This is a genomic window from Telluria sp. ZB2R32 (assembly GCF_059685715.1).
The window spans coordinates 1-112,511 of record NZ_JCASIG010000003.1; the positions used below are offsets into that span (position 1 = coordinate 1).

At 65.3% G+C, this 112,511-nt stretch carries 97 protein-coding genes and 2 pseudogenes (1 of these 99 running past the window's edge); 47 read left to right on the forward strand and 52 right to left on the reverse strand.

Annotated features, from left to right (window positions below; genetic code table 11):
• Positions 1-1,042 (forward strand): tripartite tricarboxylate transporter permease (locus tag AC56LG_RS09350; RefSeq protein WP_497165844.1); only part of this gene is annotated, 1,042 nt, incomplete at its 5' end.
• Positions 1,043-1,070: 28 nt separating this feature from the next.
• Here AC56LG_RS09350 and AC56LG_RS09355 read toward each other — a convergent pair.
• Genes AC56LG_RS09355 through AC56LG_RS09380 form a run of 6 tightly spaced genes read right to left on the reverse strand, consistent with a single transcriptional unit; the run spans position 1,071 to position 6,101 of the window.
• Complete coding sequence (locus tag AC56LG_RS09355; RefSeq protein WP_497165845.1) at positions 1,071-1,970, reverse strand: alpha/beta fold hydrolase; 900 nt, start codon at positions 1,968-1,970, stop codon at positions 1,071-1,073.
• Between the two features lie 25 nt (positions 1,971-1,995).
• The gene (locus AC56LG_RS09360; RefSeq protein ID WP_497165846.1) at positions 1,996-2,463 is read right to left on the reverse strand and encodes an AAC(3)-I family aminoglycoside N-acetyltransferase; all 468 of its coding nucleotides are present in this window, start codon (positions 2,461-2,463) and stop codon (positions 1,996-1,998) included.
• Between the two features lie 12 nt (positions 2,464-2,475).
• Positions 2,476-2,898, reverse strand: coding sequence for a hypothetical protein (locus AC56LG_RS09365; RefSeq protein WP_497165847.1), 423 nt, complete (start codon positions 2,896-2,898; stop codon positions 2,476-2,478).
• Positions 2,899-2,908: 10 nt separating this feature from the next.
• The gene (locus AC56LG_RS09370) at positions 2,909-4,132 is read right to left on the reverse strand and encodes an ABC transporter permease (RefSeq protein WP_497165848.1); all 1,224 of its coding nucleotides are present in this window, start codon (positions 4,130-4,132) and stop codon (positions 2,909-2,911) included.
• Positions 4,129-4,890 (reverse strand): ABC transporter ATP-binding protein, encoded by a 762-nt coding sequence (locus AC56LG_RS09375; protein WP_497165849.1) that lies wholly within the window; start codon positions 4,888-4,890, stop codon positions 4,129-4,131. Before AC56LG_RS09375 ends, AC56LG_RS09370 begins: the two co-directional genes overlap by 4 nt.
• Positions 4,890-6,101, reverse strand: coding sequence for an efflux RND transporter periplasmic adaptor subunit (locus AC56LG_RS09380; protein ID WP_497165850.1), 1,212 nt, complete (start codon positions 6,099-6,101; stop codon positions 4,890-4,892). The genes AC56LG_RS09375 and AC56LG_RS09380 overlap by 1 nt, the downstream gene beginning before the upstream one ends.
• 205 nt (positions 6,102-6,306) lie before the next feature.
• Between AC56LG_RS09380 and rpiA the strand changes: the two genes are divergently transcribed.
• Positions 6,307-6,984: a ribose-5-phosphate isomerase RpiA gene (gene rpiA / locus AC56LG_RS09385; protein ID WP_497165851.1), complete on the forward strand. Its 678-nt coding sequence runs from the start codon at positions 6,307-6,309 to the stop codon at positions 6,982-6,984.
• A gap of 10 nt (positions 6,985-6,994) precedes the next feature.
• Entirely contained in the window at positions 6,995-7,312 is a 318-nt protein-coding gene (locus AC56LG_RS09390; RefSeq protein WP_497165852.1) for a hypothetical protein, read from the forward strand.
• 182 nt (positions 7,313-7,494) lie between these two features.
• Here the strand turns inward: AC56LG_RS09390 and AC56LG_RS09395 are convergent, their stop codons facing one another.
• A complete protein-coding gene (locus tag AC56LG_RS09395) occupies positions 7,495-8,661 on the reverse strand; it encodes a DUF2325 domain-containing protein (RefSeq protein ID WP_497165853.1) in 1,167 nt (388 codons plus the stop codon).
• A gap of 268 nt (positions 8,662-8,929) precedes the next feature.
• On the opposite strand from AC56LG_RS09395, the gene AC56LG_RS09400 reads away from it, so the two are divergent.
• Positions 8,930-9,634, forward strand: coding sequence for a hypothetical protein (locus AC56LG_RS09400; protein WP_497165854.1), 705 nt, complete (start codon positions 8,930-8,932; stop codon positions 9,632-9,634).
• Here the strand turns inward: AC56LG_RS09400 and arfB are convergent.
• Positions 9,624-10,022 carry an alternative ribosome rescue aminoacyl-tRNA hydrolase ArfB gene (arfB, locus tag AC56LG_RS09405; RefSeq protein WP_497165855.1) on the reverse strand — a complete coding sequence of 133 codons (399 nt, stop codon included), beginning with the start codon at positions 10,020-10,022 and terminating at the stop codon, positions 9,624-9,626. The genes AC56LG_RS09400 and arfB overlap by 11 nt on opposite strands.
• Before the next feature lie 147 nt (positions 10,023-10,169).
• Between arfB and AC56LG_RS09410 the strand changes: the two genes are divergently transcribed.
• Positions 10,170-10,574 carry a hypothetical protein gene (locus tag AC56LG_RS09410; RefSeq protein ID WP_497165856.1) on the forward strand — a complete coding sequence of 135 codons (405 nt, stop codon included), beginning with the start codon at positions 10,170-10,172 and terminating at the stop codon, positions 10,572-10,574.
• Positions 10,575-10,773: 199 nt separating this feature from the next.
• Here AC56LG_RS09410 and AC56LG_RS09415 read toward each other — a convergent pair whose 3' ends face one another.
• Complete coding sequence (locus AC56LG_RS09415; RefSeq protein ID WP_497165857.1) at positions 10,774-11,622, reverse strand: DUF817 domain-containing protein; 849 nt, start codon at positions 11,620-11,622, stop codon at positions 10,774-10,776.
• A gap of 106 nt (positions 11,623-11,728) precedes the next feature.
• Between AC56LG_RS09415 and AC56LG_RS09420 the strand changes: the two genes are divergently transcribed.
• Complete coding sequence (locus AC56LG_RS09420) at positions 11,729-12,289, forward strand: DUF488 domain-containing protein (protein ID WP_497165858.1); 561 nt, start codon at positions 11,729-11,731, stop codon at positions 12,287-12,289.
• 133 nt (positions 12,290-12,422) lie between these two features.
• Here AC56LG_RS09420 and AC56LG_RS09425 read toward each other — a convergent pair whose 3' ends face one another.
• On the reverse strand, positions 12,423-12,695 hold the full coding sequence (locus AC56LG_RS09425) for an oxidative damage protection protein (RefSeq protein ID WP_497165859.1): 273 nt from the start codon (positions 12,693-12,695) through the stop codon (positions 12,423-12,425).
• A 37-nt stretch (positions 12,696-12,732) separates the two neighbouring features.
• Entirely contained in the window at positions 12,733-14,046 is a 1,314-nt protein-coding gene (gene argA, locus AC56LG_RS09430; RefSeq protein WP_192051664.1) for an amino-acid N-acetyltransferase, read from the reverse strand.
• A gap of 172 nt (positions 14,047-14,218) precedes the next feature.
• Between argA and hrpA the strand changes: the two genes are divergently transcribed.
• Positions 14,219-18,340 carry an ATP-dependent RNA helicase HrpA gene (hrpA, locus tag AC56LG_RS09435; RefSeq protein ID WP_497165860.1) on the forward strand — a complete coding sequence of 1,374 codons (4,122 nt, stop codon included), beginning with the start codon at positions 14,219-14,221 and terminating at the stop codon, positions 18,338-18,340.
• 36 nt (positions 18,341-18,376) lie between these two features.
• On the opposite strand, the gene AC56LG_RS09440 is transcribed toward hrpA, so the two are convergent.
• From AC56LG_RS09440 to AC56LG_RS09450, 3 genes are all read right to left on the reverse strand, one after another.
• The gene (locus tag AC56LG_RS09440; RefSeq protein ID WP_497165861.1) at positions 18,377-18,613 is read right to left on the reverse strand and encodes a hypothetical protein; all 237 of its coding nucleotides are present in this window, start codon (positions 18,611-18,613) and stop codon (positions 18,377-18,379) included.
• A gap of 141 nt (positions 18,614-18,754) precedes the next feature.
• Positions 18,755-19,342: a PEP-CTERM sorting domain-containing protein gene (locus AC56LG_RS09445; protein ID WP_497165862.1), complete on the reverse strand. Its 588-nt coding sequence runs from the start codon at positions 19,340-19,342 to the stop codon at positions 18,755-18,757.
• 65 nt (positions 19,343-19,407) lie between these two features.
• Complete coding sequence (locus tag AC56LG_RS09450) at positions 19,408-21,651, reverse strand: phosphocholine-specific phospholipase C (RefSeq protein ID WP_497165863.1); 2,244 nt, start codon at positions 21,649-21,651, stop codon at positions 19,408-19,410.
• Positions 21,652-21,859: 208 nt separating this feature from the next.
• Here AC56LG_RS09450 and AC56LG_RS09455 point away from each other — a divergent pair, with 208 nt between their 5' ends.
• Together AC56LG_RS09455 and AC56LG_RS09460 are read left to right on the forward strand one after the other, a co-directional pair.
• Positions 21,860-24,019: a protein-disulfide reductase DsbD family protein gene (locus tag AC56LG_RS09455; protein ID WP_497165864.1), complete on the forward strand. Its 2,160-nt coding sequence runs from the start codon at positions 21,860-21,862 to the stop codon at positions 24,017-24,019.
• 46 nt (positions 24,020-24,065) lie between these two features.
• The gene (locus AC56LG_RS09460) at positions 24,066-24,710 is read left to right on the forward strand and encodes a redoxin domain-containing protein (protein ID WP_497165865.1); all 645 of its coding nucleotides are present in this window, start codon (positions 24,066-24,068) and stop codon (positions 24,708-24,710) included.
• A gap of 64 nt (positions 24,711-24,774) precedes the next feature.
• On the opposite strand, the gene AC56LG_RS09465 is transcribed toward AC56LG_RS09460, so the two are convergent.
• A complete protein-coding gene (locus AC56LG_RS09465) occupies positions 24,775-25,338 on the reverse strand; it encodes a PRC-barrel domain-containing protein (RefSeq protein ID WP_497165866.1) in 564 nt (187 codons plus the stop codon).
• Positions 25,339-25,855: 517 nt separating this feature from the next.
• Complete coding sequence (locus tag AC56LG_RS09470; protein ID WP_497165867.1) at positions 25,856-26,878, reverse strand: SDR family oxidoreductase; 1,023 nt, start codon at positions 26,876-26,878, stop codon at positions 25,856-25,858.
• Between the two features lie 148 nt (positions 26,879-27,026).
• Between AC56LG_RS09470 and AC56LG_RS09475 the strand changes: the two genes are divergently transcribed.
• A complete protein-coding gene (locus AC56LG_RS09475; protein WP_497165868.1) occupies positions 27,027-29,171 on the forward strand; it encodes an NHL repeat-containing protein in 2,145 nt (714 codons plus the stop codon).
• Positions 29,172-29,305: 134 nt separating this feature from the next.
• Here AC56LG_RS09475 and AC56LG_RS09480 read toward each other — a convergent pair whose 3' ends face one another.
• From AC56LG_RS09480 to AC56LG_RS09505, 6 genes are all read right to left on the reverse strand, one after another.
• Positions 29,306-30,082 (reverse strand): YdcF family protein, encoded by a 777-nt coding sequence (locus AC56LG_RS09480; RefSeq protein WP_497165869.1) that lies wholly within the window; start codon positions 30,080-30,082, stop codon positions 29,306-29,308.
• 15 nt (positions 30,083-30,097) lie between these two features.
• Positions 30,098-32,929: an Hsp70 family protein gene (locus AC56LG_RS09485; protein ID WP_497165870.1), complete on the reverse strand. Its 2,832-nt coding sequence runs from the start codon at positions 32,927-32,929 to the stop codon at positions 30,098-30,100.
• Positions 32,926-34,779, reverse strand: coding sequence for an Hsp70 family protein (locus AC56LG_RS09490; RefSeq protein ID WP_497166412.1), 1,854 nt, complete (start codon positions 34,777-34,779; stop codon positions 32,926-32,928). Before AC56LG_RS09490 ends, AC56LG_RS09485 begins: the two co-directional genes overlap by 4 nt.
• An 8-nt stretch (positions 34,780-34,787) precedes the next feature.
• Positions 34,788-35,378: a DUF2760 domain-containing protein gene (locus AC56LG_RS09495; protein ID WP_497165871.1), complete on the reverse strand. Its 591-nt coding sequence runs from the start codon at positions 35,376-35,378 to the stop codon at positions 34,788-34,790.
• A gap of 180 nt (positions 35,379-35,558) precedes the next feature.
• Positions 35,559-36,038, reverse strand: coding sequence for a VOC family protein (locus AC56LG_RS09500; protein WP_497165872.1), 480 nt, complete (start codon positions 36,036-36,038; stop codon positions 35,559-35,561).
• A 40-nt stretch (positions 36,039-36,078) separates the two neighbouring features.
• A complete protein-coding gene (locus AC56LG_RS09505) occupies positions 36,079-36,525 on the reverse strand; it encodes an SRPBCC family protein (RefSeq protein WP_497165873.1) in 447 nt (148 codons plus the stop codon).
• A 288-nt stretch (positions 36,526-36,813) separates the two neighbouring features.
• Between AC56LG_RS09505 and pepA the strand changes: the two genes are divergently transcribed.
• Positions 36,814-37,668, forward strand: a complete 855-nt coding sequence (gene pepA / locus AC56LG_RS09510; RefSeq protein WP_497165874.1) for a flocculation-associated PEP-CTERM protein PepA — start codon at positions 36,814-36,816, stop codon at positions 37,666-37,668.
• Between the two features lie 45 nt (positions 37,669-37,713).
• Here pepA and AC56LG_RS09515 read toward each other — a convergent pair whose 3' ends face one another.
• Positions 37,714-38,034 carry a Dabb family protein gene (locus AC56LG_RS09515; protein WP_497165875.1) on the reverse strand — a complete coding sequence of 107 codons (321 nt, stop codon included), beginning with the start codon at positions 38,032-38,034 and terminating at the stop codon, positions 37,714-37,716.
• Between the two features lie 362 nt (positions 38,035-38,396).
• On the opposite strand from AC56LG_RS09515, the gene AC56LG_RS09520 reads away from it, so the two are divergent.
• Positions 38,397-39,815, forward strand: coding sequence for a YihY/virulence factor BrkB family protein (locus tag AC56LG_RS09520; protein WP_497165876.1), 1,419 nt, complete (start codon positions 38,397-38,399; stop codon positions 39,813-39,815).
• Between the two features lie 47 nt (positions 39,816-39,862).
• On the opposite strand, the gene AC56LG_RS09525 is transcribed toward AC56LG_RS09520, so the two are convergent.
• On the reverse strand, positions 39,863-41,554 hold the full coding sequence (locus AC56LG_RS09525; RefSeq protein WP_497165877.1) for an AMP-binding protein: 1,692 nt from the start codon (positions 41,552-41,554) through the stop codon (positions 39,863-39,865).
• A 72-nt stretch (positions 41,555-41,626) separates the two neighbouring features.
• On the opposite strand from AC56LG_RS09525, the gene AC56LG_RS09530 reads away from it, so the two are divergent.
• Entirely contained in the window at positions 41,627-42,298 is a 672-nt protein-coding gene (locus AC56LG_RS09530; RefSeq protein WP_497165878.1) for a glutathione S-transferase family protein, read from the forward strand.
• A 19-nt stretch (positions 42,299-42,317) separates the two neighbouring features.
• Here AC56LG_RS09530 and AC56LG_RS09535 read toward each other — a convergent pair whose 3' ends face one another.
• The 4 genes from AC56LG_RS09535 to AC56LG_RS09550 are packed head-to-tail and all read right to left on the reverse strand — an operon-like array spanning position 42,318 to position 44,753.
• On the reverse strand, positions 42,318-42,710 hold the full coding sequence (locus AC56LG_RS09535) for a GFA family protein (protein ID WP_497165879.1): 393 nt from the start codon (positions 42,708-42,710) through the stop codon (positions 42,318-42,320).
• A 14-nt stretch (positions 42,711-42,724) separates the two neighbouring features.
• Entirely contained in the window at positions 42,725-43,033 is a 309-nt protein-coding gene (locus AC56LG_RS09540; RefSeq protein WP_497165880.1) for a hypothetical protein, read from the reverse strand.
• Between the two features lie 25 nt (positions 43,034-43,058).
• Positions 43,059-43,496 (reverse strand): type VII toxin-antitoxin system HepT family RNase toxin, encoded by a 438-nt coding sequence (hepT, locus tag AC56LG_RS09545; protein WP_497165881.1) that lies wholly within the window; start codon positions 43,494-43,496, stop codon positions 43,059-43,061.
• An 18-nt stretch (positions 43,497-43,514) separates the two neighbouring features.
• The gene (locus tag AC56LG_RS09550; protein ID WP_497165882.1) at positions 43,515-44,753 is read right to left on the reverse strand and encodes a putative Na+/H+ antiporter; all 1,239 of its coding nucleotides are present in this window, start codon (positions 44,751-44,753) and stop codon (positions 43,515-43,517) included.
• Positions 44,754-44,996: 243 nt separating this feature from the next.
• Between AC56LG_RS09550 and imuA the strand changes: the two genes are divergently transcribed.
• The 3 genes from imuA (at position 44,997) to AC56LG_RS09565 (ending at position 48,028) form a co-directional block, all read left to right on the forward strand.
• Positions 44,997-45,704 (forward strand): translesion DNA synthesis-associated protein ImuA, encoded by a 708-nt coding sequence (imuA, locus tag AC56LG_RS09555; protein ID WP_497165883.1) that lies wholly within the window; start codon positions 44,997-44,999, stop codon positions 45,702-45,704.
• The gene (locus AC56LG_RS09560; RefSeq protein ID WP_497165884.1) at positions 45,634-47,115 is read left to right on the forward strand and encodes a Y-family DNA polymerase; all 1,482 of its coding nucleotides are present in this window, start codon (positions 45,634-45,636) and stop codon (positions 47,113-47,115) included. The genes imuA and AC56LG_RS09560 overlap by 71 nt, the downstream gene beginning before the upstream one ends.
• 148 nt (positions 47,116-47,263) lie before the next feature.
• Positions 47,264-48,028 carry an alpha/beta hydrolase family protein gene (locus tag AC56LG_RS09565; RefSeq protein ID WP_497165885.1) on the forward strand — a complete coding sequence of 255 codons (765 nt, stop codon included), beginning with the start codon at positions 47,264-47,266 and terminating at the stop codon, positions 48,026-48,028.
• Positions 48,029-48,213: 185 nt separating this feature from the next.
• Here AC56LG_RS09565 and AC56LG_RS09570 read toward each other — a convergent pair whose 3' ends face one another.
• Both AC56LG_RS09570 and AC56LG_RS09575 read right to left on the reverse strand, forming a co-directional pair.
• Positions 48,214-48,561: a hypothetical protein gene (locus AC56LG_RS09570; protein WP_497165886.1), complete on the reverse strand. Its 348-nt coding sequence runs from the start codon at positions 48,559-48,561 to the stop codon at positions 48,214-48,216.
• A gap of 113 nt (positions 48,562-48,674) precedes the next feature.
• A complete protein-coding gene (locus AC56LG_RS09575) occupies positions 48,675-50,591 on the reverse strand; it encodes a M61 family metallopeptidase (protein ID WP_497165887.1) in 1,917 nt (638 codons plus the stop codon).
• Positions 50,592-50,819: 228 nt separating this feature from the next.
• On the opposite strand from AC56LG_RS09575, the gene AC56LG_RS09580 reads away from it, so the two are divergent.
• From AC56LG_RS09580 to AC56LG_RS09595, 4 genes are all read left to right on the forward strand, one after another.
• Complete coding sequence (locus AC56LG_RS09580; protein ID WP_497165888.1) at positions 50,820-51,284, forward strand: Hsp20 family protein; 465 nt, start codon at positions 50,820-50,822, stop codon at positions 51,282-51,284.
• A gap of 425 nt (positions 51,285-51,709) precedes the next feature.
• Positions 51,710-53,236, forward strand: coding sequence for a DegQ family serine endoprotease (locus tag AC56LG_RS09585; protein ID WP_497165889.1), 1,527 nt, complete (start codon positions 51,710-51,712; stop codon positions 53,234-53,236).
• A gap of 44 nt (positions 53,237-53,280) precedes the next feature.
• Positions 53,281-53,943, forward strand: a complete 663-nt coding sequence (locus AC56LG_RS09590; RefSeq protein WP_497165890.1) for a response regulator — start codon at positions 53,281-53,283, stop codon at positions 53,941-53,943.
• Positions 53,940-55,268 carry an ATP-binding protein gene (locus AC56LG_RS09595; RefSeq protein WP_497165891.1) on the forward strand — a complete coding sequence of 443 codons (1,329 nt, stop codon included), beginning with the start codon at positions 53,940-53,942 and terminating at the stop codon, positions 55,266-55,268. Before AC56LG_RS09590 ends, AC56LG_RS09595 begins: the two co-directional genes overlap by 4 nt.
• Before the next feature lie 195 nt (positions 55,269-55,463).
• Here AC56LG_RS09595 and AC56LG_RS09600 read toward each other — a convergent pair whose 3' ends face one another.
• A complete protein-coding gene (locus AC56LG_RS09600; protein ID WP_497165892.1) occupies positions 55,464-55,754 on the reverse strand; it encodes a hypothetical protein in 291 nt (96 codons plus the stop codon).
• 185 nt (positions 55,755-55,939) lie between these two features.
• On the reverse strand, positions 55,940-56,911 hold the full coding sequence (locus tag AC56LG_RS09605) for a Bug family tripartite tricarboxylate transporter substrate binding protein (RefSeq protein ID WP_497165893.1): 972 nt from the start codon (positions 56,909-56,911) through the stop codon (positions 55,940-55,942).
• A 243-nt stretch (positions 56,912-57,154) separates the two neighbouring features.
• Here AC56LG_RS09605 and AC56LG_RS09610 point away from each other — a divergent pair, with 243 nt between their 5' ends.
• A complete protein-coding gene (locus AC56LG_RS09610; protein WP_497165894.1) occupies positions 57,155-58,633 on the forward strand; it encodes an alanine/glycine:cation symporter family protein in 1,479 nt (492 codons plus the stop codon).
• A 213-nt stretch (positions 58,634-58,846) separates the two neighbouring features.
• Positions 58,847-60,766: a sensor histidine kinase gene (locus AC56LG_RS09615; protein ID WP_497165895.1), complete on the forward strand. Its 1,920-nt coding sequence runs from the start codon at positions 58,847-58,849 to the stop codon at positions 60,764-60,766.
• Between the two features lie 220 nt (positions 60,767-60,986).
• On the opposite strand, the gene AC56LG_RS09620 is transcribed toward AC56LG_RS09615, so the two are convergent.
• The 3 genes from AC56LG_RS09620 to metE all read right to left on the reverse strand — a co-directional run bounded on the left by AC56LG_RS09620 (position 60,987) and on the right by metE (position 68,944).
• The gene (locus AC56LG_RS09620) at positions 60,987-63,749 is read right to left on the reverse strand and encodes a PAS domain-containing protein (RefSeq protein ID WP_497165896.1); all 2,763 of its coding nucleotides are present in this window, start codon (positions 63,747-63,749) and stop codon (positions 60,987-60,989) included.
• Positions 63,750-63,950: 201 nt separating this feature from the next.
• The gene (locus AC56LG_RS09625) at positions 63,951-66,353 is read right to left on the reverse strand and encodes a TonB-dependent receptor plug domain-containing protein (protein ID WP_497165897.1); all 2,403 of its coding nucleotides are present in this window, start codon (positions 66,351-66,353) and stop codon (positions 63,951-63,953) included.
• Positions 66,354-66,616: 263 nt separating this feature from the next.
• Positions 66,617-68,944, reverse strand: a complete 2,328-nt coding sequence (gene metE, locus AC56LG_RS09630) for a 5-methyltetrahydropteroyltriglutamate--homocysteine S-methyltransferase (protein WP_497165898.1) — start codon at positions 68,942-68,944, stop codon at positions 66,617-66,619.
• A 95-nt stretch (positions 68,945-69,039) separates the two neighbouring features.
• Here metE and AC56LG_RS09635 point away from each other — a divergent pair, with 95 nt between their 5' ends.
• The gene (locus AC56LG_RS09635; protein WP_497165899.1) at positions 69,040-69,966 is read left to right on the forward strand and encodes a LysR family transcriptional regulator; all 927 of its coding nucleotides are present in this window, start codon (positions 69,040-69,042) and stop codon (positions 69,964-69,966) included.
• Here AC56LG_RS09635 and AC56LG_RS09640 read toward each other — a convergent pair.
• A complete protein-coding gene (locus tag AC56LG_RS09640; RefSeq protein ID WP_497165900.1) occupies positions 69,953-70,828 on the reverse strand; it encodes an oxidoreductase in 876 nt (291 codons plus the stop codon). The genes AC56LG_RS09635 and AC56LG_RS09640 overlap by 14 nt on opposite strands.
• A gap of 114 nt (positions 70,829-70,942) precedes the next feature.
• Between AC56LG_RS09640 and AC56LG_RS09645 the strand changes: the two are divergent.
• Positions 70,943-71,113, forward strand: a pseudogene (locus AC56LG_RS09645) (helix-turn-helix domain-containing protein); the annotation flags it as partial.
• A gap of 83 nt (positions 71,114-71,196) precedes the next feature.
• Complete coding sequence (locus AC56LG_RS09650) at positions 71,197-71,988, forward strand: LysR substrate-binding domain-containing protein (RefSeq protein WP_497165901.1); 792 nt, start codon at positions 71,197-71,199, stop codon at positions 71,986-71,988.
• On the opposite strand, the gene AC56LG_RS09655 is transcribed toward AC56LG_RS09650, so the two are convergent.
• The gene (locus tag AC56LG_RS09655) at positions 71,989-72,513 is read right to left on the reverse strand and encodes a hypothetical protein (RefSeq protein ID WP_497165902.1); all 525 of its coding nucleotides are present in this window, start codon (positions 72,511-72,513) and stop codon (positions 71,989-71,991) included.
• An 85-nt stretch (positions 72,514-72,598) separates the two neighbouring features.
• On the opposite strand from AC56LG_RS09655, the gene AC56LG_RS09660 reads away from it, so the two are divergent.
• Entirely contained in the window at positions 72,599-73,228 is a 630-nt protein-coding gene (locus AC56LG_RS09660) for an NUDIX hydrolase (protein ID WP_497165903.1), read from the forward strand.
• Here the strand turns inward: AC56LG_RS09660 and AC56LG_RS09665 are convergent.
• Positions 73,215-74,183: a Bug family tripartite tricarboxylate transporter substrate binding protein gene (locus tag AC56LG_RS09665; protein WP_497165904.1), complete on the reverse strand. Its 969-nt coding sequence runs from the start codon at positions 74,181-74,183 to the stop codon at positions 73,215-73,217. The genes AC56LG_RS09660 and AC56LG_RS09665 overlap by 14 nt on opposite strands.
• 37 nt (positions 74,184-74,220) lie before the next feature.
• Positions 74,221-75,006: a PhzF family phenazine biosynthesis protein gene (locus AC56LG_RS09670; RefSeq protein WP_497165905.1), complete on the reverse strand. Its 786-nt coding sequence runs from the start codon at positions 75,004-75,006 to the stop codon at positions 74,221-74,223.
• A gap of 69 nt (positions 75,007-75,075) precedes the next feature.
• On the opposite strand from AC56LG_RS09670, the gene AC56LG_RS09675 reads away from it, so the two are divergent.
• The 3 genes from AC56LG_RS09675 (at position 75,076) to AC56LG_RS09685 (ending at position 77,730) form a co-directional block, all read left to right on the forward strand.
• Positions 75,076-75,402, forward strand: coding sequence for a hypothetical protein (locus tag AC56LG_RS09675; protein WP_497165906.1), 327 nt, complete (start codon positions 75,076-75,078; stop codon positions 75,400-75,402).
• A 124-nt stretch (positions 75,403-75,526) separates the two neighbouring features.
• Complete coding sequence (locus AC56LG_RS09680) at positions 75,527-77,116, forward strand: TerC family protein (protein ID WP_497165907.1); 1,590 nt, start codon at positions 75,527-75,529, stop codon at positions 77,114-77,116.
• Positions 77,113-77,730, forward strand: coding sequence for an exopolysaccharide biosynthesis protein (locus tag AC56LG_RS09685; protein ID WP_497165908.1), 618 nt, complete (start codon positions 77,113-77,115; stop codon positions 77,728-77,730). Before AC56LG_RS09680 ends, AC56LG_RS09685 begins: the two co-directional genes overlap by 4 nt.
• On the opposite strand, the pseudogene AC56LG_RS09690 reads toward AC56LG_RS09685, so the two are convergent.
• Positions 77,722-78,318: pseudogene (locus AC56LG_RS09690) on the reverse strand (MATE family efflux transporter); the annotation flags it as partial. The gene AC56LG_RS09685 and the pseudogene AC56LG_RS09690 overlap by 9 nt on opposite strands.
• A 598-nt stretch (positions 78,319-78,916) precedes the next feature.
• Here AC56LG_RS09690 and AC56LG_RS09695 point away from each other — a divergent pair.
• The 4 genes from AC56LG_RS09695 to AC56LG_RS09710 all read left to right on the forward strand — a co-directional run bounded on the left by AC56LG_RS09695 (position 78,917) and on the right by AC56LG_RS09710 (position 88,180).
• A complete protein-coding gene (locus tag AC56LG_RS09695) occupies positions 78,917-82,060 on the forward strand; it encodes an error-prone DNA polymerase (protein WP_497165909.1) in 3,144 nt (1,047 codons plus the stop codon).
• Positions 82,061-82,211: 151 nt separating this feature from the next.
• A complete protein-coding gene (locus tag AC56LG_RS09700) occupies positions 82,212-84,692 on the forward strand; it encodes a PAS domain S-box protein (protein ID WP_497165910.1) in 2,481 nt (826 codons plus the stop codon).
• Positions 84,693-84,746: 54 nt separating this feature from the next.
• Positions 84,747-85,628: a class A beta-lactamase gene (gene bla / locus AC56LG_RS09705; RefSeq protein ID WP_497165911.1), complete on the forward strand. Its 882-nt coding sequence runs from the start codon at positions 84,747-84,749 to the stop codon at positions 85,626-85,628.
• Between the two features lie 299 nt (positions 85,629-85,927).
• Entirely contained in the window at positions 85,928-88,180 is a 2,253-nt protein-coding gene (locus tag AC56LG_RS09710; protein ID WP_497165912.1) for a TonB-dependent receptor, read from the forward strand.
• Here AC56LG_RS09710 and AC56LG_RS09715 read toward each other — a convergent pair.
• Together AC56LG_RS09715 and AC56LG_RS09720 are read right to left on the reverse strand one after the other, a co-directional pair.
• Positions 88,177-88,815 carry a response regulator gene (locus AC56LG_RS09715; protein WP_497165913.1) on the reverse strand — a complete coding sequence of 213 codons (639 nt, stop codon included), beginning with the start codon at positions 88,813-88,815 and terminating at the stop codon, positions 88,177-88,179. The genes AC56LG_RS09710 and AC56LG_RS09715 overlap by 4 nt on opposite strands.
• Positions 88,812-89,774, reverse strand: a complete 963-nt coding sequence (locus AC56LG_RS09720; RefSeq protein WP_497165914.1) for an ATP-binding protein — start codon at positions 89,772-89,774, stop codon at positions 88,812-88,814. Before AC56LG_RS09720 ends, AC56LG_RS09715 begins: the two co-directional genes overlap by 4 nt.
• Before the next feature lie 181 nt (positions 89,775-89,955).
• On the opposite strand from AC56LG_RS09720, the gene AC56LG_RS09725 reads away from it, so the two are divergent.
• Complete coding sequence (locus AC56LG_RS09725; protein WP_497165915.1) at positions 89,956-90,345, forward strand: COG4315 family predicted lipoprotein; 390 nt, start codon at positions 89,956-89,958, stop codon at positions 90,343-90,345.
• Between the two features lie 242 nt (positions 90,346-90,587).
• Here the strand turns inward: AC56LG_RS09725 and AC56LG_RS09730 are convergent, their stop codons facing one another.
• From AC56LG_RS09730 to AC56LG_RS09740, 3 genes are all read right to left on the reverse strand, one after another.
• Entirely contained in the window at positions 90,588-90,845 is a 258-nt protein-coding gene (locus AC56LG_RS09730) for a hypothetical protein (RefSeq protein WP_497165916.1), read from the reverse strand.
• A 92-nt stretch (positions 90,846-90,937) separates the two neighbouring features.
• Positions 90,938-92,137 carry a sensor domain-containing phosphodiesterase gene (locus tag AC56LG_RS09735; protein ID WP_497165917.1) on the reverse strand — a complete coding sequence of 400 codons (1,200 nt, stop codon included), beginning with the start codon at positions 92,135-92,137 and terminating at the stop codon, positions 90,938-90,940.
• Between the two features lie 193 nt (positions 92,138-92,330).
• The gene (locus AC56LG_RS09740; protein WP_497165918.1) at positions 92,331-94,037 is read right to left on the reverse strand and encodes a methyl-accepting chemotaxis protein; all 1,707 of its coding nucleotides are present in this window, start codon (positions 94,035-94,037) and stop codon (positions 92,331-92,333) included.
• A 299-nt stretch (positions 94,038-94,336) separates the two neighbouring features.
• Here AC56LG_RS09740 and AC56LG_RS09745 point away from each other — a divergent pair, with 299 nt between their 5' ends.
• The gene (locus AC56LG_RS09745) at positions 94,337-95,668 is read left to right on the forward strand and encodes an amidohydrolase (RefSeq protein WP_497165919.1); all 1,332 of its coding nucleotides are present in this window, start codon (positions 94,337-94,339) and stop codon (positions 95,666-95,668) included.
• A gap of 232 nt (positions 95,669-95,900) precedes the next feature.
• Here the strand turns inward: AC56LG_RS09745 and AC56LG_RS09750 are convergent, their stop codons facing one another.
• Positions 95,901-97,601, reverse strand: coding sequence for a methyl-accepting chemotaxis protein (locus tag AC56LG_RS09750; RefSeq protein ID WP_497165920.1), 1,701 nt, complete (start codon positions 97,599-97,601; stop codon positions 95,901-95,903).
• A 251-nt stretch (positions 97,602-97,852) separates the two neighbouring features.
• Between AC56LG_RS09750 and pyrG the strand changes: the two genes are divergently transcribed.
• From pyrG to AC56LG_RS09785, 7 genes are all read left to right on the forward strand, one after another.
• The gene (gene pyrG, locus AC56LG_RS09755; RefSeq protein WP_497165921.1) at positions 97,853-99,556 is read left to right on the forward strand and encodes a CTP synthase; all 1,704 of its coding nucleotides are present in this window, start codon (positions 97,853-97,855) and stop codon (positions 99,554-99,556) included.
• Positions 99,553-100,410, forward strand: coding sequence for a 3-deoxy-8-phosphooctulonate synthase (gene kdsA / locus AC56LG_RS09760; RefSeq protein WP_497165922.1), 858 nt, complete (start codon positions 99,553-99,555; stop codon positions 100,408-100,410). Before pyrG ends, kdsA begins: the two co-directional genes overlap by 4 nt.
• A gap of 95 nt (positions 100,411-100,505) precedes the next feature.
• Complete coding sequence (eno, locus tag AC56LG_RS09765) at positions 100,506-101,789, forward strand: phosphopyruvate hydratase (protein WP_497165923.1); 1,284 nt, start codon at positions 100,506-100,508, stop codon at positions 101,787-101,789.
• 85 nt (positions 101,790-101,874) lie between these two features.
• Complete coding sequence (gene ftsB / locus AC56LG_RS09770) at positions 101,875-102,234, forward strand: cell division protein FtsB (RefSeq protein ID WP_192051030.1); 360 nt, start codon at positions 101,875-101,877, stop codon at positions 102,232-102,234.
• Position 102,235: 1 nt separating this feature from the next.
• Complete coding sequence (locus AC56LG_RS09775) at positions 102,236-102,502, forward strand: hypothetical protein (RefSeq protein ID WP_497165924.1); 267 nt, start codon at positions 102,236-102,238, stop codon at positions 102,500-102,502.
• A gap of 132 nt (positions 102,503-102,634) precedes the next feature.
• A complete protein-coding gene (locus AC56LG_RS09780; protein ID WP_497165925.1) occupies positions 102,635-103,039 on the forward strand; it encodes a DUF3224 domain-containing protein in 405 nt (134 codons plus the stop codon).
• A gap of 280 nt (positions 103,040-103,319) precedes the next feature.
• Positions 103,320-103,757, forward strand: a complete 438-nt coding sequence (locus AC56LG_RS09785; RefSeq protein WP_497165926.1) for a hypothetical protein — start codon at positions 103,320-103,322, stop codon at positions 103,755-103,757.
• Between the two features lie 46 nt (positions 103,758-103,803).
• Here AC56LG_RS09785 and AC56LG_RS09790 read toward each other — a convergent pair whose 3' ends face one another.
• Positions 103,804-104,409 (reverse strand): PEP-CTERM sorting domain-containing protein, encoded by a 606-nt coding sequence (locus AC56LG_RS09790; RefSeq protein ID WP_497165927.1) that lies wholly within the window; start codon positions 104,407-104,409, stop codon positions 103,804-103,806.
• 421 nt (positions 104,410-104,830) lie between these two features.
• Here AC56LG_RS09790 and AC56LG_RS09795 point away from each other — a divergent pair, with 421 nt between their 5' ends.
• From AC56LG_RS09795 to AC56LG_RS09805, 3 genes are read left to right on the forward strand one after another with little or no spacing between them, the layout of a single operon-like run.
• Positions 104,831-106,297, forward strand: coding sequence for a CHASE2 domain-containing protein (locus tag AC56LG_RS09795; protein ID WP_497165928.1), 1,467 nt, complete (start codon positions 104,831-104,833; stop codon positions 106,295-106,297).
• The gene (locus tag AC56LG_RS09800) at positions 106,272-106,649 is read left to right on the forward strand and encodes a hypothetical protein (RefSeq protein ID WP_497165929.1); all 378 of its coding nucleotides are present in this window, start codon (positions 106,272-106,274) and stop codon (positions 106,647-106,649) included. Before AC56LG_RS09795 ends, AC56LG_RS09800 begins: the two co-directional genes overlap by 26 nt.
• A gap of 2 nt (positions 106,650-106,651) precedes the next feature.
• Positions 106,652-108,127 (forward strand): M48 family metalloprotease, encoded by a 1,476-nt coding sequence (locus AC56LG_RS09805; protein WP_497165930.1) that lies wholly within the window; start codon positions 106,652-106,654, stop codon positions 108,125-108,127.
• Positions 108,128-108,184: 57 nt separating this feature from the next.
• Here AC56LG_RS09805 and AC56LG_RS09810 read toward each other — a convergent pair whose 3' ends face one another.
• The gene (locus tag AC56LG_RS09810; protein ID WP_497165931.1) at positions 108,185-108,691 is read right to left on the reverse strand and encodes a Dps family protein; all 507 of its coding nucleotides are present in this window, start codon (positions 108,689-108,691) and stop codon (positions 108,185-108,187) included.
• A 211-nt stretch (positions 108,692-108,902) separates the two neighbouring features.
• On the opposite strand from AC56LG_RS09810, the gene AC56LG_RS09815 reads away from it, so the two are divergent.
• The gene (locus AC56LG_RS09815) at positions 108,903-109,205 is read left to right on the forward strand and encodes a hypothetical protein (RefSeq protein ID WP_497165932.1); all 303 of its coding nucleotides are present in this window, start codon (positions 108,903-108,905) and stop codon (positions 109,203-109,205) included.
• A gap of 9 nt (positions 109,206-109,214) precedes the next feature.
• Here AC56LG_RS09815 and AC56LG_RS09820 read toward each other — a convergent pair whose 3' ends face one another.
• The 3 genes from AC56LG_RS09820 to AC56LG_RS09830 are packed head-to-tail and all read right to left on the reverse strand — an operon-like array spanning position 109,215 to position 111,158.
• Entirely contained in the window at positions 109,215-109,634 is a 420-nt protein-coding gene (locus AC56LG_RS09820) for an acyl-CoA thioesterase (protein WP_497165933.1), read from the reverse strand.
• 39 nt (positions 109,635-109,673) lie between these two features.
• Positions 109,674-110,630 (reverse strand): Hsp33 family molecular chaperone HslO, encoded by a 957-nt coding sequence (hslO, locus tag AC56LG_RS09825; RefSeq protein WP_497165934.1) that lies wholly within the window; start codon positions 110,628-110,630, stop codon positions 109,674-109,676.
• A gap of 3 nt (positions 110,631-110,633) precedes the next feature.
• The gene (locus tag AC56LG_RS09830) at positions 110,634-111,158 is read right to left on the reverse strand and encodes a gamma carbonic anhydrase family protein (protein ID WP_497165935.1); all 525 of its coding nucleotides are present in this window, start codon (positions 111,156-111,158) and stop codon (positions 110,634-110,636) included.
• Between the two features lie 143 nt (positions 111,159-111,301).
• Between AC56LG_RS09830 and AC56LG_RS09835 the strand changes: the two genes are divergently transcribed.
• Positions 111,302-112,180, forward strand: a complete 879-nt coding sequence (locus AC56LG_RS09835; protein ID WP_497165936.1) for an alpha/beta fold hydrolase — start codon at positions 111,302-111,304, stop codon at positions 112,178-112,180.
• Positions 112,181-112,392: 212 nt separating this feature from the next.
• Here the strand turns inward: AC56LG_RS09835 and AC56LG_RS09840 are convergent, their stop codons facing one another.
• A protein-coding gene (locus tag AC56LG_RS09840) for a GFA family protein (protein ID WP_497165937.1) crosses the window boundary here: on the reverse strand, positions 112,393-112,511 show its 3' portion. It continues 427 nt past the right edge of the window; 119 of the gene's 546 nt are visible here — the last part of the coding sequence; the start codon falls outside the window, past its right edge — the gene reads right to left on this strand; its stop codon occupies positions 112,393-112,395.

The following is a 112,511-nucleotide window of genomic DNA, read 5'->3' on the forward strand; positions in this document are numbered from 1 at the left end:
CCTGGTCGCCTCCGTCGTGCTGGCCAGCGGTTCGCTGCTCAACGCGATCGGCATGGTCATCCTCGGCCTGCTGTTCGGCCTGATCGGCACCGACGTCAACTCGGGCCTGGCGCGCTATACCTTCGACCTGCCTGAACTGGCCGACGGCGTGAACTTCGTGATCGTGGCGATGGGCATGTTCGGTATCGGCGAAATCATCCGCAACCTCGAGCACGACGAGTCGCGCTCGGTGATGATGAAGAAGGTCCAGGGCCTGATGCTGACGAAGGACGACTTCAAGCGCATCATCGCGCCGGTGCTGCGCGGTACCGTACTCGGCTCGGCCCTCGGCATCCTGCCGGGCGGCGGCGCCATGCTCGCTTCGTTCGCGTCGTACTCGATCGAAAAGAAGATCTCGAAGAACTCGGCCAACTTCGGCAAGGGTGCGATCGAGGGCGTCGCCGCCCCCGAGTCGGCCAACAACGCCGGCGCCCAGACCTCGTTCATCCCGATGCTGACCTTGGGCATTCCGTCGAACCCGGTGATGGCGCTGATGATCGGCGCCATGATCATCCAGGGCATCCAGCCGGGTCCGGCCGTGATGACCGAGCAGCCGGCGCTGTTCTGGGGCCTGATCGTGTCGATGTGGTTCGGTAACCTGTTCCTGGTCGTGCTGAACCTGCCGATGATCGGCCTCTGGGTCAAGATGATCACCGTGCCTTACCACCGCCTGTATCCGGCGATCCTGATGTTCTGCGCGATCGGCGTGTTCAGCCTGAACAACAACGAGTTCGACGTCTACCTGATGGCGATCTTCGGCCTGTTCGGCTACATCTGCGCCAAGCTGGGCGCCGAGCCGGCGCCGATGCTGCTGGGCTTCATCATCGGCCCGATGATGGAAGAGTACCTGCGCCGCGCGCTGCTGCTGTCGCACAGCGACCCGCTGGTGTTCGTGCAGCGTCCGATCAGCGCCGTCATGCTCGGCCTGGCCGCGCTGGCGATGGCGGTGGTGCTGTCGCCGTCGCTGCGCAGGAAGCGCGAGGAAGCTTTCCAGGAAGAGTGACGGCCATGGAGCGGCGCAGCGTGCCGGCTCAGCGCGCCGACAGGAACGCCTTCGCCTCCGCCTGGAACCGCTGCGGCTGGTCCCACATGATGAAGTGCGCGCTGTCCGGAATGCGCTTGATGGTCAGCTGTTTGACCGGCGCGTACGCGGCCTTGTAGACGCCATCGAACTGCTCGGCCGGGAGCGGCACGCTTTTCGGCTGGACGTACAGCACCGTGACCGGCACCGCGATCTGCGCCAGTTCCGGAATCAGGTTCGTGACGATCAGTTCGCGGTAGGCGCGGATGGCGACGTCGGCGTCGCTTTGCATCGAATCCTTGACCGCGACCGGGCGCATCGCTTCGGTGTCGACCATGCCGGCGATGGTGTCGTTGGCGCGTTTCGAACGCTGGTCTGGCGGCGTGGCGCGCATGCCGGCGGCGATCTGGTCGCCGACGGCTTCGACGCGCGCGGCGGTGGCGCCGGGGCCGGCGAAGAAGGTCCCCAGGAACGGATACATATCCACCACCATCAGGCGCGACAGCGACTCGGGATGGCGCGCGGCCAGCATCATGCCGATGGTGCCGCCCATCGAGTGGCCGATGACGGCGGGTGCCTTCAGGTTCGATTCCCTGATGTAGCGCGCGATTTCCTCGGCGACCGGCGCCGCCACCGCCCCCTCCTTGTTGGCGCCGGCTGGCTGCCCGGCAAAGCCGGCGACGTGCACCAGGTGGTAGCGGTAGCCCGGCAGCGCGGCCACGGTCGAGGCCCAGGTGCGTGGCGAGGAATTCAGGCCGGGGATCAGGATCACGTCCGGGCCCGATCCCTCGGTGCGCACGCTGATGCGCTCCGATGCGAAAGACGCGGCCAGCGCGCTCGTGAATGGAAGGGCTGCCAGCAAGGCGAGTGCGCCGGTCGTGAATGTGCGGCGCGAGAAGGTCGTTTTCATCGTTCTGGTTCCTGTTCGGGATACATCAGTGGTCCGTCCGGTTGACGGGAAGATCGAAATGCAGCACGTCCTCGCGGGTGCCCAGTTTCGTGTAAAGCGCAATCGCCGCCGCATCCTCGGGCGCGGTATCGGCCTGCACGAAGATGACCCGGGCACCGCGCGCGGCGGCGATGTCCTGCAGCGCGCGGATCAGGGCGGTCGCGATGACCTGGCGCCGGTGCGTCGCCGCCACCGCCAGGTCGTAGATGTAGATCTCGCTGCGCTCCTGCTCGAACTTGCGCAGTTCGTAGGCGCACAGGGCGCCCGTGACCTTGTCGCCGTCGAGCTTCGCCAGTGCGATAAAGCTGTCCCCACCGAGCAGCGTGCGCAGATAATCCGTGCTTGGCCGCTTGCTCGTGTACGAGACCGGATCGTTGAAAGCCTCGCCGAAGAAGGAGAGCACTGCATCCATCAGGCCGGCGTCGCCTGGTCCGAGCTGGAGAATGGTCGTCATCGCTTTATGCTTCTACCTTTTCAATATGTCGACATACCCGGCAACCGCTTCGGCGCTTCCCGGTGCATCGATCAGCGCACGCAGCATCGCCTCGAGTCCCCGGCATTCGCGGCGCAAGCCTTCTTCGTCCAGTTGCGGCAGCGCGCCACTGTCCTGCAGTGGCGTGAACCGGTCCCGTGCCTGCGCCAGATAGGGTGAGGCATCGAGCAGGGTAATCAATTCAGGATAGGCCGAAAGGAAGCGCGCCAGCGTTTCGCCGTGGCTGGGGGCGGATGCGCCGCAGCGTTGCTGCGCGCCGTAGGTGGCCTGGTACAAGCGGTAGACCAGCTTTGCTCGCTCCTTCTCGACGTCCGGCGCGCGTTGGGCATGCGCACCGGTCGGCAGGGCGCCGAGGCAGACCAGGCCGGCCAGCAGGAGGCTGCGCAATGCGAACATATTGTCCAATCTACTCGTGACGTAAACAATCGACCGGCAACAGGCGCGAAGCCCTGCGTGCCGGATAAAACCCGAAGAACACGCCCACCGCCGTGGCAAATCCGCAGGCCACGATCACCGCGCTGAGGCCGACCCTGACGTCGAACTCGGCCGCCGCGGTAATCGCCGCCGCGCCGGCCGCGGCGATCGCGATGCCGACCGCGGCGCCCGCCAGGCAGATCATCACCGCCTCGACCAGGAACTGCAGCAGGATGTCGCGCGGGCGCGCGCCGATCGCCATGCGGATGCCGATTTCGCGCGTGCGCTCGGTCACCGACACCAGCATGATGTTCATGATGCCGATGCCGCCGACCACCAGCGAGATCCCGCCGATCACACCGAGCAGGGCGGCGATGCCGGCGCTGATCTTGCCGGCGGTGGCAGCAAAGGTCGCCATGTTCTGCATCTTGAAATCGTCCGGTTCCTCGAACTTGATGCGGTGGCGGTCGCGCAGGGTCTCTTTCATGTCCTCGATCGCATCGTCGAGCATGCCGTCGCTCTTGCCCTGGGCGGCGATGTAGTGGACGTTGTCGGGGAAGGGGCCGCGCACCATGTAGGCGCGCGCCGCGGTGATCGGCACCAGCACCATTTCGGAGAGGTCGTCGCCGTCGAGCTGGCGGCCTTCACCCTGCAGCACGCCGATCACCTGGAAGGCGACGTTCTCGATGCGCAGGTAGCGCCCGAGCGGGTCCTGGCGGTAGAAGAACTGGTCGGCCACCTTCTGGCCGATGACCACCATGCGCGCGGCGGCGCGCACGTCGTCGTCGGTGAACATGCTGCCCTGGTCGATCTTCCAGTTGCGGATCTTGAGCATGGCCGGCGTGATGCCATGCACCAGGTTCGCCGCGGTCTCGTTGCCGGCCGCGAGCTTGAAACTGCCCTGCAGCGCAGGCGCCGCGCCGGACAGGCTGGGCAGGCTGTTCAGGGCGACGGCGTCGGCCACGGTGAGCGCGGGCACGGCGCCGCTGCGCATGCGCTGCGCCTGCGTGCGGTCGCCGCCGGGGAACACGTAGACCATGTTCGTGCCGAGCATCTGCATCTCTTTCTTGATGAAGCGCTGCATGGTGTCGCCCAGCGCCAGCATCAGCACCACCGAGGCGATGCCGATCACGATGCCGAGCATGGTCAGCGCCGTGCGCAGCCGGTTGGCGGCCATCGAACGCAGGGCTTCCACGAGTACCTGCAGCACTTTCATGCCGGGCTCCCGGCAGCCGCCTGTTCGTGGCTGGCGGCGAGCTGGCGCAAGCCCTCGCCGGCGGGTCCGTCGTACAGCACCCGCCCATCCTTCAGGCGCACCAGGCGCCGGCTCCAGGCGGCGATGTCCGGTTCGTGCGTGACCAGCACGATGGTGATGCCACGTTCGCGGTTCAAGGCCTGCAGGCCGCGCATGATGTCGTCGCTGGTTTGGGTGTCGAGGTTGCCGGTCGGTTCGTCGGCCAGGATCAGCGGCGGGTCGCCCACCAGGGCGCGCGCGATCGCCACGCGCTGCTGCTGGCCGCCCGAGAGCTGGTTCGGCGTGCGCTTGCCGAGTTCTCCCAGCCCGACCCTCTCCAGCTCCTGCTTCGCCTTGGCCAGCGCGCGCCCGCGCGCCACGCCGGCATAGATCAGCGGCAGGGCCACGTTCTCGGCCACGCTCATGCGCTTGATGAGGTTAAAACTCTGGAACACGAAGCCGATGGTGCGGTTGCGGATCGCGGCCAGTTGCGGGCGTGAGAGCGCGCGCGTATCGGCGCCGTCGAGAAAATAGTCGCCGCCGCTGGCCTGGTCGAGGCAGCCGAGGATGTTCATCAGCGTCGACTTGCCGGAGCCCGACTGGCCCATCACCGCGATGAAGTCGCCGCGTTCCACGCGCAGGTCGACGCCGAACAGCACCGGCGTCTCGACGCTGCCCGACACGTAGCTCTTGGTGACGGCGCGAATATCAATCAATGCGTCAATCAATGCCTCGGTCATTACATATCCTTGGCCGGCGCCAGCGAACGCGTCACCACGCGCTCGCCCACTTTCAGGTCGCCGCTCACCACCTCCGTATAGCGGAAGTTCGACAGGCCGATGCGGATGTCGACCGGCTGCGCTTCGTTCTTCGCATTGAGTTTATAGACCTTGAACATGCGCGCGGTCGCGCCCGTATTCTGGAGTGCGAAATCGTCTTCCGGCGGCGGCAGGGAGGCCGTGTTGGCAGGCTCCTTCGCCTGTTTGTCGGCCGCCGCCTTGCGCTCCTTTTCCTGCTCTTCTTCCGACAAGCGGAAGCGCAGGGCGGCGGTCGGGATGCGCAGCGCCCTGGGACGGTTGTCCACTACCAGCCGCACCTGCGCCGTCATGCCGGGTTTCAGCAACTCGTCCTGATTGGCGACGTCGAGCACGACGTTATAGGTGACCACGTTCTGCACCACGTTCGGCGCCAGGCGGAACTGGCGCATGGTCGCGTTGAATTCACGGTTCGGGTAGGCGTCGACCACGAAGCGCGCCGGCAGTCCATCCTTCAGGGCGCCGACGTCCGCTTCCGAGACGCTGGTATCGATCTGCATCTTGGTCAGATCCTGCGCAATCTGGAACAGGTTCGGCGTGTTGAACGAGGCCGCCACCGTCTGCCCGAGGTCGATGGTGCGCTTGATGATCACGCCGTCGATCGGGCTGCGGATCACGCTGTTGTTGACGTCCGCCAGTGCGCGGTCGAGCTGCGCGCGCGCCAGCTGCCCGTTGGCGCGCGCCACCTCCAGTTCGCGCTGCGACTGGTCGAGCGCCAGGCTGGAGATGAAGTTCTGGGCGACGAGCTGCTTGTTGCGCTCGAAGCTGGCCTGGGCCAGGCGCAGCGACGCCTGGGCCGAAGCCACGCTGGCGCGCGCCTGGCCGACCTGGGCGTTGAAGATGGTCGGGTCGAGTTTGAGCAGTACCTGTCCCTTTTTCACGCGGTCGTTGAAGTCGGCCTGCAGCTCGACCACGGTGCCCGAGACTTGCGAGCCGACGTTCACCAGCGCTACCGGATTGATGGTGCCGGTGGCCGTCACCGTATGCGTGATGCTGCCGGTGTCGACCACGCTGGCGCGGTACTTCAGCGGCGGCGTCTTCGGCTCGCTGTTGAGCTTGGCGTAGGCGACGGCGGCCGCGCCGGCAACGAGCAGGGCGGCTGCCGCCAGCACGCGTTTTTTGGTGAAGATCTTCATCGGGTGACCTGTCAGGGAAGGATGATGCCAAATTGCAATTAATTGCAATTAACTGAGTGTCTGTGATTTTTGTGCTTTCGGCAATGCAAATTGGATGCATATGGGCGGGAATCGGATATGCATGTGGTAATGCGGATGCAGAGGGCGAGCCTGGCCATGGCGATCCGCTAAAATGGCGCCATTCCCTCTTTACTTTGCAGACATCATGACCCAGGACGAACTCAAGCAAGCCGTGGCACGCGCCGCCATCGATTACGTGGTCGACGGCGAAATCATCGGCGTGGGCACCGGCTCGACGGCCAATTTCTTCATCGACGAACTGGCGCGGATCAAGGACCGCATCCAGGGCACCGTCGCTTCCTCGGAAGCCACCGCGGCGCGCCTGCGCGGCCACGGCATTCCCGTGTTCGACCTGAACGAGGTCGAGTCGATCGCCGTCTACATCGACGGCGCCGACGAGATCACGGACAGCGGCGCGATGATCAAGGGCGGCGGCGCGGCGCTGACGCGCGAAAAAATCGTGGCCTCGGTGTCGAAGCAGTTCGTGTGCATCGCCGACGGCTCGAAGCTGGTGGCGACCCTGGGTACATTCCCGCTGCCGGTGGAAGTGATCCCGATGGCGCGCGCCGCCGTCATGCGCCAGCTCGCCGCCCTCGGCGGCCAGCCGCGCCTGCGCACCAGGGCCGGCAGCGATGAGCCCTTCATTACCGACAACGGCGGCGAGATCGTCGACGTGGTCGGCTTGCAGATCGCCGATCCGGTGGCGCTGGAAACGCGGATCAACGGCATCGTCGGCGTGATCGCGGTCGGCCTGTTCGCGCAACGCGGCGCCAACGTCTGCCTGCTCGGCATGGCCGAAGGCGTGAAAACCCTGACGTTCTGAAGGAGCGGCGATGCGGACATTGCTGGCGCTGATGGTGGCGGCTGCCGCGGGTGGCTGCGCGATGTTCAATTCGCCGATGCCGGCGCCGGTTGCTGGAACGCCGGCCAGGGCCGCGGCGCAGGCGGCCGAGGTGCCGATCGAGCGGGTTCCTTATCGTGTCGGCGTGTCTTCGGTGACGGTCGAGCAGCTGGCGCGGCAGCACGCCTGCAGCGGGCAGGGCGCCGGGCTCATCACCGAGCCGGGGCCGGTCGAGGTGTATCGGCTGCAGTGCAGCGACGGCAAGGTGTTCATGGCGCGCTGCGAGTTGCGGCAGTGTCGCAAGATGTAGGTTGACGATCCCACATTCGCCGACGGTACGGTATGCATGGGTACGAAACGCGTGGGCTCAGAGAGCCCACCCTACAGTACACAACAGTTCCATGAACTTGCTACCGGCGGTGGTGCACCGTAGGGTGGGCTCTCCGAGCCCACGCGGTTCAACGCTTGAACAAACGCGCCCTCAATTTCACCTCACAACGCCGTCTCCACTTCCCGCAAGGTCCGCGCCAAACTCGACGCGCTCGGATTGTCCACGAACACGCACTGCGTCCCCGTGCGTTTGCAATGATCCTTCACCCGCCAGTAGGCCCCATGGCTGATGCACCCGGTCTGGCAGATCACCAGGTCCGCCGCCGCCAGGCTGGCATCCAACAGGCCGCTGCTGTCTTCCAGGCCGCCGTCATGGTGCGCGAACTGGGCGCCGACCTGTTCGATCATGCTGCGGTAGACCGGCACGTTGCCGCTGCGCCCGCCCACGCAGAGGATGCTGCGGTTGACCAGCCGGACCGGCTGGGCGACAGGGGGCGCCGGCTGCGGCACGCACTCGGACATCGACACCGGGGCTGCGGGTACCTGCGCCTCCTTCAGCGCCGCCAGCTGCGCCCGCAAGCGCGCCTCGCGCGCCTCCACCTGCGCCAGGCGATTGGCGAGGCGCTTGCGCGTTTCCAGTTCCGGGACCGTCGCGCGCAGCGCCGCCAGTTCGGCGCGCGCCTGCCCGAGTTCGGTCTCCCTGCCGATCGCCAGCGCGCGCAAACCCATCAGCGCGGCGTCGTGCTCGCGCGCCGTCGTCGCCTTGTCCTGCACCAGCGCGTTGCAGCGTTCCTGCAGTCTGACCAGTTCGCGTTCCATGCGCGCATTGTCGTCCAGCAGCCTGTTGTACTTGTCGAGGTCGACGCGGGCGCCGGCCCCGGCCTGGTGCTGCACCATGTGGATGTCGCGCGTCATCTGCTCTTCCAGTTCCGGCGTGCAGCGTGGGTGGGTGAGGCCGGCCCAGTACGCGCCGGCGACGTTGCCCGCAGCGACCGCCGCATTCCACAGCGCCTGCACCTCGTCCGTGGTCCTGGCCTTGTGGAAGCGCGCGACCTCGCCGGCATAGCGACGCTCGAATTCCTTTTGCAGCGCCTCGGACAGGGTCTTGCGCGCCGCGCATTCGTTAACGACGCCCACATGCAGCTCGTAATCGTCGAGTCCCAATTCATTGCCGATGGATTTTTCGGCCAGTTTGCGCAAGCCCTGCAGCGACAGGCCGACGCCGATCAGCGGACAATGGCAGGTAGGGGACAGTTCCCATAAACGCCGGCGGCGCGAACCCTGGGTGGCGGCTGAGGTCGGAGCAAATGGGGCAGGTTTGTCGCACATGATGGGTCCTCGACAGGCAGTGGTAAGGTAATGAATGATAATCATTCTCATTTATATTCTACCTGCCGGGGGAACGAGCGCAAGCGAATTCGTGCGCGGGCGAATCGGCCGTATCCTGGCGTGGCACGTCGTGCCGGGTATTTGAGCAAATGCTCTAAATAACTTATTGGTCATTTAGTACCATGAACGCATCGTAGCGTGTCCTGCCGATGACCTGTCCACCGGGCGCCGGTCAATCCGCCGGACAATCCTTTACCCAATAATAAAAATGCACACACTCACCCGCTTGCTGGATTCGCGCCACTTCCACTGGGCCCTGTTGCTGGCCTTCCTCGCCTGCTATCCGCTGTCGAGAATCATGCCGCCGGCCTGGGCGTGGGAAAACGGCGTCGTCGAAAATGCGCAGGCGATCGCGCTGGTGATGGGCGCGGTGCTGGCCTGGCTTGCCTGGCGCCGCCTGCGTCCGCAAGCCGCCGCCCTGATCGCCGCCTGCGCGGTGCCGGTCTGGCTGCTGCTGGCCGGGCGCGAGCTGAGCTGGGGTGCGGTGTTTCTCCCGCCTCACGGCTTCGACGCCGGCGGGCCGATCTATACTTCGCGCGTGCTCTGGTACCGGCCGCTGGTGCCGGCATTCGCCGGGGTCATCCTCCTCATCGTGCTGGTCGCCGCCTGGCGTCATCGGCTCGACCGTCCGCTCAGGCAGCTGATCGCCCGCCGGCGCTTCCCGTGGTTGCCGATCCTCACCATCGTGGCCGTCATGTGCGCCTCGACCTTCGCCGAAGGGCATTTGTATCCATTCAAGGATGTCGTGCTCGAGCAGGGCGAAGCCTATGAAGAACTGGTGGAACTGGTCGGCTATCTCGCGCTGCTCGCCGCCCAGGCAAGGGTGCTGCGCGCGACCGCGGCAGGGGACCGGCACAGCCGTGCCGGCAAGGTCGGCGCGCAAGAAACTGCGCAGTCCGAAACTACTCGCTGACTCTGCCGCGCAGCGCCTTGACCTGGCCGCTGCGCGTCTTTTCGTCGAGCCGGCGCCGCTGCGAGCTGCGCGTCGGTTTGGTTGCGCGGCGTACCGGCGGCACGTCGGCCGCCTGCGCCACCAGCGCCTGCAGGCGCTGCAGCGCGTCCTCCTTGTTCTGCTCGAGGCTGCGCGATTGCTGGGCCTTCAGCACCAGCACCCCTTCGCGCGTGATGCGGGTGTCGCGCATGTCGAGCAGGCGTTCCTTGATCCAGGGCGGCAGCGAAGAGGCGCCGATGTCGAAGCGCGCATGCACGGCGCACGAGACCTTGTTGACGTTCTGGCCGCCGGGGCCTTGGGCGCGGATGGCGATGAACTCGACTTCGGCGGGGTTGATGGCAGGTGTCACGATGCTTCCATTTGTACGGAACGTGCATCATGCCATGGAGCGGCGCCGGGCTATGCACAGATAATGTTTTTGTAACAACTGTAACGTGCGGCCCCTCTGGAACAAAAACGTGTAATCTTGTATTAACAATTCGATAAGGAGCTCGTCATGAACAAGACCACCATTTCCGCCCTGATGCTTGCCGTCGCCGTCCTCGCCACCGGTTGCAAGAAAGACGCCGACCCAACGACGGGCCCAGCCCAGGAAGCCGGCGCGGCCATCGACAACACCGCCGCTAATGCCGCCCAGGAAACGAAAGAAGCCGGCGCCGCCGTTGGTGCAGCGACCGAACGCGCTGCTGAGAACGTCGAAGCGGGCGCCGAGCGCGCTGCCGCCAACGTTGATGCCGCCACCGACCGCGCTGCCGCCAACATGAAGGAAGCCGGCGCCGAAGTGCGCCAGGAATCGAAAGAAGCCGCCGCCAACGTCAAGGAAGGCGCCGCCAACCTGACCGACAAGGCCGGCAAGGGCCTGGAGCGTGCCGGCGAGAAGATGCAGGACGCGTCGAAGTAATCCGAACCCGAATCAAACCGGCTGCAGCGCAGCCGGCTGTTCTGCCGACAACCCGCTCGCCGCAAGGTGCGCGGGCATTGTCGTTGCTATTGCAGGAAGTAGCGGATGACGCGCGTTACCAGGAACAGCACGACCAGGGCGATCAGCACCCATTTCGCCACGATGAAAGCCTTGCTGCGCGCGTTATTCCTGTTCATGGTCATGCCTCTGCGATGTGAATCTTGCGCTTGATGTGCTTGAGGCTGGCCACGATCGTGAACGTCATGATCACCAGCAGCGACCACGAGCTCCACTTGCTGATGTGGACGATCGACCAGGCGCCCAGCTGGTTCGGGTAGCGCCACACCCCCCAGAAGGTCCCCATATTCTCGGCCAGCCAGATGAAGAAGCCGATCAGCACGAAGCCCAGCATCAGCGGCATCTGGCGGTCGCGGTCGAGCGGGCGGTAGATGACGGTCGTGCGCGAATACAGCCCCAGCGCGCAGGCCGCCAGGTACCAGCGGTAGTCGCCGATGTAGTGGTGGGTAAAGAAGTTGGCATAGATGAGGAGCGCGATCAGCGCCGCCATCCAGTAGGGCGGGTGGTGGCGGATGCGCAGGTCGAACATGCGCCAGGCTTGCACGATGTAGCTGCCGACCGAGGCGTACATGAAACCGGCGAACAGCGGCACGCCCAGCACCTTGGTGTACGCGAAATCCGGATAGGCCCAGGACTGGATACCGCCCGACACCTTGAACGCTTCCAGCGCAAACCCCACCACGTGGAACAGGCAGACCGCCTTCAATTCGTCCCAGGTTTCCAGTTTGGCGTACACCATCCAGAACTGGATGCCGAGGGCGACCAGCAGCAGCAGGTCGTAGCGCGGAATGCCGAACAGGCCGGCGCGCGGCATCACCAGCACGGTGGCCATGAAGGTGAAGACGAACAGGCAGGAACGCGCGTTCTTGAAGCCGAAGTACAGGAACTCGACCAGGCCGCGGCGCAGGTTGTTGAGATCGCGTGGCCGGTCGTCCAGCAGCAGGTTGTCGAATGCGGCGAGCTTGTTCATGTTCTTTTCCAGGCCGGTGGCGGTCCGTCGATTGTACGACGAGCTCCGCGGCGCCGGTCGAATCCCATCCGGGAGAAAATCTGATTTCGCCATTGGGAGTTGTAACGTGAACACGGAAATCGTCCGCACCATCGGCCACTCGAACCGGCCGATCGAAGAATTCATCGACCTGCTGCGCCAGAACGAGGTGCAGCTGCTGCTCGACGTCCGCACCGTGCCGAAGTCGCGCCACAATCCGCAGTTCGGCCAGGACCAGCTGCCGCTGTCGCTGCAGGCGGCCGGCATCGCATACCGGCAGATGCCGGGCCTCGGCGGACTGCGCCGCGCGCTGAAGGATTCGCCCAACAGCGGCTGGCGCAACACTTCGTTCCGCGGCTATGCCGACTACATGCAGACGCCGGAATTCGCCGCGAACGTGGAGGCGGTGATCGCGCTGGCGCGGACCACGCGCTGCGCGCTGATGTGCGCCGAATCGGTGCCCTGGCGCTGCCACCGCTCGCTGGTGGCGGACGCGCTGCTGGTGCGCGGCATTCCGGTCGAGCACATCATCAATCCGGGCAAGAGGAGGCCGGCCAAATTGACGCCGTTTGCGCGGGTGGAGGGGACGCGGATCTTGTATCCGCCGGAAGAGGCGGGTGAAGAGGAGTGCTGCCGAGGGGAAGATTAGCGCGGGGCGTTGCAGACCCAGTAAGGTGGCAGGTCCCCCGCCCACGCGTTCAACAACCATCAGATCATTCGCGACATATCACCGGCTGGTTGAACGCGTAGGCGGCAAAGCCGCCCACCTTACGGGTTGGTGCTTATGCCGTCGGCGGCACGTAACCCATCGCCTGGTCGGCGCCTTCGCCGAAGAAATGCTTTTCCATCTGCGTGGCCAGGTACTTGCGCGCGCGGTCGTCGGCCAGGTTCAGGCGGTTCTCGTTGATCAGCATGGTCTGGTGCTTGAGCCAGCCCTGCCAGGCTTCCTTCGAGACCGACAGGTACAGCTTCTTGCCCATTTCACCCGGCACGGGCGGGAAGTCCAGTCCTTCGGCTTCCTTGTTGAGTTTGACGCAGTGGACGGTACGGGCCATGTTGTTACTCCTGATTCGGTATTGGGTAAAAGCGCGATTATAAAGACTTGATGAAGACCTGTGACTTGCGCTGCCAGTTATACATGTGCTGGCGGTCCTTCGGCAGGTCGTCCACGGTGGCCGGCTGAAAGCCGCGCTTCTTGAACCAGTGCGCGGTGCGCGTGGTCAGCACGAACAATTTGGTGAGGCCGGCGGCGCGCGCGCGGTTTTCCATGTGCTTCAAGATGCGTTCGCCGTCGCCCTGCGCCTGCACGTCCGGGTTCACCGTCAGGCAGGCCATCTCGCCCATTTTCGCGTCGGGGAAAGGGTACAGCGCGGCGCAGCCGAAGATCACGCCATCGTGCTCGATCACCGAGAACTGCTCGATCTCGCGCTCGATCAGCTCGCGCCCGCGATAGACCAGCGTGCCGTCTGCTTCCAGTGGCTCGATCAGCTTGATAATTCCGCCGACGTCCTCAATTGTGGCTTGGCGCAGGCTTTCCAGGTTCTCGTGGCTGATCATCGTGCCCACGCCGTCGTGGGTGAACAGTTCGAGCAGGGCCGAGCCATCCATCTCGAAGGGCACGATGTGGGCGCGGTCGACGCCGCTGTTGCAGGCCTTGATCGCATGGCGCAGGTAGAATGCGGCGTCAGGCGGCAGGAAGTTCGCCTGCAGCACGGCTTCGGCCTGGTGCGAGGACAGTTCGCGGATCTCGGTGCCGGCGGCGTCCGACATCATCGGCGTCTCGGTAATGTAGATCAGCTTGTCGGCGTGCAGGGCGATCGCGGCGGCGGCGGCCACGTCTTCCATCGTCAGGTTGAATACTTCGCCCGTCGGCGAGAAGCCGAGCGGGGAGAGCAGCACCAGGTTGTCCTCGGTCTGCAGGATCGGCGCGATCTTCTCGGCCGAGATCTTGCGCGTCACGCCCGTCAGTTCGTAATCGACGCCGTCGATCACGCCAAGCGGACGCGCCACGACGAAATTACCGGACACAATGCTGATCTGGGCATTCGACATCGGCGTGTTCGGCAAGCCCTGGCTGAACGCGGCTTCGATATCGAGGCGCAGTTCGCCGGCCGCTTCCTTGGCGCATTCCATGGCCGCGGTGTCGGTGATGCGCACGCCGTTGTGGAAGCGTCCCTCGACGTTACGCAGGCCAAGCTGCTCGGCCACTTGCGGACGCGAGCCATGCACCAGCACGATGCGGATGCCGAGTGCGACGAGTAAAGACAGGTCTTGCGCGAGTACCGGCAAGGCGCCGGCGGCGACCAGTTCGCCGGGAAAAGCAACGACAAATGTCTTGCCGCCGAAGGCATGAATATACGGCGCGACAGAGCGCAGCCACTGGACGAATTGGGTAGGGTTTTCCATTTGCCGCATTATAATTCGCTGCGCGACTTGCGCACCAAATACCTCGTAAAAATCAATGTCAGAACAGAGTAACAAGCCTGCGCCGGACACGGCGCGCGCAGCAGTCCCAACTGGTAACGACAGGCAGCCGCGCACACGCGGCTCTCGTGCCCCGGGGGAGCTGCGTGCACCGATGACGCAAACGCCGGAATTGGGCGCGAAACGCGAGCGCCGCCATGCCGGCGAAGGCGAGCCGCGCGGGCAACGGGGCCAGCAGCCACAAGGCGAACGCAGTCAGCGTCCGCAAGGTGACGGCGAGCGTGCCTCGGCCGATCGCGCACCGCGCGAGCGCAAGCCGCGCGACGAGAGCAGGGCGCCACGCGCGCCCCGCGTACAGACGCCGCTGCCGCCGATCACCTATCCGGAAGACTTGCCGGTCTCCGGCCGGCGCGAGGAAATCGCCAAGGCCCTGGTCGAGAACCAGGTCATCATCGTCTCCGGCGAAACCGGCTCCGGCAAGACCACGCAGCTGCCGAAGATCTGCCTGCAGCTGGGCCGCGGCGAAAAGGGGCTGATCGGCCACACGCAGCCGCGCCGTATCGCCGCCTCCTCGACCGCGAAACGCATCGCGCAGGAGATCGGCACGCCGCTGGGCGAACACGTCGGCTACAAGGTGCGCTTCAACGACACGCTGCAGCCGGGCGCCTCGATCAAGCTGATGACCGACGGTATCCTGCTGGCCGAAACGCAGACCGATCCGCTGTTGAAAGCCTACGACACGATCATCATCGACGAGGCCCACGAACGCAGCCTGAACATCGACTTCCTGCTCGGCTACCTGAAGCAGCTGCTGCCGCGCCGTCCCGACCTGAAGGTGATCATCACCTCGGCGACGATCGACGCCGAACGCTTCGCGCGCCACTTCGCCGCAGCGAACGGCAAGCCGGCGCCGGTGATCGAGGTCTCGGGCCGCCTGTACAAGGTCGAAGTCCGTTACCGTCCGGTCGACCGCGATCCGGTGGTTTCCGGCGGCGGTGTCGACAACAAGCCGATGCCGAAGGCGCAGCAGGCGCGCGAAAAACGCGACCTGATGGATGCCGTGGTCGACGGCGTCGATGAACTGTGCCGCCTGGGCCAGGGCGACGTGCTGGTATTCCTGCCGGGCGAACGAGAAATTCGCGACTGCGCTGAAGCATTACGAAAACACCATCCGCCGCACGTCGAGATCCTGCCGCTGTTCGCGCGTCTTTCGGTGGAAGAGCAGGACCGCGTGTTCCGCACCACGAACGCGCGCCGCATCGTGCTGGCCACGAACGTGGCCGAGACCTCGCTGACGGTGCCGGGCATCCGCTACGTGGTCGACGCCGGCCTCGCGCGCGTCAAGCGCTACAGCTTCCGCAACAAGGTCGAGCAGCTGCAAGTAGAACCGATCGCGCAATCGGCGGCGAACCAGCGTGCCGGCCGTTGCGGCCGCGTCGCCGACGGCGTCTGCATCCGCCTGTACGAAGAAGACGATTTCAACCAGCGCCCGAAATTCACCGACCCCGAAATCCTGCGCTCTTCGCTGGCGGCCGTCATCCTGCGCATGAAGTCGCTGCACCTGACCGACGTCGAGACCTTCCCCTTCATCGAGCCGCCGCAAGGCCGCGCGATCGCCGACGGCTACCAGTTGCTGCAAGAGGTGGGCGCGGTCGACGAGACCAACGAGCTCACGCCGCTGGGCCGCAAGCTCGCGCGCCTTCCCTTGGATCCGCGCGTGGGCCGCATGATCCTCGCGTCGCTCGACAACAACTGCCTCACCGAGATGCTGATCATCGCCTCGGCCCTGTCGGTGCAGGACCCGCGCGACCGGCCGATGGAATACCAGCAGCAGGCCGACGAGAAGCACAAGAAATTCGCCGACGAGAAGTCCGAGTTCCTCAGCTTTATCAAGATCTGGAACTGGTTCGAGGACGCGATCGAACACAAGAAGACGAACCGCCTGCTGCAGGAAAACTGCCGCGCCAACTTCCTGTCGCAGGTACGCCTGCGCGAGTGGCGCGACGTGCATTCGCAGTTGCTGACCATCGTGCGCGAGCAGGGCTGGCGCCTGAACGAATCACCCGCCACCTACGACCAGCTGCACCTGGCGCTCTTGACCGGCCTGCTGGGGAACATCGGCTTCAAGGCCGAGGACGAGCCGGGCGGCGCCTACCTGGGCGCACGCGGCATCAAGTTCCACATCTGGCCGGGCTCCTCGCTGACCAAGAAGCCGGGCCGCTGGATCATGGCGGCGGAACTGGTCGAGACCACGCGCCTGTACGCGCGCTGCGTGGCGCAGATCCAGCCGGAATGGGTGGAAAAGGTCGGGGCGCACCTGCTGAAAAAGTCGTGGGGCGAGCCGCGCTGGGAAAAGAAACCGGCGCAGGTATCGGCGCTGGAACGCGCGACCCTGTACGGCATCGTCGTCTACAGCGGGCGCCGCATCAACCACGCGCTGCACAACCCGATTGAAGCGCGCGAGATCTTCATCCGCGATGCGCTGGTGGCCGGCGACTACGAGACGCGCCAGCCCTTCTATGCGCACAACCACAAGCTGGTGAAGGAGATCGAGAACCTGGAACATAAATCGCGCCGCCAGGACGTGCTGGTCGACGACCAGCTGATCGCCGCCTTCTACGACGCCGAAATTCCGCAGGACGTGGTGAACGGCGCCGGCTTCGAGAAGTGGTACAAGGACGCGGCGCGCGACAACCCGAAGCTCTTGTACCTGAACCGCGAAGAGTTGATGCGCCACGAAGCGGCGGGCGTGACGACGGAACTGTTCCCGAAGACGATGAACGTCACCGGCATCGAGATGGGCCTGTCGTACCACTTCGAACCGGGCAGCCCGCGCGACGGCGTGACGCTCTCCGTGCCGCTGTTCGCACTGAACCAGATCCCGCAAGAGCGCGCGGCCTGGCTGGTGCCGGGCATGCTGAAGGAAAAAGTACACCTGATGCTCAAGTCCCTGCCGCAAAAGCTGCGCCGCCACTGCGTGCCGCTGCCGGACTACGCGGCGCGTTTCGTCGAGCGCATCCACGCGGCGAAAGCGTTCGGACGTGGCGACCTGGTCGACGTGCTGATCCTCGACGTGCGCGCGCAGACCGGCGTGAACGTGCTGACGGGCGACTTCAAGCTGGAGACGCTGCCGACCCACCTGTTCATGAATTTTAAAATCATCGACGAGCACGGGCGCCAGCTCGAGATGGGCCGCAACCTGGCCAGCCTGCAGGCGGAACTGGGCAGCCAGGCGCGCGAGAGTTTCCAGAAGATGGCGGAAGCGACGCCGGCGGCGGTCGGTGCCTTGCGTCCCAACGTGGCGACGCCGGCGGCCTGGGGCGCGGGCAGGAGCACGGGCAGGAGCACTGCGGCGGTTGCCGTGGCTGCACCGCAGGCGAAGGGGAAGGGTGCCGCAGCTGCGCCGCAGGCTCCCGCGCCGGCCGTCAGCCAGCACACCAATCTCACCAGCTGGACTTTCGGCGAGCTGCCGGAACTGTTGGAGATCAACCAGGGCAAGCTGACCCTGATCGGTTTCCCGGCCCTGGTCGACAAGGGTACGCATTGCGACCTCGAAGTGTTCGACGACCCGAATGTCGCCGCGCGCACCCACCGCGTCGGCCTGCGCCGCCTGTTCGCGCTGCAGCTGAAGGATCAACTCAAATTCGCGGAGAAGAACATCCCCGGCCTGCAGGGCATGGGCATGCAGTTCATGACGGTCGGCTCGCAGGAAGAGCTGCGCGACCAGATCGTGCAAAAGGCGATCGACATCGCCTGTTTACAGGACCCGCTGCCGCATGATGCCGCTTCGTTCAACAAGCGCAAGGACGAGGGCAAGGGCCGCATCGGCCTGCTCATCAACGAGATCGCGCGCCTGGTCGGTTCGATCCTGGGCGAATTCCACGGCATGCCCAAGCGCCTGAACGGCCTGGCGGCGCCGGTCGCGGCCGACATGCAGGCGCAACTGGCGGGACTGGTGCACAAGCGCTTCATCGCCGACAACGAATACAGCCAGCTGGCGCACTTCCCGCGTTATCTGAAGGCGATGAACGTGCGCCTGGAAAAGTTGCGCGGCAATCCATCGCGCGATGCGCAACTGATGGCCGAGTGGCAGAACGCCGCCAGCCAGTGGCAGCGCATCTCGAAGCAGCCGGGTAAAGTCAACGACCCGCGCATGACCGAGTTCCGCTGGATGCTGGAAGAGCTGCGCGTCTCGCTGTTCGCCCAGGAGTTGCGTACGCCGATGCCGGTGTCGGCCAAGCGGCTGCAGAAGGTGTGGGAGTCGATGATTCGCTGAAGCCGTTCCGCCTGTGCGCGCTTCGAGGTGGGCGCGTTATTTTATTCTTGAGGTGCTATCGCTCGGAACACACACCGCCGACAGGGTATAGGAGGGTTGCAGCCCCATATTGTCAGGCTTCGCGCGGGCTGCCAGGACGTCGGCCTTCCAGGCCGCCGCAGCCCGCCGGCACGCCAATTCGTCACGGAATTCGAGCGTTTGCATCGACGAAGACACGTCGCCGCCGGCCGGGTCTTGCCGCCACAGCGCCATGGTCAGGATCAGGTAATACATCGATGTCTCCCGGCTTTGAGAATTTCCTGGAGCCTTGCGTCTTGAAAAAAAATCCGTCAACTGGACGTTGACGGATAAACACGTTGAAAACTACATCGGAGACACTGCACTTTAACCAGTGAAGATGTCAGGGCGATGACATTACCTGGGCTTGGAACGGCGCAGCCGCACCGCGCCGGCAAGTCCGAATCCAGCCAGCAGCAGGGCCAGCGACCCCGGTTCCGGCACTTCCGCGGCGCCCTCGAAACTCAGGTCGTCCATCACGTACGATGCCTGGAAGCCGCTCGAGACGACGATCGCATCGACCGCACTGTCCCAGCCGGCGTCCAGGAAGGCAGGCGCGTCCGACAGTTGCAGCGCAGCCGAACTGGCGACCAGCTGGCCGGCGGCGTACAAGTCGAAACGTACGCTGCTGTCGCTGTACCCGGAGAACCAGGCGCCGTTGAAGACTGTGGGCGCCAGGAAGCGGATGGTGCTTGCGATCGGGCCACCGTCGATCCAGTCCGTGGTCACACGGCCCTGGCCCGAATGCGCCGTGAACGGCGCCTGTTCACCCGTAAAAACGGACAAGCCCGAGCTCGACCAGTCCAGTCCACCGTAGTTGGCGGGCACGGAAGCATAATCGTCCGGACCGGCGATGTCGTCGAACGTCAGGACGGTCGCCGCGGCGAAGGGTGCGCACAGCGCGAGGGCTGCGCCCGCGGCGAAGTTGCGGATATTCAGGTGCATGACATTCCTTTTGAATGTGTGATTGGATAGCGGCAGCCGGCGCTGCGCCGGCTGCGTCTTCATGGTCAGGCCCGGCCTAGGGCCGGGTCGCTGACCGTGTGGCGGCCGGTTTCCACGCGGCCGGCGAAGCGCCGCAGGTAGTCGGGCTGGCTCGAGACCGTGGCGCTGAGGTCGTACCAATAGCCATTGCTCGCCACCGGAATGCGCACGACGACTTCGCTGCGTGCCGCAAGGGTGTGGAGCTGCCTCAGCGGCGCGTAGGCATTCGCGGTCAGGTTGAAGGTACACGGCGCGGCGCCGCTGTTTACCAGGCGCAGCAGCAACTCGCCGGTACTGGCGTCGGAGCGTACCTGGACTTCCGGTCGTGGCTGGCCGGCCGCGACGGCGCGCAGGGCGCTGCCGGTGAAGTGACGGTGGTAGCCGTTCGGTCCCAGCACCCACAAATCGTAGGCTCCGCCGACCGCGGGCGTCCAGCTGTCCGACAGCGATTTGCCCGACTCGACCGTGTAACGGCGCGGTATCGCCGCCAGGTTCTTGCGGTCGTACACATGGAACACGGCGCCCTGGCGCCCGGTATTGATGAAGTTCAGCGCCACCCGCACGGAAGCCATCGTGGCGCCGGGCAGCACGTCGCAGGTCGTCGCCAGTTCATACGGCAAGGCGCGCGACGGTCGCGTGCCCACGGCCTGCACCGGCAGCCTCGGCGCGGCAGGCGGCGTAATCTGCGCCAGGCGCTGCTGTGCGGCACGCAGGGCGTCCGCCTGGCTTCTGGTTCTGCGGCCCTGCAGCACCGGCAATACTTCGGCGTTGGGCGTTGCGAAGTTGAACGCGCTGGTGAGGTCGCCGCAGACCGCACGGCGGAACGGGCTGATGTTCGGCTCGCGCACACCGAAACGCGCCTCGAGGAAGCGCAGCACCGACGTGTGGTCGAACACCTGCGAATTGACCCAGCCGCCACGGCTCCATGGCGAAATCACGTACATCGGCACACGCGGACCGGGGCCGTAGACGCGGCCATCCGCAGCGGGCTGCCTGGTGCTGCCGGCAGGCCGCGGGTGCGTGTAGTACTCGGGTCCCAGGTCCGCCTGCGCCAGCGTCGTCTTGCCGGCGTAGCCGCCCTTGCCGTCGGGCGAAGGGGCGGAGGGCGACGGCACGTGGTCGAAATAACCGTCGTTCTCGTCGAAGTTGACGATCAGCACAGTCTTGCTCCAGACCTCGGGGTTGGCCGTCAATGCGTCCATGACCTCCTGAAGGAACCAGGAGCCTTGCACCGGGCTCGACGGGCCAGGATGTTCGCAGTAGATCGACGGTGCGTTCATCCACGACACCTGCGGCAGCTTGCCTTCGCGGATGTCGCGCTTGAATGCATCCAGGTACTGCTCGGGCTGGGTGCCCGGCAAGGTGTTGGCAATGCCTTTGTAGAGCGGATTGTTGGGGTTGTCGGTGGCCGCATCGTAGGCGTGGTACGGCAATGCCTGGCCGGTGTTGGTGTAGGGCTGGCCCGGCGCGCCGCCACTGGAGACAGGGTAGCCCGAAGCGATGTTGGCGCGCTTGAACTGGCGGAATGCGCCAAGCATGTTGTCGCCCCATTCATCCGGCATGTTCTGGTAACTGATCCAGCGCACACCGGCAGCCTCGAGGCGTTCGGCATACGTGGTCCAGGTATAGCCGGTGTTCACCCCGCTGGCGAGGCCGTCGATGGCGTCCCATTCGTTGCTGACGAATGCCGTGCCGGTGGGCACCGCGCCGTTTGTGCCGGTCAGAAAGAACGAGCGGTTCGCATCGGTCCCCGTGTGCATCGAGCAGTGATAGGCATCGCATACCGTAAAAGCATTCGCCAGCGCGAAGTGAAAAGGAATTTCGGCTTCCTTGAAATAGCCCATCGAGATAGGATTCTTGTAGCGCGGCCATTGGTCCATGCGGCCGTTGTCCCAGGCCTGCTGGCTGTCGTTCCAGTCATGCGGCGTACCGTTGGCGCGCTGGGCGTTGCCGACACTGCCGTCCAGGTGGAACGGCATCATCACGTTGCCGTTCGCCATGCGCTGTTGCCATACATTGCGGCCCTCCGGCAGGGGAATCGGGAAGCGGTCCCCGAAGCCGCGCACGCCTGCGAGCGTGCCGAAATAATGGTCGAACGCACGGTTCTCCTGCATCAGGATCACCACATGCTCGACGTCGCGAATGGTACCTGTCACGTTGTTGGCGGGGATCGCAAGCGCGCGCTGGATCGCCGGTGGGAAAGCGGCATAGGTGCCGGCCGCGATACCGGCGCGGGCACTGTTTCGCAGGAAACTTCGTCGTGAGGTCATAAGGTTCTAGTTGAGGACGTTGAGGGACGCGCGTCTGCAACGCGTGTTGCCGGTTGTCTTCATCAGGCCGATAGGGCAGAGGACTGCGCCAGCGTAAACCGCGGACATGACGACCCCATGACAGCCGCAGCACCCAAGCCGATTGCTCAACGCTACCGCATCGTGTTACTTTGCATGCGACTGCCGACCCACCCTTATCGACATTCGCATGCACCCATCCTTTCCCGCTGCCGCGCGCATCGATTGGCGTGACCTGACCACAGTGCTGGCGCTGGCGCTGGCCTTGCTGATGCCGGCGCTCGCATTTGCCGCAGAAAGCAATCTGCAGCGCAGCCCGCGCGCGACGGTGTCGCTGGTGAGCGAACATGCCGCCGTCAGCCCGGGGCAACAGGTGCGCATCGGCCTGCGCCAGCGCCTGGCGCCGCACTGGCACACGTACTGGAAAAATCCGGGCGATGCGGGCTCGCCGCCGAATATCGCATTCAAGCTGCCGGAAGGTGCGAGCGTCGGCGCGATCGCCTGGCCGGGGCCGGATCGCTTCCTGATCGGGCCGGTCGCCAGCTATGGCTACGAGAACGAGATCGTCTTCCCGATGACCCTGACGGTGCCGCCGGATGCGCAGCCGGGCAGCCGGCTGGTGCTCGAGGCGAATGCCGATTGGGTGGTCTGCGAGAAGGAATGCATTCCCGAAGAAGGGAAGTTTCGCCTGGACTTGCCGGTGGAAGCGACGGCACGCCCGGCCAGTGCCGGCGTCCAGTCGGCCTTTGCGATTGCCGATGCGCGCCAGCCGCAGGCGGCGCCGTGGCGGGCGTCGATCAGTGGCGGCGGCGCCATGGCCTTGCGGGTCGAAGGCGAGGGCATTGCGCCGCAGTCCGTGCAATCGGCCCTGTATTTTCCGGAGCGCTGGGGCGTCGTCGACCATGCCGCCGCGCAGGCGCTGAAGGTGGAGCAGGGCGCATTGACCCTGACGCTGCCGAAGGGCCAGGATGCGTCGGCGCCGGCGGCGGGACTGCTGGCGCTGACGGACGGCGGCGGACAGAAACGCTGGTTCGCGCTGAACCCGACTGCCGCCGCCGCAGTGTCAGCCACCCCGGCCGACGCTGCCGCCAACCTGCCCGCCAGCCTGCCGCTGTGGCAGATGGCCGGCTTTGCGTTCCTCGGCGGCCTGATCCTGAACCTGATGCCCTGCGTGTTTCCTGTCCTGGCGATCAAGGCCACGGCGGTGGCCGGCATGTCCGGCGGCGACCGCCGTGCGCTGCGTTTGTCGGGCGTGTTTTATACGCTGGGCGTGCTGGCCGCATTCCTGGCGCTGGCCTTGGCCCTGCTGGCGGTGCGCGCCGGCGGCAGCGCGGTCGGCTGGGGCTTCCAGTTCCAGTCGCCGCTGTTTGTCGCGGCCATGTGCTGGCTGATGCTGGCGATCGGCCTGAACCTGTCCGGCGTGTTCGAAGTGGGCGGCTCGCTTGCCGGCGTCGGACAGGGCTTGGCAGAGCGCAAGGGACACGCGGGCAGTTTCTTCACCGGCCTGCTGGCCGTGGTGGTGGCGACGCCCTGTACCGCGCCCTTCATGGGCGCGGCGATCGGCTCGGCGCTGGTGGCGCCGGCCGCGGTCAGCCTGCTGGTGTTCGCGATGCTGGGCCTGGGACTGGCGCTGCCGTTCCTGTTGCTGGGGCTGTTCCCTACCGTGGCGCGGCGCCTGCCGCGGCCCGGCCTGTGGATGCTGCGGCTGCGCCAGGCGATGGCTTTTCCGATGTATGCGACAGCGGCCTGGCTGCTATGGGTGCTGGCCCAGCAGGCGGGCGAAGCGGGCTTGCGCATGGCGCTGGCCGGCGCCGTGCTGGTCGGCCTGGTAGCGTGGCTCGTCGGCCTGCACCAGCACGGCGCCGGCAAGTCATGGTGGCCGCGTGGCGTGGCGCTGGTGTCCCTGGCGGGACTGGTCGGCTTGATGGCCAACCTGCATGTCGCCAAGCCGCCGGACGCGCCGGACAGCCGGCAAGCGAAGAATGCCGAACCGTACAGTGCCGAGCGGCTCGCCGCCTTGCGCGCCGCGGGCAAGCCGGTGTTCGTCAACATGACGGCGGCCTGGTGCATCACCTGCCTGGTCAACGAACGCACGACGCTGTCGACAAGCGCCGTGCAGCAAGCCATGCGCGCGCACGACGTGGTTTACCTGAAGGGCGACTGGACCAATCGCGATCCCGCCATCACCGCTTTCCTGCGCGCGTTCGGGCGCGACGGCCTGCCGTTCTACGTGTTCTACGCGCCCGGCAAGGAGCCGGCGGTGCTGCCGCCGGTGCTGACGCAAGCGATCGTGACGGAGGCATTCGCGCAGCAATCGGGTAACAATGCAGTAGCGGTAGCCAAACAGTAAACATCGTCGTCATCGAACTTTAGCCACGTTCTCAAAGGAGGATTTCATGAACCGCTCCCCACGCCGCGCCTTGCTGCGCATGACTGCATTGACAGCCGCCCTGGCTGGCGCCAGCCTGACCTTCGCCGCTGCGCCGGCCATGGCCGCACCCACGATCGGCCAGCCGGCGCCCGCCTTCACGGCGCTCGACAGCAAGGGGCAGCAGCACACGCTGGCCGACCTGAAGGGGAAAGTGGTCGTGCTGGAATGGACCAACAACGAGTGCCCCTACGTGAAAAAACACTACGGCGCCTCGAACATGCAGAACCTGCAGAAGCAGGCGAAAGGGGCGGGCGTGGTGTGGCTGAGCGTGATTTCGTCGGCGCCCGGCGAGCAGGGCCACGTGACCGGCGCCAAGGCGGATGAGCTGACGGCCAGCCGCAATGCGCAGCCGAGCGCGGTGCTGCTCGATCCGCAAGGCGAGATCGGCAAGGCCTATGATGCGCGCACCACGCCGCACATGTACGTGATCGACGCCAAAGGCATCCTGCGCTATGCCGGCGGGATCGACAGCATTGCGACGGCCAAGCCGGCCGATATCGAAAAAGCCGATCCTTACTTCAAGACCGCGCTGGAATCGGTATTGAAAGGCGAAACCGTCGCGCAGGCGACGACGCGGCCGTATGGCTGCGCCGTAAAGTACAAATCCTGATTCCTGACACTCCGAAAACGGAGTATGGATACTCCGTTTTCGGATAAGCGGCCTGACCCCGGCATCAGCCGATATTGCTGCCCCGGATCCTGCTGATGTCCTTGTCATCGCCCAGGTTGCCCGGACGTGGATCGACGCTCGACCCGGAGCCGTGCACCGCCCCCTCCGTATTGCCCATGCCGCCGCGCTCCACGCCGACGCCGGCACCGATCGTCGGTGCGCCGCCGCGGTTCAGGTCGGTACCGTAGAAGCTGTGGATCTCGGTCGCCCAGCTGATGTCGGCCATGTCGGGCCAGGCATCCTTGTTGAAGCCGGGCGCCTTTTTCAGGCGCTCTTTCTCGACGTTCAGCACGAAGCGGTGGTTGACGGTGTCCAGGTGCAAGGCCTGCCAGGGCACGGCGAACAGTTTCTCGTGCATGCCGAGGAAGCCACCGAAAGCCAGCACGGCGTAGGCCACCTGGCCGGTGTTCATGTCGAGCATGATTTCCTTGATGTCGCCCAGGTCTTCTTCGGCCCCGTTGACGACGCCGTCGCCGATCAGCGTGTCGGCGCCCATCAGCGCCGGACCCGGGCCGGCGTGGCTCCTGCCCTTGTAGATGCCGTATTTGTCGCGGTCTGCATAGCCCATGTCGTTCTCCCCGTCTGTGTTTGCGTCGGTGCAAAGCCAGCTTCAAAGATAGGCCAAGGCCTCGCTGCGCCCATGATATGACTCAATCGGACAGGGGTGCGCGCGCTTGTCACGCGCGCGTCATCGTGGCATGACACCATAGCTCAGCTATGCGAAATGGCGCACAGAGCGAGCTCGGCTTTGTGATTATCCTGACAAGCAGTGTTTCGGAGACTACAACATGACCATCACCTCGCGCTGCAACCATCCAGGCCCGCTGGCCAAGCGGATTCGAACCGTGTCGATCACTTCTTTATTCGCGCGCCTGCTGCGCAAGCGCTGAACCGGACAGAAGATTCTCGTAGGGTGGGCACTGGTGCCCACGCGGTAGAGCCTATGCGTGTGGATATGCACGAAAATACCTACTAAGCAGGCGTACCCGTTCGTCGTTCACCTGTGCAGTCCCATTACCGTACGACTGCGTGGGCTCAAGAGCCCACCCTACATTGCGCGACAGCCAACGCAGGGTGGAAGCACGTCAAGGATTGCCCGCTCCTCCCGCCACCCCATACACCTGTCCGGTCGTATAACTCGACTCGTCCGCCGCCAGCGTGACAAAGGCCAGCGCCAGCTCGGCCGGCTGGCCCGGACGTCCCAGCGGTGAATCCGCGCCGAATTTCTTCAGGTTCTCCTGCGTCTGCCCGCCCGACACCTGCAGCGGCGTCCAGACCGGTCCCGGCGCGATCGCGTTCACGCGGATGCCCTGCTTGCCCAGCTGCTTGGCCAGCGCCTTGGTGAACGCGACTTCCGCCGCCTTGGTCTGCGCGTAGTCCAGCAAATTGGGCGACGGGTCATAGGCCTGCACCGACGCCGTATTGATGATGCAGCTGCCGGCTTTCAGGTGCGGCACCGCCGCCTTGGTGATCCAGAACATCGCATACACGTTGGTCTTGAAAGTCCAGTCGAACTGCTCGGTCGTCAGGTCGAGGATCGAGTCGGTCGAGTGCTGGCGGCCGGCGTTGTTGACGAGGATATCGAGGCCGCCCAGCTGGCGCACGGCTTCGGCGACGAGCTTGCGGCAAAAGGCTTCGTCGCGGATGTCGCCGGGCAGGGCCACGGCCTTGCGCCCGGCATCCTGGATCAGTTTCACCACCTCGCGCGCATCGGCTTCCTCGGCCGGCAGGTAATTGATGGCGACGTCGGCCCCTTCGCGCGCGAACGCGATCACGGCGGCGCGGCCGATGCCCGAGTCGCCGCCGGTCACCAGCGCTTTTTTGCCCGCCAGGCGCCCGCTGCCGCGGTAGGTGGTTTCGCCGTGGTCGGGCCGCGGCGTCATCTTGCCCGCCAGTCCCGGCCAGGGCTGCGACTGGTTCTGGAAGGGCGGACGCGGATAGCGGGCAGCCGCCTCGCGCGCGCGGCCGGCGGGCGGCTGGCCCGGCGCCGGGTCGGCTGGTTGCTGGGCAGCGGCGGGTACGGCGGCCGCTGCAGCGGCAAGGCCGCCGGCAACCGTGCCGACGAAACGGCGGCGCGATGGCGCCGGGTCTTGATCGTTCGAGTCCATGGTGCTCCTGAAAGGGAAAGTGGAGGCCAAGAGTGGCTGTCCCGATGGTAGCGATGATCCGGAACACGCGGCATACGGCAGGAACCGTCTCTCGTGCGCACCGAACTGATCGGTTAGACTTGCGCTTTGCATCAGGATGGGCAGGGCAGTGAACCGAACAACGAAGATTGCGTCCCTGGCGGGCGCCGGCGTACTGGCGGCCGCCTTGGCCGGCTATTACATCGCGGGCCAGCGCGAGCCGGCCGCCCCGGGCGCCGGCGCCGTGCTGCTGGCGGCGCCAGCACCAACGAAGTCGTTCTGGGCCGCGCGCGTGACGCCGCTGGCGGGAGACGGCCAGGATGGCGTCGTCGACGGTGCGCAGGCGCAGGGCCGCTTCAGCGATCCGTTCGCTGTCGCCCTCGATGCCCACGGTAACGTGTATGTGTCCGACGGCGGCGACAGCAACCGCATCCGCCGCATCGACCGCAACGGCGCGGTGTCCACGGTTGCCGGCGCGCGCGAAGGCTTTGCCGATGGCGTGGGCGCCGCGGCTGCATTCCACACGCCGTCGGCGCTGGCGAGCGACCGCTTCGGCAACCTGTACGTGGCCGATACCGGCAACCACGCCATCCGCAAGATCGCACCCGACGGCAGCGTCACCACGCTGGCCGGCGACGGCCAGCCGGGCAACGCCGACGGTGTTGGCCGCGCCGCGCGCTTCCACGCGCCGGTCGGGGTGGCGGTGGACGCGCGTGGCAACGTGTACGTCGCCGACACCTACAACGACCGCATCCGCCGCATCGCGCCCGACGGCGTCGTGACCACGCTGGCCGGCGGCGCCCGCCCCGGCAATGCCGATGGTCCCGGCGCTGCTGCCGCCTTCGACACGCCAAGCGCAATCGCCGTCGACAAGGACGGCACGCTGTACGTGGCCGATACCGGCAACAACGCGATCCGCCGCATCGGCGCGGACGGCATCGTCTCGACATTGGTCGCGCCGCTGGCGGGCGAGCGCCAGCCGCTGCTGCGCCGTCCCACCGGCCTGGCGCTGACCCACGACGGCTACCTGTACATCGCCGGCGCCGGCGGACGCATTTTGCAACTGGCTTTGCAGCCTGGCGGCGAACTCCACGCCCTCGACGACGCCGACCGCCCGCCGCAGTCAAGCTTTGGCGCAGACGGCAAGGTGCACCTGTTCGCGCCGCACGGCATCGCCGTCGAGCGTAGCGGCTCCCTGGTCGTGGCCGACGCGCTGGCGCTGCGCGTGCTGCGCCTGGCGCCGCCGAAGGAGGGCGAAGCCGCGCCTGTCATCGCGCCGCCGAGGCAGGCGCTGCGTACTGCACCGATGCCCTGGCCGGTCGGGCCGCAAGACATGCCGCACGAAGTCGTCGGCCTGATGGGCGAAGTGCGCGGCAGCTACGACGGCGAAAGCCGCGACCACTTCCACGCCGGCCTCGACGTGCGCGCCGACGTCGGCGCGCGCGTGCTCGCAATTACGCCAACCAAGGTCAGCGACCCCTACGCGAACTGGGGTTTCGGTTCGCTCAGCGAAGGCATCGCCATCGGGCCGCTGTCGTACATCCACATGCGCGTCGGCCGCGACGGCCGCGACAAACCCTTCGACGCGCGCTTCCAGATCCTGAGCGATGCGCGCGGCAAGCCGGAGCGGGTGCGGGTGCCGCGCGGCACGCGCTTCGCGGTCGGCGACGCGCTCGGCACCATCAACGCCATGGCCCACGTCCACCTCGACTATTATCCGGGCGGCTCGCTGGTGAACCCGTTGACGCTGCCGTTCCCGGGCGTGGTCGACACCATCGCGCCGCGCCTGCAAGGCGTGGCCCTGTACGACGCTGCGGGCAAGCGCCTGCCGGCGAAGAAGGGCCAGCCGGTACGCATCGAACGCGCGCTGGGCCAGGTCTCGATCGTGGCCGACGGCTACGACCAGATGGACGGCAACCTGGCGCGGCGCCGGCTCGGCCTGTACAAGCTCGGCTACCAGCTGCTGCGTGCGGACGGCAGCGCGCTGCCGGGCTTCGAGCAGCCATTGATCACCCAAGTCTACGACCGCCTGCCGCGCGAGCGCGAGGCGGTGAAACTGCTGTACGCGCCCGACAGCGGCATCACGGTCTACGGCAGCAAGGCGACGCGCTTTGCGTACGCGGTCAACAACACGCTGCAAAACGGACGGGTGGCGCCGGGCAGCTGGCAGGTGGGGGCGCTGGCGCCGGGGGATTACATCCTGCGCATCCATGCGGCCGATTACGCGGGACAGGTCGCGGTCGAGGGGCGCGACCTGGCAATCAGGGTCGAGTAATCCGTCGCGAGGTTTCCCGGGGTGCTCGAACATGTGCGGCCGGACGTCGGGTAGCCGGCTCCACCCGAAACTCGGCACGCACGCGGCCGTCGCGCCGCCCACGCGCAAGGCCCGCACCGACGCGGCCGCACGCCTTAACCGGCGCCCGCTGAACGCACCCTGTACCAGGCCATGCCGATCAGTTCATACAGCGCATACGAGGAGCGGCGCATGCCCTCGGTACTGGGAACCCAGGCCCCGAGCGGTTGCCGCTGCTGGCTGAAGAAAACGGTCGGCGCGCTCACCACCTCGAGCCCGGCACGCTCGAACGCGGCGCGCGAGCGCGGCATGTGCATCGCATCGGTGACGAGCAGGATGCGCTTGACGCCCGCGGGGAGCAGCAGCGCGGCGCTGTAGGCCGCGTTTTCTCCGGTGTCGCGCGAGCGCGCCTCCAGCCACTTCACCGGGACGCCGAAGTCCTCGCGCAATGCCTCGGCCAGGCCATCGGCCAGCGAGGGCGTGTTCCCGGTGCCGAGACCGCCGCTGACGAGGATAGGCAGTCCGGTGCGCCGCTGCAGGTGGGCCGCATAGCGCAGGCGCGCCAGGCCGACGTAATCGGGAATGTCGCGGCCGCCGTATTCGGGCGCACGCTGCAGGCGCCCGGCCGACAGCACGACGATTGCCTGTGCCCCGGCAATGTCGGCTTCCTGCAGCGGCGCGGTCATCCTTTCCAGCGGTGCAACCAGCAAGCGTGCGCCCCCTGTACTCGACAGCAGGAACATGGCCACGAGCGCGCTGGCGGCGACAGCACGGCCGGTCCGCGGCCAGCGGCGCGACAGCGCCAGGCCGAGGGCGATGAGGAGGAACAGGTTGGCGGGGGGAAGGATCAGGCCGCGCGGGACGGCGTTCATCAGGTCAAACAGCAGGGTCATCGAGTCGATCTATTCTTAACGAAGCAGCTTCAGGCCCGGCGGCAGCGCCTCGCCCAGCATGCGTGTCTCGCTCGCCTGGTCGAGCTCCACCACCTCGCGCACCAGCGCCGTCCAGGCGGCCGGCGCACCGGTCGCTCCCAACCGCCGCAGCACTTCGGCGCGCACGGACTCGCCGATGTCGCGCGAGCGGTCGCCGGTCATGCGCGCGATGTGGGTCGCGGCAAAGCCGGCCGGTTCGATCTTTTTCCAGTCAAGCAGCAGCAACTGGCCCAGCCATGCCTCGGCCACCGCGCGTGGCGCGACTTCGTGGGCGCTGGCGTGGAAGGACTGGCGCGCGCCGACGCGCCCAAACGCCCACAGGTAGCGCGCATAGGTGGCCGCCGTCTTGGCGTCGAGTTTGGCGGCGCCTGTTGGAATCGCCGCGATCTGCTCCATCATCCAGTTGCCGATCTCCGCCTTGTAAGCCGCCGGGATGCGTTCCAGCGACGCGCCAAGACGCAGCATGTCGTCCTCGCTGCCGTCGACCAGGGTGATCGGGCGCTTGCCGCGCTCGGACGCATCGGCCTGCAGATTGAAGGCGAAATCGTCGAGCAGGCGCAGCTGCGCTTCGGTGTCGAGGCCGCCGGCCACGCGCCGCCACAGGGTCCACCATTCGGCGCGCACCTGCGTGTCCTTGTGGTATTGCACGCCCGTTTCGAACATCGCCCACAGCTGCTCGATGCGCCAGCTGTCGAGCGGATGGCCGAAGCCGGGGCGCAGGCAAAAGCCGGCCAGGTTCAGCCAGGCGCGTTCGTGCTCGGCCGAGCGGCGCCGTCCCTTCGATCGCTCCATCAAGGCGTCGAACAGGCGCCGCAACAGCGGCGTGGCCCAGCCTTCGCGCCGACCGAGCAGGTGTTCGAGGCTGGCGCGCAGCTGGCGCACTTCCCTGGTGTCGACGGCTTTCGAGCGGGTGCCGAAGACACGTTCGATCTTCTCGATTGCCGCATCCGTCTGCGGCGGCAGGACCTCGGTCTCGACAGCTTCCTCTTCGCCCTCGGCGGCGCGCAGTTCGAAGGCGAGCTGCCAGCGTCCGCTGCCATCCTCGGCCACGCAATGCACTTCCAGCGAACCGACTTCGCTCAGCGACGCCACCAGCTGCACGGCGATCTCGCTGCGCGGCGCGGCGCCGGGCGCAGCGCGCAGCACGGTCGCAATCGGCGGCAGGCGCACGACGTCTTCCGGCGCCAGGTCGACCAGTGCGCCGGCATGTGGCGCGGCGCCGCCGTCGGCCACGGTCGAGACCAGGTGAAAGCGCACCGGACGCCCCAGGCGCAGGGCAAAGCTGCGTTCGTGCAGGCGCACTTCGGTGGCGGCCGGCGTGCCGCGCGGGAGCAGGCACACGGCGCGCAAGCCTGACTGCGCGCGCTCGCCTTCGAGCAGCAGGTAATAGCTCCTCGCCGCGCCGCTCTCGATGGCGGGCGCGGCGCCCTGGCGCGCCAGCGAATAGGCGACGCCGCCACGCGCGACGGCCACGTCCGGATCGAGGTTGTGCAGGATGCGCAGCGGCTGCCCACGCCAATTCTCCAGCGTCGCGGCCAGGCGTTCGGCCAGCGCGGCGCCGCGGAATACGCCGCCGTTGAGCAGCAAGGTGTCAGGCACGGGCAGTGTGGCGTCGTCTTCCACCAGGCCGAGCGCCGCGCGCGCCGCCGCCGCGTGCTGGCGCAGGAAGCTGGCCAGGTGGCGCGTGACGGCCGGGTCGCTGGCGTAGGGCAGGCCGAATTCGACGATGCCGGCACGTGCACGGCGCGCGCTTTCCTGCGCTTCGTTCAGAGGGAAGAAGCCGTCCAGCACCACGCGTTCGATGTCGGCGCGGCGCAGTTCGGCCTTGCGGCTGGCGCCGATCAGGCGCGCACCGGAACCCAGCAGGGTGACGGGTACCTGCTCGGGTGCGTCGCTCGCCAGCAGCTGCTCCTTGGCGGCGCGGCAGCGCTCGGTCAGCTGGGCCAGGCGCGCGGCCGACAGGCGCGCCGGCGCCTGAGTACCATCCTGTTCGGCCATGCGCGCCTCGACCAGGTGCGCCAGCGCCAGGTCCATGTTGTCGCCGCCAAGGATCAGGTGGTTGCCGACGCCGATGCGCGTCAGTTGCGGCTGGCCGTCGACGAGTTCGACCTTGACCAGGCTGAAATCGGTGGTGCCGCCACCGACGTCGGCCACCAGCACCAGCTTTGTATCGGCCAGGTCCTCGGCCAGGGTGGCGCGGTGGCGGTACAGCCAGTCGTACAGCGCCGCCTGCGGTTCTTCCAGCAGGCGCAGGCGCGGCAGGCCGGCCAGCCGCGCCGCTTCCAGCGTCAGCGCCCGTGCACCTTCGTCGAAGGAGGCCGGCACGGTGAGCACGACTTCCTGCTGTTCCAGCGGCTGCCCGGGAAAGCGGATATTCCAGTTGGCGCGCAGGTGGGACAGATAGCTGGCGCTGGCCGCCACCGGCGAGACCTTCGGCACCTCGGGCTCGGCGCCCCAGGGCAGGATCGGCGCCATGCGGTCGACGCCGGGGTGCGACAGCCAGCTCTTGGCGCTGGCCACCAGCCGGCCCGGCGTCGCCGCACCGAGGCTGCGCGCCAGGCGGCCGATGGCGACGCGCTCGAGGCCGGCCACGTCGGCCAACTGCCAGGGCAGCTGCAACTGGCCGGGCCCGAGTTCTTCGTCAGCAGGGTGATAACGGTTCGACGGCAGCAGCGGCGCGCCGGCCACTTCGCCGGGCGCCACCAACTGGTCGATCGGGAACAGTTCGACCTCCGCCGCACCGGGTGCGGCATACGCCAGCACCGTGTTGGTGGTGCCGAGGTCGATACTGACCAGGTAGGATGTCACTGTTCGGTCGTGGTGCGAACGTCGAATTCGACTTTCCAGCGCTGGCCGTCACGCGCCACCGCCGCCAGTTCCAGGGTGCCCGCTTCGGTCGCCAGCGCATGCAGCTTGACCTGCACCACGTCGCCCGGCGTGCGGCCATCGGCCGGCAAGGTTGCCTGGATTTCGTTTTGCTCCTGCAGCTCGTCCGGACCCCAGAAATCGAGCACCTCGCCGATTTGATCCTGGCGGCGCGTGGTCGAACCGAAGAAGCGGAAGTGGACCGGCTCTCCCACCACCAGGCCGAATTCCTGGCCCGGCAGTTCGAGTTCGCTCCCTTCCTCCATGCCGAAGGGCGCCACGCACAGCGCCTGGATCGGCGGTTCCATGCCGGGGATCGCCGGCATCGACGATTCGACGCCGACGTAGTACGAACGCGCCGTGCCGCCGCGGATGCGCACGCCGCCGCCACGGCGCGCGTAGCTGTAGTAGGCCGCGCCGCGGGCGACGGCCAGGTCGAGGTCGGCGCCCTCTAACATGCGTGCCGGTTCCGCGCCTTCCATGTAGAGCCAGTCGTTGATGGTCTCCATCACGCGCTGGGCGAGAATGCCGGACTTGAACACGCCGCCGTTGAACAGCACCGCACTCGGATGCAGGAAGGAGTGGTCGGCGCTCACGCGGCCCGCGAAACCTTCGAGTTCGGCGGTGGCGCCGGCCTGGCGCGCCAGGAAGGCGGCCAGGTGGCGCGTCACGGCGGCATCCTGCGCATACGGCAGGCCCAGTTGCGTCAGGCCGGCGCGGGTGCGCACGGCAGGGCGTGCCGACGCTTCCACACGCGGGAAGAAGCCGTCGGTAATGAACGTCGTGACTTCGTCGCGGGTGAGTTCGGTACGGATCGAGCCGCCGATCAGTTTCGAGCCGCGGCTCGGCACCACGATCGGCCACGTGGTGGCATTCGCGTCGGCCAGCAGGTGTTCCTTGGCGCCGCGGCAGCCGTAGGTCAGCGCGCGCATCTGCCAGGCGTCGAGCTGGGTGCCATTCGCGGCGAGCTTGCGCGCCACCAGGTGGGCCAGGGCCAGGTCCATGTTGTCGCCGCCGAGGAGGATGTGATCGCCCACGGCCACGCGGTGCGGTTCCAGCTTGCCGTCGCGCTCGAGGATGGCGATCAGCGAAAAGTCGCTGGTGCCGCCGCCGACGTCGACCACCAGCACGATGTCGCCGGCTTTGACTTGCTTGCGCCAGGCGCCGTTGCTGCCCTGGATCCAGCTGTACAGTGCCGCCTGCGGTTCTTCGAGCAGCGTAGCGGAAGTATAGCCGGCGTTGCGGGCGGCTTCGGCGGTCAGTTCGCGCGCGCCCGGATCGAACGAGGCGGGAATCGTCACCGTCACTTGCTGCTGGTCGAACGGCGCTTCCGGATGGGCGTTGTCCCAGGCGCGGCGCAGGTGCTGCAGGTAACGCGTGGAGGCGTCCAGCGGCGAGACGCGCGTGACTTCTTCCGGCGCGTCCGACGGCAGGATGGCGGCGCGGCGGTCCACGCTCGGGTGCGACAGCCAGCTCTTGGCCGAAGAGACCAGGCGGATCGGCGTGGTGGCGCCGCGGCTGCGCGCCATTTCGCCGGCGACTGCATCGCCTTCCGAACCCCACGGCAGCGCCAGCTCGCCCGGCGCCAGTTCGTCCGGGTGCGGCAGGTAGAGGAAGGAGGGCAGCAGCGGCAGCGCCTCGACGGTGCCGGGCGCGCTCAGCTGCGGGATCGGCAGCACGCCGTGCGCGGTGTTCTCGCCGTCGCTCGCTTCCAGGTCGACGTACGACAAGGCGCTGTGCGTGGTGCCGAGGTCGATGCCGATGGCATAGCTGGCGCTCACCGGGGCGTTCATCGGGGCGCTCACAGTTCCACCTCCGCCGGCGCCAGCACGCTGGCATCGTGTTCCTTCGCCAGCTGCGGCAGGCGTACGTCGGTGGCTTTCCAGCCGCGGTGGCTCAGGGTGCCCTTGAACGGCGCCTTGCCGACCACGTTGCCGGTCAGGCGCACGCTGGCCGCATCGAAACCTTCTTCGAGCGTGACGCGCGCCCCTTCGGCCTCGTTGCGCACGGGAGCGATCGTGAAGTGGTCTTTCAGTACGCGCGCGCAGCCTTCGTGGACGACGCGGGCGGCGGCGCCGATGTCGGCGTCGGCATAGGCCGCCAGGTTTTCGTGGGCGAAGTCGATCAGGCGCGCTTCGCGCTGCAGCAGGGTCAGCAGTTGCAGGGCGGCGTCCGGGGTGGCTTCGCGCAGCTGGACCGGGACCGGGGCGGGCGCGGCGGCAGGGACGGGCGTCTGGGCGGGCGCCGACGCAGGAGCCGGGGCAGCGACGGGGCCGACCTGGTCATCGCGCACGCGCGCGGCAAATTCGGCGTCGCCGACGGTCTTGAAAAAGGTGCCGAAGGCGAGGGAGAGCCGGCTCCAGAAAGAGGGCAGTTGGGTCGGTGTGCTCATTCTTGATGTTCTGTAGTGGTAGGGAGCGTCGGGGCCTGGGTCCGGACAAACGCGAATGATACCAGTTTGACCACGGGGCCGGCACGCGGACGGCCGCCGGGCGGCAGCCGTCGTGCCACTTCATATGCTGCTCAAGATGAGGAATGCAATGCTTGACAAGCAAGCAGGGAGCGGAAAGTCTCAGCCGCGCACTGCCGCTTCGATGGTGGCGATGTCGATCTTGCGCATCGTCATCATTGCTTCGAACGCGCGCCTTGCTACCGCCTTGTCGGGGTTGGCAATGGCGTCGGTGAGCACGCGCGGCGTGATCTGCCAGTTGAGCCCCCACTTGTCCTTGCACCAGCCGCAGGCGCTTTCCTGGCCACCATTGCCGACGATCGCATTCCACAGGCGGTCGGTCTCGGCCTGGTCGTCGGTGGCGACCTGGAACGAAAACGCTTCGGTTTGGGGAAAGAGCGGGCCGCCGTTCAGGCCGAGGCAGGGGATGCCGAGCACGGTGAATTGCACCGTCAGGACGTCGCCCTCTTTGCCGGACGGGAAATCGCTCGGTGCATGGTGCACGGCCGTGACGGCGCTGTCGGAAAAGGTTTCGGCGTAAAAGCGGGCGGCGTCGAGTGCGCCGCCGTCGAACCAGAGGCAGATCGTGTTTTTGCTGGTCATGGTGTGTCTCCTTGTTGGTTGGCGCAATACGGGGAGCGATTCAATCCTTGATCCCGGCTTCCACCAGTTGCCCGAGCTGCTGCAGCGACTCCTGCCAGCCGAGATAGCAGGATTCGGCCGGAATCATCTCCGGAATGCCTTCCTGGCGGATGTGGATGTCGACGCCGCAGAACACGTCGCGCAGGGTCACCGTGGTCTGCATCCGGCCCGGCAGCTTCGGGTCGTCGAACTCGGCCGTATAGCGCAGGCGTTTGCCGGGTTCCAGTTCCAGGTACTCGCCGCCGAACACTTCGCTGTGGCCGGTGGTGAGGTTCGTGAACGACATCCGGTAGCGCCCGCCTGGTCGAACGTCGATGGCATGCACGGTGGCGAAGTAGCCATGCGGCGGCAGCCATTTGGCAAAGGCATCCGGGGTCGTGAAGGCGCGGTAGACGCGGTCCGCGGTCGACTTGAACACGCGGTGCAGCTCGACGGTATTCGTGGACATGATCGGTTTCCTTATGAAAAGGCAGAGGACGTCCCTCTGGCAGTACGACGAATACAGCTTCGGATATTCGACATCGGGCCGCGGTTTTTTGTAATAAAAATGCTGGCCGGGCGCGGCCGGAAAGATGGGTGGACGCCGCCCGCGGCGTCGAAATTCTTTACATTTTTATCAATGCAGAGTTAACAATAATCCGCAAGCTATTGATTTTAAATGATGTAAATACACTGGTATGCAGGTTGCTTAAAAATGGAGTGCTGTGCCTGATCAACCACTTAAGAGGATTCAGTCATGAAACTTTTGAAGAAAATGGCGTGTGCTGCTGCGCTTGCAACATCGATGGGCGTTGCCCATGCCGAAGTTGTCCTGAACGACTGGGTATTCAATCCGACCGGAGGCGGCTTCGCCGGCGGCCAGACGATCAATGAATACCTGGACGTGAACGGCAATGCCTTCATCCAGCTTAACCCCAGCGGCGGTACGAGCTTTTCGTTCACCGAACACGCGGTGTTCAACATCGCTCAGGCGGACAGCAACTTCCAGCTGTTTCCGGTGAACTACCCGGGTGGCAACATCACCGCGACCTTCGATGCAACCGGTACCGGTACCTTCGGTGGCCAGTTTACCTTCACCGGTGGCACCATCCGCATGTTCCAGAATCCGACGGCCGGTCAGTACGGCACCACGGCGGGCACGTATGGCGCAGACCTGGGCAACGAGTTCGCAACCTTTACCGTGATGGCGGGCGGTGGCGGCGAGGTCGATGCAAGCGGGTCGCCAACCAATAACGGCCGCGTCACCGTGTTCGCGCGGGCTGAAGCAGGATCTCTGGATTCCGGCTATTTCTTCCGCGAAAACGGCGAAGACCTGGCACTGGAAACGATCATGGCCTTTGCCTTTACCAACGCGAACACCGTCGCCGAGCCGACCACCACCCTGGTGAGCGAAGTCGCCTGCGAATTCGCCGGCTTCACCGGCAATGGCTGCAATGGCACGGCCTACGCGAATACCCCGTCCTATTTCTTCGTCAGCAATAACGGTCAGTTCAAACTGTCCGAAGTGCCGGAGCCGGGATCGCTGGCATTGTTCGGCATTGCCTTGCTGGGCGTGGGAATGGCGAGCCGCAAGCGCGCCGCGAAAGTCTGAATTGCGGCAGGGTGCGTCACGAAGAGCGGGCATGCCCGCTCTTTTTTATTTCGCCCAATAATCGACGACGAGCGAGCGCGCCAGGCAGACACCCAGCGTGGCGACAAAGGCGGTGTGCGCCGGATGGCCCAGGTAGACGTCGCGGTCTTCATTGCTGCCGAAGGTGAGCGTGAAACAATGCGTAAAACCGTCGTTCAAGCCTTCCGGGCTGACGTTCGTGCCCCACTCGTAGGCCACGATGCCGGGCACGGCCTGGGCGAGGGCGCCGAAGTCGCTGACGACGGTATCGATCTGTTCGGAAGTAGCGTCGTCCTTGAAGGCGAACAGGACGACGTGGCGCAGGGTGGGGGACGAATTGGCGGTCATGGTGTGCTTGGGTTGAAGGGATACGCGATCTTACACGGCTTGTAAAACGGCTTGCGCACGCGCCTGGTTCGTGAACGATGCACAGACCCGTAAGGTGGGCGGCTATACCTGTTCAGTTTGTGGATCAGCGCCATTTGCGCCGCCACGCATTCAACCAGCCAGTGATCCGTCGCGACGTTCGTAGGGTGGACTCTTGAGTCCACCCTACGGATCGCGGGACTTCACTTGATCACCGCTGGGTCGCAAGCGCTCCTTTGGGTTGCGGTCCTTCAACGCTGCGGTCTCGGTATGACAGCTGCATTTTCAGTTGCAACAATCCTCTATTTGCTTCTGCAGACGGTGAGTCACCGTACTGAACCTTCTTGACGGAAGGCTTATGGTTCAAGAAGAACCCGTTCGGGCAAAAGCAGCCCTTCGTAGCCGCCGGGCGTGGCCGTCGCGCCAAGGCGGCCCGGCACGAATACCGACCACATGAGGACAATATGACCGCTACCGCCCACGAAAAGCATGAAGCCGAAACCCGCGTAGCTGCCGCCGAGTCGAGAACGAATGAGCAATTCGACGTGTGGAAATCGAAAGCTTCAGACGTGCTTTCCTCCCGTTATGTGCGTGGCGCCGCCGTACTGGGAATCGCCGCGGCGGGCTATGCTTTCTTCAGGCGTAAAAAGACCTCCATATCCTATAGGGCACCAGAACGGGCGCGGGAACGCAGCGACGACACTGGCGACCTTCTGAAAACGGGCAGTTTTCTTCTACCCCTGCTGGCGTCTTTTGCCTCTGCCATGAGCAATACCAGCGTCGACCCGTCCCCCGCTGTCCAGAAACAAACAGAAGATGCGCCGACGCGTTTGGCGGAAGACAAACCTGATGCGAAGGATACGGAACCAGCCACGAGCACGCCTCCGCGTCCAAGGTTCGAACACACCTCGGCGAGCTGGATAGGCAGGCAGTGGCAAATATTCCTGGCGGCGGCAAACGCATGGATGGATGATTACGCGCCGAGCATGGGGGCGGCGCTGTCGTATTACACGTTGTTCTCCCTGGCACCGCTGCTGGTCCTCATCATCGCGATTGCCGGGATGGTATTTGGACAGGACGCTGCGCAAGGCGCAATCATCGGGCAGCTTCAAGGCATTATGGGGGAGGAAGGCGCGACGGCCGTGCAGGGCTTGCTGCAAGCTGCGCGTGAACCGTCCACCGGAATGGTCGCCAGTATCGTTGGCGGTTTTCTTTTGCTGCTGGGCGCAACTGCGATTTTCGCCGAGCTGCAAACTGATCTGGACCGCATTTGGGAGGTGCCGGCGAAAGCGAAACCGTCGGGCCTCTGGGGTTGGTTGCGCAGCCGTGTATTGTCTTTCGGATTGGTTCTCGGACTCGCTTTCATGCTGATGCTTTCACTCGTCGTCAGCGCTGCGCTCGCTGCGACGAGCGAATGGTTGGGCGGAGGGACTGCAGCGGAAAGCGTCCTGGCAAATGGTTTGAATTTCGCCGCGTCGTTCGCCCTCTTCACGGTGCTGTTTGCGATGATCTACAAGATCATGCCGACTGCGAAGATATCCTGGCACGATGTCTGGATGGGGGCCGCGGTCACAGCCTTGCTGTTCAACGTAGGCAAATCATTGATCGGCTTGTACCTGGCGAAATCGAGCGTGGCCTCGGGCTTTGGCGCAGCCGGTTCGTTTGTGATTCTCGTCGCGTGGTTCTATTACTCTGCGCAGATTTTCCTGTTTGGCGCTGAATACACGTGGGTGTACGCAAACAGCAAAGTGAAAAACGAATAGTCCAGCCGCCGCCACTTACGAGGTAATGACGATTTCGCCAGGCATTCCTAACCCGCCAAGCCGAGCTCCGTCGTTACCTGCTGACGCAACAGGTATTTCTGGATCTTCCCCGTCACCGTCATCGGAAAACCCGCAACGAAGCGGATATGGCGCGGAATCTTGTAGTGCGCGATCTGCCCCTTGCAAAAGTCGCGGATCTCGTCTTCGCTCGCTTCCATGCCGGGCCGCAGGACGATGCAGGCGCACAGTTCCTCTCCATATTTCGCATCCGGCACGCCGACGCATTGCACGTCGAGGATTTTCGGATGGCGGTACAGGAATTCCTCGATTTCGCGCGGATAGATGTTTTCGCCGCCGCGAATCACCATGTCCTTGGCGCGGCCGACAATCGTCGCAAAACCCTGTTCGTCGATCACGGCCAGGTCGCCGGTATGCATCCAGCGCGCGGCGTCGATCGTTTCGCGGGTTTTTTCTTCGTCGCCCCAGTAGCCGAGCATCACCGAATAGCCGCGCGTGAGCAGTTCGCCTTTCACGCCGCGCGGAACGATCTTGCCGTCGGCGTCGACGATTTTCACTTCCAGGTGCGGATGCACGCGCCCGATGGTGGCCACGCGCAGCGGCACCGGATCGTCGACCGAACTCTGGAAGCTGACCGGCGAAGTTTCGGTCATGCCGTAGGCGATCGTGATTTCACCGAGGTGCATCTTCTCGATCACGCGGCTCATGACTTCGGCCGGGCAGGGCGAGCCGGCCATGATGCCGGTGCGTAGCGTCGACAAATCGTAGTTGGCGAAATCGGGATGGTCGAGCAAGGTGATGAACATGGTCGGCACGCCGTGCAGGCCGGTGCAGCGTTCGGCTTGCACGGTCTCCAGCACCGCTTTCGGCTCGAAACTCTCGCCCGGAAAGACCATGGTGGCGCCATGCGTGACGCAGGCCAGGTTCCCCAGCACCATGCCGAAGCAGTGGTACAGCGGCACCGGGATGCAGAGCCGGTCGCGGTTCGACAGGCGCATCGCTTCGCCGACGAAGAAGCCATTGTTCAGGATATTGTGGTGGGTGAGCGTGGCGCCTTTCGGTGCACCTGTCGTGCCTGAGGTGAACTGGATATTCACCGGCTCGTCGAATTGCAGCGTCGCTTCGAGCTCGGCCAGCTGCGCCAGGCGCGGGTCGCCGTCGGGCACCAGCACGTCGTCGAAATTGTGCATGCCCGGCGTTTTATCCGTGCCCAGGCGGATCACGTGGCGCAGGTGCGGCAAACCCGCTGCTTGCAATTGGCCGGGCGCGCTGTGCGCAATCTCGGGCACCACGTCCTGCAGGATCGCGAGGTAATCGCTCGACTTGAAGGCGGGGGCGAGGATCAGGGCGGCGCAACCGACCTTGTCCAGCACGTATTCGAGTTCCGAGCGGCGGTAGGCCGGATTGATGTTGACCATCACCAGGCCGGCGCGCGCGGTGGCAAATTGCACCAGCACCCATTCGGCGCACTTCTGCGACCAGATGCCGATGCGGTCGCCCGGCTGCAATCCCAGCGCCAGCAAGCCGGCCGCCAGCCGGCTGACGCGCGCATCGAATTCGGTGTAGGTCCAGCGCACGTTCTGGTGCGGTACGACCAGCGCTTCGTTGTCGCCGTAGCGACGGGCGATGTTGGCCAGGAAGGGGCCGATGGTGTCGCCGATGAGGGGCACGTCGTGGGCGCCGTGTACATAGCTCGGGCTCTGCTGCATCTGTGTCTCCATGTCGTTGTCATGATCAGTACTTCTTTATACTAAATCCTCGCTGCCCATGCAGTCCAACAGGAAAACACGCCAATGATCACCCTCTACCATTGCATGAGCGCCCGTTCGTTCCGCCCTTTGTGGATGCTGGAAGAACTGGGCCTGCCCTACGAGCTGAAGATGCTGCCGTTTCCGCCGCGCGCATTCGACAAGCAGTATCTGGCGGTGAATCCGCTGGGGACGGTGCCGGCGCTGTTCGACGGCGCGGTGCGGATGACGGAATCGGCGGCGATGTGCCAGTACCTGGCGGCGCGCGCGGGATCGGCGATGAATGTCGAGCCGGGCGAGCAGGATTACGCGGCCTACTTGAACTTCCTGCATTTCGGCGAGGCGACGCTGACTTTTCCGCAGACGCTGGTCCTGCGCTACACCCATTTTGAATCTCTTGGGCGGCGCGCGCCGCAGGTGGCCGAGGATTATGCGAAGTGGTTTCTGGCGCGCTTGCGCACGCTGGAGCCGCGCCTCGGTGAACGTGATTTCCTGGCTGCGGACCGGTTCACGGCGGCCGACGTGTCGGTCGGCTATGCACTGTTGTTGGCGCAGCACCTGGGTTTGCACGAACGGTTCACGCCGGAGGTGGCGCGCTATTGGGAACGCTTGCGCACGCGCGATGGCTTCGGGCGCGCGATGGCGGCGCAGGAGTGTGCCGCGCTGGCGCAGGGGGTGTCGACGGTGGCGGCGCCGGACATGCGGCCGGCAGGCTGATACAACACGGGCCGGGTACTTATTCTTCGCTACGCCCTGTGGTCTCGCGATTGTGCGCGTAATGGTGCGCGAGCGGAAACGGCGGCAGCCAAGACTCGCGCCGGACGGTCCAGTTTTCATAGGTCGGCGTGAACTGGTTCGGGGTGTCCAATGATCCCAGGTGGATTTCGATTTCGTCTTCGCTGCGTCCGAACACAGGCGAGCCGCAGCGCGGGCAGAAATGGCGCCCGGCGTAGTCGCGTGTTTCCCCGCTAATCGTCACCGCGTCTTGCGGGAAAATCGCGGCCGCGTAGAACAACGCGCCATGATGCTTGCGGCAGTCGAGACAGTGGCACAGGCCCACCCGGTACGGGCGTCCGGTCGCCACGAAGCGGATATCGCCGCACAGGCAGCCGCCGTTGTAATGCTCCATGTCCGTCTCTCCGGTCAATTCGCCCGAACCGTTTTCAGGCGCGACACGCCGGCTGCGATCCAGACCATGGCGCCGAGGATCGAGAGCGGCGTCAGGAACAGGAGCGGCACCGCCAGCTGCGGCTGCCGCGCGGCGACCAGGGCGCCTGCCAGGTTCACGGCGACCGGCAACAGCAGGCGCCGCGCCGCGTAGCGGTTGATGCGCGCCGTCGCCTGTGGGCCACCGTAATCGATGAAATTCAACAGTTTGCGATCGCTTGCCGTGTGGAGCAAAACCGCGATGCCAGCCACCAGCAGCGCAATCACCAGAAAGATTTCCGACATGTCCTGCCTCCAGGGCTAGTTATTGTCAGTCTGCCTGCGGCGTATCCGGCAGCGTCGCCGCGCCCGTGACCAGCGCCTGGCTGTAGGCCGCGAAATTGTCGAGCCCGCGCTTGATGATCGTGACCAGGGCCGGCAGCGGCGCGGCCTGGTAATCCCATTCGGCGCGGCAGAACTCGCCGGTGCGTTTCAGGTCCTCGGCCAGGGTGGCGTCGATCCAGCCGTTGTCGGCCAGGATGCTGATGACCTCGCGCTCGTTGAACGGCTCGCCCAGGTCGGCCATGGCGATCACATAGTCTCCCATCTCGACCGCCGCTTCCCAGGCGCGGATCACGTTCAGCGTGGCCGCATCCTGGCGCGTGAGGTCGCCCACGAAGGTGGTCGGATCCTTTTCGTACTCTTCGCGGGCGCGGCGGCAGCAGCGTTCGATGATGCCGGTCTTGCCGACCAATACGGTGTCGTCCATGCTCACTCCTTCAGGTCTTCAGATTAAAAACAGGATTGCGGCGACGATCGTCGGACCCAGCGCGCCGCCCAGGAGGCCGAGGGCGCCGATCGACTCGTCGTTGAAACCGTGCCGCAGCAGGGCGGCGCCGGCGGGGTTGGGGGCATTCGCGATCACGGTCAGGCCGCCGCCGGCCACCGCACCGGCCACCAGCATGTATCTGGCGTGTTCGGACAGGCCGGCGATCAGCGAACCGAGATAGGTCAGTGCCGCATTGTCGGTGATTGCGGTCAGGCCGAGCGCACCGAAGAACAGGGCGGTCGGCGCCAGGCTGGAAACGATCGGCTGCAGCCACCACTGCTGCATCCCGCCCAGCACGACGAGGCCGGCCAGGAAGAATCCGACCAGCAGCCCTTCCTTCAGGATCAGGGGATCCTGGTGGCGCCCATACGCCTGGGTAAAGCCCAGGAACAGCAGGAACAGGCCGAGGAACAGCACCGGATGGTGCGCCAGCAGCACCACCGCGGCCAGGAAGGCCAGGTGGATGGCGGAGACTTTCAGTGGTACCGGGGCGACAGCCTCTGCAGTTGCCGGCGCCAGGTGTTTTTGCAGCAGAAAGGTCACGACGCTGGCGTTGATCAGCACAGCCACGGCCGCGCGCCAGCCGAAATGGGTCAGCATGTAGGCGCTGTCCCAGCCCCAGGTGCCGGCCACCATCAGCACCGGCGGCGCGGCGTAGGCCGTCAAGGTGCCGCCGATCGAGACGTTCACGAACAGTACGCCGAGCGCGCCGTATTTCAGCGGTTCCGGAATGCCGGGCCTGAATACCTGGGGCGCCAGCATCAGCGCGGCCAGCGTCATCGCCGCTGGTTCTGTGATCAGCGAGCCGGCCAATGGCACCAGCGCCAGTCCCAGCCAGGCCAGTGCGACTTCGGTGCGCAGCGGCACCAGCCGCGCGATCGTGCCCAGCAGGGCGCGCACGGCGTACAGGATCGGCCGGGAGGCGGCAATCACCATGACCACGAACACGAACAGCGGTTCGGTGTAATGGCGCGATTCGGCATAGTCGATGGCGGCGCCCGGCCCGCTGACCAGGGCCATCGCCACGATCAGGACGAAGGCCCAGAAACCGAACACGACCTCGACTTCGCCGAGCAGGTGGAACAGGCCTTCGTGGCGCGGATGGCGATCGGCCAGGATCTCGAAACCCTTGGCGGCGAAGGTGTGGACGAGGGCGCAGGCGAAGAGGATGGCGCCGACCAGCTGGATTGTGGTCATGGGCAGCGTCCTGGATGTAAGAGAAGAGCGGTCATTGCTAGAAGAATAATGAATGAACGTTCATTATTCCATCTTTTGATGCAGGTCGGATGGTTCGTCAGGCGTGTCCGCTTGAAGGGTCGCGGCTTTGCGCGCACACAAGCACAACGTTAAATACCGTGTTTTCAAACTATACACATCTTGCCAAAAGCTGAACGAGCGAGTACTGTATATCCATCCAGTACTTTTGCATTACCCTTAATCATGTCTTGTTCACAACACACTGCCGCGCCGGAAGATTTACACCCTTCGCTGTGGCGCGCCTCGCAGCTGGCGCATGCCCATGCGCGCTGTGTCGACACCGGCCACCCGGCCCTGTCGAAGCAGTTGCCGGGCGGCGGCTGGCCTACCGGCACCCTGATCGATTTACTGCTGCAGCAGCCCGGCATCGGCGAAATGCGCTTGCTGCGCCCGGCGTTGGCGGCAGCCGCCGCGCGCCGCATCGTGCTGCTGCAGCCGCCCCATCCGCCGCAGGCGCTGGCCCTGGCCGCGCTCGGCGTGCCGCCTTCGCAGCTGATCTGGCTGCGCGCCAACCGCGGCGCTGACGCGCTGTGGGCGGCCGAGCAGGTGCTGCGCAGCGGCAGTTGCGGGGCGCTGCTGTTCTGGGCCAACCACGCGCGCGGCGAAAGCCTGCGCCGCCTGCACCTGGCGGCCCAGTGCGGCGAAACCCTGTTCTTCATGATGCGCCCGCTGGCCAGCGCCCAGGATGCTTCGCCGGCGCCGCTGCGCCTGTCGCTGCGGCCCGCCGCCGGCGGGCTCGACATCGGTTTTATCAAACGCCGGGGACCGCAGCGCGACGCGCCGCTGTTCCTGCCCCTTACTCCTCCCTCCCTCCAACGCCATGCGACTGTGGATCGGCCTGTATTTGCCCCGGCTGCCGCTCGAGGTCTTCGCCCCGAACTGGTCAACTGACGCCGGCATCGTCGTCCTCGAGGCGGAGCGGGTGCTGGCGGCCTCGCCGCTGGCGCAGGCCGCCGGCGTCCAGCCCGGCATGCGCCGCGGCGGCGTGCTGATGCTCATGCCCGAGGCGCGCATCGTCGAGCGTTCGCCCGAGCGCGAAGCCGAAGCCTTGCACGCGGTGGCGCTGGCGCTGCTGCAGTACACGCCGCAGGTGGCCCAGGCCGAGGAATCGACCCTGCTCATCGACATCGGCGCCAGCCTGCGCCTGTTCGGCGGCATCCGTGCGCTGTGCCGGCGCGTGCGCGCCAGCCTGCGCGCGCTCGGCTTCTCGGGTTACCTCAGCTGCGCGCCCACCGCGCGCGGCACCTGGATGCTGGCGCGGCGGCGCGCCGGCCGCGTCCTGCGCATCGAGTCGCTCGCGCGCCGCCTCGACCGCCTGCCGAGTACGCTGCCAATGCCGGCCCGCGCCTTTGCCAGCTGGTTCGAAGGCATCGGTTGCTTCGACATCGGCGCCATGCGCCGCCTGCCGCGCCCCGGCCTGCAACGCCGTTGCGGCCGCGCGCTGCTCGACGTCCTCGACGCCGCCTACGGCATGGCGCCCGAACTGTTCGAGTGGGTCGAGGCGCCCACCGTCTTCCACGCGAAGATCGAATTGTTCGACCGCATCGAGAATGCCGAGGAATGCCTGCAAGGCGCCCAGCGCCTGGTGCAGCAACTGACCGGCTGGCTGTGCGCGCACCAGCTCGCCGTCGAGCGCATCACGCTCTCCCTCGAACACGAGCGCGGCAGGGTGGCGCGCCCACCCACGCTTGTGGAGATCGCGCTGGGCGAACCGACCTGGCGCGACGAACACCTGGTGCGCCTGCTGCGCGAGCGCCTGGCGAACACCATGCTCGACGCCCCCGTCATCGGCCTCGCCCTCGACGCCGCGCAACTGCAGCCGATGGCGCCGCCGAGCGAATCGCTTTTCCCCGAACCCGGCGGCAGCGAAGAAGACCGCGTGCGCATGCTCGAACTGCTGGTGGCGCGCCTCGGTCCGGACAACGTTTTACAGGCACTGCCCCAGGCCGACTACCGGCCCGAAGTCGCCAATACCTGGGTGCCGGTGCAGCAAAAGGTACGCGAATCGGTGCGTCTGTCGCAGCTGCCGGCCGACGTGCACAGCCTGCCGCGTCCGACCTGGATCCTGGCCAAGCCGATCGCTTTATTGATGCGCGAACACCGGCCGTTCTATGGCTCGCCCTTGAAAATGGCGTCGACGCCGGAGCGGATCGAAGCGGGCTGGTGGACCGAACCGCAGACGCGCGATTATTTCATTGCGGAGGGGCAGGATCACACGCTGTACTGGGTGTACCGGGAGCGGATCGTGGGAGCGGGCGAGGATACGGATCCGCGGTGGTATTTGCATGGGTTGTTTGGGTAAAAACGATGAAAAAGCTGCTGTCTAGGGACATGGGTGACACATGTCTAGAGACATAGGTGATACATCCTGCCAGCCGGCATCAGGCGTGCTCCCTTGCACACCCGCCCGATCCGGTGCAGAGTAGCGCCTTCTTCAAACAGGACACCGCATGCTCACTGAACGCGTCGAATTCCAGGGCCCGCACGGCAAACTGGCGGCCAAGCTGGATCTGCCCGACGGCCTCCCGCGCGCCTATGGCGTCTTCGCCCATTGCTTTACCTGCAGCAAGGACGTGCTGGCGGCGAACCGCATTGCGCACGGACTGGCTGCGCATGGCATCGGCATGCTGCGCTTCGATTTTGCCGGCCTGGGCAGCAGCGCGGGCGATTTTGGCGACACCAATTTTTCGTCGAACGTGGAAGACCTGGTGGCCGCTGCCGGTTTCCTGCGCGACAAATTCGCGGCGCCGCGTTTGCTGGTCGGGCACAGCATGGGCGGCACGGCCGTGCTGGCTGCCGCGCACCGGATTCCGGAATCCAAAGCCGTGGTAACGATCGCCTCGCCGAGCGATCCGCATTATGTGGTGAATGCCTTGTTGTCGGAGCACCTGGACACGATCGCCCAGCTCGGCGAGGCGCGCGTCAAACTGGCGGGGCGCGATTTCAATATCCGCCAGCAGTTCGTCGAGGATGCGACGCAGCACCAGCTGGCCGAGCGGATCGCGCAGCTGGACCGGGCGCTGCTGGTGATGCATGCGCCGGGCGACGATACGGTGGAGATTGTGAATGCGCTGCGGATTTTCGAGCTGGCCGCTTATCCGAAGAGCTTCGTGTCGCTCGATGGGGTCGATCACCTGGTGACGGGGAGGGAGGAGGCGGCGCAGGTGGCCGCGATGATTGCGGCGTGGAGTGGCAGGTACATCGATTTGCCGTAGGGTGGACGGCTATACCTGAACAAGTGAGATTCCAACGGCTGCAATGCCGTCCACGCGTTCAGGCAGCCGTGAAAACAGCGCGTCGATGCACGCACGGGTTGAACGCGTGGACGGCTCATGGGCCACGAACACGCGCATCGCAGGGTGGAGCCGTCCACCCTACATCAGCAGAACGCGACGGTTCCTTATTCGTCGAACTCTTCGGCCAGGTTCTTCCAGCCGCGGCTCTTGGCAAACGGCGCGAATTCCTCGGGCGCTTCGAGCACGATCAGCTTGCGCTCTTGCAGTCCCGGATCGCTGAGGCCGAAATCCGGCCCCTTGTAGCCGAGCGCGCGCAGGCGGTCGATGATGGCCTTGAGCAGGACGGTGTCCTGGTGCAGGCCTGGATCGACCGGTGCGGCGAAGTCGACGTACACGTCGATGATCCCGTAGCCCTCGTCGAAAATGCGGATTGCCTTGACGTCGTGGGAACGGCCGGTGCTGTCGTTGGCCTTGAAGGGGCCGGACAGTTCAATGTCGGTATCGGTAGTCATGTGACGGAGCATACCAAAATACGGGAAGCCTGGAGGAACCGCAGCCGGAAAGAAACAGGGGGCGCCGAACCAGGTCCGGCGCCCCCATCATCCAGCACGCAGCACATCAAGCCTTATTTGAGCGCCTTGTAGATCGCCTCCAGCCGGTCCGGCGTGCCGCTGATCCGTTCCAGGCGCGGGTAGCGCAGGCCGCCATGGTAATCCAGCGAGATCGTGCGCAGGGTGTTGCCCTTTTTGACCAGCAGGTCGATCGGCGCCTTGCTGTCCTTGGCCGCCGCCTTGACGGCCGCTTTCAGGACGTCCGGCTTGAACACCTTGTTGTTCACCGCGACGATCGTCGTGTTGCCGGCCAGGCCGGCACGGAAGCCGACACCATCCCACTGGACGTTGCTCACGCCCCCATCGGCGCGTACGGCGAAGCCGAGCGAATAGCTGAAGTCGGTCGACTTGCTGCGTTCTTCCGCCGCTTTCAGGTAGTCGGTCGGGGTGTCGGTGTAGACCAGCTTCCAGCCGGCGCGCGTCAGGCCGTCGAGCGGGGCGCCGGGGCCGTGGCCGTCCAGGCGCGAGCGCAGGAAGGGCGCCCAGTCGAATTTCTGCACCTTGTTCAGCGTCGCGACGACGTCGTCGAAGGTGTAGAAGGCCGGCTGGTAGCTGCCGTTGTTGATACCGTAGAAGGCGCGCGCGAAATCGTCGAGCGAGCGCTTGTCGCCGGACAGTTCGCGGATCCTGGTGTCGACGTCGAGCCAGATCAGGGCGCCTTCCGAATAATAATCCTCGCCACGCTGCCAGTTGCTCCAGCCGAGGGCGCGGCGGGCGATGATGATCGGGTCGTTGACCGTATCCTGCAGCGCGCGCCAGGCGCGGCCGCCGACCTTGTCGTAGCGGGCGGCGGTGGCGGCCAGCGCATCGCGCGCGCCGGCTTGCGAGACCAGGCCGGAACGCGCACCCAGGATGCCGCCCCAGTACTGGGTCTGGCCTTCGTAGACCCATAGCAGTTCGTTCTGCAGCGGGGTGTTGAAGTTGGGGACATCCTGGCCGGCAGGGCGGCGGAACTTGCCGTTCCACGAGTGGGTGTACTCGTGCGGCAGCAGGTCGCGGCCGGCTTCGGAGCGCGCCCAGTCGGTGAAGTAGCCCGGCTTGACGCCGTTCTCGCTCGACTGGTGGTGTTCGCGGCCGATGCCGCCGAAGTCGTCCGACAGCGCCAGCAGGAAGTCGTAGTGGTCGTAGTGGTGCGAACCGAAGAGTTTGAGCGACTGCTGCACCATCGCGCGGTGCGCGGCGATCTGCTCGGGCTTGGCTTCCAGGCTCTCGGCATTGTCCGCCACGACGTTCAGCGAGACGCGCACCTTGGCGCCCGGATCGAGGTCGAATTTCTTGAAATGGCGGCCCGCGAACAGCGGCGAGTCGATCAGCGTTTCGAGGTCGTGCGCCTTGAATTGCACTTCGTCGCCCCGACGTTCCGACGTCTCCAGCGCGGTGCCGTACTGCCAGCCGGCGGGGAGCGTCAACGACGGCTGCACCGTGATGCGGCGCGCGACGTAACCGGCCGGGTACAGCGTCACCGATGGCCATTGCAGGCCGAGGATATCCTCGGTCATGACGATGCGGCCCTGGCTTGGGTCGAGCGGCGACAGGAACTGGTATTCCGCTTCCAGCGTCGTCACGCCTTCGGGCACGGTCACGTGGAAGGCGAACACCTCGACCTGGTCGCGCGTCCATTCCACCGGCTTGCCGTTGGCGGTGAATTTCAGGCCGGCCAGCTGCGTCAGCGGGCCGCTCGGGCCGTGGTTCGCCGGCAGCCATTGCGGGTACAGGAAGGTCATCGGGCCAGGTTTCACCGGCACCGTCATGCGCATGCGGAAGATCTGCTGCGTCAGGTTGGTGGCATCGACTTTCAGGACGATGGTGCCGGGGTAGGGCTGGTCGACCGGGGCCGGGACGGCGGCTTGCGCCGGGAAAGCCAGCGCGAACGCGAGGGCGATGCTGGATGCCGTCTTGGCGGCGAAGGAGAACGTGGCGTGTGCGGTCATCTCGTGGGCAATGTATGGAACAAAACCGGACGAGTGTAGCACGCAGCCCTCCCTTAAAAAGTTGCAAAATAGTACGAAACATGGATGAAAACAAAATTTGCAAAATGGCTTAAAAATCCGTATTTCGTATGTCTTGAAAAGGCCGAGGGATGGCATTAGATTGGTTCCAGCGGATGCTCACGATGAGGTCCGTCAACTTATCGCTTAACTTTTACAAGGATATTTATCATGCGTACTTTTGACCTCGCTCCCCTGTACCGTTCCGCCATCGGCTTCGACCGCCTGGCCAGCCTGCTCGAGCAACGCGCCGAATCGCAGCCGAGCTACCCACCGTACAACGTCGAGCTGCTCGCCGAAGACAAATACCGCATCGTGATGGCCCTGGCCGGTTTCTCGCGCGATGAAGTGGAAATCGTCTCCGAGCGCGACACGCTGCACGTGACCGGTCGCAAGCAGAAGGACGAGACCCAGCGTACCTTCCTGCACCGCGGCATCGCCGCCCGCGACTTCGAACAGCGCTTCCAGCTGGCGAACCACGTCAAGGTGACCACCGCTTCGTTCGACAACGGCATGCTGACCATCGACCTGGTGCGCGAAGTGCCCGAAGCACTCAAGCCGCGCAAGATCCAGATCGGCGACGCCGCCGGCACCGCCGACAATGTTCAGAAAATCGAACAGCGTCAGGCTGCCTAAGGTAGAACGCGTGGCATAAGCAGTACAGGCAGTAAGGAAAAGGGTGCCCGCGGTAGTGGGTGCCCTTTTTTGCGCTTGGCGGCGGACAGATTTGTCCGGGCGCCGCGTTTCGATCCTCCGGCGTGTGATGGCGGGCATGCCCGCCCTACGTTACGCAACGGGTAGCGGTGGTGCGTAGGGCGGGCATTGCCCGCCACGAACGCCGAACCGACGCGGCACCGAACGCAACGCGCCATCCATTAAGAAACGTTAGCGGTGGCGCACGTAGGGCGGGCATGCCCGCCAAAAACGATGCGCAGACGCGGCACCGAATGCAACGCGCCGTCCCAGGCACGGCTGAGTTTAAGCATGTTCTAAGACAGATCAGCGACACTAAACACCATCGATACACCGTTATCGTCCAACCTTAATCCAGGAGCACGTCCATGCAAAACGAAGGTGCAGTTACCGCCATCACCGCAAAACGTCTCACGCTGGCGCTCTGCGCGGCGGGCGTTATTGGCGGCGCGGTCGGAGCGATTACAGTCAACCATAACAATGCCGTCGCCCAGGGTGCACCGGTTGCCGCTGCGGCACCCGCGCCGGCGCCCGTTACTGCGCCGCCGGTTGCCGCCGGCGCCCCTGCCGCCACCGTGACGCTGCCCGACTTCACCCGCATCGCCGCCCAGAACGGCAAGGCGGTCGTCAACATCCGCGTCGTCGGCAGCACCAAGACCAGCGCGCGCGGCGGCCCGCAAATGGATCCGAACGATCCCTTCTATGAATTCTTCCGTCGCTTCCAGGGCCCGCAATACCGCGGCGCTCCGCAACGCGACCAACCTGTTTACGGCGCCGGATCGGGCTTCATCGTTAGCCCGGACGGCGTCATCCTGACAAACGCCCACGTGGTGCAGGGGGCCGACGAAGTCACGGTCAAGCTGGCCGACCGGCGCGAATTCCGCGCCAAGGTGCTCGGCTCCGATCCGAAGACCGACGTCGCCGTGCTCAAGATCGATGCGAAAAACCTGCCGGTTGCGCCACTCGGCAATTCGCGCAACCTGCAGGTCGGCGAGTGGGTGCTGGCGATCGGTTCGCCCTTCGGCCTCGAGTCGACCGTGACCGCCGGCGTGGTCAGCGCCACCGGGCGCAACCTGCCGAGCGACACCAACGTGCCCTTCATCCAGACCGACGTGGCGATCAACCCCGGCAACTCGGGCGGTCCGCTGTTCAACACGCGCGGCGAAGTGGTCGGCATCAACTCGCAGATCTACAGCCAGACCGGCGGCTACATGGGCATGTCGTTCGCGATCCCGATGGACGTCGCGGTGCGCATCAAGGACCAGATCGTCGCCACCGGCAAGGTGCAGCATGCCAAGCTCGGCGTGTCGATCCAGGACGTGAACCAGGGCTTTGCCGATTCGTTCAACCTGGCCTCGCCCGAAGGCGCGCTGGTCGCCAACGTCGAGCGCGGCAGCGCCGCCGAACGCGCCGGCCTGAAACCGGGCGACGTGGTGCGCAGCCTGAACGGCAATCCGATCATCGGCTCGGGCGACCTGCCGGGCATGCTGGCGGTGTCCAAGCCGGGCGACAAGGTGGTGCTCGACGTCTGGCGCGACGGCAAGATCGTGCGCCTGAACGCGACCCTGGCCAATGCCAGCGACAAGGCCGCGCCGGCCGAGCGCGAACAGATCGCCGACCTCGACAAGGGCGCCAAGCTGGGCCTGGCCCTGCGTCCGCTGGAACCGATCGAACAGCGCCAGAGCGGCATCTCCTCGGGCCTGGTGATCGAGGATGCGGGCGGCCCGGCGATCGCCGCCGGCGTGCTGCCGGGCGACGTGCTGCTGTCGGTGAACGGCAAGCCGGTGTCGAGCGTCGCCCAGGTGCGCGAGATGGTCAGTAAATCCGCCAAGTCGGTGGCCTTGCTGATCCAGCGCGGGAATGACAGAATCTTCATTCCGGTGCGGATTGGCTAACATGGCCTCTCCGGCAGCCGGATCACACGACAAAAGGTAATGCGATGCGGCTGCTGTTAGTTGAAGACGATACGATGATCGGTGAGGTAGTGCTCGACCTGCTCAGGGCCGAGCACTACGCCGTCGATTGGGTCAAGGACGGCGAAATGGCCGACACGGCCCTGATGCAGAACCAGAACTACGACCTGGTGCTGCTCGACCTGGGCCTGCCGCGCAAGGACGGCCTCGACGTGCTGCGCGCCATGCGCACCCGCAAGGACCGCACCCCGGTGCTGGTCGCCACCGCGCGCGATTCCGTCGCCCAGCGCATCGCCGGGCTCGATGCCGGCGCCGACGACTACGTTTTAAAACCCTACGACCTCGATGAACTGCTGGCGCGCATTCGTGCACTGCTGCGGCGTGCCGCCGGGCGCGCCGAACCCATCTTCGAATACAAGAACATCTCGATCAACCCCGCCACCCGCGAAACCCTGGTCGATGGCGAGCCGGTCTCGTTGTCGGCGCGCGAATGGGCGGTGCTCGAAGCGCTGGTGGCGCGTCCGGGCGCCGTGCTGTCGCGCGCCCAGCTCGAGGAAAAGCTCTACAGCTGGCGCGACGAAGTCTCCAGCAACGCCGTCGAGGTGTACATCCACGGCCTGCGCAAGAAGTTAGGGAGCGACCTGATCCAGAACGTGCGCGGCGTCGGCTACATGGTTCCCAAAGCATGAAGGTGACGCACTCGCTGCGCGGGCGCCTGTTATGGTTCCTGCTGGCGGCCATTACCCTGGCGGCGCTGGCGCAAGCCTCGATCGCCTACCGCACGGCGCTCGACGACGCCGACCAGATCTTCGACTACCACATGCAGCAGATGGCGCTGTCGCTGCGTTCGAGCACGCCGCTGTCGAACACCGAGGCCAACGAGCGCGTCGAATCGGCGCCGGGCAACGACGACCTGGTGGTGCAGATGTGGTCCCCGGACGGCGTGCAGGTGTTCCACAGCGTCTCGCGCGCGCGCCTGCCGCAGCGCGCGGTGCTCGGCTTTTCCAATTTAAAAGCGAACGGCACCACCTACCGCGTGTTCTCGATTCAGACCAACAACCAGACCGTGCAGGTTGCGCAGGATTTGGCCGTGCGCCGCAACATGGCCGGCAACCTGGCGCTGCGCACGCTCGGCCCGATCGCGGTCATGATGCCGATCCTGATGGTGGTCGTGTGGTGGGTGGTGAGCGGCTCGCTGGAACCGGTGGCGCGCGTGCGCTCGCAGGTGGCGCGGCGCCAGGCCGACGATCTGTCGCCGGTATCCGAAGCCGGCCTGCCCGACGAGGTACGGCCGCTGGTGCATGAACTGAACCTGCTGTTCGGGCGCGTGCGCACCGCCTTCGACGCCCAGCAGAATTTCGTCGCCGACGCCGCCCACGAGTTGCGCACGCCGCTCGCCGCGCTGCGCCTGCAGGCGCAAAGCCTGGACCGCGCCGCCGATCCGGACGCGCGCAAAGTGGCCGTCGGCCGCCTCACCGCCGGCATCGACCGCGCCACGCGCCTGGTCGAGCAGCTGCTGGTGCTGGCGCGCCAGGAAGCCTCGGCCGCGAACGGCGTCGCCACCCGTCCGGTCGACCTGGCCGAACTGGCGCGCCGCACCGTGGGCGACCTGGTCGGCCTGGCGCAGGCGAAAGAAGTCGACCTCGGCCTGCAGCATGCCGACGCCGCCAGCGTCGACGGCCAGCCCGACGCGCTCCACATCCTGCTGCGCAACCTGGTCGAGAACGCCGTCAAATACACCCCGCACGGCGGCACGGTCGACATCGCCGTACGCGCCGACAAGGGCAGTGCCGAGGTCATCGTCGAAGACAGCGGCCCGGGCATCCCGCCGGAAGAACGCGAGCGCGTGTTCGACCGCTTCTATCGCGTCGCCGGCAGCGACGCCGCCGGCAGTGGCCTGGGACTGGCGATCATCAAGGCGATCGCCGAGCGCCACGGGGCGAGCCTGAAGCTGGGCGAGTCGGAGCGTCTGGGCGGTTTGATGGCGACGGTCCGGTTTCCGTTGAAAGCGTAGGGTGGGCGCCCCGTGCCCACGCGGATGCATGCGTCGTGTTGGCGCTGCTGGATAGGCTGCGTCTGCTCACCGTTCCGCGTGGGCTCGGAGAGCCCACCCTACGGTATGCAGCAGGCCGTCGATTCCATCCAAGCATCGCACCATAAAAAAGGGGACTGGTTTCACCCAGTCCCCCATGCCGATGCCGCTACGCGGTCAGCGCGTCGCGCCCGAGTTGCTCGTCGTTGGCGTCGTCGTGCCGCCGGTCGAGCCGGCGGCGGTGGTGCTGGTGCTGCCCGACTGGCCGCTGTCGCCCGAGAAACCGGCGTTGCCGCCCGCGTTGGTGGGGCTGCCGGCGCCGCTGCCGGTGGCCGGCATCGAGGACGAGCTGCCCGTCGCGCTCGACGTGCTGCTGCCGGAAGAGGTGTCGTTCATGCCGGTCGAGCTGCATGCTGCGAGGGACAGGGCCAGCAGGCCGCCGAGCAATACATTATGGCTGGTGCGCATGATGTTCTCCAGGGATGGGATGGTATGGCCCGATTATGAAAGCGAACTCGTCCGCACTCCATAGGACGTTGCCGACTCTTGTTGTAGGAGCATGCGGGCCTTCTTGCCGAGCAGGCAAAAAAAAAGGGACTGGATGAAACCAGTCCCTTTGTCATGCGCGACGCACCGGAGTGCGTCCACATCCATCAATCCACGGTCGCGCCGCTGTCTTTTGCCACCTTTGACCACTTGGCCGATTCGGCGTGGACGAACTTGGTGAAGTTTTCCGGCGTGTCGACCAGCAGGTCGGAACCGGTTTCGGCACGCACCTTGGCAAATTCCGGCGACTTCAGGAACTTGATGGTTTCGGCATTGATCTTGTCGATCGTCGCTTTCGGCGTCTTGGCCGGGGCGAACAGGCCGTACCAGGCGTAGGACTCGATCTGCGGGATGCCGGCTTCGGCGAAGGTCGGCACGTCCGGCAGCAGCGGCGAGCGCTTGGCGCTGGAGATGGCGATCGGGCGCACCTTGCCGCTCTTAATGTGCGGCATGATCGCGATGGTGCTGTCGAACATGATCGGGATGTGGCCGCCCAGCAGGTCGGAAATCGCCGGCGCCGAACCCTTGTACGGCACGTGCACCATGTTCAGCTTCTGGACGGTGTTGAACAGTTCGCCGGTCAGGTGCTGCGGCGTGCCGTTGCCCGAGGAGGCGAACGAGAAGCCGCCCTTTTTCGACTGGATGTGGGCGATCAGTTCCTTCAGGTTCTTGGCCGGGACCGACGGGTTCGCCACCAGCACCAGCGGCACGCGCAGCAGGTTGCTGACCGGCGCCAGGTCCTTCAGCGGATCGAAGGTCATGTTCTTGTAGACGCTCGGATTGATGACGATCGGCGCGCTCGAGGTGATCAGGAGGGTGTTGCCGTCCGGCTGCGAACGCACCACGGCCGCGGTGCCGATGTTGCCGCCGCCACCGGCGCGGTTGTCGATGATAAAGGTTTTACCGAGCGACTCGGTCAGTTGCTTGGCCCATGGACGCGCCGCGATGTCGGACGGACCACCCGGTGGCCACGGCACGATGACGTTGACGTTCTTTTCAGGCCAGTTCTGGGCGACCGCGCTCAGCGACACGACCGAGGCCGCGAAAGCGAGTGCGAACGATTTGGAGAGTAGCTTCATATCCGACATCCTTTGGTTGATTGTCCATCTGACCAGCAGATTTTACACGAACCAACAGCGGCGCAGAACCCCGTGCGGGTCCGCATCCGCAGGCGCGCATCGGCCCGCCAGAGCGCAATGCGTTGCCCAACCGTGCCCGCTTCGGGTATCTTCTATTTTTTTGCCCGTAAGATAACTTAATCGACAAGCGTCAATAATCAGGTCCGGCGGACGACGACGCCGCGGCCATGCCAGGGGAAGTAGATGAACGAGTTAGTCAGCACCATCAACGGCATTATCTGGAGTCCGGCCCTGATCGCCCTGTGCCTGGGCGTGGGTTTGTATTTTTCGATCCGTTCGCGCTTCCTGCAGCTGCGCCATGCGAAGGAAATGGTGCGCCTGATGTTCGAGGGTAAAAGCTCGGAGCAGGGCGTGTCCTCGTTCAAGGCGTTGTCCATGACGCTGGCCGGCCGCGTCGGCACCGGCAACATCGCCGGGGTCGCCACGGCGATCACCTTCGGCGGCCCCGGCGCCGTGTTCTGGATGTGGGCGGTGGCCTTCCTCGGCGCCAGCTCGGCGTTCGTGGAATCGACGCTGGGCCAGGTCTACAAGGAGCAGATCAACAACCAGTACCGCGGCGGCCCCGCCTTTTATATCGAAAAGGGCCTGGGCATGAAACGGTATGCGCTGACCTTCGCGTTCGCCACCGTGCTTGCCACCGGCCTGCTGCTGCCGGGCGTGCAGGCCAATTCGATCGCCGAAGGCTTGCAGACGGCCGTCGGCCTGGACCGCAACGTCACCGCCGCCGGCGTCGCCATCGTGCTCGCCTTTATCATCTTCGGCGGCGTCAAGCGCATCGCCACCTTTGCCGGAGTCGTGGTGCCGTTCATGGCGCTCGGCTACATCCTGGTCGCCCTGGCCATCATCCTGATGAACCTCGAGCGCCTGCCGGAAGTCCTCTCGCTGATCTTTCGTTCGGCCTTCGGCATGGATGCCGGCTTCGGCGCCATCCTTGGCCTCGCCATCCAGTGGGGCGTCAAGCGCGGCGTGTATTCGAACGAGGCGGGGCAGGGCACCGGCCCGCACGCGTCGAGCGCGGCCGAAGTGAGCCACCCGGCCAAGCAGGGCCTGGTACAGGGCTTCTCTGTGTATATCGACACCCTGTTCGTGTGCTCGGCCACCGCCTTCATGCTGCTCATCACCGGCCAGTACAACGTCGAGGGCCCCGACGGCACGGCGATGTTCACCGGCGTGCAGGGCGTGGCCAGCGGCCCCGGCTACGTGCAGACGGCGCTGGAAAACGTGATGCCGGGCTTCGGCGCGATCTTCGTCGCGGTGGCGCTGCTGTTCTTCGCCTTCACCACCATCGTCGCCTACTACTACATCGCCGAGACCAACATCTCCTACATCGACCGCCATGCGAAGTATCCATGGCTGAAATTCCTGCTGAAAGCCGCGATTATCGCCGCCACCGTCTACGGCACCGTCAAGACGGCCGACCTGGCCTGGGCGCTGGGCGACATCGGCGTCGGCCTGATGGCCTGGCTGAACCTGGTTGCGATCGTCCTGCTGAGGAACGTCGCCTTCAAGTGCCTGCGCGACTACGAGGCGCAGAAGGCGGCGGGCAAGGATCCGCAATTCGATCCGCTGGCGCTGGGGATCGAGAATGCCGATTATTGGGAACGGCGCGTGGCCGAAGAGAACCGCGCCAAGGCGCCCAAGCTGAGGAAAGTGGTGGGCTGAATGGCAAACAGCAGCTTCGGCTGCTGTTTTTTTTGATGCGCGTTGCCGGGACAAGCTCCTGGCTCGGTTCACAGTGCGCAGGTAATTCGCCGCCGCATGTCCGGTACACGACTGTCCCGGCGAATGCGCCTGGTGCGCTGTTTTTAGTTCTTCACCGCCTGAGCTACTTATGCTAATTTAATGCGTCAATACACCCGATGAGCGAGCGAGTGGATGAATACGATCGGCCAGAACAGCTTTGCTTTACGCGTGCTCGACCATACGTCCTCGATAATGGCTTATTGGGATGCCGACCTGCGCTGCCGTTATGCGAACGGCGCCTGTCAGCAATGGTTTGGCAAATCAGAAGCGGAATTGCTCGGCTGCTTGTTGCCGGACCTGCTGGGTCCGGCGCTTTTTTCGCTGAACAGGCCCTATGTTCTTGGTGTGCTCGCCGGCCATCCGCAGCAATTCGAGCGCAGCCTCACAGGCTCCGATGGTGTCGTGCGCCGCAGCCTGGCCCGCTATTACCCCGATGTGGTCGATGGCGCAGTCGTGGGATTCATCGTCGAGGTATCCGATGTCGGTCCGCTCAAGACATTGGAAGCGAGCCTCGAAGTAGAAGTCGCGCTGAAACGCCGCATGATCGACGCGCTCGGCAGGAAGGATGCTGCGCTCGCAGCCGTACAGCAGCTTGGACAGATCGGCAGCTGGCACTGGGAAATCGAATCGGATATCACCACCTGGTCGCATGGCCTGTATCGGCTGTTCGGCTACGATCCGCATAGGTTGCCACCTACGTTTGCCGAGCATGCCAAGCTTTACACACCGGACAGCCTGGCGCTGCTGCAAACGGCGGTGCTCACGACCCTGACATGCGGCACGCCATACGTGGTCGCACTCGAGTACCTTGCCCCGGACGGCGGTACCGGCTGGATGGAAGCGTGCGGTGAAGTCGAGCGCGACGACAGGGGAAGCATTGTCGGCTTGCATGGCACGGCACGGGACATTACCCGGGAACGGCGGTTGGCCGATGCGTTACAGGCACAGACGCAGCGCTTCGCGTTGCTCGTCGACGCGGCGCATATGGGCGTGTGGCACTGGAACGCGCTGAGCGATGTCCTGATCCTGGAAAGCGCACACGCATGCGACATCCTCGGCATCGAGGGGGATGCGCCGCAGAGCAGGACAGCTTCCACGTTTTTCGATGCTTTGTGGACCGAGGACTGCCGGCACGCCTTCCAGGCAGCGGCAGCCCGTTTTTTCGACGAGGCCGAATCGGGTTTTTATTTCCTGGGCCGCTTTCATTGCCCCAGGGAAAGGCGAGCGCGCACGATTGAATGTACGGGACGAGCGATCGGTGGCCAGGGCGAGCGCCGGATGATCTGTGCTTTCTTCGACATCAGCGAACGCATTGCCATCCAGGACGCATTGCAGCAGGCCGTCGTGCAGCAGGAAGAAAACGACATGCGCAACGCGGAACTGCTATCGACGCTAGGCCACGAACTGCGCAATTGCATCTCGCCCTTATCGTCCGGCATGCAACTCATGCACGCCAGGATGACGGCAATGGGAATGGAGCGAGTCGAAGGCATCATGACCCGTCAGTTGATCCACATAACCCGGCTGGTGGACGACATTTTCGACTTGCGCCGCTTGCGATGCAGGGAACTCGAAATCGAGCGCTGCCGCATTTCCCTGAACGATGTCGTCGACAGCGCAACATCCATGTGCGAAGACGCACTTGCCCGCGCAGGCCACAGCTTGAGCATCGACGTGCCGGAACCCGACATCGAGCTGGAAGGCGATTTCGTGCGGCTTACCCAAGTGCTGGTCAACCTTCTGACCAATGCCTGCAAATACACGCCGCGCTGTGGCGCCATCGCCGTGAGCGTGCGCGCCGATGGGCCGGACCATGTTGTCTTGTCGGTCAGCGACAACGGCATCGGTATCGCAGCCGATGACCTCGACCGGATCTTCGGTTTGTACGTGCAGATCCGCCCGGAGGTGCGTAGCCCCAATGCGGGACTCGGCATCGGCCTGCATCTGGTAAAGAAACTGGTGGAATTCCACGGCGGCACCGTTACAGCGTCAAGCGCGGGACGCGGCAAAGGCACGACGATGCGCGTCCGGCTGCCAAGGTCACCTGGCTGATGACAATGAAGCTGCGAGACGGACTGTGCTCGTCGGCCGTTACAACGGTCTTGTGGGCAAGCCAAAAAAAATCACGCGTACCATTCAACAGCAGTTCGTGATGGGTATTCATGAGCAAGGACGGGATCGCGTCCTTGCGCGCCATGTCAGGCGGGGACGCTGCCCGATAATCAGGCCAGGCCTTCTTGACGTGCATGGGGCAGGACGACGGCATCCTGCTTCAGCGCGCCCGTGCCTGGCCGATCCCGGCCAGGATCGCGGCCAGTTGGTTGGTATCGGCCGGCTTGACCAGGTGATGGTCGAAGCCGGCGGCGAGCGACTCCCGGCGGTCGCTGTCGTGGCCGTAACCGGTGACGGCGATCAGCACCGCGTGCGCGCTTTCGGGCTGTGCGCGCAGGCGCCGGGCCAGTTCGTTGCCGTTCATCTCGGGCAGGCCGATGTCGAGGATACAGGCGTCGGGCCGCTCCAGGCGTGCGCGCGCCAGCGCGGAACGCGAATCGTGTTCGACGATGACCTGGTGGCCAAACGTCTCGAGTACCATCGCCAGCATCGCCGCGGCGTCGGCATTGTCGTCCACCACCAGCACCCGCAGCGCCCCGGCCACGGACTGCGGCGCCTGCGTACCGCCGCCGGCCGGCGCCGCGCCATGGTTGTCTTGCAGGCGCGGCAGGCAGACCCGGAAGCGGCTGCCCTGGCCGGGCCCGGCGCTGTCGCCGCTGACGCTGCCGCCATGCAGTTCGACCAGGCTGCGCACCAGCGCCAGGCCGAGTCCGAGACCGCCCGCGGAACGGTCCGAACTGCGCTCGGCCTGGGCGAACAGTTCGAATACACGGGCCGCCAGGTCCGGCGTCATGCCGATGCCGTCGTCGGCGATATCGATCGCCACCTGGCCTGCGTCGACTTCCAGGGCGAGCGTGACCGCGCCCCCCTTCGGGGTGTATTTGGCGGCATTGTTGAGGATATTGGTAACGACCTGCACCAGGCGCTTCTTGTCGCCCATGACCAGCGCCGAGGCCGGCGCCATGTGGGCCGACAGGCGGTGGCGCCGGGCCTGCATCAGCGGAGCGACCTGTTCGATCGCATCGGTGACGACGTCGCGCATGTCGAGCGGCGCAGTCTCGAGCTCGACCAGGCCGCGCGTCACGCGCGACACGTCCAGCAGGTCGTCGATCAGGTGGGTCATGTGGTCGACCTGGCGCCCGATGATCTCGCTCGTGTGGCGTATGCGCCCCTCGTCGAGCCTGCCCATGCGCAGCAGCTGGGCCGCCGCGCCGATCGGCGCCAGCGGGTTGCGCAGCTCGTGCGCCAGCATGGCCAGGAACTCGTCCTTGCGGCGGTCGGCGTCGCGCAGCGCCGCTTCCGCTGACTTGCGTTCGCTGATGTCGCGGAAAAACACGGCAAGCCGGCCTTCGGGCAAGGAATAGGCACGGATATCGAGCCAGACCGTGTCTCCGCCGGGCAGCACCTGCTCGTGTTCCAGCGTTTCCGGCAAGCCCTGCGCCTGCACGCGCCGGTACATCGTTTCGACGGCGCTGCCGGCCAGGCTCGGCATCACCGTCCACAGGTGCTCGTCCAACAATTCGGCGCGCGACCTGCGCGCGAGCCGGGCACCGATCTCGTTGACCTGCAGGACGGTCCAGTCGCTGCCCAGCAGGGCAAAGCCCTCGGCCATGCTGTCGAGGATCTGCCGGCTCCGGTCGCGCTCCATGCGCAGTTCGGACTGGGCGCGTGCGCTTTCCACCGCGAACCAGGTGCGGTCGACCATGTCCTCGGCCATGGCGATCTGTTCAGGCGTCCACGCGTGGGGAACGTCGTCGTGCACGCTCAGCACGGCGCGCAGGCGCCCGTCCTTGAGCAGCGGGATCGCCAGCACCGAGCGGATATCCGCAGCCAGGTAGTGCGCGATATGCGGCAAGGCCGCGGCCTCGCGCATGACGTCGTCGATGACGAGATTGCGGCCGGCGCGCAGGATATCGACGACGGCGCTGCCGAAATCGTCGAGCCTCAGGCACATGCCGCCCATCGAGGCCATGCCGCCGCCGGTCCAGTCGCGTTTCAGGGTCAGGAAGGCCCCGCCGGCGTCGGCCTTGCCGTACACGACGCGTTTCGCGCCGACCTGCCTGCCCAGCAGTTCGCAGGCGGCGCCCGTCACTTCCTCGGGGGAGGTCAGGGGCCGGATACGGTCGGCCAACGCCAGCTGGAAGGCCTGGCGCCGCTCGGCCCGCTCGAGCGCCATCTTGACCATCTTCTGGTCATGGATGTCGGTCGAGGTGCCGAACCAGCGCTCGATCTTGCCGGCCTCGTTCAGGAAGGGCTCGGCCCGCACCAGGAACCAGCGGTATTCGCCGGTTCTCGACTGGATCCGGTGCTCGACCTGGAAAGCGCGCACGTGTTCGTAAGCGTCGGCCCAGGCAACCATCGTCAGGCCCTGGTCGTCCGGATGGACGAACCGGTTGGCGATATCGGCCGGCGTGCTGGACGCGATCGGCACCCCGGTGTAGTCGTCCCACTGGCGATTGAAGTAGACGGCCTGGCCCGAGGCGGTCACGATCCAGATAATCTGCGGAACCGAATCGGCCATCAGGCGGAAATTGCGCTCGCTCTCGCGCAGCGCCTGCTGCGTGGCGATCTGGGCGCCGACGTCGCGAAAATAAAAGGAAAGGCCGGCGGCCGCCGGCGCGACCCGCACCTCGTACCAGGTGTCGTGTTCGGGATAGAACGAGGTTACCTCGGCAGCCACCTGGTCGCGCATCGCCTTGCGGTAAGCCGTCTCGAAGGCACTGCCGATCAGGCCCGGAAACGCGTCCCAGATGGTACGGCCGACCGCCTGCGCGCACGATATGCCCAGCAGCCGCTCGGCCTGGCGGTTGAGGAAGACGAATTCCCAGCCTGCGTTGACGGAAAAGAAACCGTCGGAAATACTTTCCAGGACGGCGATAGCCTCGTCCGCCAGGTGCTGCGGCGAGCCATTGCTGGCGTACATGGTTTTCCTTTCGGCGATTTCGTTAATTTTCGATTATACGGGCGATGCCTTGTCTTGTCCGGGCGCCAAAAATTGCCGGAGGCCGCGCAGCCGGCAGCGGCGGCCAGAAACGCGTCTGTCCGCACGAAAAAAAGGGGGCATTCGCATGCCCCCTTCATTCACACTGCAGTGTTCACGGCGCGCCTTGCGGCGCCGGCGCCATCAGAACTTGTGCCACAGCCGCGCGAAATACGCCGCGCCGTTCAGCCCGAACTGCACGCTCTCGTACTTGAAGCCGTTGTCGGTCTCGTTCTCGTCCTGCGCGGTCGGCTTGACGTTGAAGATGTTGGTGCCGCCCACGGTCAGGCGGGTCTTCTCGCTGAACGACCAGCTGAACGACAGGTCGGCCGAAGTCTTCGGTTCATAGTAGGCGTTCGGTACCGGCGGACCCGAGAAGGTGCCGAGGGTTTGCGGGCCGAAGTGGATGATGCGGAAGTCGGAGCCGAACTTGCCCTGGCTGTACTCGAAGCCGAGCGTGGCCTTGCGGCGCGGGCCGCCCTGTTCGATGAACAGGCGCTCGCGCTCGGACAGCAGCACGTCCTCGAAGCCGCTCAGGGCGCTCGGTGCATGCACGCCGGTGACTTCGGTCTTGCTGAAGTTCAGCGCGAGGAAGGTGTTCAGGCGGCCGGCGCCCAGCGGTGTGCGGTGCGATGCGGTGATGTCCAGGCCCTTGGTTTCGGTGTCGACCGAGTTGACGAAGAACTGGGCCTGGCCCACGCCCAGGCTTTGCAGGGTCGCGCCCAGGGCCGGGTAGTTATCGGCGTCGAAGCGGCCCGAGAGGACGATGCGGTCGTCGATGTCGATGCGGTACAGGTCGGCCGTCAGCGAAGTCGACTGGGTCGGGGTCCAGGTCGCGCCGAAGGTCAGGCTCTTCGACTTTTCTTCCTTCAGGGCCGGGATGCCGGCGGCATTCGCCACCGCGCCGCCGTTCGGCGCCAGCACCACGTCGAGCGGCTGGCCGTTGACGAAATCGGTGAAGGTCGAGGAGAAGTACACCTGCTGCAGCGACGGCGCGCGGAAGCCGGTGCTGGCCGAGGCGCGCAGCAGCACGTTGCCGCCCAATTTAAAGGCGGCGGCCAGCTTGCCGTCGGTGGTCGAACCGAAGTCGGAGAAGCGCTCGTGGCGCAGCGCGCCTTGCACCTTCAGGCGGTCGGTGACGTCCGCTTCGAGGTCGATGTAGGCGGCCGTACTGTGGCGGCTGCGGCTGGTGGCGTCGCCCGGCTGGAAGCCGGGGAAGCCCTGGCTGCCGGCGTTGCCGCCGTTGCCGACGCCGTCGGCGTCGATGTACGAACCCGGTTCGCCGGCGAAGATCTTGTAGTTCTCGCTGCGGTATTCGAGGCCGAAGGCGGCGTTCAGGCCCTGGAACACGCCAGGGTAGAAGCGGCTGAAGTCGGCGTTGCTGGTCAGCTGGCGGAAGGCGAAGCCGCCGGCGCCGAAGGAACCGGCGCTGACGCCGCGGCCGCCGTTGGCCAGGTCGAGGTTGGCGATCGAGGCGTTGAGGGTGTTGGCGATGGTGTAGTCGAGGCGGTTATAGCCGTAGGTCTGCGAGAAGTCCGCATTCCACTCGCCGAATTTCAGGCGGTAACCGAGGGTGCCGTAGCGGTCGTCGAGGTCGCCGTTGATGAAGGGGACGAAGCCGTTCGGGTACATGGCGGCCGAGTTACGCGACGGGATGTCGTCGGAACCGAGGCCGCCGCGCGCGAACGCGGCCGAGGAGGCGTCGCGGCGCTGCACGCCGAGCGTGGTGTACAGGCGGCCCTCACCCAACGGGATCTCGCCGTTGATATAAACGGTTTGGTTTTCGGTCTGGCTGTCGCCGATGATGCGCGGGTTGTCGCTTTCCGCGCGGTTCGAGCGGTCGCGGAACAGGTATTCGGCGGTCACGCCGAAGGTGCCGCCGGCCAGCGCGACGCCGCAGTAGGCCGAGGCCAGGTAGTTCTCGCCGTCGCCTTTGGTGTATTCGCCGAAGCCGGTGACGGCTTCGCAGCCGAGGCTTTTCTTGAGTTCGATGTTCATCACGCCGGCGATCGCGTCCGAGCCGTACTGGGCGGCGGCGCCGTCGCGCAGCACCTGCACGTTGCGGATCGCCAGCAGCGGGATCGCGTTCATGTCGGTGCCGGTGTTGCCGCGGTTGCGCGCGCCGAACAGGTTGACCAGGGCCGTGCTGTGGCGGCGCTTGCCGTTGACCAGCACCAGGGTCTGGTCGGAGCCGAGGCCGCGCAGGGCGGCGGAATCGACCAGGTCGGCGCCGTCGGCGCCGCTCTGGCGGGTCGAGTTGAACGAGGGCGAGATATTCGTCAGGGTCTGGGCCAGGTCGAACTGGCTGCCTTGCTCGGCCACGCGCGTCATCGGGATGATGTCGATCGGAACCGGGGTGTCGGTGGAAGAAGAAGCGCCGATGCGGCGCGTGCCGACCACGCGCACGCTCTGGATAGGATCGACCTGCGCCGCCTGGGCGGTGTCGGGCGTGGCGGTCTGGGCCGAAGCCGACGGAGCCAGGGCGAAGGTGGCGCTGCCGTACAAGGCCAGCAGGACGGCGCGGCGCAATTGTTTTTGTTCGAACACGCAACTTCTCCAAAGATCAAAATTGCATGCTAAACAATCTTGATGGACTCAACCATAGTGTGTGACGGAAACACAACGGTTGCACCGAAATGGGGCGGGTGGTGCATATCGTCGGGTGTGCATCGGTACAAAAAACGCGTGGGCACAAGTGCCCACCCTACGTTACGCCGCGGTTCCGTGAGCTTGCTACGGCTGGTCGCGCACCGTAGGGTGGGCTCTCGAGCCCACGCGTTTTTCGTGCCCATGCACACCCGACCAATCGTCTATGCCGCCCGCTTCAACGCCTGCTTACCGCGCAACACCCGCGCCGCCGTCACCATGTTCTGCAACGCCGCGCGCGTCTCCGGCCACGCCCGCGTCTTGAGCCCGCAATCCGGATTCACCCACAGCTGTTCCGGCGCGATCACCTCGGCCGCCTTGCCCATCAGGCGCAGGATGGCGTCGACGGTCGGCACGCGCGGCGAGTGGATGTCGTACACGCCCGGTCCGATCGCGTTCGGGTAGGCGAATTCGCCGAAGCCGCGCAGCAGTTCCATGTCGGAGCGGCTGGTCTCGATGGTGATGACGTCGGCGTCGAGCGCGGCGATCTGCGGCAGGATGTCGTTGAACTCGGCGTAGCACATGTGGGTGTGCAGCTGGGTGGTGTCGGCCACGCCGCAGGCGGCGACGCGGAAGGCGTGGGTGGACCAGTCCAGGTAACTGTTCCAGGCGGCGCGGCGCAGGGGCAGGCCTTCGCGCAGCGCCGGCTCGTCGATCTGGATGATGCCGATGCCGGCCGCTTCCAGGTTCGCCGCTTCGTCGCGGATGGCGAGCGCGATCTGCAGCGCGGTCTGCGCGCGCGGCTGGTCGTCGCGCACGAAAGACCACTGCAGGATCGTCACCGGCCCGGTTAGCATGCCTTTGACGGGACGCGACGTCAGGCTTTGGGCGTAGGCGCTCCAGGCTACCGTCATCGGCGCGCTGCGGGCGACGTCGCCGAACAGCACCGGCGGCTTCACGCAGCGCGAACCGTAGGACTGCACCCAGCCGTTGGCGCTGAAGGCAAAGCCGTCCAGCTGTTCGCCAAAGTATTCGACCATGTCGTTGCGCTCGGCTTCGCCGTGCACCAGCACGTCCAGGCCGAGGGCTTCCTGCTCGCGCACGGCGTGTGCGATCTCGCGCTGCATCGCCGCCTCGTAATCCGGCGCCGCCAGTTCGCCACGTTTGAACGCGGCGCGTGCCGCGCGGATCGCGGCGGTTTGCGGGAAGGAGCCGATGGTCGTGGTCGGGTACAGCGGCAAATTGAAACGCGCCTGTTGCGCGGCCTGGCGCACCGTGAAGGGACTGGTGCGGCGGTCGGCGCCGGGCGGCAGCGCGGCGGCACGCGCGCCGACAAGCGGATTGCGTACGCGCTCGCTGTTGCGGCGCGCGTCGAGCGCGGCGCGGGCGGCGCACAGGTCGAGGTAGATGCTGCCATCGCCCTCGACCAGCGCCCGCCGCAGCAACTGCAGTTCGTCGAGCTTTTCGCGCGCGCCGGAGAGCCAGCCGCGCAGTTCGAGGTCGATGGCGGCGTCGTCGCGCAGGCGCAGCGGCACGTGCAGCAGCGAGCACGATGGCGCCAGCCACAGTTCGCCGCGGCGGCGCATGGCCAGCGGCCGCAGGCGCGCCAGCGCCGCGTCGAGGTCCGCGCGCCAGATGTTGCGGCCGTCGACGATCCCGGCCGACAGCACCTTGGTTTCGGGCAGCCAGTCGGCGATCGATTGCAGCTCGTGGGCGGCGCGCACCGCATCGACGTGCAGCCCGGCCACCGGCAGCTTGCAGGCCATGCTGATGTTTTCTTCGAGCGGCGAAAAATAGGTCGCCAGCAGCAGCGGCAGCTGCGCCGTGTTCAAGGCCTGGTAGGTGCGCTCGAAGGCGAGGATCCAGGCGCCCGGCAGGTCCAGGCCGAGGATCGGTTCGTCGGCCTGCACCCAGTCGGCGCCGGCTTCCTTCAATTGCACCAGCAACTGCACATAGGCCGGCAGCAGGGCGTCGAGCAGGTCGAGCTTGTCGATGCTGTCCGCCCGGGCCTTGCCCAGCCAGAGGAAGGTGAGGGGACCGATCAGCGCCACTTTCACGCGGTGTCCGAGCGCGCGCGCCTGCGCCACTTCGGCCAGCAGGCGGTCGGACGCCAGCGTAAAGCGGGTGGCGGCGTCGAATTCCGGCACCAGGTAGTGGTAGTTGGTATCGAACCACTTGGTCATCTCCAGCGCCGCCGTGGCTGCACCATGGGCGCCGCCGCAACAGGCATCGGCCTGTTCGCGGGCGACGCCGCGCGCCAGCGTGAAGTAGCGCGCCAGCGGCGTTTCGCTGCCGTTGAAGCCGAAGCGGGCCGGTTCGCAGCCGAACAGCTGGACGTGGTTGGCCACGTGGTCGTACAGGGCGAAGTCGCCCACGGTGACGAAGTCGAGGCCGGCGGCGCGCTGCTCGTCCCAGTGGCGTTCGCGCAGGGCGGCGGCGGTTATTTCCAATTCGGCTTCCGTCAGCTCGCCGCGCCAGTGACGTTCGAGCGCCACCTTCAGTTCGCGTTGCAGACCGATGCGTGGATAACCCAAGGTATGAATTTTGATCATGATAATCGCTATCTGTATGAAAAATGCTATCGATTATCGGCAGAGCTGGTGCATAATTCAAACGACAAATTTTGCTGATCACCTGAAAAATATTCATGGCCATCTCTCTTCTCGAATTGCGCCACCTGCGCACCCTGCTGGCGCTGAAAGAAGCCGGCACCATCTCGCGCGCGGCGCAACTGCTGAACGTGACGCAATCGGCGCTGTCGCACCAGGTGCTGGCGCTGGAACGCCAGTACGACGCCGTCCTGTTCGAGCGCAAGTCGGCGCCGGTGGCTTTCACGGCGGCGGGCCAGCGCCTGCTCGACCTGGCGCGCCAGGTCTTGCCGCTGGTCGGCGCCGCCGAACGCGACCTGGCGCGGATGGCCAGCGACGGCAGCGGCAAGCTGCGCATCGCCGTCGAATGCCACACCTGTTTCGATTGGCTGATGCCGTCGATGGATGCGCTGCGCGAGCGCTGGCCCGAAGTCGAGCAGGACATCGTCTCCGGCTTCCAGGCCGACCCGGTCGGCCTGCTGCACCAGGACCGCGCCGAAGTGGCGATCGTCTCCGAGTTCGACGACAACGAAACGGAGATGGTGTTCCACCCGCTGTTCGAATTCGAGATGGTCGCCATCGTGCCGCTCGGGCACCCGTGCCTGGCCAAGCCGCACCTGGAGGCGCAGGATTTCGCCGGCCAGGCCCTGATTACCTACCCGGTCCCGGACGACATGCTCGACCTGGTGCGCCAGGTCTTGCGTCCCGCCGGCGTCGAGCCGCCGCGCCGCACCACCGAACTCACCGTCGGCATGCTGCAACTGGTGGCGAGCGGACGCGGTTTCGCTGCGCTGCCGCTGTGGGCCGTGAACGGCTACCTCGAACGCGGCTACGTGGCGCGCCAGCGCATCGGTCCCGAGGGACTCACCGCGCGCCTGTATGCGGTGGTCCCGAAGCGGCTGGCGGGGAATGCCTACCTGGCCGACTTCGTGCAGGTGATGCGCGAGACCTCGCTGCTGGCGCTGCCGGGGATCAGGTTGCTATAGCCGATTCGCCGATCCCGTCCAGCGCCGCCACCGCGGCCGCATCGAGCTTCAGGCTGCCCGCCGCCACGTTCTCGCGCAGGTGCGCCACCGACGACGTACCCGGAATGACCAGGATATTCGAAGCACGCTGCAGCAGCCAGGCCAGCGCCACCCCCATCGGCGTCGCCCCTGCTGCCACGGCCACCTCGTTCAACGTGGTTGATTGCAGCGGCGAGAAACCGCCCAGCGGGAAGAAGGGCACGTAGGCGATGCCCTGCGCCGCCAGCGTGTCGATCAGCGCATCGTCGCCACGGTGGGCCAGGTTGTAGTGGTTCTGGACGCAGGCGATCGGCACGATGCGCTGCGCCTCGGCCACTTGCGCGGCATTGACGTTACTCAGGCCGATATGGCGCACCAGTCCTTCGCGCTGCAGGCCGGCCAGCACGTCCAGCGCCGCGCCGATCGAGGAACCGTCGGCGCCGTCCAGTCCCGGTGCGCGCAGGTTGACGAGGTCGAGCGCTTCCACGCCGAGGTTGATCAGGTTGCTGTGCACGGCGTCGCGCAATTGCTGGGGCGCGGCTGCCGGCATCCAGGCGCCATCGGGTGCGCGCAGGAAGCCGATCTTGGTCACCAGGTGCAGGCCGGCAGGGTAGGGGTGCAGCGCCTCGCGGATCAGTTGGTTGGTGACGTAGGGACCGTAGAAATCCGAGGTGTCGATGTGGTTGATGCCGAGATCGACTGCCGCGCGCAACACGGCCAGCGCCGCGGCGCGGTCTCGCGGCGGCCCCCAGACGTGCGGGCCGGCCAGTTGCATGGCGCCGTAGCCGATGCGATTGAAATGGAGATCGGTGCCGGCGGGGGTGAAGCTGTCGATGGTGGTCATGGGCGTCCTCGGTTGGGTGAGTAATGCATGACCAGATACTAATGAGGATCATTGCATGTGATAATCCGGGTAATCGCGCACGGGCTGTGCCGAAATCCGCACAATGAGGACAACATGACGACCGACCTGCATGCCCTGGCCGACCTGCCGTTGTTCGCCCTGGTGGCCGAGCACCGCGGCTTTCGCCAGGCCGCGCGCGCCAGCGGCCAGTCGGCCTCCAGCCTGAGCGAAGCAGTGCGCCGCCTGGAAAAGCAGCTCGGCATCCGCCTGCTGCTGCGCACCACGCGCAGAGGTTGTGAAAAAATCGTCAGGGCAAGGCGCCGAGTCGAAGACAGTACGAGTGTACGGCGAGACGAGGCAACGCAGCCATGGCGATTTTTTCACAACCTCGCAGCGTGGCGCCGACCGAAGCGGGCGCCTTGCCGCTAGCGCGGCTGCGTCCCGCGCTCGAGCAGGTCGCCGGCGCGCTCGACGTGTTGAACGAGCTGCGCGACAGCCCGCGCGGCACCCTGCGCCTGAACGTGCCGGTGAGCGCGGCGCGCTCCTTCCTGCAGCCGCTCGTCGACCGCTTCCTGACGCGCTATCCGGACATCGTGCTCGACATCGTCGTCGACAATAACTTCGTCGACCTCGTCGCCAGCGGTTGCGACGCCGGCATCCGCTACGGCGAACGCCTGGAACAGGACATGATCGCGCTGCCGGTCGGTCCGCGCAGCGAGCGCTTCGCGCTGGCGGCGTCGCCGGCCTACCTGGCGCGGCGCGGCGTGCCGCAGCACCCGCGCGAACTGCTGCAGCACGCCTGCCTGCGCGGCAAATTCCTCAGCGGCCTGGTGTTCCCGTGGGAGTTCGAGCGCGACGGCCAGCGCCTGACGGTCGACCCCAGCGGCCCGCTGATCGTGACGCCGACCGTGGCCGACATGGCGGTGCAGGCCGCGGTGGCCGGGCACGGCCTGGTCTACCTGTTCGAAGACTGGCTGGCGCCGTTTATCGAAGCGGGCCAGTTGCAGCCGGTGCTGCGCGACTGGTGGCCGCAGTTTCCGGGGCCGTATCTGTATTACGCGGGACGGCGCCATTTGCCGGCGCCGCTGCGGGCGTTCATCGATTTTGTGCAGGCATCTAACGAAGATGCGCATCCACATCGCGCGGATCGGTCAGCGTAATCAGCCCTTGGCGATATACAGCACGACCAGGATACCGACGATATCGCCGGTGATCATCGCCAGCAGCGCGGTCCAGTCCACCAGCCCGGTCTGCACCCACATGAACGCATGGTGGGAAACAGGGCTCATGAGTCCGCATAGCACGCCGGTCATCAAGAGCCGGCGCGCCGTCAGGTTCGCGAGGCGCGGACCCAGGTCGAACCAGTGTTTCGCGAACAGATAGGCAAGATAAGGACCGCCGGCGCCCGCCAATGCGCCGCTCAGCGCACGCACTTCATCCTGGAAGACGAAATGGTGGAAGTCGAGGTAGAGGCCGACCAGGAACAAGCCGATGAATCCGGCGAAGCCAAACAGCAGGGTGGACAGGAGGCGGATGCCGGCTGGAAGGAAGACCCAATTGATTCCGTTGCTTTGTTCGAGCCAAAGGAACGCAGCTTCATTCACCCAGTTCACCGCGAGAAACATGCCGATCGTGATGCCAACGTAGCAGAACTGCTTGATGGCGCTTGTTTTCAGATCGGCCATGGTAGTGTGAGGGGACTTTCGCGTTGCCTTTTGAGAATGTATTTTAACTGGGCGCGTCCAACCATCCTTTCCGATACAGACCGGCATGCCGACTTACCATCCCCACCTCGACGACCATGGCGAACCTGTCGTCTTGCATCGTCCCAGCACCCCGACCCCGCTCGCCGCCTGGACCGACCCCGACGCAGCCGCAACCGTCATCCCCGGCGGTGACCTGCCGCCTGCTCTGAACGGGATCGCCTTCGCGCCATGGCACGACGTGCCCACCGATGACGCAGGCTGGAACGGCGTCCCTGGCCAACTCGTTTTCGCCGAGCCGCCGTTCGCCGTCGCGCCGGGCAAGATGGCCGCGGCCGGTGTCGTCATCGAGGAAGCCGACGGCAGGATCTGGCTGGTGGCGCCGTCGAACCGTTTCGGCGGCCACGCGGCCACCTTCCCGAAAGGCCGCATCGATGGCGGCGTCAACCTGCAGGCTTGCGCGATCCGCGAAGCCTTCGAGGAATCGGGGCTGCAGGTGCGGATCACCGGCTGGCTGGCCGATTCGAACCGGACCCGGAGCTACACCCGCTATTACCGCGCGCAGCGCTGCGGCGGCACGCCGGCCCACATGGGCTGGGAGACGCAGGCGGTGCATCTGGTGCCGCGCGCGGCCTTGGCGGCATTCCTGACGCATCCCGGCGACGGGCCGCTGCTCGCAAAACTCAATCCAGCCTGATCGTCTTCGCCTTGATCACCTTGCCCCATTTTTCGCGCTCGGCCTTGGCGTAGGCGGCCATCTCGTTCGGGCTGCCCGGAATCGCTTCCAGGCCGAGCGCCTGGAAGCGCGCCTTGACGGCGTCAGTAGCGATGGCCTTGATCAATGCCGCGTTCATGGCGTTCACAGCGGCGGCGGGCGTCTTCGCCGGCGCCACCATGCCCTGCCATGCATAGGCTTCGAATCCGTTCAGTCCCTGTTCGCTCAGCGTCGGGATGGTGTCGAAACCGGTCACCCGCTTCAGGCTGGCGACGCCGATGGCTTTCAGCTTGCCGGCGCGGATGTGGGCGCCGCTGGCGGCGGTGTCGACGAACATGAAGGGCACCTGGCCGCCGATCACGTCCTGCACCGCCGGCGCTGCACCTTTATAGGGCGCGTGCAGCAGCGTCACCCTGGCGAGGTCGGAAAACAGTTCGGTTGCGAGGTGATGCGGGCTGCCGGCGCCGGGGCTGCCGTAGGCCACCGGGTTGGGCTGGGCCCTGGCCCAGGCCAGGAACTCCTGCAGGTTCTTCACCGGCACCTGCGGATTGACGACCAGGATCATCGGGAAGCGGGCGATGAGGCCGACCGGGACGAAATCCTGTTCGGCGTTGTAGCCCGGCTTCGCATACAGGAACTGGTTCGTGGCCAGGGTGGCCGTATCGGCCGTCAGCACCACGTGGCCGTCGGCTTTCGCTTTGGCGGCATAGGCTGCGCCGATGTTGGTGCCGGCGCCGGGCTTGTTGTTGATGATGATCGGCTGGCCCAGCGTCCTGGTCATTTCGGACGCGATCACGCGCGCCACGACGTCGGACCCGCCACCGGCCGCGTAGGGCACGACCCATTCGATGGGGCCGTTCGGAAAGGCGAATGCCGCTGCCGGCAGGGCGAGTGCAAGGGTGGCCAGGCAGCGCCGGGTGGTCGTCAGGAAGGTCATGGGGTCTCCGTTTGTTTTATGTTCGTATCGATTTATGTTAATCCAAATGCACCCGCCCGCCGACCAGCACCGCATCGCCTTCCAGTGCGGTGCGGATCAGGCAATCGCGTCCCGTGGCGCGGCCCTGGCGCAGCAGCAATCCACGCCCCAGCGCGAGGGTGAGGGCGCCGGCGGCCACGCCGGTGGCGCTGTCTTCCAGGGCCGGGTCGAGGTGGTTGAAGTTGCGGCCTTCGACTTCGTTTTCGTTCAAGCGGCACCAGGCATAGCAGCCGTTCACGCCATGTGCACGGCCCCAGGCGGCGATCGCCGCCAGGTCGGGCGCCAGCTGGTACAAGGTGTCCGCATCGGCCACTTCCAGCAGCAGCTTCGGGCTGCCGACCGAGGCGATGACCGGAGCACTTGCCAAGGCGAGTCCGGGCGCTGCCAGCAGGCGCGCGGGCAGGGCGGTGACGATCTCCACGCGGGGCGCGGCTTGCGGGGCCAGCGCGACGAACACCTTATCTTCTTCGCGCGACAGCAGCAGGCGCTGGCCGTGCATTGCCGTCGTCACCGTCACCGGAGCGGCGCCGTGCCGCCCGAACAGCACCTGCGCCGCCGCCAGCGTGGCGTGCAGGCAGAGCGTACTGCGCATGTGCGGGTAGACGAAATCGAGCGTGGCGACGACGCCGGGTGCGGCGGCTTCGTCGATGAAAACGCAGGTCAGTGCGTTGTCATGCGCCAGGGCGGCGCGCCCTGCGGCATCGGCCGGACCGTCCTCGATCACGAGTGCGGGATTGCCGCCGCCGTCGCCGCTGCCGAAGCAGGTGAATCGTTGAATTTTCATGGTCATCCTGTAAAAACTGCCCTGCAGAATAGCTGATATACTCGACCCGTCCTGTTCAACCACGCTGCCATGCGACGAGTATTCGTCATCTTCCTGATCCTGCTGTTCCCACTGAACGTCCTTGCGCTGTCGACCTCTGTTGCGTCGTTGACTCACATCACTGATACGCACACCCCTGTCACGCACGAAGCCAGCGCCTTCACGAACACCGTCGATCTGCAGACGCTGGGCGACCCCGATTCCGACGAACCTCCGGCCGGCTACGATTTCCACGATTCCATGAACGAGGAAGGGCGCCTGCAGGCTGCGGTGCTTCCCGGCCGGCTGGTCATCCCGCCTTTGCCCGCGCGGCGCGGCCTTGCGCCCTTTCCCCCCATAAAACCGCCTCCCGTGTAACAGCGGTCCTGCCGTTCATCGGCAAGGGCCGTCGTCCGCACACGCCTTCCCGCTGTAAGCGCGTGCCAATCAGGCACCGCATCCAGCCGGGAACGACATTGTTCTTATATTAACGAGGTATACCATGGAATGGCTATTCGACCCGGCAATCTGGGCGGGTCTGCTCACACTCGTTGTCCTGGAGATCGTCCTGGGCATCGACAACCTGATTTTCATCGCCATCCTGGCCGACAAGCTGCCGCCGCACCAGCGCGATAAAGCGCGCCTGATCGGCCTGTCGCTGGCGATGCTGATGCGCCTGGGCCTGCTGACCATCGTGTCCTGGCTCGTTACATTGACGGAGCCGCTGTTCGCGCTCGGCAGCTTCAGCTTCTCGGGACGCGACCTGATCCTGCTGGGCGGCGGCGTGTTCCTGCTGTTCAAGGCCACCACCGAACTGCACGAACGGCTCGAAGGCGTGACGCATGCGCACACCAGTTCCAAGGCGTACGCCGCCTTCGGCGTGGTCGTCGCGCAGATCGTCGTGCTCGACGCCGTGTTCTCGCTCGACGCCGTCATCACCGCGGTCGGCATGGTCGACGAACTGGGCGTCATGATGGCGGCCGTGATCATCTCGATCGGCGTCATGATCCTGGCCTCGAAGGCACTCACGCGTTTCGTCAACGCGCATCCGACCGTGGTCGTGCTGTGCCTGAGCTTCCTGTTGATGATCGGCCTGTCGCTGGTTGCCGAAGGCCTGGGCTTCCATATCCCGAAGGGTTATCTGTATGCGGCCATCGGTTTCTCGATCGTGATCGAGGCGCTGAACCAGTTCGCGCGCCGTAACTCGCTGCGCAACGAGGCGCGCCTGCCACTGCGCGCACGCACCGCCGACCGCGTGCTGCGCCTGATGGGCGGACGCAACCGCGTCGATGCCGCAAACGCCGTGCAGGACGAAAAGGCCGAAGAAGAAGCCGCCTTCGCCGCCGAGGAGCGCAATATGGTCAGTGGCGTGCTGACCCTGGCCGACCGCTCGATCCGCTCGGTGATGACGCCGCGTTCGGAAGTGTCCTGGGTCGACCTCGGCAACAGCGTCGAGGATATCCTGCGCCAATTGCAGGACACGCCGCACGGTCTGATCCCGGTGTCCCGGGGCGAACTGGACAACATCGTCGGCATCGCGCGCACCAAGGACCTGATCGCTGCCCTGCTGCAGCACGGACGCATCGAAGAAGCCGGCGCGGAAAGCCCCTTGCGCGCGCCGACCTATCTGCCCGACACCGCCGGCGTGCTCAAGGCGATGGACACGCTCAAGCGTTCGCACGGCCAGCTGGTGCTGGTGACCGACGAATACGGCAGCGTGCAGGGTTTGCTCAGTCCCGTGGACATCCTGGAAGCGATCGCCGGCGAATTTCCGGACGAGGACGAGCAGCTGGCGATCCAGGCGCGCGGTCCCGGCGAGTGGGAAGTCATCGGCACGGCCGACTTGCGCCAACTTGAGCAGGTGCTGGACACCGATGGGCTGGTAGGCGACCATGCCGACTATACGTCGCTGGCCGGCTTCCTGCTGGCGCATTTCGAACGCTTCCCCGAGGTCGGACAAAGCGTCGAACTGAATGGCTTGCATTATGAAATCCTGGCGGTGGAAGAGCGCCGCATCGCCAGGGTGGCGATCCGCCGGATTGCCCCGGCCGAGATCGAAGAGGCGCATGCAGGAGTGGAGGGAACACGATGATGGAGCGGGCGGGTGGTCAGGCATTATCCAGCATCCTGCAAGGGCTGGCCGAGGACGACGCGCGCGAGCGCATCGCGGTCGGCGACCTGCTGGCGGCGCTGTCCGACCGCGCGCTCGGCGCCTTGCTGTTCGTGTTCGCCTGCCCGAATGCGCTGCCGGCGCTGCCCGGCACGTCGGTAATCCTGGGCGCGCCGCTGGTGCTGCTGGCGGCGCAACTGGCGTTCAAACGGCAGCCCTGGCTGCCCGGTTTCATCGCGCGCCGTTCGATGTCGCGCGCCGATTTCCAGGCGCTGATCAGCCGCATCTGCCCCTGGCTGCAGCGCGCCGAGCGCATGCTGCGTCCGCGCGCCAGCGCCCTGGCGCTGCCGCCGATGGAATACCTGGTCGGATTGGTCTGCCTGCTGCTGGCGATCGTGGTGCTGCTGCCGATCCCGCTGGGGAACATGCTGCCGGCGCTGGCGATCAGCATGCTGGCGCTGGGCATCCTGGAACGCGACGGCTACTGGATCGTCGGCGGCCTGGCGGTGGCCGCGGCGTCGGCGGTGCTGGTGTCGGGCGTGGTGTTCGCCGCGGTGCAGGCGGGGCTGTTCGTCCTGATGAAGTATCTAGCGTAGGGTCGCTTCCTCGATCGCCGTTTCCTTGCTGACTTCGGCGACCTGCGCATCGTCCTCGGTCAGGCGCGTCGTCTTCCAGCTGCCGCGCGCGAACCATGCCACCGAGATCAGCGCCACCGCCACGTTGGTAACCGGGAAGGACCACCACAGCCCGTCCGCGCCCAGGCTCGTGTGCTTGCCCAGCACGTAGGCGATCGGGAACTGGATCATCCATTGTGAGACCATGGCGATGATCATCGCACCGAGCATGTTGCCGGAGGCGCGGAAGGCCGACACGATGCACAGCTGGATGCCGATGCCGCCCCAGGCCAGGCACATGATGCGGATGAAATGGGCGCCGCCGGCGATCACGTCCGGATCGTCCGGGATGAAGAAGCGCACCAGCCAGGGCGCGCACAGCCAGGCAATGCCGCCCAAGAGCGTCAGGATGACGAAGCTGACCACGGTGCCGAGCCAGGTGATGCGTTCGGCGCGCTCGACATTGCCGGCGCCGATGTTCTGGCCGACCAGCGTCGCCACCGCCATCGCCACGCCCATCACGGGAATCGTGATCACCTGCAGGATGTTGGAGCCGACGCCGTAGGTGGCGGCCGACTCGGAAGGCGTCGGTCAACTGGTAGTCGGTGTGCAGCAGGTTAGCCAGGATATGCGTGTGATTCTGGTAAATAAAGGTAGGAGGGCAGGGGATTGGCCGCCACCGGATAAGGGCGGCCTGATGCACCGGTGCCCGATGGGCTGATTACTGCTGGCGCTTTTTCTCTTCCTGTTTCACCTTCTTCGCCTCCTTTTTTTCTTTCGCAGTCTTGGCCGGTTCCTTCTTGGTCGATTTCTTGGCGTCCTGGCTTTTACTCATGGCTTCTCTCCGGTTGGTTTTACGTTAAGACGACGTGCTTTTTTCGGCACCTATTGGTTCGGCACTTCGTCGATATTCATTTACCAATTTATACGCAAAACGCATCAGGTCGAGCGCACCGTAGACGAATACGCGTTTCCTCTTCAGGCAAGTTTCTTATATCCGCACGGAAATCAATTGCTAAGTTGATCTCGTCGGTTATACTGTGTTTTTATACAGTAGTTTGTGAACTCACATCTTCACCTGCCGATGCCGTCACCGCCACCCTTGCCGCCGACGCAGAATTTGCCTGCGCATTTGCCTGCGCATTTGCCTGCGCATTTGCCTGCGCATTTGCCTAATTATGCGGAGCTGTTCTGCCTCTCGAATTTCTCTTTCCTGCAAGGCGCATCGCACGCCGAGGAACTGGTGGAGCGGGCAGTGCGGCTGGGCTACGCGGCGCTGGCGCTGACCGACGAGTGTTCGCTGGCCGGCGTGGTGCGCGCCCATGCCGAAGCCAAAAAGGCCGCATTGCCCTTCATCGTCGGCGCCCATTTTCATTTACGCCATCCGGGTGGCGACCCGGCGCTGTCGCTGATCCTGCTGGCCCAGAACCGCAACGGCTACGGCAACCTGTCCGAGTTCATCACGCTGGGGCGTACGCGGGCCGAGAAGGGCGCCTATTTCCTCACGCCGGACGACATCGCGGCTCCGCCGCCGGAGTTCGCGCACCTGCAGGGCATGCCCGGCTGCCTGGCGATCCTGCTTCCCGCGTATCCCGGCCACGAACCGAAGGACGTCGACCGCCTGCACGACCAGGCCAAGTGGGTGGCAGCCCAGTTCCCGGGGCGCGCCTGGCTCGGCCTGGTGCTGCTGCACCGCGCCTTCGACGAAGCGCACCAGGCGACGGTCGAGGAAGTCGGCTGGCAGCACCGCCTGCCCATCGCCGCCCTTGGCCACGTGGTGATGCACGTGCGCTCGCGCAAACCCTTGCAGGACACGCTCACCGCCACGCGCCTGAACAAACCGGTGGCCGAATGCGGCTACGGCCTGGCGCAGAACGCCGAACAGCACCTGCGCGCGCGCCTGCGCCTGGCGAACATCTATTCGCGCGCGGCGCTGAACGAGACACTCCGTATCGCTTCCTTGTGTACCTTCTCGCTCGACGAGCTGCGCTACGAATACCCGAACGAAGTCGTCCCCAAAGGCCACACCGCGTCGAGTTTCCTGCGCGCCGAAACCTATATCGGCGCGCACCGGCGTTTCAGGGAAGGCATTCCGGCCAAGGTGCAGGCGCAGGTCGAGCACGAGCTGGGGCTGATTGCCGAGATGGGTTACGAACACTACTTCCTTACCGTCTACGACATCGTCCACTTCGCGCGCTCGAACAACATTCTGTGCCAGGGCCGCGGTTCGGCCGCCAATTCGGCGGTGTGCTACTGCCTCGGCATCACCGAGGTCGATCCGGCACGCGCCAACCTGCTGTTCGAACGCTTCATCTCGAAGGAACGCAACGAGCCGCCCGACATCGACGTCGACTTCGAGCACCAGCGCCGTGAGGAGGTCATCCAGTACATCTACAACAAGTACGGCCGCACCCGCGCCGCGCTGGCGGCGGTCGTCATCAGCTACCGCCCGAAAAGCGCGCTACGCGACAGCGGGCGGGCGCTCGGCGTCGATCTCGGCATCATCGAAAAGGTCTGCAAAAGCCACCGCTGGTTCGACAGCAAGGCCGATTTGCTCAACCGCCTGGCCGAGAGTGGCCTCGACCCGGAAGCGCCGCTGTCGCGCCAGTGGGCGATCCTGGCCACGCAATTGCTGAACTTCCCGCGCCACCTGTCGCAGCATCCGGGCGGCTTCGTCATCGCCCGGGGCAAGCTGTCGCGCCTGGTGCCGATCGAGAACGCGGCGATGGCCGATCGCAGCGTCATCCAGTGGGACAAGAACGACCTCGAGGAACTCGGCCTGATGAAGGTCGACGTGCTGGCGCTGGGCATGCTGTCGATGCTGCGGCGCGCCCTGGAACTGGTCAGCCTACGCCACGGCAGCCTCTTCGAAATGCAGGACATCCCGCCCGACGACAAAGCCACCTACGACATGATCTGCGCGGCCGACACGGTGGGCGTGTTCCAGATCGAGTCGCGCGCGCAAATGAGCATGCTGCCGCGGATGAAGCCGCGCGTGTTCTACGACCTCGTGATCGAGGTAGCGGTGGTGCGGCCAGGGCCGATCCAGGGTGGCATGGTGCATCCGTACCTGCGCCGCCGGCAGGGACTGGAACCGGTGCGCTATCCGAGCGAGGAGATGCGCGCCGCGCTCGGACGCACGCTGGGCGTGCCGATCTTCCAGGAGCAGGTGATGCAGGTGGCGATCCTCGGCGCCGGTTTCACGCCGGGCGAAGCGGACCAGCTGCGCCGTGCGATGGCGGCCTGGAAGCGGAAAGGCGGCCTCGAACAGTACTACGACCGCATCGTGCGCGGCATGCTCGAACGCGGCTATGAACTCGAATTCGCCGAAGCGATCTTCAGCCAGATCCAGGGCTTCGGAGAGTATGGCTTCCCCGAATCGCATGCGGCCAGTTTCGCGCTGCTGGCCTACGCCAGCTCCTGGCTGAAGTGCCACGAACCGGCGGCGTTTTTATGCGCACTGCTCAACAGCCAGCCCATGGGCTTCTATTCGCCCTCGCAACTGGTGCAGGACGCCCAGCGCCACGGCATCGAAGTGCGGCCGGTCGACATCGCCATCAGCGGCTGGGAATCGACGCTGGAAGAACTCGACGATCCCACGCGCCAGCCGGCGGTGCGCCTCGGCTTGTCCCTGCAGCGCGGCATGAGCCGCGAGGCGGCGGCGCGCATCGAAGACGCGCGCGCGATCCGTCCTTTCGAGAACGTGGCCGACCTGGCGAGGAGGGCAGGGCTCGACCGCGCCGACCTGCAGGTGCTCGCCGGCGCCAACGCCCTGCGTTCGCTGGCCGGGCACCGCCGCGAAGCCTTGTGGCAGGCGGTCGGCGGCGTGCCCGACAAGGACCTGCTGCGCCCGACCACGGTCGACGAGGAGATGCCGGTCCTGGCCGCGCCCTCGGAAGGCGACGAGATCGTCGGCGACTACCGCGCCCAGGGCCTCACCCTGGGCCGCCACCCGCTGGCGCTCTTGCGCAAGCAATTGCTGGCGCAGCGCTTCATGCCGTCGTCCGTGCTGAACGAGTACGCCGACGGCCAGCTCGCGCGCGGCTGCGGCCTGGTCACCGTGCGCCAGCGCCCCGGCACCGCCAAGGGCGTGCTGTTCCTCACATTGGAAGACGAGACCGGCAACGTCAACGTGATCGTCTGGCCCGACCTGGTCGAGCACCAGCGCCGCGAGGTATTAGGCGCGAATTTGCTCGGCGTGTATGGGATCTGGCAGAGCCAGGGGGCAGTCAAGCACCTGGTGGCGAAGCGGCTGGTGGATTTGTCGCATTTGCTGGGGAGGTTGACGACGGGGAGCAGGGATTTTTGTTGACCTGGCAGGTCGCGCTAGTAAGTGAATGAGCGCTTGCCCGACGCCTGCGGCTTCCTTATTCTGCGCTGCCGTATCGAACGAACCGGTAAAATGGGTCCGATAACGTCCGCCCACGCAACCTCCATCACATTTCACAGTAAAGCAGGAACAGATGCCCGATTCCCAGCGCGATGAAGAGTCGGCCATGCTCGACGAACTGGATCGTCACCGGTTTGTAGCCAGGCTGGACGAGGCATTATGGCCATTGATTGCGCCGGAAGAGATCACCTTCGCCGCCGCCTCCATCCTCGGCAAGCATCTCGCGGTCCACCGTTGTGCGTATGCCTATGTGGACGACGCAACGGACAGTTTTACCCTGACCGGAAACTACACCGATGGGGTGCAGAGCATTGTGGGGCGTTACGACATGGCCGCCTTTGGGGCCGAGTTCGTCCGTCTCAACCGCCTGGGACTGCCGTATGTCGTCGATGACGTTGAAACCGACGCGCGCGTCAAGGACGTGTTGCAGGCCTATCGCGATACCGGCATCGGCGCGGTCGTTAGCGTTCCCATCGTCAAGGATGGCAGGATGGTGGCGGGCATGGCAGTGCACCAGTCGGTGCCCCGACGTTGGCAGGCGCACGAGGTGCAGCTGGTAGCAGCCGTAGCAAACCGCTGCTGGGAGTCGATGGAACGCACGCGCCTTGCACTAAGGCTGGGTAACGTCGAGAAGGAAGTGCGCGAAAGCCGCGACTATCTTCGCCTGCTCATCAACTGTACGGAAGAAGGTTTCTATTCGGTCGACCGTGAAGGCGTAACGATCATGTGCAATACCGCCTTCCTGAACATGCTTGGTTTTGAGCGTGAGGAAGACGTTATAGGCCGCAAGCTGCACGACGTCATTCACCATTCCCATCCGGATGGCTCGCACTATCACGTCTGCGATTGTCCGATCTATCAGGCTGCGCAGTTCGGTACGCCGGCGGTCGTCGAGAATGAATTGTTCTTTCGCCGGGACGGCACGGGCTTTCCTGTCGAGTACCGGGCACGGCCGGTATGGAAGGAGGGACAGCTGGCCGGCGCCGTCTGTACCTTCGTCGACCTGACGAACCGCCGGCGCACGGAGAAAGCGTTGCAGGAAAGCGAGGCCCATCTGCGCTCGCTGTTCGACCAGACCGGCGCCGGCTTTTGCGAAGTCGACCCGACTGGCACCATCATTCGTGTCAATGACCGCTTTTGCGCGATTGTCGGGCGCTCCCGCGCCGAACTGCTCACGCGGCACATGCGCGATCTTACGCATGCCGATGACCTGGCGCTGAACCTTGCGCTGTTCGAGCGGGCGGTCGCATACGGCGAGCCGTTCGAGATCGAGAAGCGTTATCTCCATCCGGACGGCAGCATCGTGTGGGTCAGCAATACGGTCAGCCCGATCCGCAGCGTGAGCGACGGGTCGATCGACAGCCTGCTGGCGGTGTCGGTGGATATCAGCGAGCGCAAGCGGGTCGAGGCGGCGCTCAAGGAGGCCGACCGCCGGAAGGACGAGTTCCTGGCGATGCTGGCGCACGAACTGAGAAATCCGATGGCGCCGATCCGGGCGGCCGCGGACTTGATGGAAGTCGCCAATCTCGACCGCGAGCGCCTCAAGCGAACCAGTCAGATCATCTCGCGGCAGGTCCGCCACATGACCTCGCTGGTCGACGACCTGCTCGATGTCTCCCGGGTGACGCGTGGCCTGGTGAGATTGGAGAGTACCGAGACCGACATGAAGCAGGTGATCACCGATGCGCTCGAGCAGGTGCGTCCATTGATCGAAGCGAAGCGGCACCACCTGAAGCTCGACCTCGAGCCGGAACCTGCGCATGTGCTGGGCGACCACAAGCGGCTCGTCCAGATCCTGACCAACCTGCTTAACAACGCCGCGAAGTACACGAACGCCGGTGGCAATATTCACATCACCATGCAGGCAAGTGCGGAAAGCGTGTTCCTGCACGTTGCCGACAATGGCGTTGGGATTCCAGCCGAGGTGCAAGCCCACATTTTCGACCTGTTCGCCCAAGCGGAACGCAGTTCCGACCGCTCCCAGGGCGGCCTGGGGATCGGGCTGGCGCTCGTGAAGAGCCTGGCCGAGCTTCACGGTGGAACGGTCGGCTGCGCGAGCGACGGGACCGGCAAGGGCAGTCTTTTTACCGTGACCTTGCCGCGCCTCCATCACGCGAGGACGACGGAGACCACGCACGGACCGGAACGATTGCCGGCCTCCGTCGCCAGGCGCCGCATTCTCGTCGTCGATGACAACGTCGATGCGGCAAACATGCTGGCCATGTACCTCGAAGTCGCCGGGCACGACGTCGCCATTGCCCATAGTGCAGCGCGCGCACTGGAGTTGGCCGAGAAAGAATCGCCCGAAGTATGCGTACTCGATATCGGCTTGCCTCACATGGACGGCTACAAGCTGGCGCGCATGCTGCGATCCTCCGCAGGTACAGCGCACAGCCTCCTGATTGCAGTGACGGGTTATGGGCAGGAACAGGATCGGGAACACGCCCTCGCGGCCGGCTTCGACTACCACCTGGTGAAACCGGTGAACTCGGCGGAACTGTTGGGAATCGTATCTTCGCCAACGGTGTGGCGGCATCCGCATGCTGTCGGTTGAGCATCAAGACGTGTCACGCTGACATCCTTGCGCAATCCCTCACATGACAACTTCATGAACAACTTCACTTCACGCCGTACGATGCTTGCGGCCCTGGCCGCAGTTCCCGTGTCTTACCTCTCCGGTTGCGCCCATCCGGCAGCGGCTGCAACCGACGCAGGTTTCGCGGCGCTGGAAAAAGACCTGGGTGGGCGCCTGGGCGTGTCGGCACTCGATACCGGCAGCGGCCGCAGCGTCGGCTACCGCGAGCATGAGCGCTTTGCCATGTGCAGCACCTTCAAGGCGATCGCCGCCGCCGCGATCCTCGCACGCAATGCCGGAGCGCCAGGGCTGCTGCAAAAGCGCATCCGCTATGCCAAGGACGACCTGGTCACCTATTCTCCGGTCACCGAGCAGCACCTGCAGGATGGCATGACGCTGGAACAGCTCTGCGCCGCGACGGTCATCCATAGCGATAACGGCGCCGGCAACCTGATCCTGCGCGAGATCGGCGGTCCCGCAGGGCTGACACGTTTTGCCCGTACCATCGGCGACACCCAGTTCCGGCTCGACCGCTGGGAACCGGAACTGAATACGGCCCACGCCGGCGATCCGCGCGACACGACCACGCCGGCCGCGATGACCGTCACGCTGAATGCCCTCATGCTCGGCGCAGCACTGCCCGCGCGTGAACGCGCCCTGCTGACCCAGTGGATGCTCGACTGCGCCACCGGCGCGACGCGCATCCGTGCAGGCGTGCCAGCCGGCTGGAGAGTCGCCGATAAAACCGGAACGGGCGGGTACGGCAGCGCGAACGACATCGGCGTGATCTGGCCACCCGGCCGGGCGCCGATCGTGCTGTCAATCTATACGGTGCAGCACGTACAAGACAGCAAGGCGCGCAACGACATTGTCGCTGCCGCGACGCGCCTGGTGGCCCGGGCATTGTCTACCTGAACCGCAACTATCCAGACATGCCAAATAGCGTGGATGTCCAATGGACGGCAGCGCTACGGTGGCTGCGACGAGACAAGTCGGGAATTTTTCCCATCCCCGAACCCATGCATTTGCCGTAACCTTCATTGACAATAACAAATCATCAATGGAGACAGAACATGCACCCGCCAGTCTTGCCTGATCCACGCAATCTCCCTCCAACAAACCCCCCCCCAGTCCGCGCTTCCTTGCTAGGACTGGCCTGCGCCGGCGCCGCACTAACGGCCCAAGCCCAGGCGCAAACGCAAACCGATCCTCCGATGCCAGTGGTCGAAGTGATCGGCACCACGCCGCTGCCCGGCATCGGCATCGACCGAAACCTGCTTCCCTATCCGGTGCAGACCGCCGGCGAGCGCGAGCGCAAGGGGGCGCGGGCGGGCAACCTGAGCGAGTACATGGCGCAGAACCTGACCGGCGTGAACGTCAACGAGGTGCAGGGCAGCCCTTTCCAGAACGACCTGACCTTCCGCGGTTACCGCGCCTCGCCGCTGCTGGGCGCGCCGCAGGGCATCTCCGTATTTCTCGACGGCGTGCGCATCAACGAGGGCTTCGGCGACGTCATCAACTGGGACATGCTGCCCGAAGCGGCGATTGCCAGCGTGACGCTGGTGCCGGGCGCGAACCCGACCTATGGCTTGAATTCCCTGGGCGGGGCGCTGGCGTTCCGCACCAAATCCGGCCGCACCGACCCCGGCTTCGAGGCCGACGTCTCGCTGGGCAGTTTCGGCCGCAAGCGCATCGATCTCGCCTACGGGGCGCAGTTCGAGGATGGCTGGCATGCCTTCGTTGCCGGCACCCGTTTTAGGGAAGACGGCTGGCGCGACTATTCGAACGGCCGGCTCGGCAACGTCTTCGCCAAGTTCGGCCGCAGCAGTGGGCGCGATAACTGGGACCTGTCGCTGCTGCACGGTTCGAGCACCCTGGTTGGCAACGGCTTGCTGCCGGACGAACTGTACGAGAACGATCGGCGCACCGTCTACACCCATCCCGACCGCAGCCGCAACCGGGTCCAGCAACTCGCCTTCAATGCCGAGCACTGGCTCGACAGCAGCACCGTCGTCTCCGCGCTCGTCTTTGGCCGCAACAGCCGGCGCAGCACCGTCAACGGCGACATCAATCCCGCCTACGAATCCTATGTCGAAGCCTGTGAGGGCGGCTTCGATGCGGGTGGCGCACCGATCGAGGACGACGAGTGCGTCGACGATGACGGCAATCCTTTCACCCTCGACGACGCGTTCGGCCTGGCAGCGGGCGTGCTGAACCAGACCCGCACCCGCCAGCGTTCGTACGGGTTCGGGCTGAACCTGGCGCGCGATGTCGGCATCCACAAGTTCAGTGTCGGCGCCTCGGCCGAGCGCAGCAGAGTGCGCTACGAGCAGACCACCGAGGATGCCGGCTTCGACGACAGCCGCGGCGCCGTCGCCTTTCCCGGCGCCGAATCCGAACTGGACGCGGCGGTGCGCGGCCACGCCTGGAACGCGGCGCTGTATGCCTCCGACACCATGGCCCTGTCCGGCGCCACCCACTTGACGGCCTCGGCCCGCTACAACGTCGCCAAGGTGACGAATACCCTGACCAACGAAAATGGCGTGCAGCCGAGCGAGTCCTTCCGCTACACCAAACTCAATCCCGCAATCGGCATCACGCATCAGATCGGGAGCGGCTGGACGCTGTTCGCCAACCTGGCCCAGAACACGCGCGTGCCGACCGTGATCGAACTCGGTTGCGCCGACCCCGAGCAACCCTGCGCGCTGCCGACCGGGCTGCAGGCCGACCCTTTCCTGGAGCAGGTGACCTCGCGCACGATCGAAGCGGGCGCACGCCTGGATGAAAACGGCAAGGGCAGGTTATCGGTCTCCGTCTACCAGAGCGTCAACCGCGACGACATCCTGTTCCTGCGCGCCGGCGCGACGCAACTGGGCTACTTCGATAATTTCGAACGCACCCGCCACCGCGGCGTCGACCTGTCGGCGCAGCGCAACTTCGGCCCGTTCGCAGCCCGCCTGGGCTACAGCTACCTGGACGCGACCTACGACGCCGACGGCAACCTGTTCGCCGGCGAGCGTACCGTGCAGGTGCGGCCCGGCACCCGCATCGCGGGCCTGCCGCGCCACACGTTGAAACTGGGGCTGGACTGGCGGCCGTCGGCGCAATGGATGTTCGGCGCCGACCTGGTCGCCGTGTCGAGCCTGGTCACGCAAGGCAACGAAGACGGTTTATTGGAAGACCTGGAAGACGACGAGCCGCCCGCGACCGGCAATGCCGGCATCGCCGGCCACGCCTTGCTGGCCCTGCGCGCCAGCTACAAGCCGACGCGGCAGCTGGAATTTTATGCGCGTATCAACAACGCCCTGGACCGGCGCTACGAAACCTATGGCGTGCTGGCCGAGAACATGTTCCCGGATGGCCAACTGGTGCAGCCCGCACTTGGCACCGGGGAGGCAGAGGATGCGCGCTTCGTCGCACCGGGCGCGCCGCGCTCGTTCAGCGTGGGGATGAACTATAAATTCTAACTGGCGGTGATGATCCCGCGGCGCAGCGCCAGGTGCACCAGCGCCGCGGAGGTCGATACGTTCAGCTTGGCCTTGACCCGCGTCTGGATATTGGCGGCGGTCTTCTGGCTGATGTTGAGCAGTTGTGCGCAGTCGGCGGCGGAGCGGCCTTCGGCCAGCAGGCGGAACACCTCGAATTCGCGCGGGCTGAGCGAGTCGAGGCAGCGGCTTTCGTCGTCGCTTCCCGCCTGCAGCAGGTGGCGCGACAGGTTGGCGCTCAGGAAGCGCTGGCCGGCGTGTGCTGCGCGCACCGCGGCCACCATGTCGTCGGGCGCCGCCTGCTTGCTGACGAAACCGCAGGCGCCGGCATCGAAGGTGCGCCGCACCAGGTGCGCCGAATCGTACATGCTGAAGACCACCACCCGGGCACGCTCGTCGCGCGCGCGGATCCGGTGCAGCAGTTCGAGTCCGCCGGTACCGGGCAGAGATAAATCGGTGACGCAGACGTCGACCGGCTGGCGCACGAAATCGAGATAGGCTTGCTCGGCGCTGCCGGCTTCGGCGATGGCGATGTCGCCGGCCTGCTCGAGCAGGCGGCGGTAGCCCGAGCGCACCACCGGGTGATCGTCGACCAGCAGTACCTGGATTGTACTCATGCAGCCCCCGCGAGCGGCAGCAGCGCCTCGATGCGCACGCCCTGGCCCGGCCCGGCGCCGATCCGCAATTGGCCCTGCAGGCTGGCCACGCGCTCGCGCATCCCGGTCAGGCCAAAGCCGGCCTGCAGCCCGGCGCCGGCGGCCATGCCGCGGCCATCGTCCTCGATCCGCAGTTTTAATTGCGCGCCGCAGTCGCTGCGGCGCAGCTCGATCCTGACCTGGCTCGCCTGCGCATGGCGCGCCACATTGGTCAGGCTCTCCTGCACCAGCCGGAACAGGGTGATGCTGACCAGGTCGTCGAGTTCGTCCGGAACGGCGGATGGGAAAAACGCGCAGCCGATACCGGTCTGCTCTTCCCACAGTTCGCACAACTCCTGCAAGGCCGGCACCAGCCCGAGGCTGTCGAGCGTCATCGGGCGCAGGCGGCGCAGCATCGTCTTGACCATCCCGTACAGCGCTTCCGAGGTCGCGGCGATGCGCTGCGCACTGGCGGTGACGCCGGCGCTGTCGCCTGATCTAGCGTGCAGGATATAGGTGGCGTCGGCGCGGATCGCGGTGCAGTTCTGGCCCAGCTCGTCGTGCAGTTCGCGCGCCAGCGTGCGCCGCTCGTTTTCCTGCATCACGATCAGCTGGCGCGCCAGGTCGCGGTTACTCACGAGCAGGGTCACGACCTGCTGTTGTGCCGCCATCCGCTCGTGCATCTCCCGCCGCGCCTGGCGCGTGCGGCGCCAGCAAAACCACAGCAGACCGGCCAGCAGCACGACCAGCGTGCCCGGCAATTCGTCGACCTGCCAGGATTCGTGGCGCAACTCCCACGCGGCGATGCGCTCGGATAATTCAAATCGGGTAGCGAAGAGGAAGGCAAGCATCGTCAGCAGGGCGACGATACCCAGGTCGGCGGCGACGCCGCGCCACCAGGCGGGGCGGCTGGGGGCGGTGTGAACAGGATCTTGAGCCATCGATATGGGCGATATCAGGAAGTGGCAATCGGACTGCGTTCATCTGGTATGCCGGAAAAGGGGAGGCATAACAGAAAGAAATATCCTCCTGTGCTGGCAAGTCTGTCAACTATTTTTGATGAGTGCCGTTCGTGCCACTCTAGGCCTATACTTCAGACTCACTGTCATCCAGGAGGTTGCCATGAAAGCGATTTACCCTGCGAATTACCCTGTACTTGCAGCATTGACCACTGCACTGGTGTTCTCGAGCGGCGCCGCGCTGGCGCAGTCGGGCTTCAAGAAGGCGAACGGCGCCCTGACCGACGCCGCCGGGATGACGGTCTACACCTTCGACAAGGACACCGCCGGCTCCGGAAAAAGCGCCTGCAACGAAGGCTGCGCCAGGATGTGGCCGCCGGTGCCCGTCACCGAGGAACGCGTCGCCGCGCCGTATTCGACCGTCACGCGCGACGACGGCACCAAGCAGCTGGCCTACAAGGGCAAGCCCCTGTACCTGTTCGCCAACGATACCAAGCCGGGCGAGCGCAAGGGGGACAAGATGAAGGACGTGTGGCACGTGGTGGCGGATTGAGGGCGCCGGGTTGACGTGCGTGACGTGACATCGGATGGCCGTCCTGGCGCTCGGGTTTGTAGGGTGGGCGCCCTGTGCCCACGCGGACGCCTGTGCCGTGTTGGCGCTACGTTAGACGCAATGTCTGCCCTTGGAACACGTGATCGGATGACTCGCTAGCGCGTCACGAACGGCTGCTCGTCTGCGCGAAGTTCCGCGTGGGCACAGGGCGCCCACCCTACAACGGCACGCCGTCAATGCGTTCAGCGCAGCCAGGCCTTGAGCACGTCCGCACTCTGCTCCATGCCGAACTGCAGGCGCCCGTGCGCATGCGCCGTGCATTGTTCGAGCGTGCCATTGCCCTGGTTGGCCGCTTGCGCCGCGATTGCCTTGCAGGCGATGCCGAAGGCGACAATCGCCTGGTCCCAAGCCAGCCCCGAAGCCAGCGCTTCTTCGACCACGTTTGCCGCCAGTGCGCCCAGTTTGTCGACCAGCGCGTCGTCCCTTCCGAGTTTCAGCATCGTCTTCGCTCCTTGAAAAGTGATGCTGGCATGGTACGACAGGCGCCGTGCACGCCGTGCACGCCGTGCACAGGAGGGAAGGGTGCGCGGCGTCAGCCGGCGGGCGCGGGCCGTCCCAGCAGGTAGCCCTGCGCCGTGGTCACGCCCAGCGCGCGCAGCACCGCCAGTTCGCGCTCGGTCTCGACACCTTCGGCCACGATCCTGCTGCCGGTCGCGCCGGCGAAGGTGATCAGGGCCATGGCCAGTGCGCGCCGTCCCGGATCGAGGTCGATGTCGCGGATCAGGCTCTGGTCGAGCTTGATGATGTCGGGACGTAGCTGGAGAATATGGCGAAAGCTCGCATAGCCTGAGCCGGCGTCGTCGATCGCCAGCCGCAGGCCGGCCTGGCGCAGGCGTTCGAGTGCGCCGACCAGGTCCGCGTATTCCTCGATGGGCGCATGTTCGGTCAGTTCCAGCACCAGCCGGCCCGGCGGCATGTCCGCCAGGCAGGCGTCGAGCTTCCCGCTCAGGATCGTGTGCGGCGAGACGTTCATCGACAGGTAGGCGCCGCAGGGCAGTGCACCGATGCCGGCAACGGCAAGTTCGATCGCCAGCAGTTCGAGCTCGGTCCCGCGCCCGACGGCATCGGCTTCCTCGAACCAGACGTCGGGGCCGCGCGCGGGAGCGCCTGCCGCGGGCGTGTTTTCGAAGCGGGCAAGCGCCTCGGCGCCGACGACGGTGCCGCTTGCCAGGTCGACGATCGGCTGGTACACCATGTGCAGGCCGCGGCAGGCGATCAGGGCGCACAGCCGGTCCGATGCCGCCTCGTGCGCCCGCTCGGCCAGCACCCGCTGTTCGAGCATGGTGGCGATCAGGTCGGCGAACTGGGTCATGGCCACGACGTCGACGTCGCGCAGGCGCGACGACGGGTTGCGGCTGTAGCAGCAAAAGGTGCCGAACACGGAACCGTCCGACAGGCGGATCGGCACCCCCAGGTGTGCGCGGATCTTCATCGCCTCGGTCGCGCCCAGCGCCTTGAGGATCGGGTAGATATGGCTGTCGTCGACGCTCGCCGGAATCTGCCCGTCGACGACGTACTGGCAATAGCTTTCCTCGAGCGGATTGGCGTCGCCCACCTTGATCGGCACGAATTCCTCGGTCGTCGCGATATGGCGGAAGATGCGCATGCCGTCCTTGAACTCGGTGATGAACGCCACATCCATGCCCAGGCAGATGCGGGCCAGGTTGACGGCCGAGTGGATGATGTCGCCAAGCGATGCGGCGGACGGTTCGGGAGGCGCTACCAGGGACATGGCTGGTTCTCCTTGATGAAGTCGGATGTTTCGGGTGGCTTTACGATAACCCAACTTTATTTCTGCTGCTACTCGTCTTGTAAATCCCTGCAAGGATCTTTTGCGCTCGGCAGGCACTTGAGAAAAGTATAAAAAAAGCCGCCCGGCTGTGCGGGCGGCTTCAGGTAAGCAGGTGCAGAACGGTCAGAACCGTTTAGAAGGTTTCCCATTCGTCGGCATCGACGCGTGCCGGCGACTTGGCCGGCGCCGCCTTGGCGACGCGCAGGGCCGGGGCGGGGCGGGCGATGGCGCGCACCGGGGCCGGCGCGGCTGCGCGGGCAGGAGCGGAGGCGGAGGCGGCCGGCAGGGCCTGGCCGTCGAGCTTGAACACCCCCACCACCTGCGCCAGCGTTGCCGCCTGGTCCTGCATCGAGGCGGCCGCGGCGGCGGCTTCCTCGACCAGGGCGGCGTTCTGCTGGGTGACCTGGTCCATCTGGCCGATGGCCTGGTTCACCTGCTCGATACCGCCGGTCTGTTCGGCGCTGGCATGGGTGATCTCGGCCATGATGTCGGTGACGCGGCGGATCGACGACACCACCTGCTCCATGGTCGCGCCGGCCTGGTCGACCAGCTTGGCGCCGACGTCGACCTTGTCGACCGAGTCGCCGATCAGGACCTTGATTTCTTTCGCTGCGGCGGCCGAACGCTGGGCCAGGTTGCGCACTTCGGAGGCGACGACGGCGAAGCCGCGGCCCTGTTCGCCGGCACGCGCCGCCTCGACCGCGGCGTTGAGCGCCAGGATGTTGGTCTGGAAGGCGATGCCGTCGATGACGCCGATGATGTCGACGATCTTGCGCGACGATTCGTTGATCGAACCCATGGTCGTGATGACCTGGCCGACCACGGCGCCACCTTGCGCCGCCACTTCGGATGCGGCGATCGACAGCTGGTTGGCCTGGCGTGCGTTGTCGGCGTTCTGGCGCACGGTGGTGGTCAGTTCTTCCATCGAGGCGGCGGTTTCTTCCAGCGCGCCGGCCTGCTGTTCGGTGCGGCTCGACAGATCCAGGTTGCCGGCCGAGATTTCGGCCGAAGCGGTGGCGATGGTGTCGGTGCCGCTGCGGACCTGGGTCACGATTTTTACCAGGCTGTCGTTCATGTGGCGCAGGGCGCGCAGCAGGGCGCCGGTCTCGTCTTTCGAGGTGGCGTTGATGGTGCGCGTCAGGTCGCCGCCGGCCACGGTTTCGGCCAGGTCGAGCGCATCCTGGATCGGACGGGTGATGCCCTTCGTGAGCAGCCACGACAGGATGGCGCCGAGCAGGACGGCGGCGGCGGTCAACAGGGCGATGATGGTCGTGCTGCGCTTGGCGCTGGCGTCGATCGTCTTGGCGGTCGCATCGATGCTGGTGCGCTGCATGACGACCAGTTCCTGCAGCAGGTCCTGGTACAGCTTGGCGGCCGGGGTGAACTTCTCGTCGAGCAGGCGCGCCGCTTCGGCTTCGTTGCCGTCGGCCTTGGCCTTGACGGCGCCGTCGCGCGAGGCGCTGTAGTGCTTGCGCTGGTCGAGGATCTTTGCGAACAGGGCCTTTTCGGCGTCGCCCGCGATCAGCGGCTCGATCCCCTTGAGCAGTTCGGCGGCCTTTTTCACCGATGCGGCCGCGTCTTCCTTGAAGTAGGGACCGAGCGCCGGGTCGGTGCTCTTGACGATGGCGGCGGTGCGGCGGATCGATGCGAAGTTCAGGCTGTACCAGTCGGTGATCAGGCGTTCCTTGGTCAGCGGCGCGGCCATCATGGCGCGGGTGGCGTCGGCCACTTCGTTGAGGCGCCAGATACCGGCGCAAGCGATCAGCACGGTCATGGCCAGGATCAGCGCAAAGCCGAGTCCGAGGCGCTTGCCGATCTTGATATTCGAGATGAAGCCCATTACAGCATTCCTTGTTGTAGGTAGTAGGGGGGAGGGCGGGCTGCGCCGTGCGAGTAAAAGGGCAGCCACGGAAGTGCACGATTAACTGCGTGAAGGAGACAAATTCTACGGTTATTTCCTGAGAGAAAGCTATAAAAAAGTGATCTGAGGAAATTTTTACGACACTTTTGCAGAAGGTCTCGCGAAGTTAATTGTTAAATATTGATCTGAGACATCTAATTTGTTACGCTAATGAAACTTTGAAATCTGAAATAGATTTCGTTCCGCCCGCGCCACGTGGCGCCTCAATTTCCTACACCATGAAACCATCTTCCCGTCTCCTGAAACACCTTTTGCTGGCCGGCGTGACCGCAGCCGGCGCCGCCCAATCGGCTGCCCTGCCGCCCGAATTCACCGCCCAGCTGGACAAGGATTTCCCTGCCATCGAAGCCCTGTACCAGGACCTGCACCGCAACCCGGAACTGGCCTTCCAAGAACACCAGACCGCAAAGAAGCTGGCCGAGCGCGTCAAGGCGCTGGGCTTTGAAGTGACCACCGGCGTCGGCGGCACCGGCGTCGTCGCGATCCTGAAAAATGGCCCCGGCCCGGTCGCCATGCTGCGCACCGAAATCGACGCGCTGCCGGTGCTGGAAAAGACCGGCCTGCCGTTCGCCAGCACCGCCACCGCCAAGAACGCGGCCGGCGAGACCGTCCCGACCATGCACGCCTGCGGCCACGACGTCCACATGTCGGCCTGGTATGCCACCGCCAAGCTGATGGCGGAAAATCGCAAGGCCTGGAGCGGCACGCTGATGCTGGTCGGCCAGCCGGCCGAGGAACCGCTGACCGGTTCGGCCGCGATGCTCAAGGATGGCCTGTTCACGCGCTTCCCGAAGCCTGACTATGCGATCTCGCTGCACGACGAAGGCACGCTGCCGGCAGGCCAGCTTGGCTGGCACGCCGGCCACTTCCGCGCGTCGGCGGACACCGTCACCATCACCCTGCACGGCCAGGGCGGCCACGGCGCCACGCCACAGGAAACGCGCGACCCGGTCGTCATGTCGGCACGCGTCGTGCTGGCGCTGCAGACCCTGATCTCGCGCGAGAACAACCCGGCCGACCCGGTCGTCATCACCGTCGGCAGCATCCATGGCGGCACCCAGGCCAACATCGTGCCCGACCAGGTCAAGCTGCAGCTGACCGTGCGTACCTTCCGCCCGGAAGTGCGCAAGCGCGTGCTGGCCAGCATCGTGCGTGAAGTCGAAGGCGAGGCAATGGCCGCCGGCATGCCGAAGAAGCCGCAAGTGGACATCGTGCCGGGCGCCGATTCGGTCTACAACGACCCCGAGCTGACCGCACGCGCCGTGACTGCGGTGCAGGGCGCGCTGGGCACCCAGAACGTGGTCGAGATGCCGGCCAAGATGACGTCGGAAGATTTTGCGAACTACGGCCAGGCCGGCGTGAAGGCCGTGCTGCTGCACGTGGGCGCCGTCGAACCGAAGAAACTGGCCGATGCGCGCAAGGCCGGCAAGTACCCGCCAGGCACGCACTCGCCGCAGTGGGCGCCGGACTTCAAGCCGACCGTGCGTTCGTTCATCACGGCGGAAACGGCGATCCTGCTGGATCTGCTGAAGCCGGGGCAGAAGAAGTAAGGTAGTTGAAGCAGGAAGGAAGACGCCGGCGCGATGCCGGCGTTTTTGTTTGTGGCTCGCGGTGATGGCGCGGACTTTCATGCGCCATACCGCGTGGGCTCGAGAGCCCACCCTACGACTGCCTTGTAGGGTGGGCACTTGTGCCCACGCGGTTCACCCGTTGAACATTCGCGCCGCAAAAAAAACCGCCCGGCATGCGGGCGGCTTCGTCGATCATGTCAAACGGCGGCGATCAGAACTCTTCCCATTCGTCGACCGCGGCCGTGGCCTTGGCGCGCGCAGCCGGCTTGGCCACCGGCGCCTTCGCCACTTTCGCTGGACGCGCTGCCGGCTGCGGACGCGCCGCAATGGCACGCACCGGCGCCGGCGCCACCGCCGCCGCCTGCGCATCGAGCTTGAACACGCGCACCGCCTGCGCCAGCCTGGCCGCCTGCTCCTGCATCGCGCCGGCCGCCGCCGCCGATTCCTCGACCAGGGCGGCGTTCTGCTGGGTCGCTTCGTCCATCAGGCCGATCGACTGGTTCACCTGCTCGATGCCGCCGGTCTGTTCGTGGGTCGCATGGGTGATCTCGGCCATGATGTCGGTGACGCGGCGGATCGATTCGACCACTTGCTCCATGGTGGCGCCGGCCTGGTCGACCAGTTTGGCGCCGACGTCGACCTTCTCGACCGAGTCGCCGATCAGGATCTTGATTTCCTTGGCTGCGGCGGCCGAACGCTGCGCCAGGTTGCGCACTTCGGAAGCGACGACCGCGAAGCCGCGGCCCTGTTCGCCGGCACGCGCCGCCTCGACGGCGGCGTTGAGCGCCAGGATGTTGGTCTGGAAGGCGATGCCGTCGATGACGCCGATGATATCGACGATCTTGCGCGACGATTCGTTGATCGAACCCATGGTCGTGATCACCTGGCCGACGACAGCACCGCCTTCGATCGCGACGGTCGAGGCGGTGATCGCGAGCTGGTTGGCCTGGCGCGCATTGTCGGCGTTCTGGCGCACGGTGCCGGTCAGCTGTTCCATCGAGGCGGCGGTTTCTTCGAGCGAGGCGGCTTGCTGTTCGGTGCGGCTCGAGAGATCGAGGTTGCCGCTGGCGATTTCGCCCGAGGCGCCGGCCATGGTGTCGGTGCCGCTGCGCACTTCGGTGACGATTTTCACCAGGCTGTCGTTCATGTGGGCGAGGGCGCGCAGCAGGGCGCCGGTCTCGTCTTTCGAAGTGGCGTCGATGCGGCGCGTCAGGTCGCCGCCGGCCACCATCTCGGCCAGTTGCACCGCTTCGCGGATCGGGCGCACGATGCCGCGCGTGAGCAGCCACGAGGCGAGCGCGCCGAGCAGCACCGAGCACAGGGCCAGCGTGCCGATCAGGGTCTGGCTGTCGTGCGCGCGCGCGTCGATGTCGCGTGCGGTGGCGCTGATGTGCGCCGCTTGCATGGCGACGAGCTGCTGCATCGATTCCTGGTACGCCTTGGCGGCGGGTGTGAAGCGCTCGTCGAGGATGCGCGCGGCCAGTTCCTGGTCGCCGTCGGCCTTGGCCTTGACGGCTTCGTCGCGCGCGCTCGAATACGCCTTGCGTTGTTCGGTAATGCGGTCGAACAGGGCTTTTTCTTCGCCGGGCACGATCAGGGCTTCGATCTGCTTGAGCAGCTCGGCCGAGCGCTTGCCGGTCTGGGCGCTGTCTTCCTTGAAGAAGGGACCGAGGCTGGCGTCGCTGCTCTTGACGATCGCCGCGGTACGGCGCACGGCGCCGAAGACCTGCATGGTCCACTCGGTGATCATGCGTTCCTTGGCCAGCGGCTCGGCCAGGACTTGCGCCGTGCTGGCGGCGCCGCTGTTGACGCGGGCGATGCCGACCGTGGCGATCAGGACCGCCATGGCCAGGGTCAGCGCGAAGCCGAGCGCCAGGCGCTTGCCAATGTTGAGGTTGTTGAGAAAGCCCATGGCGCCAATGCCTATACAAATGAGGAAAATCCGAATGTAACCTTGATCTAGGGCAATTTCAATTACAACTGAGATATATATCCCTCATTCCATGTGTGATGGCGCGAGGTGTTGTCTTTACGAAACAGGGCTCGTGCGAGAAGGTAAAAACGGCCGCGCCAGCCCGGCAGGGGGCCGTTGGTGAAGCTGCATCGGCCTGTTTGAGGTATAATTTCAATTTCCCGCGCGTGCCATTCGGCACCTTCAGCACAATGACCAAATTTGTATTCGTCACTGGCGGCGTCGTGTCTTCCCTGGGCAAGGGAATCGCGGCTGCTTCTCTCGCCGCGATCCTCGAATCGCGCGGCCTCAAAGTCACCATGCTCAAGCTCGATCCCTACATTAACGTGGATCCGGGCACCATGAGCCCGATGCAGCATGGCGAAGTCTTCGTCACCGACGACGGCGCCGAGACCGACCTCGACCTCGGCCACTACGAGCGCTTCATCAGCACCCGCATGAAGAAGGTGAACAACTTCACCACCGGCCAGATCTACGAATCGGTGATCCGCAAGGAACGCCGCGGCGAGTACCTCGGCAAGACCGTGCAGGTGATCCCGCACATCACCAACGAAATCCAGGATTACATCCGCCGCGGCGCCGAAGGTGTCGACGTCGCGCTGGTCGAAATCGGCGGCACCGTCGGCGACATCGAATCGCTGCCTTTCCTCGAAGCCGCGCGCCAGCTGTCGCTGCGCGCCGGCCGCAAGTCGACCGCGTTCGTGCACCTGACCCTGGTGCCCTACATCGCATCGGCCGGCGAACTGAAAACCAAGCCGACCCAGCACAGCGTGCAAAAGCTGCGCGAGATCGGCATTTCGCCGAACGCCTTGCTATGCCGCGCCGACCGCCGCATTCCCGACGACGAGCGCGCGAAAATTTCTCTGTTCGCCAACGTCGAAGAGCAGGCCGTGATTTCGGTGTGGGACGTCGACACCATCTATAAAGTGCCGCAAGTGCTCAACGAGCAGGGCCTGGACGACATCATCCTCGAAGCGCTCGACCTGCAGGCGCCGCCGGCCGACCTGTCGATGTGGGCCAAGCTGATCTACACGCTGGAAAACCCGAAGCGCGAAGTCACCATCGGCATGGTCGGCAAGTACGTCGACCTGACCGAATCGTACAAGTCGCTGACCGAAGCGCTGCGCCACGCCGGCATCCACACCGAGAGCCGCGTCAACATCGAATACCTCGACTCGGAAGAGATCGAAAGCACGGGTTGCGACCACCTGGCCAAGTACGACGCCATCCTGGTGCCGGGCGGCTTCGGCAAGCGCGGCGTGGAAGGCAAGATCATGGCCGCGCGCTATGCCCGCGAAAACAAGATCCCGTACCTGGGCATCTGCCTGGGCATGCAGGTCGCGCTGATCGAATACGCGCGCCACATGGCCGGCCTGCCGAACGCGAACTCCACCGAATTCGATCTCGAGACCGACCAGCCGGTCGTCGCCCTGATCAACGAATGGCAAAACCACGACGGCAAAGTCGAACAGCGCGACGAAAATTCGGACCTGGGCGGTACCATGCGCCTGGGCGCCCAGACCTGCGAAGTCAATCCGGGCACGCTGGCGGCCGAGATCTACGGCAACGTGGTCACCGAGCGCCACCGCCACCGCTACGAAGCCAACAACTTCTACCTGCCGAAGGTGGAAGCGGCCGGCCTCGTGGTCGCGGCGCGTACCCCGAACGAGAACCTGTGCGAAATCATGGAACTGCCGCGCAGCGGCGACAACGCGCACCCGTGGTACATGGGCGTGCAGTTCCACCCTGAATTCAAGTCGACCCCGCGTAGCGGCCACCCGCTGTTCACGTCGTTCATCCAGGCGGCATTGGCACACCAGTCGGCGAACACCGCGACTGCCGCTAATGGACCAATTAATGCGGCGCCAACCGCTTTGCAAGGAGACGCAGCATGAAGTTATGCGACTTTGAAGTAGGCCAGGACCAGCCGATTTTCCTGATCGCCGGCACCTGCGTGATCGAATCGCGCCAAATGGCGCTCGACGTCGCCGGCACGCTCAAGGAAATCACCGCGGCACTCGGCATCCCGTTCATCTACAAATCCTCGTTCGACAAGGCGAACCGCTCGTCGGGTACCTCGTTCCGCGGCCCCGGCCGCGAAAAGGGCCTCGAGATCCTGGCCGACGTGAAAAAAACGATCGGCGTGCCGGTGCTGACCGACGTCCACACCGAGGAAGAGATTCCGGAAGTGTCGTCCATCGTCGACGTCCTGCAGACCCCGGCCTTCCTCTGCCGCCAGACCGATTTCATCAACGCCTGCGCCCGTTCGGGCCTGCCGGTGAACATCAAGAAGGGCCAGTTCCTGGCCCCGGGCGACATGAAGAACGTGATTGATAAAGCAAGGGCGGCCGCAGCTGCCGCTGGGCTGAATCAGGACAACTTCATGGCTTGTGAGCGTGGCGCCTCGTTCGGTTACAACAACCTGGTTTCGGACATGCGTTCGCTCGCCATCATGCGCGAATCGAACTGCCCGGTGGTGTTCGACGCCACCCACTCGGTGCAGCTGCCGGGCGGGCAGGGCACGTCCTCGGGCGGCCAGCGCGAACACATCCCGGTGCTGTCGCGCGCGGCGGTTGCCGCCGGTATCGCCGGCCTGTTCATGGAAACCCATCCGGATCCGAAGAACGCCCTGTCGGACGGCCCGAACGCGGTACCGCTGGGCCGCATGAAGGAACTGCTCACGACGCTGGTCGAGATCGACCGCGTGGTCAAGCGTGCGGGCTTCCTCGAGAACGACTTCAAGGCATAATACTGCTGAGCTTATAAAGCATTGCATGACGAGGCGCCTCTTTGGCGCCTCGACTTTCATGTGCGAGACGATTTTTACCCTTTGGAGATGCAAACATGAGTGCTATCGTTGATATTATCGGCCGCGAGATCATTGACTCGCGCGGCAATCCGACCGTCGAATGCGACGTCCTGCTCGAATCGGGCGTGATGGGCCGCGCGGCCGTGCCGTCGGGCGCATCGACCGGTTCGCGCGAAGCGATCGAACTGCGCGACGGCGATCCGAAGCGTTATTTCGGCAAGGGCGTACTGCAAGCCTGCGAGAACATCAACACCGAGATCAGCGAAGCCATCATGGGCCTGGACGCCAACGAACAGGCCTTCCTTGACCGCACCCTGATCGACCTGGACGGCACCGAGAACAAGAGCCGCCTGGGCGCCAACGCCATGCTGGCCGTGTCGATGGCCGTGGCCAAGGCCGCTGCCGAAGAAGCGGGCCTGCCGCTGTACCGCTACTTCGGCGGTTCGGGCGCGATGCAGATGCCGGTGCCGATGATGAACGTGATCAACGGCGGCGCCCACGCCGACAACAACCTGGACATCCAGGAATTCATGATCATCCCGGTCGGCGCGCCCAGCTTCAAGGAAGCGATCCGCTACGGCGCCGAGGTGTTCCACACCCTGAAAAAGATCCTGCATTCGAAAGGCCTGTCGACCGCGGTCGGCGACGAAGGCGGCTTTGCTCCATCGGTCTCGAGCCACGAAGAAGCGATCAAGCTGATCATGCAGGCGATCGAAGAGGCAGGCTACGAAGCCGGCAGCCAGATCGCGATCGGCCTCGATTGCGCCGCCAGCGAGTTCTACAAGGACGGCAAGTACCACCTGGAAGGCGAAGGCTTGCAACTGACCGCGACCGACTTCACCAACATGCTCTCGACCTGGTGCGACAAGTACCCGATCATCTCGATCGAAGACGCGATGCACGAAGGCGACTGGGAAGGCTGGGCCACGCTGACCGCCGCACTGGGCAAGCGCGTGCAGCTGGTCGGCGACGATCTGTTCGTCACCAACACCAAGATCCTCAAAGAGGGCATCCAGAAGGGCATCGGCAACTCGATCCTCATCAAGATCAACCAGATCGGCACCCTGACCGAGACCTTCGCCGCCATCGAGATGGCCAAGCGCGCCGGCTACACCGCCGTCATTTCGCACCGTTCGGGCGAAACCGAGGACTCGACCATTGCCGACATCGCGGTGGGCCTGAACGCCCTGCAGATCAAGACCGGCTCGATGTCGCGCTCGGACCGCATGGCCAAGTACAACCAGCTGCTGCGCATCGAGGAAGACCTCGGCGACGTCGCCAGCTATCCTGGCCGTGACGCGTTCTATAATTTGAAGTAATGCGCCTGAAGTGATCCGTCTGAAGTAAATCGATGTACCCCGCGGGCCGCCCATCCTGGCGCGGCCCGCGTTCCCGAATTCCGCCATGCGCATCATTACGCTCGTTCTCGCTGCTTTACTCGTCCTGATCCAGTATCCCCTGTGGCTGGGGAAGGGCGGCATGCTCGCCGTCGCCGACATGCGCGACCAGGTCCAGCTGGCCCAGGTCAAGACCGAGCAGCTCAAGGCGCGCAACGCCAAGCTCGAATCCGAAGTGCGCGACCTGCGCGAAGGCACCGGCGCTGTCGAGGAACGCGCGCGTCTGGAGCTGGGCATGATCAAGCAGAACGAAATCTTCGTGCAGGTGCTGAGGAAAGACGAGCAGCCGACCGAATCGATGACGGTGCCGCCGCCACCGCCGGCGCCCAAGCCCGGCAAGGGCGCCGCCCACGCACCGACCCACTGACATGCATGCCACCAACCCCGCGTCCCTGACGACGCTCGAGGCGCTCGCCGCCTACCTCGCCGCCGCCTTCGAGAGCGGCGACGCCGCCAGCCTCGCCGACGCCTTCGCCGTCGCCGCCCATGCCGAAGGCACGACCCACCTGGCCGCCGCCGCCGGCCTGCCGCAGGCTGAGCTGCGCCATGCTTTCGCCAGCGGCGAAATGAGCATGGGGACCACGCTGGCGATCATGAAGGTGATCGATTTGCATATGCCAGGGGCGGCGCACTAAGCGTCGCGACTGTTCGGCCGGCCGATGACCCGTCGCGACTACGACATGCAATAAGCGCCTTTACCAGCGTCCGCAAGCCGCCCTGATTGCCCTAGAATGTTCGCTATCTCTTCATTCACAAGGAAGCCGATCATGAGCCAGCAACATGTCGCAGGACCATTCGACGTGACCGTCACCCCGCAAGGCCAGCCCGAGGTACGCGACGGCATGACCACCGGCCGCATGGCCATCGACAAGCGCTACCATGGCGAGCTCGAAGGCACTGGCGTAGGCGAAATGCTGTCGGCCATGACCACCACCGAAGGCTCGGCCGGCTACGTGGCGATCGAGCGTGTGACCGGCACCCTGCAGGGCCGCAGTGGCAGCTTCGTCGTCCAGCACAGCGGCACCATGGCGCGCGGGGCGCAGGCCTTGTCGATCACGGTCGTGCCGGATTCGGGCACCGGCGAGCTGACCGGGATCGCCGGCACGATGCGCATCCGCATCGAGGAGCGCAAGCATTTCTACGAATTCGATTACATCCTGCCGCAAGTGTGAACGCCGGTCCGCAGGAGTGGGAGATGCTTGGCAGAATCGACCCCATATGATTCGAAATCTGGCATCTGCATGCGGGAAATCGATTCATTTCGTTGTGATCTGCTTTTATGCAGCTTGAGATTGTTTCGTGATACGGGCTGGATAGTGCTGTTTTGCCGGCAGGCGCCGGCATAGACTGGGTCATCCGCAATCCACTTGGAATGCATTGCGGTATCCCGAAGGAGCAGGCGGCCGCGGGCTGCCTGGTCCGAAATCTATCCCGCTTCGTAAAGGAACCATCATGCGTCCCGCTCTCCGCCTGCACCGCCTGCTCCCTGCCTGCCTGCTCCTCCTGGCCAGCGCCGCCTCGGCCCGTACCCTGCCCTATCCACAAGTCGACGACGAGTCGGCCGGGTCGACCGTGCAGGTGACGGCGCCCGCCGCCACCATCTTCGTCACGCCGGACCAGGCGAGCGAGATTGCCGGCTCGTACAGCATGTCCAACGGCTGGCAAACGAAAGTCACCATGGTGTCGGGGCGTTACATCGAGGCGCGCATCGACGGCGAAAAGCCGATGCGGCTGCGTTCGATCGGCAAGGATACATTCGTCTCGCGCGACGGCAAGGTCAGCATGCGTTTCAGGGAAGGCGAGTACGCGGATGGGATGACGATGCGCTTTGTGCCGGATACCGACCTGGCCCAGGTGGTTGTCCTTTCTTCGCGCATGGCGCAGCGCTGAGGACAGCAATGGGGTCGGAATCGACCCCAAGGTTTGCTTTCAGCTTTTAGCCGGCGCGTCGGCGGCGCAGGCCGGCCAGGCCGATCAGTCCGGCGCCGAGCAGGGCAAGGCTCGCCGGTTCGGGAACCTCGGTTTCCCGAACGCGCTGGAAGTAGCCCGTTGCGCCAATGCATGGGAAGTCACTGTATGCTTCGCAGCCGGCACCGATCATGCCCTCGTCGCTGTTGGCGTCGGTGACCGTGAACGCCTGTCCGATCGATTCCATCCCGATGTGAGAGGACTGGTCGTTGGCATAGAAGCTGCCGCTGAGGAAACCGTCTGCGCCGAAGCGCAGGTCCATTTGCATGAAGCCCAGTTCAGTGCTGAATCCACGGCCATTCACGGACGAGTAATCCATTTGCTCGCTCATGCCGGGGAAGCTGTAGCGCAAGCCCAGCAGGCCATGCCGCGGTGCCTTGACGGTGCCGTCGTAGCTGTTGAAATCGAGCTGGAAGGCGCCGGACTGGACAGTCCGGCGGTCGAATTCGAGTTCGAGCGTAATGCCCCATGGCGTTGCGCCGTTGGTCGCCGTCCATTCGTAGACGATGCCGGCATGGCTCATCAGGGGAAGCAGGGACAGGGCGGCAGCGGCCAGGGCAGACTTGATGTTCATGAAAAATCCTCCGTTTTGGTAGCTTTCCAAAAGCAAGGAACGTTCCAGAACAAATGTTTCCTATGAAGATCAACGCTCGCTCAACTATTTGACCTTCAGGTGTAAATATTTCCGACAGGAAGGGGCCGACAGTGCGGCAAGCAGGCTGCTCTTCACCGCTATACATTTCTCGATTCGGCATAATTCCTCGGCACTGCTGCTATCAAACGATGCGCAATCAGCGATGCAGATTATTCAAGCGCGAATCGATAACGCAGCCGATCTCGTATTTAACAATGTGTTCTAAAAATTCCGCAGAATCTTTCTAATATAAAATTAATAATTGTCATAAAAGCTCTTTTCGGGCATGCTTCGCCTTTTATCGTCCATCCGGAATGAACAGGTGAATGCTGCTCCAGAAAAGAAAACACTCCGGCGTAGTATGTACGAGTGCGCCTTCGCGCTTGTCACCGGCTGTTTTCTTGCGTTCTTCCTGCAATGGCTGTTTGGCGAGGAATTCGCCACGCGCGAACAGGCGCGCGTGTATGCGCCGATTGCGGGGGCGCAGTATGGGGAGGGCAGGCGCGGCGATATCCGGGTACTGCTGATCGACGACGCCGCGCTGGCGGCGGCCGGGCAGGTGTGGCCCGCCCGTTACGGGTATTCCGCGCGCCTGCTTGGCGCCATTGCGCAATACAAGCCGAAAGCCATCTTCGTCGATATCTATTTCAGTGCAGAGCGCGACGATCCTTCGCTCGGCGCATTGACCCGCACATTATGCGCACTGCGGCGCGACGGCATCGCAGTATTCCTGGCCAGTGCACGCGATGGCAGCGGGAATTATCGGTTGCGCCCGGAAATCGATGCACTCGACGGTAAATGCTTCGACAAGGTGGCGATCCAGTACACCCCCGACGATATCGACCGCGTCGCCTGGAATTATCCGCTCGTCGCCGCACGCGCCGGGCAGGACGCCGCGCCGCTCAAGAGTGCAGCGCTGGCCTTGCATGAAGCGGCCAGCGGCCGCGCGCTGGCGGCGACAGGGCATCCGCTGGCCCTGACCTGGGGCAGCTACCAGGCCGGGCAGGGCACCGGCTGGCGCCAGGATGCCGGCCCGAACGCCGCCTCGTATTGCCGGCCATGGAGCGGCTGGGCCGAGTTGCTGCCCCAGGGCATCCGCGACCTCCGGTACGAGGACAGTGACAAGCCGCTGTGCGTGTATCACGAAACCTTGCATGCCGGCGATCTTGCGAACACGAGCGCGGACGGCGAGGCGCAGCTGCGCAGCCAGATCGAAGGCAAGCTCGTCCTTGTCGGACTGGGCACGACGAATTCGGGCGACTTCGTCCAGTCGCCCCTGCATGGCCGCATTCCCGGTATCTACCTGCACGCGATGGCGCTCGACAACCTGCTGGTGGACGGCGACAACCACGCGCGTCACATCTCCATGCAGCTCGGCCGCGAACAGGCGCCGCTGGTCGTCTTCCTGGTGCTGGCTATCCTGTTCGTGACCATCGTACCCAAGCTGCTGCGTCCCTGGGTGGAGGCGCGGTTCGGTACGCAACCGCTTGAGGAGCCGGTCGAGTACTGGATGACCCGCCTGCGCCTGCACAGGGCAGGGCGCGTGCAATGGGGCGCATTGCTGGTGCTGCCCGCCGTGTGGCTGGTGCGCGTGGCCAGCGTGCTCGTAGTCGGGTACGCGATGATCTGGGCCGGTCAGCGCTTCTTCGGCCTGGGCGTATTGTCCGTGGTCGGCGTGATCTTCATGACCCTGTTTGCCGAATGGTTCGACCTGAACGAAAAACTGCGCCGCCACCTGCTGCCGGCTACCCCGCCCGCCACCCAACCCGTCCCGTTAACCGAATTGTCCGAGGAGTCTGTCGATGATGTTCCCACCCCTGCTAGCTGAGCTGGCGCGCCCGGCCGCCATGCTGCTCTTCCTGGGCCTCGTGGCCGGCACCGCGTTTGCCGCCGACGAGGTCGTCGCTGTCAAGGGCAGGCAAGTCGAGGTGTTCGCCGTTCCCGACAATGCCGAGCCGGGCGTCATGTTGCCGGTGGCCGGCCTGCCATGGGCGATCAAGGAAGAAAAGAACAGCTTCTATCGGGTTGCCGTGAACGGCAAGGATGCCTGGGTCGATTCCATGCAGGTCACGGTGTCGCGGGCGTCGAGCGACGCTTGTCCACAGCTGGCGCGCGTCGGCCAGGTGCAGCCGGTGCCGGTTGCCGGCGCCCCGGGCCTTGGCCGCGTGCGCTGCAAATGAGGATGCTGTCACCGAACCGCGTGCGCGCTGGGGCATTGCTGGCCGCGCTCGCCTGGATGGCGGCTGCCCCGGCGGCATCGGCGGCAGCGGCGGCCGAGATCCCCGCCGTCGTCGGTGTCGCCGAACTGCCGCCGCCGCCGCCCCATGTGTGGGCCGACGCCCGCGCGAGCCTGGACGATAACCGCGTCCACGGCAACGGCCTGATATCGATGCCGGCGCTGCAACAGTACCTGGACGGCCTGTACGCCAGGCTGAAGGCGTCGGCCGGTGTGCCCGACTGGCCGGGATCGGTGTACATCTCGGCGGACACCACGCTCAATGCGCACGCGTCGGCCGCCGGCAACCTGTTCCTGCATATCGCGCTGATCCAGTCGGCCGAATCCGAGGACGAAATCTATTCCGTGCTCGCGCACGAGTTCGCCCACGTGTACCTGAACCACCAGGCCACCTACGAAACCCATAACACGGCGGAAAACCTGCGCTTTGCCGGCACCATCCTCGGTGTCCTGGCAGGCAAGATCGGTGGCACGGGCGCCATCAAGTGGGGCGTGGGCGACACCATCGGCGCCGCCAACAGCCTGGCCCACGACGCGCTGATTCCGGTGTGGCAGCGCGACGTCGAGCAGCAGGCCGACATGGCCGGGGTGCACCTGAGCATGCGCGCCGGCTATTCCTATCCGGCGGGCTTCAAGACGTTTCTGGAGCGCCTCGCCACGCTCGAAGCGCGCGACGCGGCCGTCCAGGCAAATGCGGCAAATGCGACCGGTGCGGCCGTGGCGGGCACGACTGCGCGCAAGACCCACGCCAGTGCGCAAGAGCGCGAGACATTGCTGACCGAGCGTGTCGCGCCGCTGTTGCCGCGTCCGCGCCCGTCGCCGCGCAAGGCCCCGTGGCAGGCGGCGCTGCGCGCGCCGGGCACGGCCGAGGTGCTGGCCCATTTCGCGCTGTTGCCGCGCATCGCCGCCTTGCAGGCGCAGGGCAAGCAAGGCGAGGCGCTGAAGCTGGCGCAACAGGCCGCATCCGGCGCCACGGCGGGCGACGCCACCATGCTGCTGACGCTGCAGGATGCGATGCGGCGCACCGGGGCCTCGTCCCTTCAGCAGGCAGAGGTTCTGGTGCTCAACAGGGATTGGCCGGAACGCTCGTGGAACGCCTTGCGCCAGGCGGTGTACCTGGCCCACATGCCGGCGCAACCGGCACAGGCGAAAGCAGGACTCGATACGCTCTTCAAGATGTTCGGCGAACCGGCCAGCGCCATGCCCGACATGGTGGCCATCTACCGGGAGACCGGAGACGCGCTGGCGCAGACCGGCATGATGACGCGTTGCCTGCAATACGCAAGCTACCGCAAGGCATGCGCCGAGAGCGCCAATACCGAACAGGAACGCGCCCAGCAGGCAGCGCAGGCCAAGGCGCGGGAAGACCAATTGAGCAAGAACGCGGCCGACAAGGTCATGAAAATGCTCAAGTGGAAATAGAAATAGGAATACAACCCGGGCGCGCCCTTGGTTGGGGCGCGCCGCGGCGGTACTGACTTAGTCCGACGACGCTTCGCCCTGCTGCGAACCGGCGCCCTGCTCGAGGAAGGAGCGCAGCATCCACGCGTTTTTCTCGTGAACTTCCATGCGGGTGGTCAGCATGTCGGCGGTCGGGAAGTCGTCGAGCTCGTCGGCAACGTTGACGCCCGCGCGCAGGGTGCGCACCAGGATTTCGTTGCCGTCGACCAGTTGGCGAATCATGTCCTTGGCCGACAGCACTTCCGGCTCTTCGGTGATGCCCGACAGCTCGACATAGCGGCGCGACGTTGCAGGGGCAAAGTGGCCCAGCGCGCGGATGCGCTCGGCGATGTCGTCCAGCGCGTTCCACTGCTCGGTGTACTGTTCCTCGAACATGACGTGCAGGGTCGAGAACATCGGACCGGTCACGTTCCAGTGGAAATTATGCGTCTTCAGGTAGAGCATGAAGGCGTCCGACAGTACGGTCGAGAGCGATTCGACGATCTTGGCGCGGTCCTCGGTGTTGATTCCGGTATCCATGTGCATTGCAGTTCTCCATAAGTGAAATGTCAGTGTTGGTGAAATTTGCAACACTGCTAACAATGCAACAGCTTAGCACCGGCTGGAAAAACGTGCGGCACGGTGATCCGTTTCAATTCCGGGACACGGCAATGCCGTGCGTCGTCGCCCGCAGGCTTGTGCTACGGTCGAGCCACTGGCGCATGGCCACGTGCGCAACAACCGCGGAGGAGACGGCATGGAAAAGTTTCTGATCGTTTTTCGGGGTGCGACCATCGGGCAGGCCGAAGGTCCGCAACATGATCCGGCACGCTGGGATGCCTGGTTCAACGAGCTGGGCGGGGCGTTGCTCGACCGCGGCGCGCTGAGCCACGGCAGTGTCGAAGTACCGACGCGCCTGATCGGCCCGAAGCTGAGCAGCAGCGCCTTGTCCGGCTATTGTCTCGTCGCGGCGCGCGATTTCAACGATGCCGTGCGCCTGGCGCAGTCAGCGCCGGTGTTCGACGAAAACGGCTCGGTCGAGATCGCGCACCTGCGCTAAGTTAGGTAACTAAGCAGCCTGCAGGCTGGCGAGGACTTCGCGCACCGGGGCCGGAATCGGCACCGACTTGCCGCTGGGCCGATCCACGTACACGTGCACGAAATGCCCCGCCGCCGAGGGCAGGGGCTCGTCGTTGCGGTACAAAGCCAGTTCATAGCGCACGCTCGAGGTGCCGAGCTTTGCCACGCGCACGCCGACGTGGATGGTGTCGGGGAAGGAAATCGAACTGAAGTAGGAGCAGCCGGTGTCCACCACGAAGCCGACAATGTCGCTCTTGTGGATGTCGAGCACGCCGCGGTCGATCAGGAGGCGATTGACCGCGGTGTCGAAGAAGCTGTAGTAGTTGACGTTGTTGACATGCCCGTAGCTGTCGTTGTCCATCCAGCGCGTCGGCAATGCCGACAAATGGGGGAAGGCGGAGCGGGGCATGTCGCGCATCGTCAATAACCTTTCAGCTTAGTGTTTCACTTAGTGCTTCACATCCGCAGCTGGCGCCAGTGCGTCGGCCGTGGTCGCGGTGGCGAACAGCTGCGCGCAATCGACCTTGTCGAAGGCGTAGTGCTTGCCGCAGAAGTCGCAGTTGATGCCCAGTTCGCCCAGGTCCGCCAGTGCCGATTCGACTTCCGGCTGGCCCAGCATTTTCAGCATGTTGCCGACTTTTTCGCGGGTGCAGCTGCAGTGGAATTGCGGGTGCTGCGGATCGAAGACGCGGATCGTCTCTTCCCAGAACAGGCGGTTGAGCAGGGTTTCGATGCCGGTGCTGAGCAGTTCTTCCTGCTTCAGGGTCTGGCCGAGCATGACGGCGCGGTTCCAGGTTTCCAGGTCTTCCTCTTCGGTCGCCTGTTTGGTCTGGTCATCCTTGCCGCTGTGGCGCGGCAGCTTTTGCAGCAGCAGGCCGCGCGAGACCTTGTCGTCGGCCGCCAGCCACAATTTGGTGTCCATCTGTTCCGAACGCAGCATGTAGTTTTCGATGACGGTCGCCACGCTGTCGCCGTCGAGCGGGACGATGCCCTGGTAGGGCTGCTGGCCCGGCATTTTTTCCAGCGGGTCGAGCGTGATCACGAAGCGGCCGCGGCGGTTAACGTTGAGCAGGTCGGTCAGGCCGGCGTCGTCGGCGATGTGCGCGTCCGGAGCCAGTTTTGCCGTGGCGCGGATGCGCAGGTCGGCGTCGCACTCGACCACCAGCAGGCGCACGGGACCGTCGCCGTGGATCTGCATCACGATCGAGCCATTGAATTTCAGGTTGGCCGACAGCAGGGCGGCGGCGGCCACCATCTCGCCCAGCATCGAGCGCACGGCTTTCGGGTAGCCGTGGCGGGCCTGGATCTCGCGCCAGGTGTCGGAAATCTCGACCAGCTCGCCGCGCACGGCGGCGTTGTCGAAGATAAATTTCTGCAGGGTGTCCTTGGTGTCTACTGTCGTCATTGTCTATCCGATGTGCTTGAGCTGCGCCTTGAACAATTGGCCACGCGCCACGTAACTGGCGGCATTGCCTTGCAGGCGCAGCAGGTCTTCTTCCGTGAGCGTTCGCACCACTTTCGCAGGCGAACCCAATATCAGCGAGTTATCCGGAAACTCTTTGCCTTCGGTTACCAGGGCACCGGCGCCGACCAGGCAACCCTTGCCGATCCGGGCGCCGTTCAAAATCACGGCCTGGATGCCGATGAGCGAGCCGTCGCCTACCGTGCAACCGTGCAGCATGGCCTGGTGGCCGATGGTGACGCCCTTGCCGATCACGAGCGGGTAGCCCATGTCGGTGTGCATCACGGTTCCCTCCTGGACGTTGCTGTTTTCCCCGATCGTGATCCGTTCGTTGTCGCCGCGAATCGTGACTCCGAACCACACCGAGGCATTCGCCTCGAGGGTCACTTTGCCGATCAGGTTGGCCGAATCGGCCACGAACGCCGACGCATCGATCTCGGGGGCATGCTCGCCCAGCTGGTAAATCGCCATGGATGTGCTCGCGGAAGGTTGAAGTGACGCTATTTTACGCCCTCGCGTCCGCTGATTGCAGCAAATGGGGACGGCCGGCAAGAATCCAAGGCCATGCGTATAATCAGTTCCAATCCGCACGACCGTACTTTTTTTAGGCCGACATGACACCTTCCCGTTCCGAATTCCTCACCATCCGCGGCCTGCGCACCCACGTGCGCCACTGGGGCCGCCCCGGCGCCCCGAAATTGTTCATGTCACATGGCTGGATGGACGTGTCCGCCTCGTTCCAGTTCATCGTCGACAACCTGCAAGGAGACTGGCACGTCATCGCCAACGACTGGCGCGGGTTCGGACTGTCCGAACGCAGCCATGCGGACACCTACTGGTTCCCGGACTACGTGGCCGACCTCGACGCCTTGCTCGACCATTATTCCCCAAGCGCACCGGTGAACCTGCTCGGCCACAGCATGGGCGGCAACATCGTCAGCATGTATGCGGGCGTGCGGCCGGAGCGCGTTGCCAAACTCATCAACCTGGAAGGCATCGGGCTGATGGGCAGCAAGCCGGAGCAGGCGCCGAAACGCATGGCCAAGTGGCTCGACGAATTGCGCACGCCGCCGACCATGCGCGGCTATGCCAGCCTGGACGAAGTGGCGGGCAGGCTGCGCAAGACCAACCCGCGCCTGCCGTTTGCGCGCGCCGCCTTCCTGGCCGAACACTGGTCGGCGCCCAACGATGCCGGCGAGTACGAAATCCTGGGCGATCCGGCGCACAAGATGCCGGGGCCGCTCTTGTACCACCTCGACGAGATGATCGCGCTGTGGAAACGCATCAGCGCGCCGGTGTTGTGGATCGAGGGCGCGGAGACGGAAATGTGGAAGTGGATGGGGCCGCAGGACGGGATGCGCGCCGAAGTCGATGGGCGGCTGGCGCACATGGCGTCGGTCGAGCCGCATGTCGTGGCGGGGGCGGGGCACATGGTGCACCATGACCGGCCGGAGGTGTTGGCGGGGGTGATCGAGGCGTTTCTGGCCAAATAATTTTGCCTACACGGGGCTGTTGCTTACTACGTTAATGGTGGGTTCGATCCGCGTGGGCGGGGAACCCGCCCACCTTACGCGGTATGATCGTGAGCTTCGACTGAGGGCGACGTAAGGTGGGCGGGTCTCCCGCCCACGCGTTCAACGATCATCCGCGTCGTGCAAAGGATATTTGCATCGAAGGCCCAAACTGCAAAGAATATTTGCATCCCCTATAAATGCCGTTTCTCCTGCGGCGGCCTATCCCACGCATCATTGCGCCCATCGACATACCGCACCGGCGCCGCCAGCAATTCTTCCACCGCCACATCATCCAGGCTCGCCACCGTCA

What these genes read in the sequence shown, in the direction of transcription:
- AC56LG_RS09355 (WP_497165845.1), bottom strand. Translation starts at nt 1,970, where the DNA reads ATGAAAACGACCTTCTCGCGCCGCACATTCACGACCGGCGCACTCGCC.
- AC56LG_RS09360 (WP_497165846.1), bottom strand. Translation starts at nt 2,463, where the DNA reads ATGACGACCATTCTCCAGCTCGGACCAGGCGACGCCGGCCTGATGGAT.
- AC56LG_RS09365 (WP_497165847.1), bottom strand. Translation starts at nt 2,898, where the DNA reads ATGTTCGCATTGCGCAGCCTCCTGCTGGCCGGCCTGGTCTGCCTCGGC.
- AC56LG_RS09370 (WP_497165848.1), bottom strand. Translation starts at nt 4,132, where the DNA reads ATGAAAGTGCTGCAGGTACTCGTGGAAGCCCTGCGTTCGATGGCCGCC.
- AC56LG_RS09375 (WP_497165849.1), bottom strand. Translation starts at nt 4,890, where the DNA reads ATGACCGAGGCATTGATTGACGCATTGATTGATATTCGCGCCGTCACC.
- AC56LG_RS09380 (WP_497165850.1), bottom strand. Translation starts at nt 6,101, where the DNA reads ATGAAGATCTTCACCAAAAAACGCGTGCTGGCGGCAGCCGCCCTGCTC.
- rpiA (WP_497165851.1), top strand. Translation starts at nt 6,307, where the DNA reads ATGACCCAGGACGAACTCAAGCAAGCCGTGGCACGCGCCGCCATCGAT.
- AC56LG_RS09390 (WP_497165852.1), top strand. Translation starts at nt 6,995, where the DNA reads ATGCGGACATTGCTGGCGCTGATGGTGGCGGCTGCCGCGGGTGGCTGC.
- AC56LG_RS09395 (WP_497165853.1), bottom strand. Translation starts at nt 8,661, where the DNA reads ATGTGCGACAAACCTGCCCCATTTGCTCCGACCTCAGCCGCCACCCAG.
- AC56LG_RS09400 (WP_497165854.1), top strand. Translation starts at nt 8,930, where the DNA reads ATGCACACACTCACCCGCTTGCTGGATTCGCGCCACTTCCACTGGGCC.
- AC56LG_RS09410 (WP_497165856.1), top strand. Translation starts at nt 10,170, where the DNA reads ATGAACAAGACCACCATTTCCGCCCTGATGCTTGCCGTCGCCGTCCTC.
- AC56LG_RS09415 (WP_497165857.1), bottom strand. Translation starts at nt 11,622, where the DNA reads ATGAACAAGCTCGCCGCATTCGACAACCTGCTGCTGGACGACCGGCCA.
- AC56LG_RS09425 (WP_497165859.1), bottom strand. Translation starts at nt 12,695, where the DNA reads ATGGCCCGTACCGTCCACTGCGTCAAACTCAACAAGGAAGCCGAAGGA.
- argA (WP_192051664.1), bottom strand. Translation starts at nt 14,046, where the DNA reads ATGGAAAACCCTACCCAATTCGTCCAGTGGCTGCGCTCTGTCGCGCCG.
- hrpA (WP_497165860.1), top strand. Translation starts at nt 14,219, where the DNA reads ATGACGCAAACGCCGGAATTGGGCGCGAAACGCGAGCGCCGCCATGCC.
- AC56LG_RS09440 (WP_497165861.1), bottom strand. Translation starts at nt 18,613, where the DNA reads ATGTATTACCTGATCCTGACCATGGCGCTGTGGCGGCAAGACCCGGCC.
- AC56LG_RS09445 (WP_497165862.1), bottom strand. Translation starts at nt 19,342, where the DNA reads ATGCACCTGAATATCCGCAACTTCGCCGCGGGCGCAGCCCTCGCGCTG.
- AC56LG_RS09450 (WP_497165863.1), bottom strand. Translation starts at nt 21,651, where the DNA reads ATGACCTCACGACGAAGTTTCCTGCGAAACAGTGCCCGCGCCGGTATC.
- AC56LG_RS09455 (WP_497165864.1), top strand. Translation starts at nt 21,860, where the DNA reads ATGCACCCATCCTTTCCCGCTGCCGCGCGCATCGATTGGCGTGACCTG.
- AC56LG_RS09460 (WP_497165865.1), top strand. Translation starts at nt 24,066, where the DNA reads ATGAACCGCTCCCCACGCCGCGCCTTGCTGCGCATGACTGCATTGACA.
- AC56LG_RS09465 (WP_497165866.1), bottom strand. Translation starts at nt 25,338, where the DNA reads ATGGGCTATGCAGACCGCGACAAATACGGCATCTACAAGGGCAGGAGC.
- AC56LG_RS09470 (WP_497165867.1), bottom strand. Translation starts at nt 26,878, where the DNA reads ATGGACTCGAACGATCAAGACCCGGCGCCATCGCGCCGCCGTTTCGTC.
- AC56LG_RS09480 (WP_497165869.1), bottom strand. Translation starts at nt 30,082, where the DNA reads ATGACCCTGCTGTTTGACCTGATGAACGCCGTCCCGCGCGGCCTGATC.
- AC56LG_RS09490 (WP_497166412.1), bottom strand. Translation starts at nt 34,779, where the DNA reads ATGAACGCCCCGGTGAGCGCCAGCTATGCCATCGGCATCGACCTCGGC.
- AC56LG_RS09495 (WP_497165871.1), bottom strand. Translation starts at nt 35,378, where the DNA reads ATGAGCACACCGACCCAACTGCCCTCTTTCTGGAGCCGGCTCTCCCTC.
- AC56LG_RS09500 (WP_497165872.1), bottom strand. Translation starts at nt 36,038, where the DNA reads ATGACCAGCAAAAACACGATCTGCCTCTGGTTCGACGGCGGCGCACTC.
- AC56LG_RS09505 (WP_497165873.1), bottom strand. Translation starts at nt 36,525, where the DNA reads ATGTCCACGAATACCGTCGAGCTGCACCGCGTGTTCAAGTCGACCGCG.
- pepA (WP_497165874.1), top strand. Translation starts at nt 36,814, where the DNA reads ATGAAACTTTTGAAGAAAATGGCGTGTGCTGCTGCGCTTGCAACATCG.
- AC56LG_RS09515 (WP_497165875.1), bottom strand. Translation starts at nt 38,034, where the DNA reads ATGACCGCCAATTCGTCCCCCACCCTGCGCCACGTCGTCCTGTTCGCC.
- AC56LG_RS09525 (WP_497165877.1), bottom strand. Translation starts at nt 41,554, where the DNA reads ATGGAGACACAGATGCAGCAGAGCCCGAGCTATGTACACGGCGCCCAC.
- AC56LG_RS09530 (WP_497165878.1), top strand. Translation starts at nt 41,627, where the DNA reads ATGATCACCCTCTACCATTGCATGAGCGCCCGTTCGTTCCGCCCTTTG.
- AC56LG_RS09535 (WP_497165879.1), bottom strand. Translation starts at nt 42,710, where the DNA reads ATGGAGCATTACAACGGCGGCTGCCTGTGCGGCGATATCCGCTTCGTG.
- AC56LG_RS09540 (WP_497165880.1), bottom strand. Translation starts at nt 43,033, where the DNA reads ATGTCGGAAATCTTTCTGGTGATTGCGCTGCTGGTGGCTGGCATCGCG.
- hepT (WP_497165881.1), bottom strand. Translation starts at nt 43,496, where the DNA reads ATGGACGACACCGTATTGGTCGGCAAGACCGGCATCATCGAACGCTGC.
- AC56LG_RS09550 (WP_497165882.1), bottom strand. Translation starts at nt 44,753, where the DNA reads ATGACCACAATCCAGCTGGTCGGCGCCATCCTCTTCGCCTGCGCCCTC.
- imuA (WP_497165883.1), top strand. Translation starts at nt 44,997, where the DNA reads ATGTCTTGTTCACAACACACTGCCGCGCCGGAAGATTTACACCCTTCG.
- AC56LG_RS09560 (WP_497165884.1), top strand. Translation starts at nt 45,634, where the DNA reads ATGCGACTGTGGATCGGCCTGTATTTGCCCCGGCTGCCGCTCGAGGTC.
- AC56LG_RS09565 (WP_497165885.1), top strand. Translation starts at nt 47,264, where the DNA reads ATGCTCACTGAACGCGTCGAATTCCAGGGCCCGCACGGCAAACTGGCG.
- AC56LG_RS09570 (WP_497165886.1), bottom strand. Translation starts at nt 48,561, where the DNA reads ATGACTACCGATACCGACATTGAACTGTCCGGCCCCTTCAAGGCCAAC.
- AC56LG_RS09575 (WP_497165887.1), bottom strand. Translation starts at nt 50,591, where the DNA reads ATGACCGCACACGCCACGTTCTCCTTCGCCGCCAAGACGGCATCCAGC.
- AC56LG_RS09580 (WP_497165888.1), top strand. Translation starts at nt 50,820, where the DNA reads ATGCGTACTTTTGACCTCGCTCCCCTGTACCGTTCCGCCATCGGCTTC.
- AC56LG_RS09585 (WP_497165889.1), top strand. Translation starts at nt 51,710, where the DNA reads ATGCAAAACGAAGGTGCAGTTACCGCCATCACCGCAAAACGTCTCACG.
- AC56LG_RS09590 (WP_497165890.1), top strand. Translation starts at nt 53,281, where the DNA reads ATGCGGCTGCTGTTAGTTGAAGACGATACGATGATCGGTGAGGTAGTG.
- AC56LG_RS09595 (WP_497165891.1), top strand. Translation starts at nt 53,940, where the DNA reads ATGAAGGTGACGCACTCGCTGCGCGGGCGCCTGTTATGGTTCCTGCTG.
- AC56LG_RS09600 (WP_497165892.1), bottom strand. Translation starts at nt 55,754, where the DNA reads ATGCGCACCAGCCATAATGTATTGCTCGGCGGCCTGCTGGCCCTGTCC.
- AC56LG_RS09605 (WP_497165893.1), bottom strand. Translation starts at nt 56,911, where the DNA reads ATGAAGCTACTCTCCAAATCGTTCGCACTCGCTTTCGCGGCCTCGGTC.
- AC56LG_RS09610 (WP_497165894.1), top strand. Translation starts at nt 57,155, where the DNA reads ATGAACGAGTTAGTCAGCACCATCAACGGCATTATCTGGAGTCCGGCC.
- AC56LG_RS09615 (WP_497165895.1), top strand. Translation starts at nt 58,847, where the DNA reads ATGAATACGATCGGCCAGAACAGCTTTGCTTTACGCGTGCTCGACCAT.
- AC56LG_RS09620 (WP_497165896.1), bottom strand. Translation starts at nt 63,749, where the DNA reads ATGTACGCCAGCAATGGCTCGCCGCAGCACCTGGCGGACGAGGCTATC.
- metE (WP_497165898.1), bottom strand. Translation starts at nt 68,944, where the DNA reads ATGATCAAAATTCATACCTTGGGTTATCCACGCATCGGTCTGCAACGC.
- AC56LG_RS09635 (WP_497165899.1), top strand. Translation starts at nt 69,040, where the DNA reads ATGGCCATCTCTCTTCTCGAATTGCGCCACCTGCGCACCCTGCTGGCG.
- AC56LG_RS09640 (WP_497165900.1), bottom strand. Translation starts at nt 70,828, where the DNA reads ATGACCACCATCGACAGCTTCACCCCCGCCGGCACCGATCTCCATTTC.
- AC56LG_RS09650 (WP_497165901.1), top strand. Translation starts at nt 71,197, where the DNA reads ATGGCGATTTTTTCACAACCTCGCAGCGTGGCGCCGACCGAAGCGGGC.
- AC56LG_RS09655 (WP_497165902.1), bottom strand. Translation starts at nt 72,513, where the DNA reads ATGGCCGATCTGAAAACAAGCGCCATCAAGCAGTTCTGCTACGTTGGC.
- AC56LG_RS09660 (WP_497165903.1), top strand. Translation starts at nt 72,599, where the DNA reads ATGCCGACTTACCATCCCCACCTCGACGACCATGGCGAACCTGTCGTC.
- AC56LG_RS09665 (WP_497165904.1), bottom strand. Translation starts at nt 74,183, where the DNA reads ATGACCTTCCTGACGACCACCCGGCGCTGCCTGGCCACCCTTGCACTC.
- AC56LG_RS09670 (WP_497165905.1), bottom strand. Translation starts at nt 75,006, where the DNA reads ATGAAAATTCAACGATTCACCTGCTTCGGCAGCGGCGACGGCGGCGGC.
- AC56LG_RS09675 (WP_497165906.1), top strand. Translation starts at nt 75,076, where the DNA reads ATGCGACGAGTATTCGTCATCTTCCTGATCCTGCTGTTCCCACTGAAC.
- AC56LG_RS09680 (WP_497165907.1), top strand. Translation starts at nt 75,527, where the DNA reads ATGGAATGGCTATTCGACCCGGCAATCTGGGCGGGTCTGCTCACACTC.
- AC56LG_RS09685 (WP_497165908.1), top strand. Translation starts at nt 77,113, where the DNA reads ATGATGGAGCGGGCGGGTGGTCAGGCATTATCCAGCATCCTGCAAGGG.
- AC56LG_RS09700 (WP_497165910.1), top strand. Translation starts at nt 82,212, where the DNA reads ATGCCCGATTCCCAGCGCGATGAAGAGTCGGCCATGCTCGACGAACTG.
- bla (WP_497165911.1), top strand. Translation starts at nt 84,747, where the DNA reads ATGAACAACTTCACTTCACGCCGTACGATGCTTGCGGCCCTGGCCGCA.
- AC56LG_RS09710 (WP_497165912.1), top strand. Translation starts at nt 85,928, where the DNA reads ATGCCAGTGGTCGAAGTGATCGGCACCACGCCGCTGCCCGGCATCGGC.
- AC56LG_RS09715 (WP_497165913.1), bottom strand. Translation starts at nt 88,815, where the DNA reads ATGAGTACAATCCAGGTACTGCTGGTCGACGATCACCCGGTGGTGCGC.
- AC56LG_RS09720 (WP_497165914.1), bottom strand. Translation starts at nt 89,774, where the DNA reads ATGGCTCAAGATCCTGTTCACACCGCCCCCAGCCGCCCCGCCTGGTGG.
- AC56LG_RS09725 (WP_497165915.1), top strand. Translation starts at nt 89,956, where the DNA reads ATGAAAGCGATTTACCCTGCGAATTACCCTGTACTTGCAGCATTGACC.
- AC56LG_RS09730 (WP_497165916.1), bottom strand. Translation starts at nt 90,845, where the DNA reads ATGCTGAAACTCGGAAGGGACGACGCGCTGGTCGACAAACTGGGCGCA.
- AC56LG_RS09735 (WP_497165917.1), bottom strand. Translation starts at nt 92,137, where the DNA reads ATGTCCCTGGTAGCGCCTCCCGAACCGTCCGCCGCATCGCTTGGCGAC.
- AC56LG_RS09740 (WP_497165918.1), bottom strand. Translation starts at nt 94,037, where the DNA reads ATGGGCTTCATCTCGAATATCAAGATCGGCAAGCGCCTCGGACTCGGC.
- AC56LG_RS09745 (WP_497165919.1), top strand. Translation starts at nt 94,337, where the DNA reads ATGAAACCATCTTCCCGTCTCCTGAAACACCTTTTGCTGGCCGGCGTG.
- AC56LG_RS09750 (WP_497165920.1), bottom strand. Translation starts at nt 97,601, where the DNA reads ATGGGCTTTCTCAACAACCTCAACATTGGCAAGCGCCTGGCGCTCGGC.
- pyrG (WP_497165921.1), top strand. Translation starts at nt 97,853, where the DNA reads ATGACCAAATTTGTATTCGTCACTGGCGGCGTCGTGTCTTCCCTGGGC.
- kdsA (WP_497165922.1), top strand. Translation starts at nt 99,553, where the DNA reads ATGAAGTTATGCGACTTTGAAGTAGGCCAGGACCAGCCGATTTTCCTG.
- eno (WP_497165923.1), top strand. Translation starts at nt 100,506, where the DNA reads ATGAGTGCTATCGTTGATATTATCGGCCGCGAGATCATTGACTCGCGC.
- ftsB (WP_192051030.1), top strand. Translation starts at nt 101,875, where the DNA reads ATGCGCATCATTACGCTCGTTCTCGCTGCTTTACTCGTCCTGATCCAG.
- AC56LG_RS09775 (WP_497165924.1), top strand. Translation starts at nt 102,236, where the DNA reads ATGCATGCCACCAACCCCGCGTCCCTGACGACGCTCGAGGCGCTCGCC.
- AC56LG_RS09780 (WP_497165925.1), top strand. Translation starts at nt 102,635, where the DNA reads ATGAGCCAGCAACATGTCGCAGGACCATTCGACGTGACCGTCACCCCG.
- AC56LG_RS09785 (WP_497165926.1), top strand. Translation starts at nt 103,320, where the DNA reads ATGCGTCCCGCTCTCCGCCTGCACCGCCTGCTCCCTGCCTGCCTGCTC.
- AC56LG_RS09790 (WP_497165927.1), bottom strand. Translation starts at nt 104,409, where the DNA reads ATGAACATCAAGTCTGCCCTGGCCGCTGCCGCCCTGTCCCTGCTTCCC.
- AC56LG_RS09795 (WP_497165928.1), top strand. Translation starts at nt 104,831, where the DNA reads ATGTACGAGTGCGCCTTCGCGCTTGTCACCGGCTGTTTTCTTGCGTTC.
- AC56LG_RS09800 (WP_497165929.1), top strand. Translation starts at nt 106,272, where the DNA reads ATGATGTTCCCACCCCTGCTAGCTGAGCTGGCGCGCCCGGCCGCCATG.
- AC56LG_RS09805 (WP_497165930.1), top strand. Translation starts at nt 106,652, where the DNA reads ATGCTGTCACCGAACCGCGTGCGCGCTGGGGCATTGCTGGCCGCGCTC.
- AC56LG_RS09810 (WP_497165931.1), bottom strand. Translation starts at nt 108,691, where the DNA reads ATGCACATGGATACCGGAATCAACACCGAGGACCGCGCCAAGATCGTC.
- AC56LG_RS09815 (WP_497165932.1), top strand. Translation starts at nt 108,903, where the DNA reads ATGGAAAAGTTTCTGATCGTTTTTCGGGGTGCGACCATCGGGCAGGCC.
- AC56LG_RS09820 (WP_497165933.1), bottom strand. Translation starts at nt 109,634, where the DNA reads ATGCCCCGCTCCGCCTTCCCCCATTTGTCGGCATTGCCGACGCGCTGG.
- hslO (WP_497165934.1), bottom strand. Translation starts at nt 110,630, where the DNA reads ATGACGACAGTAGACACCAAGGACACCCTGCAGAAATTTATCTTCGAC.
- AC56LG_RS09830 (WP_497165935.1), bottom strand. Translation starts at nt 111,158, where the DNA reads ATGGCGATTTACCAGCTGGGCGAGCATGCCCCCGAGATCGATGCGTCG.
- AC56LG_RS09835 (WP_497165936.1), top strand. Translation starts at nt 111,302, where the DNA reads ATGACACCTTCCCGTTCCGAATTCCTCACCATCCGCGGCCTGCGCACC.